Annotated in this window: 80 protein-coding genes, 1 tRNA gene, 1 other RNA gene and 32 pseudogenes (2 of these 114 running past the window's edge); 59 read left to right on the top strand and 55 right to left on the bottom strand. The window is 54.8% G+C overall.

Translation table 11 applies throughout. From position 1 onward, the window contains the following. The 12 genes and pseudogenes from rfaE1 to gyrA form a co-directional block, all read right to left on the bottom strand. Window positions 1–76, bottom strand: partial view of a D-glycero-beta-D-manno-heptose-7-phosphate kinase gene (gene rfaE1 / locus TKWG_RS08610; protein ID WP_014750468.1) — the start only. It extends 854 nt beyond the left edge of the window; the window shows 76 of its 930 coding nt (coding positions 1–76); its start codon is at window positions 74–76; its stop codon lies off the left edge, out of view. 4 nt (window positions 77–80) lie between these two features. Continuing rightward, a pseudogene (lapB, locus tag TKWG_RS08605) lies at window positions 81–1299 on the bottom strand (lipopolysaccharide assembly protein LapB). Continuing rightward, complete coding sequence (locus TKWG_RS08600) at window positions 1289–1666, bottom strand: LapA family protein (protein ID WP_014750467.1); 378 nt, start codon at window positions 1664–1666, stop codon at window positions 1289–1291. The pseudogene lapB and the gene TKWG_RS08600 overlap by 11 nt, the downstream one beginning before the upstream one ends. A gap of 125 nt (window positions 1667–1791) precedes the next feature. Beyond that, window positions 1792–2154, bottom strand: coding sequence for an integration host factor subunit beta (locus TKWG_RS08595; protein WP_014750466.1), 363 nt, complete (start codon window positions 2152–2154; stop codon window positions 1792–1794). Window positions 2155–2157: 3 nt separating this feature from the next. Further along, window positions 2158–3873 (bottom strand): annotated as a pseudogene (rpsA, locus tag TKWG_RS08590) (30S ribosomal protein S1). Between the two features lie 364 nt (window positions 3874–4237). Next, the gene (gene cmk, locus TKWG_RS08585) at window positions 4238–4918 is read right to left on the bottom strand and encodes a (d)CMP kinase (RefSeq protein ID WP_014750465.1); all 681 of its coding nucleotides are present in this window, start codon (window positions 4916–4918) and stop codon (window positions 4238–4240) included. Continuing rightward, window positions 4915–6251, bottom strand: a pseudogene (gene aroA / locus TKWG_RS08580) (3-phosphoshikimate 1-carboxyvinyltransferase). Before aroA ends, cmk begins: the two are co-directional and overlap by 4 nt. Continuing rightward, window positions 6248–7156, bottom strand: coding sequence for a prephenate dehydrogenase (locus tag TKWG_RS08575; protein ID WP_014750463.1), 909 nt, complete (start codon window positions 7154–7156; stop codon window positions 6248–6250). The pseudogene aroA and the gene TKWG_RS08575 overlap by 4 nt, the downstream one beginning before the upstream one ends. Then, window positions 7156–8292: a histidinol-phosphate transaminase gene (gene hisC / locus TKWG_RS08570; protein ID WP_014750462.1), complete on the bottom strand. Its 1137-nt coding sequence runs from the start codon at window positions 8290–8292 to the stop codon at window positions 7156–7158. The genes TKWG_RS08575 and hisC overlap by 1 nt, the downstream gene beginning before the upstream one ends. Window positions 8293–8304: 12 nt before the next feature. Continuing rightward, window positions 8305–9392, bottom strand: a pseudogene (pheA, locus tag TKWG_RS08565) (prephenate dehydratase). Then, window positions 9385–10518, bottom strand: coding sequence for a 3-phosphoserine/phosphohydroxythreonine transaminase (gene serC, locus TKWG_RS08560; RefSeq protein WP_014750461.1), 1134 nt, complete (start codon window positions 10516–10518; stop codon window positions 9385–9387). Before serC ends, pheA begins: the two are co-directional and overlap by 8 nt. A 38-nt stretch (window positions 10519–10556) precedes the next feature. Continuing rightward, window positions 10557–13262, bottom strand: a complete 2706-nt coding sequence (gene gyrA, locus TKWG_RS08555; protein WP_014750460.1) for a DNA gyrase subunit A — start codon at window positions 13260–13262, stop codon at window positions 10557–10559. Between the two features lie 495 nt (window positions 13263–13757). On the opposite strand from gyrA, the gene ompA reads away from it, so the two are divergent. From ompA to TKWG_RS08535, 4 genes are all read left to right on the top strand, one after another. Further along, window positions 13758–14318: an outer membrane protein OmpA gene (gene ompA, locus TKWG_RS08550; protein ID WP_014750459.1), complete on the top strand. Its 561-nt coding sequence runs from the start codon at window positions 13758–13760 to the stop codon at window positions 14316–14318. A 198-nt stretch (window positions 14319–14516) separates the two neighbouring features. Continuing rightward, complete coding sequence (gene ubiG, locus TKWG_RS08545; protein ID WP_014750458.1) at window positions 14517–15242, top strand: bifunctional 2-polyprenyl-6-hydroxyphenol methylase/3-demethylubiquinol 3-O-methyltransferase UbiG; 726 nt, start codon at window positions 14517–14519, stop codon at window positions 15240–15242. Then, window positions 15239–15922, top strand: a complete 684-nt coding sequence (locus TKWG_RS08540; RefSeq protein ID WP_014750457.1) for an HAD-IA family hydrolase — start codon at window positions 15239–15241, stop codon at window positions 15920–15922. The genes ubiG and TKWG_RS08540 overlap by 4 nt, the downstream gene beginning before the upstream one ends. Continuing rightward, entirely contained in the window at window positions 15919–16515 is a 597-nt protein-coding gene (locus TKWG_RS08535; protein WP_014750456.1) for an OmpA family protein, read from the top strand. Before TKWG_RS08540 ends, TKWG_RS08535 begins: the two co-directional genes overlap by 4 nt. A gap of 101 nt (window positions 16516–16616) precedes the next feature. Here TKWG_RS08535 and ssrA read toward each other — a convergent pair. After that, window positions 16617–16953, bottom strand: a transfer-messenger RNA (tmRNA) gene (ssrA, locus tag TKWG_RS22440). 43 nt (window positions 16954–16996) lie between these two features. Beyond that, on the bottom strand, window positions 16997–17548 hold the full coding sequence (locus tag TKWG_RS08530) for a DUF1415 domain-containing protein (RefSeq protein ID WP_014750455.1): 552 nt from the start codon (window positions 17546–17548) through the stop codon (window positions 16997–16999). 206 nt (window positions 17549–17754) lie between these two features. On the opposite strand from TKWG_RS08530, the gene TKWG_RS08525 reads away from it, so the two are divergent. Beyond that, window positions 17755–18549, top strand: coding sequence for a hypothetical protein (locus TKWG_RS08525; protein ID WP_014750454.1), 795 nt, complete (start codon window positions 17755–17757; stop codon window positions 18547–18549). Here the strand turns inward: TKWG_RS08525 and rfbD are convergent. The 7 genes and pseudogenes from rfbD to TKWG_RS23600 form a co-directional block, all read right to left on the bottom strand. Further along, window positions 18541–19509 (bottom strand): dTDP-4-dehydrorhamnose reductase, encoded by a 969-nt coding sequence (gene rfbD / locus TKWG_RS08520; protein WP_014750453.1) that lies wholly within the window; start codon window positions 19507–19509, stop codon window positions 18541–18543. The genes TKWG_RS08525 and rfbD overlap by 9 nt on opposite strands. 140 nt (window positions 19510–19649) lie before the next feature. After that, a pseudogene (locus tag TKWG_RS08515) lies at window positions 19650–22715 on the bottom strand (efflux RND transporter permease subunit). A gap of 2 nt (window positions 22716–22717) precedes the next feature. Next, window positions 22718–23557, bottom strand: a complete 840-nt coding sequence (locus TKWG_RS21415) for an efflux RND transporter periplasmic adaptor subunit (protein ID WP_171815145.1) — start codon at window positions 23555–23557, stop codon at window positions 22718–22720. Next, the gene (locus TKWG_RS21410; RefSeq protein WP_014750450.1) at window positions 23439–23891 is read right to left on the bottom strand and encodes a biotin/lipoyl-binding protein; all 453 of its coding nucleotides are present in this window, start codon (window positions 23889–23891) and stop codon (window positions 23439–23441) included. Before TKWG_RS21410 ends, TKWG_RS21415 begins: the two co-directional genes overlap by 119 nt. Window positions 23892–24093: 202 nt before the next feature. Next, window positions 24094–24411: a carboxy terminal-processing peptidase gene (locus tag TKWG_RS24770; protein WP_238534398.1), complete on the bottom strand. Its 318-nt coding sequence runs from the start codon at window positions 24409–24411 to the stop codon at window positions 24094–24096. A 51-nt stretch (window positions 24412–24462) separates the two neighbouring features. Further along, window positions 24463–25368 (bottom strand): annotated as a pseudogene (locus TKWG_RS22995) (S41 family peptidase); the annotation flags it as partial. After that, entirely contained in the window at window positions 25257–25910 is a 654-nt protein-coding gene (locus TKWG_RS23600; RefSeq protein WP_238534397.1) for a hypothetical protein, read from the bottom strand. The pseudogene TKWG_RS22995 and the gene TKWG_RS23600, both read right to left, overlap by 112 nt. A gap of 465 nt (window positions 25911–26375) precedes the next feature. On the opposite strand from TKWG_RS23600, the gene TKWG_RS08500 reads away from it, so the two are divergent. The 5 genes from TKWG_RS08500 (at window position 26376) to TKWG_RS08480 (ending at window position 30568) form a co-directional block, all read left to right on the top strand. After that, the gene (locus tag TKWG_RS08500) at window positions 26376–27602 is read left to right on the top strand and encodes a lytic murein transglycosylase (RefSeq protein ID WP_014750449.1); all 1227 of its coding nucleotides are present in this window, start codon (window positions 26376–26378) and stop codon (window positions 27600–27602) included. A 133-nt stretch (window positions 27603–27735) separates the two neighbouring features. Further along, window positions 27736–27811 (top strand) — tRNA-Met (locus TKWG_RS08495). 462 nt (window positions 27812–28273) lie between these two features. Beyond that, window positions 28274–29614 carry a hypothetical protein gene (locus TKWG_RS08490; protein WP_014750448.1) on the top strand — a complete coding sequence of 447 codons (1341 nt, stop codon included), beginning with the start codon at window positions 28274–28276 and terminating at the stop codon, window positions 29612–29614. A 64-nt stretch (window positions 29615–29678) separates the two neighbouring features. After that, window positions 29679–30155 (top strand): GNAT family N-acetyltransferase, encoded by a 477-nt coding sequence (locus TKWG_RS08485; RefSeq protein ID WP_014750447.1) that lies wholly within the window; start codon window positions 29679–29681, stop codon window positions 30153–30155. A gap of 140 nt (window positions 30156–30295) precedes the next feature. After that, window positions 30296–30568 (top strand): hypothetical protein, encoded by a 273-nt coding sequence (locus TKWG_RS08480; protein ID WP_014750446.1) that lies wholly within the window; start codon window positions 30296–30298, stop codon window positions 30566–30568. Between the two features lie 28 nt (window positions 30569–30596). On the opposite strand, the gene TKWG_RS21405 is transcribed toward TKWG_RS08480, so the two are convergent. The 3 genes and pseudogenes from TKWG_RS21405 to TKWG_RS08470 form a co-directional block, all read right to left on the bottom strand. After that, window positions 30597–30896, bottom strand: a complete 300-nt coding sequence (locus TKWG_RS21405) for a sensor histidine kinase (RefSeq protein WP_050981574.1) — start codon at window positions 30894–30896, stop codon at window positions 30597–30599. Further along, window positions 30866–31861: a sensor histidine kinase gene (locus tag TKWG_RS08475; protein WP_050981573.1), complete on the bottom strand. Its 996-nt coding sequence runs from the start codon at window positions 31859–31861 to the stop codon at window positions 30866–30868. Before TKWG_RS08475 ends, TKWG_RS21405 begins: the two co-directional genes overlap by 31 nt. A 142-nt stretch (window positions 31862–32003) precedes the next feature. Then, window positions 32004–32675 (bottom strand): annotated as a pseudogene (locus tag TKWG_RS08470) (response regulator transcription factor); the annotation flags it as partial. 228 nt (window positions 32676–32903) lie between these two features. Here TKWG_RS08470 and TKWG_RS08465 point away from each other — a divergent pair. The 4 genes and pseudogenes from TKWG_RS08465 to sstT form a co-directional block, all read left to right on the top strand. Next, window positions 32904–33350, top strand: a pseudogene (locus TKWG_RS08465) (tripartite tricarboxylate transporter TctB family protein); the annotation flags it as partial. A gap of 104 nt (window positions 33351–33454) precedes the next feature. After that, window positions 33455–34959 (top strand): annotated as a pseudogene (locus TKWG_RS08460) (tripartite tricarboxylate transporter permease). A 164-nt stretch (window positions 34960–35123) separates the two neighbouring features. Beyond that, window positions 35124–35717, top strand: a complete 594-nt coding sequence (locus tag TKWG_RS08455) for a DUF421 domain-containing protein (protein ID WP_014750443.1) — start codon at window positions 35124–35126, stop codon at window positions 35715–35717. 265 nt (window positions 35718–35982) lie between these two features. Further along, a pseudogene (sstT, locus tag TKWG_RS08450) lies at window positions 35983–37217 on the top strand (serine/threonine transporter SstT). Between the two features lie 258 nt (window positions 37218–37475). On the opposite strand, the gene TKWG_RS08445 reads toward sstT, so the two are convergent. Together TKWG_RS08445 and TKWG_RS08440 are read right to left on the bottom strand one after the other, a co-directional pair. Then, window positions 37476–37805: a barstar family protein gene (locus TKWG_RS08445; protein ID WP_081489258.1), complete on the bottom strand. Its 330-nt coding sequence runs from the start codon at window positions 37803–37805 to the stop codon at window positions 37476–37478. Further along, window positions 37796–38245, bottom strand: a complete 450-nt coding sequence (locus TKWG_RS08440; RefSeq protein WP_014750439.1) for a ribonuclease domain-containing protein — start codon at window positions 38243–38245, stop codon at window positions 37796–37798. The genes TKWG_RS08445 and TKWG_RS08440 overlap by 10 nt, the downstream gene beginning before the upstream one ends. A 245-nt stretch (window positions 38246–38490) precedes the next feature. Here TKWG_RS08440 and TKWG_RS08435 point away from each other — a divergent pair, with 245 nt between their 5' ends. The 3 genes from TKWG_RS08435 (at window position 38491) to TKWG_RS23595 (ending at window position 41398) form a co-directional block, all read left to right on the top strand. After that, window positions 38491–39837: an MFS transporter gene (locus TKWG_RS08435; RefSeq protein WP_014750438.1), complete on the top strand. Its 1347-nt coding sequence runs from the start codon at window positions 38491–38493 to the stop codon at window positions 39835–39837. Between the two features lie 29 nt (window positions 39838–39866). Further along, a complete protein-coding gene (locus TKWG_RS08430) occupies window positions 39867–40655 on the top strand; it encodes a CDP-diacylglycerol diphosphatase (RefSeq protein WP_014750437.1) in 789 nt (262 codons plus the stop codon). Between the two features lie 206 nt (window positions 40656–40861). After that, window positions 40862–41398: a hypothetical protein gene (locus TKWG_RS23595; RefSeq protein WP_014750436.1), complete on the top strand. Its 537-nt coding sequence runs from the start codon at window positions 40862–40864 to the stop codon at window positions 41396–41398. A gap of 134 nt (window positions 41399–41532) precedes the next feature. Here the strand turns inward: TKWG_RS23595 and TKWG_RS08420 are convergent, their stop codons facing one another. The 4 genes from TKWG_RS08420 to TKWG_RS08405 form a co-directional block, all read right to left on the bottom strand. Further along, window positions 41533–43242, bottom strand: a complete 1710-nt coding sequence (locus TKWG_RS08420) for an FMN-binding glutamate synthase family protein (RefSeq protein ID WP_014750435.1) — start codon at window positions 43240–43242, stop codon at window positions 41533–41535. 137 nt (window positions 43243–43379) lie between these two features. After that, a complete protein-coding gene (locus tag TKWG_RS08415) occupies window positions 43380–43868 on the bottom strand; it encodes a hypothetical protein (RefSeq protein ID WP_014750434.1) in 489 nt (162 codons plus the stop codon). A 163-nt stretch (window positions 43869–44031) separates the two neighbouring features. Then, complete coding sequence (locus TKWG_RS21400; protein WP_014750433.1) at window positions 44032–44574, bottom strand: hypothetical protein; 543 nt, start codon at window positions 44572–44574, stop codon at window positions 44032–44034. A gap of 196 nt (window positions 44575–44770) precedes the next feature. After that, window positions 44771–45334, bottom strand: coding sequence for a hypothetical protein (locus TKWG_RS08405; protein ID WP_014750432.1), 564 nt, complete (start codon window positions 45332–45334; stop codon window positions 44771–44773). Between the two features lie 134 nt (window positions 45335–45468). On the opposite strand from TKWG_RS08405, the gene TKWG_RS08400 reads away from it, so the two are divergent. Next, a complete protein-coding gene (locus TKWG_RS08400) occupies window positions 45469–46017 on the top strand; it encodes a cytochrome b/b6 domain-containing protein (protein WP_014750431.1) in 549 nt (182 codons plus the stop codon). Window positions 46018–46377: 360 nt separating this feature from the next. Here the strand turns inward: TKWG_RS08400 and TKWG_RS08395 are convergent, their stop codons facing one another. The 9 genes and pseudogenes from TKWG_RS08395 to TKWG_RS08355 all read right to left on the bottom strand — a co-directional run bounded on the left by TKWG_RS08395 (window position 46378) and on the right by TKWG_RS08355 (window position 57404). Beyond that, the gene (locus TKWG_RS08395; protein WP_014750430.1) at window positions 46378–46821 is read right to left on the bottom strand and encodes a c-type cytochrome; all 444 of its coding nucleotides are present in this window, start codon (window positions 46819–46821) and stop codon (window positions 46378–46380) included. 240 nt (window positions 46822–47061) lie between these two features. Further along, window positions 47062–48438, bottom strand: a complete 1377-nt coding sequence (gene purB / locus TKWG_RS08390; RefSeq protein ID WP_014750429.1) for an adenylosuccinate lyase — start codon at window positions 48436–48438, stop codon at window positions 47062–47064. A 63-nt stretch (window positions 48439–48501) separates the two neighbouring features. Further along, window positions 48502–49619: pseudogene (mnmA, locus tag TKWG_RS08385) on the bottom strand (tRNA 2-thiouridine(34) synthase MnmA). Between the two features lie 49 nt (window positions 49620–49668). Beyond that, entirely contained in the window at window positions 49669–50895 is a 1227-nt protein-coding gene (gene glcF, locus TKWG_RS08380) for a glycolate oxidase subunit GlcF (protein ID WP_014750427.1), read from the bottom strand. A gap of 6 nt (window positions 50896–50901) precedes the next feature. Beyond that, on the bottom strand, window positions 50902–51999 hold the full coding sequence (gene glcE, locus TKWG_RS08375) for a glycolate oxidase subunit GlcE (protein ID WP_014750426.1): 1098 nt from the start codon (window positions 51997–51999) through the stop codon (window positions 50902–50904). Window positions 52000–52006: 7 nt separating this feature from the next. Beyond that, window positions 52007–53511, bottom strand: a pseudogene (locus TKWG_RS08370) (FAD-linked oxidase C-terminal domain-containing protein). Between the two features lie 201 nt (window positions 53512–53712). Next, window positions 53713–54786: a 3-deoxy-7-phosphoheptulonate synthase AroG gene (aroG, locus tag TKWG_RS08365; RefSeq protein ID WP_014750425.1), complete on the bottom strand. Its 1074-nt coding sequence runs from the start codon at window positions 54784–54786 to the stop codon at window positions 53713–53715. Window positions 54787–55241: 455 nt separating this feature from the next. After that, window positions 55242–56698, bottom strand: a pseudogene (gene tldD, locus TKWG_RS08360) (metalloprotease TldD). A gap of 13 nt (window positions 56699–56711) precedes the next feature. After that, entirely contained in the window at window positions 56712–57404 is a 693-nt protein-coding gene (locus TKWG_RS08355) for a DUF4136 domain-containing protein (protein ID WP_014750424.1), read from the bottom strand. A gap of 240 nt (window positions 57405–57644) precedes the next feature. On the opposite strand from TKWG_RS08355, the pseudogene pepN reads away from it, so the two are divergent. After that, window positions 57645–60366 (top strand): annotated as a pseudogene (gene pepN / locus TKWG_RS08350) (aminopeptidase N). An 18-nt stretch (window positions 60367–60384) separates the two neighbouring features. Continuing rightward, window positions 60385–61396, top strand: a pseudogene (locus TKWG_RS08345) (class 1 fructose-bisphosphatase). On the opposite strand, the gene TKWG_RS08340 reads toward TKWG_RS08345, so the two are convergent. Further along, on the bottom strand, window positions 61375–62439 hold the full coding sequence (locus TKWG_RS08340) for an aldo/keto reductase (RefSeq protein ID WP_014750421.1): 1065 nt from the start codon (window positions 62437–62439) through the stop codon (window positions 61375–61377). The pseudogene TKWG_RS08345 and the gene TKWG_RS08340 sit on opposite strands and share 22 nt — an antisense overlap. Window positions 62440–62544: 105 nt before the next feature. On the opposite strand from TKWG_RS08340, the gene TKWG_RS08335 reads away from it, so the two are divergent. Next, a complete protein-coding gene (locus TKWG_RS08335) occupies window positions 62545–63492 on the top strand; it encodes a LysR family transcriptional regulator (protein WP_014750420.1) in 948 nt (315 codons plus the stop codon). Between the two features lie 59 nt (window positions 63493–63551). On the opposite strand, the pseudogene TKWG_RS08330 reads toward TKWG_RS08335, so the two are convergent. Continuing rightward, a pseudogene (locus TKWG_RS08330) lies at window positions 63552–64531 on the bottom strand (quinone oxidoreductase family protein). 145 nt (window positions 64532–64676) lie between these two features. Between TKWG_RS08330 and TKWG_RS23805 the strand changes: the two are divergent. Both TKWG_RS23805 and TKWG_RS23800 read left to right on the top strand, forming a co-directional pair. Next, a complete protein-coding gene (locus tag TKWG_RS23805) occupies window positions 64677–65066 on the top strand; it encodes a MarR family winged helix-turn-helix transcriptional regulator (protein ID WP_014750419.1) in 390 nt (129 codons plus the stop codon). Continuing rightward, a complete protein-coding gene (locus TKWG_RS23800) occupies window positions 65051–65290 on the top strand; it encodes a hypothetical protein (RefSeq protein ID WP_014750418.1) in 240 nt (79 codons plus the stop codon). The genes TKWG_RS23805 and TKWG_RS23800 overlap by 16 nt, the downstream gene beginning before the upstream one ends. A gap of 109 nt (window positions 65291–65399) precedes the next feature. Here TKWG_RS23800 and TKWG_RS08320 read toward each other — a convergent pair whose 3' ends face one another. Beyond that, the gene (locus TKWG_RS08320) at window positions 65400–66893 is read right to left on the bottom strand and encodes a helicase HerA-like domain-containing protein (RefSeq protein WP_014750417.1); all 1494 of its coding nucleotides are present in this window, start codon (window positions 66891–66893) and stop codon (window positions 65400–65402) included. Between the two features lie 249 nt (window positions 66894–67142). On the opposite strand from TKWG_RS08320, the pseudogene TKWG_RS08315 reads away from it, so the two are divergent. From TKWG_RS08315 to TKWG_RS08290, 6 genes and pseudogenes are all read left to right on the top strand, one after another. Further along, window positions 67143–67879: pseudogene (locus TKWG_RS08315) on the top strand (YebC/PmpR family DNA-binding transcriptional regulator). Between the two features lie 8 nt (window positions 67880–67887). Then, a pseudogene (purD, locus tag TKWG_RS08310) lies at window positions 67888–69170 on the top strand (phosphoribosylamine--glycine ligase). Continuing rightward, on the top strand, window positions 69167–69754 hold the full coding sequence (gene nadD / locus TKWG_RS08305) for a nicotinate-nucleotide adenylyltransferase (protein WP_014750413.1): 588 nt from the start codon (window positions 69167–69169) through the stop codon (window positions 69752–69754). The pseudogene purD and the gene nadD overlap by 4 nt, the downstream one beginning before the upstream one ends. A 50-nt stretch (window positions 69755–69804) precedes the next feature. Then, a complete protein-coding gene (gene rsfS, locus TKWG_RS08300; RefSeq protein ID WP_014750412.1) occupies window positions 69805–70212 on the top strand; it encodes a ribosome silencing factor in 408 nt (135 codons plus the stop codon). An 8-nt stretch (window positions 70213–70220) separates the two neighbouring features. Continuing rightward, window positions 70221–70691: a 23S rRNA (pseudouridine(1915)-N(3))-methyltransferase RlmH gene (gene rlmH, locus TKWG_RS08295; RefSeq protein WP_014750411.1), complete on the top strand. Its 471-nt coding sequence runs from the start codon at window positions 70221–70223 to the stop codon at window positions 70689–70691. Between the two features lie 95 nt (window positions 70692–70786). Further along, window positions 70787–71389 (top strand): Maf family protein, encoded by a 603-nt coding sequence (locus tag TKWG_RS08290; protein ID WP_014750410.1) that lies wholly within the window; start codon window positions 70787–70789, stop codon window positions 71387–71389. Here the strand turns inward: TKWG_RS08290 and maiA are convergent. The 3 genes and pseudogenes from maiA to TKWG_RS08275 form a co-directional block, all read right to left on the bottom strand. Then, complete coding sequence (gene maiA / locus TKWG_RS08285; protein WP_014750409.1) at window positions 71371–72015, bottom strand: maleylacetoacetate isomerase; 645 nt, start codon at window positions 72013–72015, stop codon at window positions 71371–71373. The two genes, TKWG_RS08290 and maiA, sit on opposite strands and share 19 nt — an antisense overlap. 5 nt (window positions 72016–72020) lie before the next feature. Continuing rightward, the gene (ispH, locus tag TKWG_RS08280) at window positions 72021–72974 is read right to left on the bottom strand and encodes a 4-hydroxy-3-methylbut-2-enyl diphosphate reductase (protein ID WP_014750408.1); all 954 of its coding nucleotides are present in this window, start codon (window positions 72972–72974) and stop codon (window positions 72021–72023) included. Further along, window positions 72974–73449: pseudogene (locus tag TKWG_RS08275) on the bottom strand (FKBP-type peptidyl-prolyl cis-trans isomerase). The gene ispH and the pseudogene TKWG_RS08275 overlap by 1 nt, the downstream one beginning before the upstream one ends. A gap of 164 nt (window positions 73450–73613) precedes the next feature. Between TKWG_RS08275 and TKWG_RS27020 the strand changes: the two are divergent. The 14 genes and pseudogenes from TKWG_RS27020 to rpmG form a co-directional block, all read left to right on the top strand. Then, window positions 73614–73856: pseudogene (locus TKWG_RS27020) on the top strand (UPF0758 domain-containing protein); the annotation flags it as partial. Further along, complete coding sequence (locus TKWG_RS21390) at window positions 73835–74221, top strand: JAB domain-containing protein (protein ID WP_171815142.1); 387 nt, start codon at window positions 73835–73837, stop codon at window positions 74219–74221. The pseudogene TKWG_RS27020 and the gene TKWG_RS21390, both read left to right, overlap by 22 nt. Window positions 74222–74312: 91 nt before the next feature. Then, on the top strand, window positions 74313–74945 hold the full coding sequence (gene kynB / locus TKWG_RS08265) for an arylformamidase (RefSeq protein WP_014750405.1): 633 nt from the start codon (window positions 74313–74315) through the stop codon (window positions 74943–74945). Window positions 74946–74994: 49 nt separating this feature from the next. Then, window positions 74995–76251 carry a kynureninase gene (kynU, locus tag TKWG_RS08260; protein WP_014750404.1) on the top strand — a complete coding sequence of 419 codons (1257 nt, stop codon included), beginning with the start codon at window positions 74995–74997 and terminating at the stop codon, window positions 76249–76251. Window positions 76252–76520: 269 nt separating this feature from the next. Next, window positions 76521–77375, top strand: coding sequence for a tryptophan 2,3-dioxygenase (gene kynA, locus TKWG_RS08255; protein WP_014750403.1), 855 nt, complete (start codon window positions 76521–76523; stop codon window positions 77373–77375). 221 nt (window positions 77376–77596) lie between these two features. Further along, entirely contained in the window at window positions 77597–77854 is a 258-nt protein-coding gene (locus TKWG_RS08250) for a hypothetical protein (protein WP_238534340.1), read from the top strand. Window positions 77855–78208: 354 nt separating this feature from the next. Continuing rightward, complete coding sequence (locus tag TKWG_RS08245; protein ID WP_014750401.1) at window positions 78209–78475, top strand: type B 50S ribosomal protein L31; 267 nt, start codon at window positions 78209–78211, stop codon at window positions 78473–78475. 115 nt (window positions 78476–78590) lie between these two features. After that, window positions 78591–78716: pseudogene (locus tag TKWG_RS27015) on the top strand (pentapeptide repeat-containing protein); the annotation flags it as partial. A gap of 515 nt (window positions 78717–79231) precedes the next feature. Then, window positions 79232–80973: pseudogene (locus TKWG_RS08240) on the top strand (ArnT family glycosyltransferase). A gap of 6 nt (window positions 80974–80979) precedes the next feature. Beyond that, window positions 80980–82376, top strand: a pseudogene (locus TKWG_RS08235) (MATE family efflux transporter). Next, entirely contained in the window at window positions 82360–83430 is a 1071-nt protein-coding gene (locus TKWG_RS08230) for a multidrug effflux MFS transporter (RefSeq protein ID WP_014750399.1), read from the top strand. Before TKWG_RS08235 ends, TKWG_RS08230 begins: the two are co-directional and overlap by 17 nt. Window positions 83431–83474: 44 nt before the next feature. Continuing rightward, window positions 83475–83597 carry a hypothetical protein gene (locus TKWG_RS25925; protein WP_264300285.1) on the top strand — a complete coding sequence of 41 codons (123 nt, stop codon included), beginning with the start codon at window positions 83475–83477 and terminating at the stop codon, window positions 83595–83597. Window positions 83598–83958: 361 nt separating this feature from the next. Then, window positions 83959–84195, top strand: coding sequence for a 50S ribosomal protein L28 (gene rpmB / locus TKWG_RS08225; RefSeq protein WP_014750398.1), 237 nt, complete (start codon window positions 83959–83961; stop codon window positions 84193–84195). 36 nt (window positions 84196–84231) lie between these two features. After that, the gene (gene rpmG, locus TKWG_RS08220; RefSeq protein ID WP_014750397.1) at window positions 84232–84399 is read left to right on the top strand and encodes a 50S ribosomal protein L33; all 168 of its coding nucleotides are present in this window, start codon (window positions 84232–84234) and stop codon (window positions 84397–84399) included. Between the two features lie 91 nt (window positions 84400–84490). Here the strand turns inward: rpmG and TKWG_RS08215 are convergent, their stop codons facing one another. Further along, window positions 84491–85282, bottom strand: a complete 792-nt coding sequence (locus TKWG_RS08215; protein WP_238534339.1) for a LysR substrate-binding domain-containing protein — start codon at window positions 85280–85282, stop codon at window positions 84491–84493. A gap of 361 nt (window positions 85283–85643) precedes the next feature. Here TKWG_RS08215 and TKWG_RS08210 point away from each other — a divergent pair, with 361 nt between their 5' ends. Beyond that, window positions 85644–86582 carry a YeiH family protein gene (locus TKWG_RS08210; protein WP_014750395.1) on the top strand — a complete coding sequence of 313 codons (939 nt, stop codon included), beginning with the start codon at window positions 85644–85646 and terminating at the stop codon, window positions 86580–86582. 224 nt (window positions 86583–86806) lie between these two features. Here TKWG_RS08210 and TKWG_RS08205 read toward each other — a convergent pair. Then, window positions 86807–88593 (bottom strand): annotated as a pseudogene (locus tag TKWG_RS08205) (aminopeptidase P family protein). 136 nt (window positions 88594–88729) lie between these two features. On the opposite strand from TKWG_RS08205, the gene TKWG_RS08195 reads away from it, so the two are divergent. Beyond that, window positions 88730–89113 carry a DUF423 domain-containing protein gene (locus tag TKWG_RS08195; protein ID WP_041709209.1) on the top strand — a complete coding sequence of 128 codons (384 nt, stop codon included), beginning with the start codon at window positions 88730–88732 and terminating at the stop codon, window positions 89111–89113. A 148-nt stretch (window positions 89114–89261) separates the two neighbouring features. Here TKWG_RS08195 and TKWG_RS08190 read toward each other — a convergent pair. Then, window positions 89262–90517 (bottom strand): annotated as a pseudogene (locus TKWG_RS08190) (MFS transporter). A 120-nt stretch (window positions 90518–90637) separates the two neighbouring features. On the opposite strand from TKWG_RS08190, the gene TKWG_RS08185 reads away from it, so the two are divergent. Next, a complete protein-coding gene (locus TKWG_RS08185; RefSeq protein WP_014750390.1) occupies window positions 90638–91159 on the top strand; it encodes a winged helix-turn-helix transcriptional regulator in 522 nt (173 codons plus the stop codon). A gap of 45 nt (window positions 91160–91204) precedes the next feature. Here TKWG_RS08185 and TKWG_RS08180 read toward each other — a convergent pair whose 3' ends face one another. The 3 genes and pseudogenes from TKWG_RS08180 to TKWG_RS08170 form a co-directional block, all read right to left on the bottom strand. Then, complete coding sequence (locus TKWG_RS08180) at window positions 91205–91858, bottom strand: CoA transferase subunit B (protein ID WP_014750389.1); 654 nt, start codon at window positions 91856–91858, stop codon at window positions 91205–91207. A gap of 2 nt (window positions 91859–91860) precedes the next feature. Further along, window positions 91861–92567 (bottom strand): annotated as a pseudogene (locus TKWG_RS08175) (CoA transferase subunit A). 56 nt (window positions 92568–92623) lie between these two features. Beyond that, complete coding sequence (locus TKWG_RS08170) at window positions 92624–93094, bottom strand: acyl-CoA thioesterase (protein WP_014750387.1); 471 nt, start codon at window positions 93092–93094, stop codon at window positions 92624–92626. 442 nt (window positions 93095–93536) lie between these two features. On the opposite strand from TKWG_RS08170, the pseudogene TKWG_RS08165 reads away from it, so the two are divergent. Beyond that, window positions 93537–95181 (top strand): annotated as a pseudogene (locus TKWG_RS08165) (electron transfer flavoprotein-ubiquinone oxidoreductase). Between the two features lie 371 nt (window positions 95182–95552). Here the strand turns inward: TKWG_RS08165 and acs are convergent. Beyond that, a pseudogene (acs, locus tag TKWG_RS08160) lies at window positions 95553–97529 on the bottom strand (acetate--CoA ligase). 1077 nt (window positions 97530–98606) lie between these two features. On the opposite strand from acs, the gene TKWG_RS23590 reads away from it, so the two are divergent. Both TKWG_RS23590 and TKWG_RS22990 read left to right on the top strand, forming a co-directional pair. Beyond that, window positions 98607–98768, top strand: a complete 162-nt coding sequence (locus TKWG_RS23590; RefSeq protein WP_171815141.1) for a hypothetical protein — start codon at window positions 98607–98609, stop codon at window positions 98766–98768. An 11-nt stretch (window positions 98769–98779) separates the two neighbouring features. Next, window positions 98780–99130, top strand: coding sequence for a C40 family peptidase (locus TKWG_RS22990; protein WP_014750383.1), 351 nt, complete (start codon window positions 98780–98782; stop codon window positions 99128–99130). A gap of 436 nt (window positions 99131–99566) precedes the next feature. Here the strand turns inward: TKWG_RS22990 and TKWG_RS08150 are convergent, their stop codons facing one another. Then, complete coding sequence (locus tag TKWG_RS08150; RefSeq protein ID WP_014750382.1) at window positions 99567–99920, bottom strand: DUF2325 domain-containing protein; 354 nt, start codon at window positions 99918–99920, stop codon at window positions 99567–99569. A 378-nt stretch (window positions 99921–100298) separates the two neighbouring features. Between TKWG_RS08150 and TKWG_RS08145 the strand changes: the two genes are divergently transcribed. From TKWG_RS08145 to TKWG_RS08115, 7 genes and pseudogenes are all read left to right on the top strand, one after another. Then, window positions 100299–100964, top strand: coding sequence for a TetR/AcrR family transcriptional regulator (locus TKWG_RS08145; RefSeq protein WP_014750381.1), 666 nt, complete (start codon window positions 100299–100301; stop codon window positions 100962–100964). Continuing rightward, window positions 100942–103263 carry an acyl-CoA dehydrogenase gene (locus tag TKWG_RS08140; RefSeq protein ID WP_014750380.1) on the top strand — a complete coding sequence of 774 codons (2322 nt, stop codon included), beginning with the start codon at window positions 100942–100944 and terminating at the stop codon, window positions 103261–103263. The genes TKWG_RS08145 and TKWG_RS08140 overlap by 23 nt, the downstream gene beginning before the upstream one ends. Window positions 103264–103265: 2 nt before the next feature. Beyond that, entirely contained in the window at window positions 103266–104549 is a 1284-nt protein-coding gene (locus TKWG_RS08135; RefSeq protein ID WP_014750379.1) for an acetyl-CoA C-acetyltransferase, read from the top strand. Window positions 104550–104558: 9 nt separating this feature from the next. Next, window positions 104559–106483 (top strand): annotated as a pseudogene (locus TKWG_RS08130) (3-hydroxyacyl-CoA dehydrogenase NAD-binding domain-containing protein). 124 nt (window positions 106484–106607) lie between these two features. Beyond that, window positions 106608–108076: pseudogene (locus TKWG_RS08125) on the top strand (OmpP1/FadL family transporter). A 108-nt stretch (window positions 108077–108184) separates the two neighbouring features. Further along, entirely contained in the window at window positions 108185–108763 is a 579-nt protein-coding gene (locus TKWG_RS08120; RefSeq protein ID WP_014750376.1) for a chalcone isomerase family protein, read from the top strand. 49 nt (window positions 108764–108812) lie between these two features. Beyond that, window positions 108813–110488 (top strand): annotated as a pseudogene (locus tag TKWG_RS08115) (AMP-binding protein). Window positions 110489–110786: 298 nt separating this feature from the next. On the opposite strand, the gene TKWG_RS08110 reads toward TKWG_RS08115, so the two are convergent. Together TKWG_RS08110 and lptF are read right to left on the bottom strand one after the other, a co-directional pair. After that, the gene (locus TKWG_RS08110; protein ID WP_014750373.1) at window positions 110787–111776 is read right to left on the bottom strand and encodes a CysB family HTH-type transcriptional regulator; all 990 of its coding nucleotides are present in this window, start codon (window positions 111774–111776) and stop codon (window positions 110787–110789) included. 241 nt (window positions 111777–112017) lie between these two features. After that, window positions 112018–113123, bottom strand: a pseudogene (gene lptF, locus TKWG_RS08105) (LPS export ABC transporter permease LptF). A 56-nt stretch (window positions 113124–113179) separates the two neighbouring features. Between lptF and TKWG_RS08100 the strand changes: the two are divergent. The 3 genes in view from TKWG_RS08100 to TKWG_RS08090 are tightly spaced (at most 34 nt apart) and all read left to right on the top strand, a layout consistent with a single transcriptional unit that may run on beyond the window. Beyond that, window positions 113180–114703 (top strand): leucyl aminopeptidase, encoded by a 1524-nt coding sequence (locus TKWG_RS08100; protein ID WP_014750372.1) that lies wholly within the window; start codon window positions 113180–113182, stop codon window positions 114701–114703. Continuing rightward, window positions 114693–115127: a DNA polymerase III subunit chi gene (locus TKWG_RS08095; RefSeq protein ID WP_014750371.1), complete on the top strand. Its 435-nt coding sequence runs from the start codon at window positions 114693–114695 to the stop codon at window positions 115125–115127. The genes TKWG_RS08100 and TKWG_RS08095 overlap by 11 nt, the downstream gene beginning before the upstream one ends. Window positions 115128–115161: 34 nt before the next feature. Then, window positions 115162–115343, top strand: partial view of a hypothetical protein gene (locus tag TKWG_RS08090; protein ID WP_014750370.1) — the 5' end (the start) only. 844 nt of this gene lie beyond the right edge of the window; the window shows 182 of its 1026 coding nt (coding positions 1–182); the start codon lies at window positions 115162–115164; the stop codon falls past the right edge of the window.

Here is a 115343-nt window from a genome sequence, read left to right as displayed (position 1 = left end):
AGTAGCGGTCAAGCATCACATCGCCCACCACCAGAACACGGATCTGTCTGATTTTTTCTATCGGAAATGCACGCATACGACTATTCCTCTGGGCGGCGTGGCGAGTAAGTTTCCCATGAATTGCAGCCAGGGCATTGCCAGTAATAGGTCTGTGCCTGGAATCCGCAGATCCGGCAGGCATATTTGTCCATACGCCGGGTGTGCTTGTCAATCATGGCGCGCAATAAAGGCAGGTCAAAATCGGGCATATGTTGCTGCAGTTCGCCCTGCCCGCCCGAATGCTGCTCTTGCGCCAATTCGCTTTGCAGCACTTTGTCAAAGCCTAGCAGAGACGGATGCTGGCGCAAGGAGTCCTGAGCAAACTGCCAGGCGGGGGCAAACCCCTGCTTGCGCAATGCGGCAAACACCACTTCGAATACATCCAGTGAAGGATGCGCAAAGTAATGACCCCTGAGCAGGCTGAGTGCTTGTTCTTCCTGGCCGCTGGCAGCGAAATTATCCATGATTTGCTTGGCCACCAGGCCGGCAAACTCAGGTGATCGTTCCAGCGATGAGAGCAGCCACTGGCGCTCGGTACTGGCGTCGCCAGGCGGCGGGCCAGATAGGCGCGCAACATGGCGATACGCGCATAAGACGCCTGGGAACCACCTTGCTCCATGTTGTGCCTGGCTTCGCGCTCGGCGGCATCCAGCTCTGCGGCAACACGGTCAAAATCCGGCTCTTTCGCACTTAATGCGGCCTGAGCCCGCTCGCAATGATAATGGACGCGTTGCGGCAACGGTTCGTCGGTCAGTTCGCGCAGGCGCGCCGCGGCGGCAATCGCTTTTTCCCAATCGTGCTCTGCTTCGTAAATACGAATCAGCGCCCGGGTCGCGGAAACGCCATAACTGGTATTTTGCACTTCCTTGAACGCATTTTCAGCGCGGTCAAACATACCCGCCTTGAAGTAATCCTGGGCGATTTCATGCAGGGCATGCTCTCTGTCGGGGCGCGGTAAATCTGAGCGGGACAGCAGGCTTTGATGTACCCGAATGGCTCGCTCGATTTCGCCGCGACGCCGAAACAGGTTGCCAAGCGCAAAATGCAATTCGGTTGTTTCCGAATCGAGCTTGGCTACTTCGACAAATGCATCAATCGCCTTGTCATGATCTTCATTGAGCAGAAAATTGAGCCCGCGAAAATAGGAATCGGGCAAATTCCTGCTTTCAGAGACGATCTGCCGGACATCCACCTTGGCTGCGATCCACCCCAGTCCGAACAAAATGGGGATCAGAATCAGCACCATGCTTCAAAGTCCAACTGCGGTCTCCCGGGCAGGCGTGTTCAAGGCGGTGCTTGTTGAGGCAACGCTGCTGCGCAGCCGCAATTCTTCGGCCTTGAGCGCTTCCAGCGACTGGCGGGTATCTGCCACATCACGGTTCAGGCGCTCTACCTCGCCCTTGAGACGCCCGACTTCACGGGTTTTGCGCAAGCGCGTTGGAATGCTGACCAGCCAGGCAAACAGTGCGCCAACGAAAAATGCAAGCAATAGCACGACAATGAGCGGTACACCGGCAAAGGTATAATCACCAAAAAACCGCACAGTGACGGGGTCGGTGTTTTTGAGTGCGAACAATAATACCAACAGAAAAACGATGATTCGCAATGCCCAGACAATGTAACGCATTGGCCTGCTCCTGAAATTGAATTATTCGTCATTGTAATGCGAATTGGCTGTCTAAAAACAAAAACCCCGATTTTGTAATCGGGGTTTTTGGACTTCATTAAGAAACGAACACCTGCCTGATTTAATCAGAGATTGGCTACCTTGGCCGCCTGGGCGTCAAATTGGCCATTCTCGGATGAATCCTGCTTGGTATCGTCAGCAGAGGTAAAAACAGAATCAACGCGCTCGCGCAATTCTTTGCCCGCCTTAAAGTGAGGCACCCGTTTGCCGGGGACCATCACCTGTTCGCCGGACTTGGGATTGCGCCCAACCCGTGGAGCACGCGTTGACAGCGAGAAGCTGCCAAAACCGCGAATTTCAATGCGCTGACCTCTGGATAGAGCAACGGTCATGGCATCAAGCATCGTCTTGACAGCGAAGTCGGTGTCACGGGCAGCCAGCTGTGGATAGCTGGCCGCTAGTGCTTCAATCAACTCTGATTTAGTCACAGCTTAATCGTCTTTAGCTTGGTCGAGCTTCGCCTTGAGCAAAGCTCCCAGGTTAGTCGTACCGGATGACGCACTGGTATCGCTCATGCGTTGCAACGCCTCTGCGCGGTCTCAGCATTGTCACGTGCCTTGATTGACAACTGGATTGAACGCGCCTTGCGATCGACGTTCAGGATCATGGCTTCGATGTTCTGGCCTTCTTTCAGGACAGTGGTCGCATCTTCGACACGGCCGGCTGAAATTTCAGAAGCGCGCAGATAGCCTTCAACCTCAAGTGACAGCGTAACAACTGCACCTTTGGCTTCAACAGACTTGATCACGCCAGGAACAACGGCGCCCTTGTCGTTCGTTGCAACGTAGTTGTTGAACGGATCGCCTTCGAGCTGTTTGATACCAAGAGAAATACGCTCTTTGTCGGTATCGATCGCCAGTACCACGGCATCAATCTCGTCGCCTTTCTTGAAGTTGCGCACGGCTTCTTCACCAGAATCGGCCCATGACAGGTCAGACAGGTGAACCAGACCATCGATACCGCCAGGCAGACCGATGAATACGCCAAAGTCGGTAATGGATTTGATTGCGCCATGGACTTTGTCACCACGTTTGAAGTTGGTGGCAAAATCTTCCCATGGGTTCGCACGGCACTGTTTCATGCCAAGTGAAATACGACGACGATCTTCGTCGATTTCCAGAACCATGACTTCAACTTCTTCGCCCAGGCTAACCACTTTGCGCGGATCAACGTTTTTGTTGGTCCAGTCCATTTCGGAAACGTGTACCAGACCTTCGATACCGGTTTCGACTTCAACAAACGCACCGTAGTCAGTAAGATTGGTGACTTTACCGAACAGGCGTGTGCCTTGCGGATAGCGACGTGCCAGACCGACCCATGGATCTTCGCCCAGCTGTTTGACGCCCAGGGAAACGCGGCTCTTGTCCTGATCAAACTTAAGAACCTTGGCCTGCACTTCCTGACCAACGGACAGGACTTCAGATGGGTGGCGAACACGACGCCATGCCATATCGGTAATGTGCAACAGACCGTCGATACCGCCCAGGTCAACGAATGCGCCGTAATCGGTAATGTTTTTGACCACACCGGTAACCACTGCGCCTTCTTTCAGGTTTTCCAGCAGTTTCTGACGCTCTTCGCCCATGTTCACTTCAAGAACAGAACGACGTGACAGCACGACGTTATTGCGTTTGCGATCGAGTTTAATAACTTTAAACTCCATCGTTTTGCCTTCGTATGGCGTCGTATCCTTGACAGGACGCAGATCAACCAGTGAACCAGGCAAAAAGGCGCGAATGCCGTTAGTCATGACAGTAAGGCCGCTCCTTCACTTTTCCAGTGATGGTGCCGGTTACCATTTCGCCAGACTCGAGCGCTTTCTCGAGTGACAGCCATGCAGACAGACGTTTAGCACGATCACGGGACAGGATGGTGTCGCCGTAACCGTTTTCGAGTGAATCAATGGCAACAGAAACGAAGTCACCTTCGGCAACTTCCAGTTCGCCCTGATCATTCAGGAATTCTTCGAGAGGGATGAGAGATTCGGACTTCAATCCCGCATTAACTACGACAAAGTTGTGATCGACACGGACCACTTCGGCTGAAATCACTTCACCTGATTTCATATCCTGGTTTTTTACGCTTTGAGCAAATAGATCAGCAAAGCTTTCGCCACCAGTGGCGTCTTGTAAAGAAATGGATGACATTAGAAAAATCCCGGGACCATCACGGTCTCCTGGCCTTAAAAACACGCTTTGGCAGAACAGCCTGCCGCGGCGGAGTGAAAAAACCTTTCGTCTGAACTCAGACGAAAGCCCTTGAAATTCAACAGTAACGCAGGTGACTTTCGCGCCTGCCATGACCGTTGAAAAACTGCTCTGTGCCCTATGGGGCAGCCATAATACTGGCAACCTCAGGGGAATATTGGTACTGCTACTGCAATCCTGCTGCCTGACCGCGCTGGTGCATCGGATATGAATGCGGACGATGCTGAACCGAAAAACGCTGAACCGACGACTGCTGAACAATCACCCCCGGTTCCAGCCGACTTACCGGCCCGCTCATTCGCTGTTACGTTTTGTTGCGCCAGTGAGCCAGGATGCGCTCGACGGTCTGATCAATTCCCAAATCGGAAGAATCGACCACTACGGCATCATCTGCTGGTTTCAGTGGCGCCACCAAACGGTTCTGATCCCGGTCGTCGCGCGCTTTCAAATCCTTTAACAAGTCGCCAAGATTAGCAGAAAAACCTTTTTCGATCAACTGCTTATAGCGTCTTTGCGCACGCGCATCAACGTCTGCAATCAGGAAAATCTTAAGAGAAGCATCTGGAAATACGACGGTTCCCATATCCCGACCATCGCAAACCAGGCCTGGAGCCTGCCGAAACGCCCGCTGGCGCTCCAGCAAGGCATCGCGCAATGGCTGCAGCGGTGCAATTCGCGAGGCCATGTCGCCGATATGCTCCTGGCGCAACTGCTCGGTGACGTCGTCGTTGTCAAGCAACACTTTGTCGCCCTGAAAGCGGACATCCAGCCCTCGTGCAATATCGGCCAGCGCATTGTCGTCAGTATCGGCCACACCGCGCCTGAGCGCTGCGAGCGCACTCAGACGGTACAGCGCGCCGCTATCGAGGACGGACCAGCCCAGGGCATCGGCCACCCGGGCAGCGACCGTGCCTTTGCCTGAGGCGGTCGGGCCATCAATGGCAATAACAGGAATAGGATCGTCCGCCCGCACTCGGCCAGTCATGACACCCCTTCCTGCGCGGTTGTAACAAGCGCATCATAAACTAAGAAATAGTCTGGAAATGTCTTGCTGACGCACGCAGGATCCAGGATGGTAACGCCAACCGGCCCGAATACGGCCAGCGAAAAGCACATGGCCATACGATGATCATCGTAGGTCGCAATCTGCGCTGTTCGCCATTTGCCGGGCTCGGGCGGGGTAATACGAATCCAGTCGGGTCCCGATTCAACCATTGCACCCAGTTTGCTCAACTCGGTATGCATGGCATGAATGCGATCCGTTTCCTTGACGCGCCAACTGCCAATATTGCGCAACATACAAGGGCCGTCAGCGTACAGGGCCAGCACCGCTGCTGTCATGGCCGCATCGGGAATCAGGTTGAAATCTTCGTCAAATGCCGGCAAAGGCTGATCAGCGACACTTTGCTGTCTCTCGGAGATCAGACATTGGTCCTGATAGGTAATTTTTCCGCCCAGCCGCTCGATAAATTGCGCAAACGCAATATCGCCCTGAATGCTGTCCCTGCCGATACCGTTGATTTGTACCGGCCCCTGGCCAAGCAGCCCCAGGGCCAGAAAGTAAGATGCGCTGGAGGCATCGCCCTCGACAGCAACCGTACCGGGACTGGTGTAGCGACTGTCCGCCGCGATGGTAAAGCGTTGCCAGCCTTCCTGCACAACGGTCACGCCAAATCGCGCCATCAATTGCAGGGTAATGGCGATATACGGCCTGGAGATCAGCTCTCCCTGAACCTGCAAGGTGATATCGTGGCCGACACGCGCCGCCAGGATCGGGGCGATCATCAGAAAGGCGGTCAAAAACTGACTGGACACATTGCCCTGAATCGGGATCGGGCCATCAACATGCAGTTGCGCAGGTGAGATCTGCAGCGGCGGGTAACCGACTTGGCCCTCATAGCGGATCTGTGCACCCACAGCCTGCAGTGCCGTGACCAGGTCTCCGACCGGACGTTCATGCATACGGGGCACGCCATGCAGACGGTAATGCCCCTGCGCCACCGCCAGCGCTGCGGTCAATGGGCGAAACGCTGTACCGGCATTGCCCAGAAACAGATCTGCCTGCGTTTGAGGAAACGACCCCTTGCCGTGCACCACAACCTGATTCTCGCCTGCCTGATCAATCTGTAGCCCAAGCGCGCGCAACGCGGCAAGCATGACGCGCGTGTCATCCGAATCGAGTAGCCCGTCAATGTGCGTGTTGCCTTCTGACAGGCTGCCAGCAAGAGAACCCGGTTCGAAATGCTTTTCGATCCAGGCAACGCCATTTTCCCCTGGACCCGTACAGCCGGGGCCAGATATTGACTTGCTTCACTCATGATGGTGGATTCTCCCAATCTCGCCGCGCCTGGGCCGCGGCTGCCAGCCATGCCTCAAACGCGTCGTTGTTGCCGCTCTCCAGTATTTGCCGGGCTTGCTCCAGACACGCTTGAAAGCGGGTAATTTCCTCTAACATGCACTCGCGATTACTTGAAAATATATCGCGCCACATGACCGGTGGACCGGCGGCGATTCGCGTGAAATCACGAAACCCGCTGCCCGCGTATTTAAGCTTGCTATCGGCTTGCTCAGCATCCAGCAGGCTGTACATATAAAGCGCAGACAGAAAGTGCGGCATATGGCTGACGGCGGCAAATATGCGATCATGCGCTGCAGCGCCCATCGAACTGACAGTGGAACCACAGGCTTCCCATAACCGGGTCAGCAGATCGATCTGCTCCGGCGCATTCTCCTGTAACGGCGCCAGGATAACCTGCTTTTGTTCAAACAGAAAAGCATTGGCCGCGGCAGGGCCAGATGTTTCAGCGCCTGCAATGGGATGTCCGGGAACAAACTGCCTCACGCGGTCGCCCAGCGAGCGTCGGGCCATGCCAGCCACCTGTTGCTTGGTGCTGCAAACATCGGTAATGATCGTGCGTGGCGCTAAAAATGGCTTGATCGCATTGCATACCGATTCAAATGCAGAAACCGGCGTTGCGATGACGATCACGTCTGCCTGCGAGACCTGCTCGAAAGACGCAATTGTGTCGATGATGCCCAGTTCCAGCGCCTTGTTGATGCTTGCCGGATCCTGACTGATGCCCAGGACCTTGCCGACAACCCCATTGCGCTTGAGCGACAATGCCAGTGAGCCGCCAATCAGGCCGACGCCAACGACGGCCAGAACCGGAATCCGAAGCTGCGGCGCTGCAGCCGCATCTTGCGCACTGGCCTTGCTTGCCATCACTTGCCCAGCACCTCTTTGAGCGCGCTGATGAATTTGGCGTTCTCCTCGGGTAATCCGATAGAAACGCGCAAATGCTCGGGCAGGCCGTCGCCGACAACTGGGCGCACGATGACGCCTCGCTGTAGCAGCGCTGTATTGACAGCTGCCGCATCGCCTACACGCAGCAGAATGAAGTTGCCGAAGCTGGGGACAAATTCCAGGCCCATTTCGGTAAACTGCGCCGAGAGCCAGCGTTTGCCATCACGATTCAGTTCGTAGGTTTTCTCAAGAAACGCTGTGTCCTTGAGTGCCGCAACTGCAGCTACCTGCGCCAGCAAATTCACATTGAACGGCTGGCGAACGCGATTTAAGTAGTCAGTCATTTCCGGGCGCGCAATGGCAAACCCCATGCGCATCCCTGCCAGACCATAGGCTTTGGAAAACGTACGGACCACAATGACATTGGCAAAATCTCTGACCAGTTGGGCACTGTCAAACCGCAGTTGCGGATCCAGATACTCGTTATACGCTTCATCCAGCACCACAGTGACGCGATTGCCATAGGCGGCATGCACTTTTTCAACAAAACTGCGGATTACTTCGCCGCTATGGAAGGTACCGGTGGGATTATTTGGATTGGCAATAAAGACCAGACGTGTATCGTCGGCAATAGCCTCGAACATGGCTTGTAGATCGTGACCGTAACTCGCCGCCGGCACTTTAATATGGGTGGCGCCGCGCGCCTGCGTTGCCAGCTGGTAAACAATGAATGCGTGCTCGGCATAAACGCAGGATGCCTGTTGGTCGAGAATGGCCAGCGAAATAATTTCCAGCAGATCGTTGGAGCCATTACCGACAGTCAGCCAGTTGGCAGGGACCTGGTAATGCGCCGCCAGCGCCTGTTTGAGTGAAAAGGCATTAGGATCGGGGTAGCGACCCAGCGCCTGTCCAGGCACGCTTTCAAGAAAGGTGCTGATTGCCTGGCGCACCGAATCGGACATACCCAGCGGATTTTCATTGGATGCCAGCTTGACAATGCTGGCCGGATCAAGCCCGTACTCTCGCGCCAGATCCTCGATAGGCTTGCCTGCCTGGTATGGCATCATTGCATCGACATTACTGGATATACCGAACCCATTGGCTATACCGGACATTCAAATCACCTTCTATTGCATTGGGTAGGAACCCAGAATTTTAAAAAATGCGGACTGCTGTTTCAGTTCTTCCAGCGCCCGGGCCACGTTCTCGTCAGAACAGTGGCCTAATACATCGACATAAAAATAATATTCCCACTGACCGGTACGCGCTGGCCGGGATTCGAAACGGGTCATTGACACGCCATTGCGCGCAAACGGGCTGATCATCTCGTATACCGCACCGACGCGATTAGGCACCGCAAAAATCAGGCTGGTCTGATCGCGCCCGCTGGGCGCTGTTTCAATATTGCCAATAGCCAGAAAGCGGGTTTTGTTATTGGCGTCGTCCTGAATACCTGAAGCCACCAGCCCGAGGTTCCAGAAAACAGCGGCAGTTTCGCCGGCGATTGCCGCAACGCTTTCGTCCTGAGCGGCATGTCTGGCCGCCTCGGAATTGCTGGCTGCGGGCACGATGTCAAGCGTCGGATGATGTTGCGACAGCCATTTCTGGCACTGCGCCAGTGCTTGCGGATGCGCCATGATGCTTTTGACGCCATCCATGGTTCCATGCTGGCTCATCAGACAGTGACGGATGGGAATGGAGCGAACCCCATGCACCTTGACGGTGGAATTGAGAAACAGATCCAGCGTTCTGTTGACGGCCCCTTCGGTGGAGTTTTCCACTGGCACCATGCCGACATCGGCCTGCCCTGCCTCAACGGCACGAAACACCTCATCAAAGGACGGACACGGCAGCGCATGGACCGAATGACCGTAGAACTCCATGGCAGCCTGCTCGGAAAACGACCCTTCTGGACCCAGATAGGCCACGGTCAACCCTTTTTCCAGGCCTCGGCACACCGAAATGATTTCTGCCCAGACGGCCCGCACACCAGTTTCAGTAAAGGTACCGTAGCGATTGAGCTCCTGCAGCGCCGGATGACCTGGGCTTCACGCTCGGGCTTGAGTACGGCGCTGTCAGCCTGATGCTCGTGCTTGACCCGACCTACATCGATTGCGGTTTGCGCCCGCTGATTAAGCAGTTCAAGAATATCGCGGTCGATTTGGTCAATTTTGTCGCGCAGCGGTTTGAGCGCATTCTGTAGTGAATTATCCATGCGTGCGCTCGAACTCTTTCATGAAGTCAATAAGTGTTGTAACGCCTTCCATGGGCATGGCGTTATAGATGGATGCACGCACACCGCCGACAGACTTGTGTCCTTTGAGCGCCAGCAGATGTTGTTGCGCGGCTTCTTTCAGAAAACGACTGGTCAGCTCTTCGCTGGCCAGCGTAAACGGCACATTCATGCGCGAACGGAACGCAGGTTGTATCGGATTGGCGTAAAAATCGCTGCTATCTATCTGGGCATACAAGGCTTGCGATTTGGCCAGGTTGTGTTTTTCAATCTCAGCCAGTCCGCCCAGTTGGAGCAGCCATTTGAACACCAGCCCGCAAATGTAGATGCCGTAGCTCGGTGGCGTGTTGTAGCGGGAACGCTCTTTTGCCACGTTCACATAATCGAAAGCCGATGGCGTGCATGCAAGCGCGTGGCCCAGCATATCCCTACGCACAATCACCATAGTGACGCCGGCAGGGCCTGCGTTTTTCTGTGCGCCCGCATACACCATGCCCGTGCGGGAAACATCCAGCGGACGTGACAGAAAATGCGAAGACGCATCAAGCACCAGCGGCACATCAGGCACACCCAGCGCCTGCATATCAGGCATTTGCGCTATTTCCACGCCACCAATGGTTTCATTGCTGCAATAATGCAGATAAGAGGCATCGGGCTGTACGCGCCAGGAATCAAGCGGCGGCACCCAGCTCCAGGCACCATACGTCACGCCATCGATCTGCATGTCTGTATCAGCAGCAGCAGCTACGCGTGCATTGCCGTAGCGTTGCGCCTCTTTATGTGACTTGACCGACCAGCTGCCGGTAAGAACGTAATCGGCGCTATTGGATGGATTGCGCGCAATCAGGTTCATCGGGACAATGGCGTTTTCTGCCGTGGCACCACCCTGCATGAAAATCACGGCATAATCGTCAGAGACGCCCAACAGGGTGCGCAGGTCGTCTTCAGCCTCGTCGCAGATTTGCGTAAATTCGGCGCCCCGGTGACTCATTTCCATGACCGACATGCCACTGCCGCGCCAGTCGAGCATTTCGGCGGCTGCCTGCTCCAGAACAGGCTTGGGCAGGACAGCCGGCCCGGCCGAAAAATTCCAAAATTGCGTACCCATTGTTTACCCTGAAATTAAGGTGATTTACTCTGAAAAAATCAGGCCTCTGTATCGGTGTCCGGTGTCTCTGAGCCTGGCGCATCGCCCGATGGCTCGTTATTGCCGTCGGCTGGTGCATCCGGCTGCCCGGCGACAGGCAACGCAGGTGTGTCAGCCTCATCGGCGTCAACATCGGCATCGCTTTCCACCACACGACGTACGCCAGACAAACTGCTGCCGTCATCGACACTGATCAATGTAACGCCCTGTGTGGCGCGGCCCATTTCCCGCACTTCAGAGACCCGGGTACGAACCAGAACACCACCGGTGGTGATCAGCATGATTTCGTCTGACGGGTTCACCAGGACAGCGCCTACGACCTTGCCGTTGCGGGCGCTGGTCTGGATGGCGATCATGCCTTTGGTGCCACGACCGTGACGTGTATATTCCGAAATAGAGGTACGCTTGCCGTAGCCATTTTCGGTGGCGGTCAGCACGCTTTGAGACTCGTCACCTGCCACCAGCAGCGAAATCACCTGCTGATCGCCGTCCAGATTCATGCCGCGCACGCCACGTGCAGTGCGACCCATTGGACGCACGTCATTTTCGTCAAAGCGTACTGCCTTGCCTGCATCGGAGAACAACATGACGTCGTGCTCACCGTCAGTCAGATCGGCGCCAATCAGATAATCGCCTTCGTCCAGGGCCACGGCAATAATGCCCGCCTTGCGCGGATTGGAGAAATCGGACAGCGGGGTTTTCTTGACAGTACCACGAGACGTTGCCATGAACACGAAGCTGGTGTCGGAAAATTCACGCACCGGCAACACAACCGTGATTTTCTCGCCATCTATCAGCGGGAACATATTAACGATCGGACGTCCGCGAGAACCACGCGTTCCTTGCGGCACTTCCCAAACCTTGAGCCAGTACACCCGGCCACGGTCGGAGAAACACAACAGGAAATCGTGAGTGTTGGCGATAAACAACTGATCGATCCAGTCGTCCTCTTTCATTGCCGTCGCCTGCTTGCCCCTGCCGCCTCGCTTCTGTGCACGATATTCGGACAGCGGCTGGCTTTTTATATAGCCGCTATTGGAAAGCGTCACGACCATGTCGGCTGGAGTAATAAGGTCTTCGGTATCCAGTTCGGTCGCATTCATGACCACTTCGGAACGCCGTACATCCTTGGCGTTGGTCGAGAACTCAGCCTTGATGGCAACCAGCTCGTCGGAAATAATTGCGGTAATTCGTTCGGGTTTGGCCAGGATATCCAGCAAATCGGCAATGGTGTCCATGATTCCACGGTATTCATTGACGATTTTATCCTGCTCCAGCCCGGTCAGGCGTTGCAGGCGCATATTCAGGATTTCCTGAGCCTGGATGTCGCTTAAACGATACAGTCCATCGCTTTGCAGCCCGAAAATGTCAGCCAGGGTTTCCGGACGATAGGCGGCACTGCCACCCAGCACACTGCCATCGTCTGCCCGCAGCAGCAGCTCGCGTACCAGAGACGAATCCCAGTTACGTGCCATCAGTTCCTGTCGGGCTACCGGTGGCGTAGGCGCACCCTTGATGATCGCGATGAATTCATCGATATTGGCCAGCGCAACGGCCAGGCCTTCCAGCAAATGACCGCGTTCGCGCGCCTTGCGCAACTGAAATACCGTACGGCGCGTGACCACTTCCCGGCGATGACTGAGGAAGTACTCGACCATCTGCTTCAGGTTAAGCAGTCGCGGCTGCCCTTCCACCAGTGCAACCATGTTGATACCGAAGGTATCCTGCAATTGCGTATGTTTGAACAGATTGTTCAGAATGACTTCGGGAACTTCGCCGCGCTTCAGTTCAATGACCAGGCGCATGCCGTCTTTGTCAGACTCGTCGCGAATATCCGAAATACCCTCGATTTTCTTCTCGTTGACCAGCTCAGCAATGCGTTCCTGCAGTGTCTTTTTGTTGACCTGGTATGGCAGCTCGTCAACGATGATGGACTGACGATTGCCCTTTTCCATGTCTTCGAAATGGGTTTTGGCGCGCATCACGACACGTCCGCGTCCTGTGCGGTAGCCCTCGCGCACCCCGGTAATGCCGTAAATAATACCGCCGGTGGGGAAATCGGGTGCGGGAATCAGTTCGATCAGTTCATCCAGCGTGCAGCCCGGATTACGCAGGCAATACAGGCAACCGTCGATAACTTCGCTCAGGTTGTGCGGCGGTATATTGGTTGCCATGCCGACGGCAATACCTGAGCTGCCGTTGACCAGCAGATTCGGTACGCGCGAAGGCAGCAACAGCGGTTCCTGCTCACTACCATCGTAGTTCGGGCCAAAATCGACTGTTTCCTGATCGATATCGGCCAGCAGTTCGTGCGCAATTTTGGCCAGGCGGATTTCCGTATAACGCATGGCAGCCGCACTGTCGCCGTCGACCGAACCAAAGTTACCCTGCCCGTCTACCAGCATATAGCGCAAGGAAAAGTCTTGCGCCATGCGCACGATGGTGTCGTACACCGCCTGGTCACCATGGGGGTGATACTTACCGATAACATCACCGACAATACGAGCGGATTTCTTGTAAGCCCGATTCCAGTCGTTGTTCAGCTCGTGCATGGCAAACAACACCCGGCGGTGCACCGGCTTTAACCCATCCCTGACATCGGGAAGCGCCCGGCCCACAATTACGCTCATGGCGTAATCAAGATAGCTTCGGCGCATTTCCTCTTCTAGCGATATTGGCAGGGTTTCCCTGGCAAAAGAATCCATAGTACTCATAACTTATTTTGATTTGATACAACGTCAGAAAATCCGGCAGGCGTTTTCCGGTCTCGCACGCGGGGCGAATCCGTCATTCTATCATTGTTACAGCCCGTTCAGCGCACCGGAACACGCGTAATGTGAACATTTATGGCCTCTTTATATATTTGAGACTTTACTTTAAGTATTGAGCTTTAATTTTTCATTTCCTTCAGGTGCTTGCTTCGGACAATGCGCTTTTGCAGCAAATTTGAAACAGGGTTTGTGGTTGAAATCCAACAAATTTGGTGCATAAGAGACAATATTGGAAAGTTCCCTTAAAAATGTAGGACTTAGTCTCGGCAAAGACTTCAAAAATCGCTTAAGATTGAACCACGAACAAGGGAAAACTAGTGCAACCCTTTGAATCCATATCCAAGCGTTGCTATACTGACCCTGAATTTCAATCTGCGGCGGGTTTCGCTGCGAGTCAACTTTTAGCTATCAAGCTCAACGAGGAGAAACATGAACAAACCCTCTAAATTCGCATTGGCATTCGCCGTTGTTGCAGCCGCAACGTCAGGTGTAGCATCAGCGCAAACCGTCGATAACTGGGTTAATCCATACGGTCTGGTCTGGATGAACGGCACGAATGAACACTGCTGGCGCGACAATTTCTGGACACCCGCAACCGCAGCTCAAGGTTGTGGCGCTCCTCAAGCTGAAGTCGTTGCCAACAAAGTAACCTTCAACGCTGATACATTCTTCGACTTCGACAAAGCAACACTCAAACCAGAAGGCCGTAACATTCTGGATCAAGTTGCCCAGCAAGTTACTCAATTGAACCTGGAATCTCTGATCGCTACTGGTCATACCGATTCTGTTGGTACCAATGCATACAACCAGAAACTGTCTGAGCGCCGTGCTGCTTCAGTCAAGAACTACCTGATCTCCCGTGGTGTTCCTGCTGACCAGATCATTGCTTCCGGCCGTGGTGAAACACAACCTGTTGCCTCCAACACAACTCGCGAAGGCCGTGCTAAAAACCGTCGCGTAGAGATCGAAATCGTAGGTACACGCCGCTAATCCAGCGTCTCCTGCAAAAAGGCTCCTAGTAGCAGTAAAAAGGGCTCCTTCAAGGAGCCTTTTTTACGTCTGGCGAAATCCATCCCTGGCGCGTTCTCTGGACCCGATTGCCCGAGCTTGTCTCCCCTGCGATCCCCAGTGGTGTAAAATGCAGCTATCACTTTCATATACACACGGTATCACTTTCCACCACTGCCTATGTCACAGACCAGCACGCCCTCTTCCCTGCCCGTCAATGCCAGTCAGGCCGAACTGGATAAATTTGGCGACCTTGCGGCAAAATGGTGGGACCCCACCAGTGAGTTCAAACCCCTGCACGCCATTAACCCGTTGCGCCTGGAGTGGATCTCGTCTCTGGCCGGCGGTCTGGGGGGCAAGACCATCATTGATGTCGGCTGTGGCGGCGGCATTCTTGCCGAAAGCATGGCTGCCAGCGGCGCATCGGTCACCGGTATCGACCTGGCGCAAAAATCCCTGAATGTAGCTCGCCTGCATGGTCTGGAAAGCGGCGTACAGGTGGAATACCGAAATATCAGCGCAGAACAGATCGCCAGCGAGCGTCCCGCCCAATACGACATTGTGACCTGCATGGAAATGCTGGAACATGTGCCCGATCCGGGTTCCATTGTCCGCGCCTGCGCCACGCTGGTCAAACCTGGCGGGCTGGTCTTTTTTTCCACGCTGAACCGCAATTTCAAATCCTTTCTGTTTGCCATCGTTGGCGCCGAGTACGTGCTTAACCTGCTGCCACGCAATACGCACAACCACAGCAGTTTTATCCGCCCGAGCGAACTGGCAGCCAGCGCCCGCAATGCCGGACTGGAACCCATGGCCATGAAAGGCATGCAATATAACCCGATAACCGATGTCTACTCACTGAGCAACGACACATCGGTCAACTATCTGATGGCGACCTACAAATGATCACCACTGTGCTTTTCGACTTTGACGGTACGCTGGCAGACAGCGCTCCTGATCTGGCGCACGCCGCAAACCTGCAGCGCCAGTATCGGGGAATGCCGCCACTCCCTTATGAAATGCTGCGCTGTGTTGCATCGCAGGGGGCACGCGGGCTGCTGAGGGTCGCATTGGCGCTTACCCCGGACGACGAAGACTACGAACCAACGCGCCTGCGGTTTCTCGAAGATTACCGCGCCTGCATGACCCGGAATACCACGCTGTTTCCGGGCATTGAACAGTTATTTAGCAAACTGGAAAATTCCGGCCTGCGCTGGGGTATCGTGACCAACAAGGCCGAAGCGCTGTCGCTGCCGATGTTCGATTATCTGCAACTGACCGATCGCAGCGCAGCCAATGTCTGTGGCGATACGCTGGCCTATTCCAAACCGCACCCTGCGCCGCTGCTGCACGCCGCAAAACTGGCCGGGGTTGCGCCCGAAACCTGTATCTATGTAGGTGATGATGAACGTGATATCATCGCAGGCAAGGCAGCTGGTATGCCGACTGTTGCCGCCGCTTACGGCTATTGCGTTGATGCTAATGAAGTAAAGGCCTGGGATGCTGACCAGATTGCACTTATGCCTGAAGATGTATGGGATGCCGTCGTAAAAATCAAAGAACAGGCAAGCATAGGAAAATCATGAAACTGAGCGCGCTTATACGGGCCCTGGTGATGGCAACGGCAGGATTGCTGCTATCGGCCTGTGCATCTTTCGGCAATGGCGGCGTGGACAACCCCGGCGGCGGCATTGCTGTTGACACTAGCGGACTGCCAGTGATGCAGCGCAGTGTCACTACGCCAAGCAACTGGAACGAACTTATCGGGCAGATTCGTGCCTCCGATACCCAGAATCTGGGCATTCAGGTCAATCGGGTGCGCGATGGCAGCCTGCGTGTGATTTTACCCGGGGGAACAGCCTTTCGTGGCGGCAGCGCTCGCCTGAATAACAAAATGAAGCCGGTGCTCAACGCCGTGGCAGGCGCTTTCGCTGAGTCGCCCTATTTGCGCATTAAGGTAGTCGGACATTCAGATTCTCAGGGAGATCCGGTTACCAATCAGACGCTCTCGATCACACGCGCCACTGCCGTTGTCAATTATCTGATTCAACGCAATGTGAAAAGCGTGCTGATTGAGCTCGAAGGTCGGGGATCAATTGACCCGCTCATGAGCAATTCGACAGCGCAGGGACGCGCCGTAAACCGGCGGGTTGAACTTTATCTTTACGAAATCCGCTAAAAAAACAGGTATCTGGCATACAAGGGACACACTCCCGACAATGCAACACCTCGCCTTGACAAGGCAACCGCAGCCAACCACCTCATATGTTCGCCACGCAATGAAAAAGGGAGCCGAAGCTCCCTTTTTTATCCGTTCTGTTGCCAAGTGGATAAAGCTCCTAGCTAGCCAGTATTAGGCTGCTAATGCGTAACTTTCGTCATTTGCATTTAAAGGTTTTGCTTGATTTACGGTCATCGCCTACCGGCTGCCGATCTTCCTATCTTTTCCTGTCGAAACCATGGCGTCCCCATCAGCAGCATACTTGAATCCGTCTTATGGATACAGCAGCAAATACACTGTTGGTGGAGACGGCGGGAGTCGAACCCGCGTCCAGAAAACATTCAGTCAACCAGATATACAGCTTAGATTACATAATACCACAAACCATGCACAATCCACAATACCACAATCACTAGAAAAGCTATTGCATTTCAATAGGTTACTCTTGATCATCCTGCAACAGCCGATGCCATCCCTCGTGCCCCAGCGCCCGGACCACGTCGATATTGCGCTGAAAAATCACACTGGCATCCGGGTACTGCTCTGCAGCCTTATCCAGGCTGTCTTCACGCAACAGATGCAAAATCGGATACGGTGCACGGTTGGTATAGTTGCTTAGGTCGTCCGGTTCGGTGTCGGCAAACTGATATGCAGGATGAAAACTCGCAAGTTGTATTTCACCGACCAGTTCCAGCTCATCCAGCACCGCTTCGGCAATATCCAGATAATCGTTAAAATCGCTAAACTGCTCGAACATAGAGGGCACAACCAGCAGCGTGGTGTCTGTCTGTTGCGCCGGCGTACTGGCCAGCAACTGCAACTCCTCGTATAACTGTGCCGTTAGCGTATGTTTGTCCTGCGCATGACATATAGCAATCCGAACCTGGTCTTTGACATAAACACTTTTGGCGAAAGGACAAAGATTGAGGCCGATGACGGCTTTTTCAAGCCATCGGCGCACACGATTTTCAATCTGGCTGATGTCGTTCATATAGAAAAGCATTCCGGGGTAGTTATCATAAGCACAGGCGAGTGAACAGTTCGTGTTTAAGGTGTCGTGTTTAAGCGATTGCGCAGAAGGGATCGTGCCCCATTTACCCGGCAGCGGCACTTGGGGCAGCCCAAGCTTGCGTAACTTGCTAAAATAGCCGGTTTACTTGGCATTATTCCGGGCCATAGTGTCCGCGGCACTTACTCATGACAGATACTAGCACAAACGCGCTTTTCATTATTACCAGCGCCACCAACGCGCCTTATGCTGGCAGCGCAGGCCTGCAGCAAGTCGGCGATCGGGCCGGTAACGGCGCATCGGGCGAGCACACGCATGATAACGGCCATGCGCAAGCCGCTGGCAGTCAGGCGACGCAAAGCTATGACAATCTAATGGCCACAATCGCCAGCATTAACACCCACGCACCCGGCTCGCGCATCGCACTCGTGGAGTATTCTGCCTATCCCTTGTCCCAGCCGCAGCATGATGCCTTGATTGAGCAGGTTGACTACCTCATGAGTTATGCTGGCAACGAACAGATTCAGGGCTTTGATCGCACTCTGGGCAGCCACCAGACGATTGCCGCCTTCAGTGAACTGACGTGCCTGCAATGGTTTCTGCAAGTCGGGCAACACCATGATCTGTACAAATCGTTCAAAAGAGTATTCAAAATGTCGCCCGGCGTACAACTGGTGTCGGCAGCAAGCGATACCGTGCACTTTGCCGACAGAGCTCAGGAACGCTACGTATTTCCAAACGCAACACTGGCCGCCAATGCCGCCGGCGCACTGGCGCTGCAGTTTTCCAATGGCTACTGGAGCATGGATACGGCGCTGGTGCCGTCTTTTATCGCTTTATTGCAGGAGATGCTCGAGTCCATGCGTCAGCTGAACCAGCAGGGACAGACTGTCTGCGTCGAGAGCATGCTTTACAAATTTATTGATGCAGGCAAGATTTTCTATGACCTGAAACCGGCCATCGCAGGCCCATCATCACAATAGGAAGCGACCATCCCTGGCCTCCACGCATAGCGCATCCACAGTAGCGTCAACGCCCTGCTGCCAGCAGGGCAGCGACAGGCCGAAAGTACCGGCCAGCTTGCTGGTGTTCAGCCTGCTATTCAACGGTCGCCGTACAGCGCTGCCGTATTCCAGTGTGCTAACCGGCACGACACGATCCAGCGCCAGATCCAGCCCGTTGGCGCGCATGCGTGCAAAAACATGGCAGGCATAGCCGAACCAGCTGGTTTCTCCGCTAGCTGCCAGGTGATATAAACCGTCTTCAATCGCCGCCGGATGCCTACGATATTTATTAAGTACCGCGGCAGTAATTTCAGCGATCAAACATGCACTGGTCGGCGCGCCGATCTGGTCGTTTACCACCCGCAAGCACTGACGGCGCATAGCCAGTTGCATCATTTGCTGCAGAAAACCACGGCCCTGGCGACCATATACCCAACTGGTCCGAAAGATCAGGTGCCTGCAACCACTGCGCGCAATTGCCTGATCTGCAGCCAGTTTGCTGTGCCCATAAACATTAACCGGTCGGGCAATATCAGTCTCGTTCCAGGGCCGTGTTCCGCTGCCGTCAAAAACGTAGTCAGTGGAATAATGGATTAACAAGGCGCCACATTGAGCAGCTGCCCGCGCCAATACCGCCGGCGCTTGGGCATTAACCAGCAAGGCGGTGGCCTGATTGTTTTCGGCCTCCTCAACGGCGGTGTAGGCGGCCGCATTGACGATCACATCAGGCGATAAGGCAAGCGTGCGCTCGTACAAACACGCCGGATCCAGGAAATCGGCCTGCCAAGGTTCATGCCGATTGGCCGATTCAGCCGATACCACTGACTGCCCTGACGCGTGCCGCGGCCTGTCTGGCGCAATGACCTGCCCCAACGGTGCCAGCACCGGTTGCAACGCTCGCCCCACCTGGCCGGTTTTTCCGAAAAGCACAATGTTCATTGTCCGATCACCCTTGTCTATCCCCTTTCGTGTTGTCCTCTACCGCTACGGCACTGGTTGCCGCGCTTGTACCGGCTGCTGAAAGTGGCTGCGCCTCTTTGTCACACTGCTGCCGCACCAGGCATAGCCACGGCCATACCTCACTCCGGATCATTGAACAATTTACCCGTATGGCGTCGGAAAAAGCCACTTACATCGTCCACAATCAGGAACACCGCCGGAATCACCAGCAAGCTCAGAAACGTGGATGTAATCAGCCTCCGAGCACGGCGATGGCCATTGGTGAACGAAAGGCCGGATCTGCAGCACCCCAACCAACGGCCAGCGGCACCATGCCGGCGCCCATGGCAAGGGTGGTCATCAAAATCGGACGAGCGCGCTTGTGGCAGGCATCCCGAAGCGCGTCCAGGCGCGTCATGCCCTTTTCCTTGATCGCCAGAATCGCATATTCGACCAGCAGAATCGAGTTTTTGGTCGCAATCCCCATGAGCATGATCAGACCGATCAGCGACGGCATGGAAAAACTCTTGTCGGCCAGCAGCAGGCCCACGAAAGCACCACCCAACGATAGCGGCAACGCGGCCAGGATTGTCAACGGCTGAAGAAACTGCTTGAAAAGCAGCACCAGGACAATATAAATGCAGACAATCCCAATGACAATCGCCAGCCCAAAACTCTGGAACAATTCTTCCATGACCTCGGCATCGCCGATATCGATGACTGCCACGCTGGCGGGTAACGACTTCATGGCAGGTAACTGCCTTACCTGCTTGACCACGTCGCCCAGCGCGATGCCCGAAAGTTCAATTTCAAATGTGATATTACGGGCCCGATCATAGCGATTGATGACCGCCGGACCACCACCCAGGCGTACATCGGCCACGCTGCTTAACGGCACCGGCCCGTTTGCACCGGGCACGCGTAAATTCTCAATGAAATCCAGGTCTTTGATTGCCCATTTTTCCAGTGCAACCACGATCGGAATCTGGCGCTGATCCAGATTGAGTTTGGACAATGCCACTTCAAAGTCGCCGGCCGTGGCAACACGCAGGGTATCGGCCATTGCCGCACTGGTGACACCCAGTTGCGCCGCATCATCGAAACGCGGATGCACTTCTATTTCCGGACGAATCAGGCTGGCCGAGGACGAGATATTACCCAGCCCCTCTATAGACCGCAGTTGTCGTCCAACCTGTAGTGCGGTCTGCAACAGCACATCGGGCTGCTCGCTTGAGAGCACCAGCATATATTTCTCGCCCGAGCCGCCCAGTCCCACTTTGAGCCGCACGCCCGGAACGACTTGCAGGCGCCGGCGAATATCAGCCTCAATCTCCTGCTTGACCGGCCGCTCGTTGCGCGCCTGCAACAGCACCGTCAACGTGGCCTTGCGCTCTTCCTGGGTCTGGCCGCCGGCAAATGGATCGCCCCCCGCCGCCCCGCCACCAATACTGGTGTACACCGACCGCACCGATGGATTTTCCATGACCAGCTGGCGCACCCGCTCGGCCGTCTTCTCGGTTTGCGACAATGGCGTGCCCGGCTGCATTTCCACATAGACTTGCGTCTGCGACAGATCATCGGCAGGCATGAAGCCCGTAGGCAGTAGCGGAATAATAACGATCGAACCAACAAAGAACAGACCAGCAATAAATACGGTAACCCATCGATGCCGCAGCGAGCGATCCACCCACTTCATATAAAGCCTCATCCATGCCGGATCTTTGGGCACCTGTTTCTTGCCTTTCAAAATGTAGGCACACATCATGGGTGTGAGCATACGGGCCACGACCAGGGAAGCAAAGACAGCCATGGCGGCCGTCCAGCCAAATTGCTTGAAGAACTTGCCGGCAATACCGCTCATAAAAGCCGTAGGCAAAAACACGGCAATCAGGGTAAAGGTGGTGGCCACGACGGCAAGGCCAATTTCATCGGCCGCCTCCATCGCGGCGCGATAGGGAGACTTACCCGACTGCAGGTGTCGCACGATATTCTCGACCTCAACAATCGCGTCATCCACCAGAATACCAACCACCAGGGACAAAGCCAGCAGCGTGACGCCATTGATCGTAAATCCAAAGAAATACATGCCGACAAATGCCGGTATGATGGACAAGGGCAAAGCGACGGCCGATACCAGGGTCGCCTGATATCGCGCAAAAACAGCCAGACGGCCAGCACCGCCAGCAACGCGCCCTCGTACAGCATAGTCATGGCCCCGTCATATTCAGACTGGACCGGCTCCACCATATCGAATGCTGTGCGGAAGGTCAGATCGGGATACTGCGCCTTGATCTGCTCCAGCGCCTGCATCACGCCCCGCCCGACATCGACCTCTCCCGCCCCGCGACTGCGTGCCACTTCGAACGCCACGACAGGCTTGCCATCAAGAAATGCAGCCGTGACCGGGTCGGCAAAACTATCGCGCACGGTAGCCACTTCGCCCAATGTAATGACTTTGCCGTTGCTCAGTGGTATGCGCAAATCTTCCAGCTCTGCCGCGCTTTTTACGGCGCCAGCGTACGAATGGGTTGCTTCTGCAGACCCAGCTCAGCCTTGCCCCCCGACTGTTCCTGCTGCACAGATTTGAGCTGCCGGGAGACGTCGGCAACCGTTGCACCCAACCCTTGCAATAGCACCGGGTCCATGTCTACGCGTACCTGCCGGTCACGCCCGCCCACCCGGCTGACCTTGCCAACGCCAGAGACCGTGAGCAGTTTACGGGCAATGGTATTGTCTACCAGCCAGGACACATCCGTTACATCACGACGCGAGGAACTGACGGTGAATGCCAGGATCGGCTGCTGCGCCAGATCCAGTTTGGTGACGATGGGTTCCTCGGTATTGGCCGGCAACTCATTGCGCACCGAAGCCACTGACGAGCGTACGTCATCCACCGCTTCCTGTATGGGTTTTTCCAGTTCAAACTGCGCAGTAATGGTCGCCACGCCATCCTGCAAGGTGCTAAAGACATGATCTATGCCCTGCACCGTTGCCAGATTATCCTCGATCTTGCGAGCGACATCATTCTCAAGCTGGCTTGGCGTTGCCCCTTCCAGGACGGTCGTGACCACCACCGTAGGCAGATCGATGTCCGGAAAATTCTGGATCCGCATTGCATGAAACGAATACAGCCCCATCAATGTCAGCAGCACGAACAACATGCATGCAGGCAACGGGTTTTTTATCGACCACGCAGAAACGTTCATGTTCAGTTCTCGGAGGGACCGGTAGCAGATGCGGCCGGCGAATCAGGTCCAGTGCCTGCCGGTTTGCGAGTCTCATCAGCAGACGGCGCCGCTGCGGTCTGGACCACCCGCACTGTATCCTGGTCATTCAGAAACGCCGCGCCTTGCGTCACGACCCGATCGCCTTCGCGCAGACCCGCTGTTACCTCTATCGTATTGCTGACTGCGCCACCGAGTTGTACCTTGGTTTGCGCGACCTTATTGTCGTTTCCGAGCACAAAAACAAAATAGAATCCATCACGCAGCACCAGCGCCTGACGCGGCACCGTCAGCCCCTGTTTAAGCGGCAACTCAAAGCGCCCTCGCAAGAACATGCCGGCGCGCAATTGCGGATCAGATGCCAGATCAACATAAACAATACCCTGGCGCGTCTGCTCATCCAACGTGGGGCCGATCTGCCGCACCCGCCCCGCTACCCTTCGGTCATTTGGCAAAACAAGCTGCACCGGCATGCCTTCACTAACCTGCATGAGATTGCGCATACCCAGTTGCGCCTGCCACTCCAGGCGGTTATCGACAACCAGATGAAAAATTTCCTGACCTGGATTGACCACAGCACCGATAACCGCGTTACGCACCGAAATGACGCCATCGGAGGGCGCCAGCAATTTCGTATAGGAGCTGCGTTGTGTCTGGGTTTGCAGTGCCGCCTTGGCAGCAGTGACGTCGGCCATGGCATTTTTTTCACCTGACAGGGCCTGGTCTACTTCGGATTGACTGATGGCGCCGCTGCCGCGGATTTTCCGGATACGGTCTGCATTTCGCCTGGCCGTATCCAGCGACGCCTGGACGTGACCTGCCAAGCAGCGCCTCAGCCTGGGTCAGATCGCCCCGACTGGAGGTATCTTCAAATTCCGCCAGCATCTGTCCCACTTTGACTCTATCGCCCACATCAGCGTACAGCGCTTTGAGCCGAAGACCGCTGGTCTGGGCGCTGACGCTGGCATCATGCCAGGCGCGAACATTGCCGGTGGCCCCAAAACCGGGGATGATCTGTGTGGAATTGACTGTTTGCACCGTCACGGTCAGCGCGGGGTTTGCGGACGGTTCCTGGGCTTGAGTTACGCCTGGATAGAAGACACTCATCGTAGCGACGATGAGTGCACACTGCATCAGCTTTGGAAACGGAATCAGCACGGGTATCTGCCTGCTCGATTGCAAAAACAGACATATCGTACGGGTAAATGCGATATGTCTGTTTGCGCGAGTTGTGAATCGTTGTAACCAAATGCGCCGAAAGACTACTTCTGTTTTGCCAGATCCGCCACGATGTTGGCAGCTTCCTTGATAGCAATATCCAGGCTTTCCTTACGTTTTTTCTCGTCCGCCAGCTCTTGCGTCAGATTGCTTCCCCTGCTGCCAGGCCATCATCAAGACGGAAAGAGTTAACATCGGATTCACCCAGTTTTTTACGGCGCTCTTCAAACTGTGACTGTTCCATGGACATTTTTTCACGCTCTTCCAAACGTGTGGCATAACGCAGTGAAATAACTTTCTTGTCGGATGTCTTGCGGGCGTATGCCAACTCGTCTAGCAACAGCTTCCAGCTTTCCGATTGCTGCGTACGCTGCTCGTGCATGGTTTTGAGTGGTCCGATTTTTTCAGCGAGCGAATCGTATCCACTGTACTTGGTCGGCGCGATTTTACTCCATGGCATCGCGTTCTCATAACTGGACTCGCCCAGTTCAGTAGGATCAAAGGCTGACGGGAACACGATATCGGGTACAACACCCTTTGCCTGCGTAGAGCTGCCGTTGACACGGAAGAATTTCTGGATGGTCCATTTGAGCGACCCCAGCTCCTCGCCTTCATGTCGCCGCAAAAACTCATCCAGACCTCGAATGGTCTGCACGGAGCCTTTGCCCCATGTCGGATCACCAATGACGACGCCGCGCCCATAATCCTGAATTACAGCGGCAAAAATTTCCGATGCAGAGGCCGAAATGCGATTGACCATGACCCCTACCGGTTTGTTCCAGACGATTTTGCCCGTTGCACTGCGAACATTGGACGTGGTTCCCTCGGCGGTACTGACCTGCACGATCGGATTGGGGCCGCCCAGGAACAGACCACTCAGGTTGGCCGCTTCGCTCAGCGAACCGCCACCATTGTTGCGCAGATCCAGCAGAACGCCGTCCACGCCTTCCTTTTCAAGCTTTTCAAGAATCACCCGGACATCGCGGGTCAGGCTTTTGTAATTGCTTTCACCGCGCGCTTTCGCGTCAAAATCTTCGTAGAAGCTGGGGATCGTGATGATGCCAACCTTGCGCTTATCACCATCGGCCCCCGCTTCATAGATACGATAGCGGGCGGCCTGATCTTCCATGGTTACTCTCTGGCGGACGATAGAAACCGTCGTGTGCTTGCCTTCCATGCCCCTTTCGGCCGGAATGATCTCAATACGCACCGTTGTGCCGCGCTTGCCGCGAATCAGCTTGACGATATCATCCAGACGCCAGTCGACCACGTCTTCCATGGGGCCCGATTCACCCTGGCCAACCGCTACAATGCGATCGCCCGGATTGAGTTTGCCGGATTTGGCTGCCGGGCCACCGGGCACCACTTCACGGATTTGTCCGTATTCATCGCGCTTTTGCAAGACGGCGCCAATGCCTCTACCGACAGGCTGATTTGTACGTCGAAATTTTTTGCAGAGCTGGGGCTGTAATATGACGTATGTGGATCGGTGCTGTTGCCGTAGGCATTCAGGAACATCTCGGCAACGTCTTCGCCGTTCATGCGCATGATCTGGTTGCGATTGTTTATATAGCGCTTTTTGAGTTTCTCGACAATGACGCTGTCTTTGCTGCCGGCCAGTTTCAAACGCAGATAATCATTCTTGACCCGCTTGCGCCACAGATCGTTGATCTGCTGTTCAGAAGTCGCCCATTCCGCTTTCTTGCGATCCAGATTGAAGGATTCTTCAACGTCAAAGTTAAACGGCTTATCCAGCAGGGCCAGAGCATGATCGAATCGTTGTTCAACACGATCGCGATATTTTTCAAACATGGCAAACGCCGGCGCAAGACGACCGGTCATCAGCATGGTGTGAATATTCTGGCGCACCGGCTCGAATTCATCGATGTCCGACTTGAGCAGATACAACTTTGCCGGATCCATCATTTTGAGGTATTCCTTGAATACCGCATGCGACATATTCTCGTCCAGCGGCTTCTTGTCATACTCAAAGCGCGTCAGGATATTGGCCACGATAATGGCAGCCTTGGCCTGATCGACGGTGGGTTCCAGCGCTTTTTTCTCGGGCTTCTTCTGCGAGACCGGCGCTTTAGAAGCATTGGCCGAAGGGCTGCTGTTCTGAACCAGCAACTGATGCTGCGTGGATTGCGACTGCTCAAGCCGTTCGATACGGTTCAGCGCTTCTGAGTCGGCGTATACACAGGCCGAGGTAGCCAGAAGTGCCAGAGCCGTTGCCAATACTTTCAACTTCATACAATGCAATCTCAACGAGTGAATAGGATAATGGATACTGATTCTAACGAACTGCGGTCAATTTTACCCATGTTTTCCGCCAAACACATGAAATCACAAACAAAATGGCACATACGTTAGAATTTGACTTCAATCCATTACACGATTCGATCACAATCAGGAGCAGTATTCATGCCTATCAGCCGCTCGCGCCGTTCTCATTCTCGCTCACTGCAGCGGCTTGCCATATTAATTACAATTGGCATTCCGGGCGCGGCGTTTGCACAAAACGGCGGCGATTTTGCCGCATGCCTGCAAAAACTGCAACCACAGGCAGCCCGCGCCGGTATTTCCACGCAATCCTTTGCCCGGTTTACCCAGGGCGTCACGCCGGATATGAGTATTCTGGAAAAGCTCAATTACCAGCCGGAATTTCGCCAGCCAATCTGGGACTATCTGGCCGGGTTGGTGGATGAGCAACGGGTTAGTGAAGGCAAAAGCAACCTTACCCGCCATGCCGATGTATTACAGCGTGTATCTGCACAATACGGCGTAGACCCGGCCACGGTCGTGGCGGTCTGGGGTGTAGAAAGCAACTTCGGACAGACACAGGGTAAATATCCGCTGGTACAGGCGCTAGGCACGCTCAGTTGTTACGGACGTCGACAGGCCTACTTTCAGAAAGAATTTTTTGCCACGCTACGGATTCTGCAATCAGGCGACATCCAACCGCAGCGCCTGGTCGGTTCCTGGGCGGGCGCTTTCGGACACACGCAATTTATGCCCTCCACCTTTGAGCGGCTGGCCGTGGATTTCGATGGCGACGGGCGCCGCGACCTGATGGACAACTCGGCTGATGCGCTGGCATCGACCGCCAACTTTCTTGCCAAGGGCGGCTGGCAGACCGGACAACCCTGGGGATTTGAAGTGCGCCTGCCTGCCGGCATGAACACGGCGGGTGAAGGCCGACGTAATAAAAAATCCATCTCGACCTGGGCTGCGCGAGGTGTCACGACCATAGACGGCCAGCCGCTGGATGCGCGTGTTTCAGGCAACCAGAAAGCGGGCCTGCTGACGCCAGCGGGCGCTGCCGGACCAGCATTCCTGGTATTTCGAAATTTCGACGTGATTTATGGCTATAACGCGGCCGAAAGCTACGCCCTGGCCATTGCGCATTTAAGTGATCGGCTGCGCGGCGCGGGCCCCTTTGTTACCGCCTGGCCCACGGACGACCCCGGCCTGTCGCGAGCCGACCGGGTAACGCTGCAAAAAGCCCTGCTGGGCCGAGGCTACGATATCGGTGAACCCGACGGTCTGATCGGCAGCAAAACGCGCGAGGCCATCAAAACAGAGCAAAGCAAGCTTGGGCTGACGCCGGACGGACGCGCCGGGCAGAAAATCCTGCGTGCGTTGCAATAAAAAGCTTGCGCAGAAAAAAAAATCCTGATATAGTTTCATGCTTCATTCAGTTGCTCTGCGATCAATCAGGTTTTTTGTATGCAGCGCCAGTTTGAATGAAGCCTCATTTTTGTGAGGTGAAAGCTGTGAGAATGGCTCTTTAGCTCAGTCGGTTAGAGCGACGGAATCATAATCCGCAGGTCCCCCGTTCGAATCGGGAAGAGCCACCATTTACACAGTTTTATTCTATTGCAATATCAAATACTTAGGCCGCCTCGCACGCGGCCTTTTTGTTGTCTGCAACAAACTCAACAACTTGCGGCTGCCAAACGATAACCATGTTTGCGTGGATGGTCGGATGTTCCGCATTTGCTGCGCATACCTCTTAAGCATTTCAGAATCCCCCGCTTTCCTTAATCACAAATAATGGCGTGCCGACCTAAGCGTGCCAACTTGCCCATGTGCGTGCCAACAGCGGCAGGTTTGTATCTGCGCGGTAATTTTCCCAAATACTCAAAAAAATGAAAAGCATTGGTGACAGCACTTAACGGGATCCGCTTCAAGACAAGCAACGCACATGCGATACCAAATAGACACCTGAGAGTTTTTGTGAAAATCTTGGATCTGGCGGCTTCACACGACTAATTCGTTCAATCGAGCTATATTATTCCTTTTGAACTCACGAATTCCGCATGAAAAACGCAAACAACACACATGATTTGTACGATGTTTTCCAATGGAATGAGAACGTTATCGACCATCACAGCGACGAAATAACGCCAGACGCCTCCTGGGATCAGGACGGCATCCATCGCATATTCGTTACCGATGGAAATTCCATTGATCTGCTCCTGCACAATCATGTTCTGCTCGATGAATGCAGCCCATCACAAGAACGTATTTTGCTGGTGGGATTTACCGGCGATATGGCGCTTCGAGACAAACAAAAAGGTCCGTTCTTCTTTGGACTTGATATTGCGGAGCAATTGCGACTACCCGTTTTAGCGGTTGCAGATCCGACAATCTCGAAATCCGAGGATCTCAATATTGCGTGGTATACCGGGAACGAGAATGCACCAAAGGCGATTGAAGTCATTGGTACTTGGCTCAACAAACTTGCTCGACACTATAATGCGCGGTTAGTATTATTCGGCGGCTCTGCAGGTAGTTTCGGCGCCTTATCTGTTTTACCGTACATGACTGAATCCACGGGCTGCCTTGTTTGGAATCCTCAAACTTCCTTAGCCCAATGCGACAAGACATTTGTGATTAGCTATTTGAAAAATGCCTTCCCGACACGTAATTCAGAATTAAGTATAAATGACGAAATTTCGCAGCAGGACTTAGCAGCCCGCCTAGTTCGCGAGGGTATATATTACGACTTGCAACGCAATTATCAGATTCCGAGTGCTGTAAAGCTATTGTTTCTGGAAAACAAAACAGACGTGCATGTCGCGTCACATGCAAGTCCATTCTTAAACAATCTTGGATTTGCTATCGATAGCAAAAATCTTACAAATCAACGCGTGAATAATGTATTTGCCCACTTCGACGTACTCGACGAAGGACTGGATGCGCCCAATCAAAAAACGGTCACAACTTGCTTGAAGTGGTTAATAGACAATTCGGATGTACCACTCGACTTAACAGATCCGAAACAACAAAGCGATATACCTATCGGCTTGACTGCTTTGGCACAACAAAGCGACACACCCATAGATTTAGTGGTCGCTTCGGAACAACAGAGCATCGACACTGCGCAAGAAGAAGAAAAATTTGAAGTGACCGCAACGCTAGATGGTTCGAATTTATTGGCGTCAGTTCATGTAGTCCCTGGTGTTTTTATTAAACCCTTTTTCGCATTCTATCTTTTCATAGATGGTCAACGAACATCGATCAAACCGTACTCCCCTGAAAATAGTACGCTATTTGAGATCAGTGGACGTCCAAACAAAATTGAAGTTACGGGTTACGTTCTTGATAATGGGAAGCGCGACAGCAAGCGGATCAATGTTGATCTTCCTGCGCAATAGTTTCACTGCCCGCATGACCACACACAACTCTGCACTGCAATTTTTTGAATACCACATCTAAAATATGCCGCTCCTCATTCAACAAGTGCCGCCAACGCAAGCGCCAATTGATCTATTGCTGCTTGCCGACCCGTCCGAGGAAAAGATTCGCTCGTATCTTCACCAATCAGGATGTTTTGTCGCTTCCCTCGGCGCAATGGTGATTGGCGCATGCCTGGTACGGCCGTTGGGACCCACATCGCACGAAATCATGAGCATCGCCGTGCATCCGGAGCACCAAAAATCAGGTACAGGCACGTTGCTGCTCAAGTGGGTTATCGATTTTTATCGTCGATCCGGCGCTCAACAATTGGAAGTGGGAACAGGGTCGTTCGGATACCAACTCGCCTTTTACCAACGACAAGGCTTTCGAGTGACTGGCATTGAACGTAATTTTTTCATCGACAACTACAACAAACCTATCATTGAAGACGGCATCAGGCTTTATGACATGTTACGCCTGGTGCTGCAGCTGACCAAGACTGAGTGTGGACCAGAATAAGGGCCAGAGCCATCTGCTGATCCCCGGACCACCTCGCCACCTCGCCACCTCGCCGCATCACTGCATCATTGCATCACTGCTTTGACAGCATACAATTGCCGTATCTGCTGTATAGTGGGCAATTGAGCTGGGAGACAGCGATGGCATTTGAAAAATGGGCTGTACGTAAAGGCGATGCATTAGGCGTGGTCTACGAAGCTTACCGGGTGGGCAAACAGCTATCACTTGTGAAATACTATATGAACAGCCATCGGGATGGATTTGTGCTGGTCAAGGAAAACGCATACGACAAACTCGGACCAGAACGTCTGGATGCATTATTTGACGAGTGCTGGAACAGCCCGAACGATTTCTATCAAATTGATGAATCGGGTGTAACCAAGGTCGGCAGACGAGCGCCCAACTTCGGCTGACACCCTGTATTCGGCCAGTGAGCGGCACTTAACCCTGCTCGATCGGAAACACAATTGTGATTGTGAGCCCAGGCCGGCGGTCCTCAAACGTCAGCGTTCCTTCGTGCATGGCCACAATGGCCATGGCGCTTTTGAGCCCAAGCCCAAAGCCGGTGGCATTGGGATCCAGTTGATAGAAGTGTTTGCCGACATTGCCATATTCGCTGGCAGGTATACCAGGGCCATCGTCTTCAATTCGAATCGATAACTGGCCCTGCTCTGCATGCAAACTGACCCAGACATGCTCACTGGTGTATTTCAATGCATTGTCCACCAGGTTGGCCAGCATGCTGGCCAGCAGGTCCGCATCCCCCTGGATATGGCAGTCGCCTGGATACTTAACGACAGCTGGTGATGCCGATCTTCGGCAAAGGCACTGTAAAGGTCAATAACATCGTCTGCGATCGCTGAAAAATCACAGATGCGAAAGCGTTGCCGATGTACGCCGGCTTCAATCTCGGAGATCTGCAATAATTTCTCAAATAGCTGATTCAGATTTTCAATTTCCTGAACGGCAAAATGCGTGGCCTGCAGCACCTCCTGCGCCGAATGGCCAGGCCGTTGCACAGTGCGCAGCCTGCTGATAATGCGTGTTAGTGGCGTACGCAGATTATGCGCAATCGTATCGGACACATGGCGAACGCCTTTCATGAGTGCCTCGATACGATCCAGCATTGAATTGATTTCACGGCTCAGATGATAAAACTCATCGTGTATTTCAGACAGTGGTATTCGCGAGGACAGTTGCCCACTGCTAATTTGCGTGGCTGTCTTATGAATGCTGCTGACCCGGTAATCAAGCTCGCGCCTGAATATAAACGTTCCCACGATCACCAGCATCAACGCAACAAATAGCGTGACCAGGCAGGCCTGCCCGATCAATGCGATGGTTCTATTGGTGTCGGCCAGATCCACACCGACAATTAGCGTGCTACCGTCATCCAGTGTCGATATCTTGAACCGGCCGCTCAGCGCAACTCCCTCGTTGCTCACCTCAGCTTCCGCTATCTCCGACAGCCGCGAGAGCGGCGCCGCATCCAGGTTGCCGATCACCTTTTCACCGGTCTGATTGAGCAACAGATACAGCCCCTTGTCTGAATCCACGTCATCGGACAGCGTAAAGGCAAGGGAACGGATAAGCCGGTCTGAGCCACCGGCTTCGAAATCGGTCACCAGTCTATGAGTGGTGGACGCGATTTGCCGCTGCAATTGGGAATGCAGCGCACCGACCACCTGCAAATAAATAAATGCCATCAGGATCAGGATGGAAAAGATGGCCAGCATTCCATAATTGAATGTCAGTCGAAAGGAAATCGAATTCCATGTCCGATCCAGAAAACGGACAAATTGACGAATCATGATGCGCGTTATCCTGCCCGCTGGCCTGTCCCTGAGCCGACAGCACATAGCCCTCGCCCCATACCGTGTGAATCAGCTGGGTTTGAAAGCCGGTGTCAATCTTGCGGCGCAGGCGACTGATCTGAACATCAATCACATTCGATTGTGGATCAAAACGATAATCCCATACAGATTCGAGCAACATGGTGCGGGTCACCACGTTGCCTGCGTTCTGCATCATATGGACAAGCAGACGATATTCGCGCGGCTGCAAATTGATAAGTTTGCCGCCACGCTCTACCTTGCGGCTGATCAAATCAAGCGTCAGATCCCCTACTCGCAACTGCTTAATGGTATCGTCACTGCCGGCCCGCCGGATCAGCGCCTCGATCCGGGCGATCAGCTCGGAAAAGGCAAAGGGTTTTGTGAGGTAATCATCGCCGCCCGATTTGAGGCCACGAACGCGTTCGTCCACGCCCGACAGGGCGCTGAGCACCAGCACAGGCGTCTTGTTGCCCAGCGCGCGCAGTGTGGAAAGAATAGACAGGCCATCTATATTTCCAGGCAACATCCGGTCCAGGATAATAATATCCCATTGCTCTTCACAGGCGCGTCGCATGCCGTCCGCGCCATTGCCGCAGACCACAGCATCGTGCCGCAACTCATTCAGGCCATTGGCAATATACCTTGCGTTTTCATAATCATCCTCAATGACCAAACAGTGCCACATGAGCGTCCCCTATATCTATACCTTTTGCCGGCGTTGCGCCGCCACCCGAGCATCATACAATTTCATGCCGCGCGTGTGCCGTACTGATCCGAATTCCAATATACATTTTTATTCAAATGCAATCATGACAAAACGGTAATGTTTTCGTCATCCTCTGCAAGACTTTTGTCTCTATACAATCCTCAGGCTATACACCTGCAATTTTAGTGGAGACTTAAAAGGTAAATTATGCAGATAAAAAATCAACAGGACTTCTGGTCCGGCCTGATGTTTGTGGTCATCGGCCTGGGCTTTGTCATATTTTCCTACAGCTATGACATGGGCACGCCAAGCCGCATGGGCCCAGGCTATTTCCCTTTCTGGCTGGCTGTCTGTATGGCATTGCTGGGCGCAATCGTCACATTCAACGCCCTGCGCGGCGAGCCGGCCGAGGACAGCGCTGTTGGCCATTTCGACTGGGATATTCTATTTCTGATTATTGGCAGTATCTGCCTGTACGGCATTATGCTGGACCACCTTGGGCTGTACATTGCCACTCCACTGCTGGTCATTTTCTGCAGCCTGGCCAGTCATGAGTTCAGTCTGACAATAGCCGTGGGCAACGCCATCTTCCTGACCGTGTTCGCCTGGCTGGCCTTCGTCAAAGGCCTGGGTCTGATATTCCCACTTTGGCCGGAACCGATTGCCGAATGGAGCACTCTGGCACAGATCACTATCCCGCTGGGTGTGGTGATTGCAGTCGTCATGCTGGTACGTCGGATCAAAGGAAAATAATCATGCTGGACTTATTACAACATCTGGCCCTGGGGTTTTCGGTTGCCTTTACGCCTGAAAACCTGGCCTATGCCCTGCTCGGATGTATTCTGGGCACCCTGATCGGCGTCTTGCCCGGCATCGGCCCTGTGCCCACGATTGCCATGCTGCTGCCGTTAACCTACATTCTGCCCCCAACCGCGGGCCTGATCATGCTTGCCGGGATTTATTATGGCGCGCAATATGGCGGCTCGACCACGGCTATCCTGGTCGCCTGCCTGGCGAGACATCGGCAGTCGTTACCGTGCTGGACGGCCATCAAATGGCCAAAAACGGTCGCGCCGGCGCTGCGCTGGCGATCGCTGCAATGGGCTCGTTCTTTGCCGGCTGTTTTGCCACCCTGCTGCTGGCTGCCTTTGCGCCGCCCTTGGCCGAAGTTGCATTCAAATTCGGACCCGCCGAGTACTTCTCGCTGATGGTACTGGGTCTGGTCGGCGCTGTCGTACTGGCTTCTGGCTCCCTGCCCAAGGCAATTTGCATGATCCTGCTGGGGCTGTTGCTGGGCATGGTCGGCACCGATGTGAACTCCGGCGTGGCCCGCTTTGACTTTGGCATTCCCGAACTGCAGGACGGCATTGACTTTGCCGTGGTTGCCATGGGCGTTTTCGGTCTGGCCGAAATCATGAACAACCTGGCGCAGAAAGAAAATCGGGTGGATATTACAGACAAGATTGGCGCGCTGTACCCGAACCGTCAGGAACTACGTGAAGCGGCACCGGCATGTATCCGCGGCACGCTGCTGGGATCGGCGCTGGGTATCTTGCCCGGAGGCGGCGCTGTGCTGTCGTCCTTCGCTTCTTACACGCTGGAAAAGAAAATTTCCAGGCAGCCACATCGCTTTGGCAAAGGTCATCCTGCCGGACTGGCAGGACCTGAGTCGGCCAATAACGCCGCTGCGCAGACATCCTTCATCCCATTGCTGACGCTGGGTATTCCCGGCAACGCCGTGATGGCATTGATGGTCGGCGCCATGACTATTCACAACATCCAGCCGGGACCACAGGTCATGTCCAGCCACCCGGAACTGTTCTGGGGCCTGATTGCTTCCATGTGGATCGGTAATCTGATGTTGGTGATTCTGAACCTGCCGCTCATCGGTCTGTGGGTCAAGCTGCTCAAAGTACCCTACCGAGTCCTCTTCCCGGCCATTGTTCTGTTCTGCACTATCGGTGTTTACTCGCTGAACTATAACGTGTTTGATATATACATCATGGCCATTTTCGGTGTGATTGGGTATCTGTGGAGCAAACTCAAATGTGAAGGCGCACCGCTGTTGCTGGGACTGGTACTGGGCCCGATGATGGAAGAGAATTTCCGTCGCGCCCTGCTATTGTCCCGTGGTGAATTCAGTACATTCGTCACTCGTCCGCTGTCCATGTCACTGCTGATCCTGGCCGCGGCGCTGGTGGTGCTGGTTGCACTGCCCTCGATTCGCAAGAAACGCGAAGAAACGTTCGTCGAAGAAGAATAAACCACCGCCCCAGGCAGACCACATGCCCGGGTCTGCCTGGCAGCAGTTAACGACCGCCCTGTGCTCACCAGCACAGGGCGGTTTTTTGATGGTCGAGGGCCGCAGGGTATACTCTGCAGGTTAACTCCCTGTTCGTGTTCCCCGACCTTCACAGGAATTTCCTTATGATTATGCTAAGCGAAATATTTCAAATGCAACAAACATTCGGCGAGGCCTTTTTACGCAGTACGGCCATCTACTGGGGCATTTATCTACTATTCCGGTTCGGCGGGCGACGCAACATCGGCTCATTGGGTTTTGCCGACATCGTCGTCGTAATGCTGGTATCGGAAGCCGTCGGCAATGGGCTATCGGGATCTTCTGACACCGTCACGGATGGCTTGCTCGTGGCAGCCGGCATCGTTCTTTGGTCATTTCTGGTCGACCGCCTGGGATACTTCTTTCCGGTGGTAGACCGTGTGCTCTCGCCTGATCGGCTGTTACTGGTCAAGGATGGCATCCTGCAGCTTAAAAATATGCGGCGCGAATACGTCACCCGCGCCGAATTACTGGAACAGTTGCGCATCAATGGCGTAGATGAGTTGGTGCAGGTCAAGCGTGCTTTTCTGGAAGCCAATGGCGAAATCAGCGTCATCAAGGCCGACACGCATAACGGCTCAGATGGCGCAGACAGTGCTGGCGCTGCCCCCCAAGCCGGTCATCAGCCGCGACGATTCAGGCGACCCGAACCTGGGACGACAACGACCAATAGCCGGTAAAACCAGCTACCCTGCGCGCTGACCCGTTTTGGCCTGATGTCATCATTTCGAAACACAAAGAGCAAAAAAGCAGCTAAGATGACGCCCATCGCGTTTTTTCGGGACAAACCTGAGCCGCGCATCCCATTTTTTCGTTGCCCGACCGCAACACGTCTTACGTTTTCCTGCAGATACGGATCAGCCTTTGCCGCCGCGCGTCTGAGCTGGTACCCGTGGTGCTGCTGCCCACGGTTCTGCCGGAACACATGCATTCTGGAATAATGTCATGACTTTGCAGCATTTTTTGGCCGCTATCGCCCGCGGCAATCTCGTTCGCCAGATCATCATCGGTCTGGTTCTTGGTATTTTATTTGGCGTATTTTTCCCACAAGCCGCCCAAGCGAGTCAGATTATCGGCACCTTCTTTACCGGCGCCCTCAAGGCCGTCGCACCGGTGCTGGTCTTTGTCCTGGTCATGGCTGCAATTGCCCAGCATCGTAGTGGCACCGAAGTTTATATCAAGCCCATTTTATTACTTTATGTGCTGGGTACATTTTCGGCGGCATTGGTTGCCGTGGTGGCCAGCTTTGCCTTTCCCACCACGCTCACCCTGGTAACCAGCCAGGTTACGCAAAGCGCCCCGGCAGGGATTGTAGAAGTGTTGCGATCGCTGGTACTCAACATAATCGATAACCCCGTCAATGCCATCCTGACAGCCAATTATATCGGCATCCTGAGCTGGGCCATTTTATTGGGTGTCAGCCTGCGTCACGCTAGCGCGGGCACCAAATCTATCCTGAGCGACGCCGCGCAAGCCGTGACCAATGTCGTGCGCTGGGTGATCCGCCTGGCGCCATTGGGCATTTTCAGTCTGATTGCAGTGACCGTGGCAACCACCGGTCTGGGCGAACTCAAGGCCTATGGCCGACTGTTGCTGGTTCTGGTGGGGTGCATGTTGTTTGTCGCACTGATCGTCAATCCGCTTATAGTGTATTTCAAAATTCGCCGTAATCCCTATCCGCTGGTATTTCGGTGCCTGGCCGAAAGCGGTGTGACCGCCTTTTTTACGCGCAGCTCTGCCGCCAACATTCCGGTTAATCTTCTGCTTTGCAAAAAACTGGGCTTGCACGAAGATACCTACTCGGTCTCCATCCCGCTGGGCGCAACCATCAACATGGCCGGGGCCGCTGTTACCATCACAGTGCTGACATTGGCTGCCGTCCATACATTGAACATTCCGGTTGATATTCCGACGGCACTATTGTTAAGTGTGCTGGCAACAATCGGCGCTGCGGCGCCTCGGGCGTACCTGGCGGTTCGCTACTGTTGATTCCGATGGCCTGCAGTCTGTTTGGCATCAACAATGATCTGGCCGCACAGGTGGTTACGGTCGGCTTCATCATCAGTGTGGTGCAGGACTCCAGCGAAACGGCGCTCAATTCATCGACCGATGTGTTGTTTACTGCTGCGGCGGACCAAGCCATGCAGAGCCCGGGGGCAGAACGCCAGAACGCAATCTGAAACAGCACGCTTTGCAAGCTGCACTGACAAACAGCAAACCGGTTCATGGCACTGCCCATGGCCGGTTTTTTTTCTGCCGTGAGTTCGATGAAAAGAACCACCGGCCAAGGCGCGCTCTGCGCAATATGCTCGCTGCGCTGATCCGGGCCGTTTACGCACATGCTGCGTCTTTGCACTTGCCCAGACCAGCATACCCCGCGCCCCATCCCGGTTGACCGGCCCTGAACGAATTAGCCTTGTCCTGTTGCGCTTACTCGCTCAATCCAGCTCCAGCTGGACATCGTCACGTTCGCTGGCCACCGCCCTGAAAATATCCAGCAATCCTTCATAATACAGCTCACCCAGCTCAATCGCGCTTCTGGCATGGCCGTGCCAGACAATCCGGTAAGGGCCCTTTACATCCGTGCTCAGGCTATCGTATAGTGCATCAAGATTGCGACCGAAATACTGGGGCAAATGCAGCGCGATTTGCAACTGGTCGTAAACGTCATCAATCGAATGAATATGCGTCAGTTCGCAGGTCTTGAGCGGCGCGGGGGTGCGGCGTTGGGCCTTCATTCTCCTGCGTTTGGAGGTTCTCATCGACATGCTGGCACCTTGTGAAATGTCTCATAATGATCCACGGTCACGTACTGCTGGCCGCCCTGGCCGAAGACCAGTCGTTTGGCGTTGCGTTTTTTCCCGCGGTAGTCCAGATCGGCCTCTTTCCATTGTCCTCTGGGCAGTCGACGCTCATAGTTGCCAAAATGGTCACCGCCGATAGACTTGCCACGCAATGCGGGTATATCGGACAAATATTGTCCTGGCGACCACCCCGCTTGCCGGGCCTGTTTTTTGGTCACAAAATAGGCGGGTAGCTGCTTGCGCGATGTCAGGGAGCGCACGATGTCGGCAAGCTGCGCCGTATCAATCCGTCCGCCAAGCGCGGTCTTGTTGAACGAGTCCAGCACGACTTCACAGCGATCGGCGCCGCCAGCCAAAGCGTCGCTGCGCTGGGAAGGCGCCGATGCAGGCGCAGCCCAGCCCATGGCATACGCCGGCGCGCAGATTGCTAATATCAATGTTGTCAGGAACCGTTGCATATCGCCACTCGCAAACGTGTTTTCGGTGCTCAGAGTTTAGCCGATTGTGTTGACAGAATGACGAAATTCTGACAGATCCAATGATACATTTTAACTAAACCGCTATTCCTTAACCGCGAACCTGCATTTTGGTTTAATGTTGCGACTGTTGTTTCTGTCCGGCAGGTCCCGCTGCTGTAACATATATTTTCATGACAAATCCCTCTTCCCACGATACTGCCAAAAATGGCGTTGCATCTGACGATGCGACCCATATCATGCTGCAACGGCGTTTTGCCCCCTATTTCTGGACCCAGATATCGGGTGCGGCCAATGACAATCTGTTCAAGTTTGCGGTCACCATCATGCTTACGTATCATGTTTCGGTCAGCTGGTTGCCGCCGGAAATGGCCGGCGTCGTGATCAATGGCATGTTCATTATCCCGTTTTTACTGCTGTCTGCAGTGAGCGGGCAAATGTCAGACAAATTCGAAAAAGCGCGCTTCATGCGCTGGATCAAAACTGCTGAGATCGGCATCATGGCATTGGCCGCGTTCGCTCTCATTTACCAGCACGTGTACATTCTGCTGCTATGCGTGCTGCTCATGGGCATCCATTCCACCGTTTTCGGACCTGTCAAGTTTGCCTATCTGCCCCAGGTCTTTCACGGCACCACACTGGTCAGCAGCAACGGCTGGGTTGAAATGGGCACTTTTGTCGCGATTCTGCTGGGCAATATGGCAGGCGGGTTCATGGCCGGCATCGAAGGCTTCGGTTACCATTATGTGGCTGCCAGTTGCGTATTAATTGCAATTGCAGGCCGGCTTTGCTCAGGACTGGTTCCGCCCACCCCCGTATCTGCTGCCGATCTGAAGCTGGACTGGAATCCGATCGGCGGCACGATAGAAAACATCAAGTACGCCTTTCATGATCTGCATGTGTTCAAAAGCATTTTGCTGATCAGCTGGATGTGGTTTTTTGGTGCGGTGTATCTGAATATATTCCCGGTCTTTGCCAAGGAAATTCTGCGTGGCGACGAACAGGTTGCTACCCTGCTGCTGGGCGTATTTTCCATCGGTGTGGGATTTGGCTCTGTCCTTTGCGGCTGGATCGGCAAAAAAGGGCTGAATGTGCTCAAACTCGTTCCCGTGGGCGCCGCCGGCATGACCGTCTTTTCCATTGCACTGTATTTTCTGGCCCATGATTTGAATGGCACGCATCTGCTGGCGCTGCACGAATTTATCAGGCTACCTGCAAATTGGCTGTTGATCGCCGGCCTGTTCCTGCTGAGCATGTCGGCCGGACTGTACAGCGTGCCGCTTTATGTGCTGATCCAGCAAAAGACACCAAAAACCCATTCCTCGCGTGTGATTGCTGCCAACAATATCATGAATGCCATTTTCCTGGTGGCCAGTTCGGTCATTACCGGCCTGTTGATTACCTTCAGTACGGTCCCGTTGATTGTTCTTTTCCTTGGCATCGCCAATGCCATTTTTGTATTTGTCGTCATGCGCTCCGACCATTCGTACATTACTGAAATGCGCGAACCCATGGAGTAATTGGCAAGCACGCTGAACAAGGAGTGATTATGTCTGTCCGGTCCCGTTGCGGGCTTGCCGCAATGCTCATGGCCGTCAGCCTGCTGACGGCATGCAATACATCTGCTGTTCCCGAACCAAAGGCGGCAGTGCCTACCAAACAGGTGGCACGCGGCGACATACTCTGGCATTTTGTGCATGACCAATGCATCCCCAATCAATTGGCCGGCAAGAATCCGCCCCTGCCATGCATCAAGGTTGATATGGATAAGGGCTACGTCATCTTCAAGGACAAAAACGGACCGTTACAATATTTGCATATGCCCACCCGGCACGTGACGGGTCTGGAAGATCCGACGCTGCTGAGTGCAAGCCGTACCCCGTATTTTGCGCAAGCCTGGCACGCTCGCCATTACATGGATCGATTGTTGGGCAGAGCCATCCCCGTGCAGGACTATTCCTTTACCATCAATTCAAAGTCGGGCCGCAGTCAGAATCATCTGCATACCCACATTTCATGTATTCGCCCCGCCCTGCGCGAACGCCTGCTTGCCATGCAATCGCAGTTCAATTCGCAGTGGCAACCGGTGCCGGGTGGCATCAATGGCCATGCGTACCAGGCGCGGACCCTGTCGCTGGGCGAGCTTGAGCAGCGCGGCGCCATCGCCTTGACCATCACCACGCTGGCACACGCACGACAGGACATGGCCAATGTCAGTCTGGCGCTCTACCCCTTGTCTGAACGGCAGTTTCTACTGTTTGCGACCCACCGCCCCGGCGCGTCGTCTGAAGGAGACTTCCAGGACCATCGCTGTCCGCAATTGCTGGCAAGCCGCTAGGCCGTTTAGCCCCTTGCTTTTCGCTGAAACAGGTAAATTGTGACAATGCCAACACCACGCCGACCTCGGCAGGATGACCGTATGATTTCGTAAATATGTTTATCGGTTACTGAATTTTCTGACCGCCACAAATAAGTTATAGTATATTGATTCGTCATAGTCAGGAACGGCGGTTTGTACCTCCGTTCACAAGCGTAAGGATATACATGAAATCGTTCATAAAGTTGCTCATTTTGCTGCTGATTGCAACAGCCATTGCCTTTGGTGCGTGGAAAATTATTGAGACAACACTGTTCAATGACGACGATGTCGAACTACCGCAGCAGTCAGAATTGCGCCAGCCTCCTCCAGCGCCAGCGCCGCCGCCCAAGCAGGAAGACCCCTACCAGAATGCGCAAGGTGAGGACGCCAGCACTGATACCGCGCCCGTCACGCTTACCTGCACCGATGCAGGCAAGATCATTGCGCAGCTTTATGATATGCGCATAAATGGCAAGACGCAGGATGAAGCCAACGAAGCAGTCAGCAACAACACGGCCATTCCAGACGAACGCGTCTCCTCATTTATCGAGTTTGTCGAGCTGCTGTGGTCTACGCCCAAAGAGAAAATCGCAGAAAAAAACCGCTTCATCAAGGATTTCACGGCAAATTGCGAAAAACTGGCGCGGGCAGCATCATCTGCACCAGCAACCCCTGCTGCACCAGAGACACCCGCCAAGCCAGCGGCACCCGCCGCGCAATAAGCTGCTGCCGCGACCGCCTGTAGCGAAAGCCCGGGCAATATCACCAACCCCGCACTTGCAAGGCGTCAACCGATAACGTGTACGCCTTGCACTCTTGACGCCGGGCTGCGCCTGCGGCCCTGACGGCAAGCAATTTAAAGCGGTTGCAGCGCCTTATCGAACGGCGCATCCTTTTCTACCGATTTCTCACCAGCCTGATAGCCGGTGTTGATCTCGCTGGCGACCAGATCAATGGAGCGCGCTGGTTGAAAAGAATGCGCCTGAGCCAGCGGCCAGCAGACCTCGAAAATCTTCAGACGATAACGGCCTTTGAGCAAGTCGCCCTTTTCCAGTTCCGGGTATATCGCCGACAGTACTTTGACTTCGGAACTGGATATACGCCGCACCACATGATGCGCTCGCAATTGGTTGGGGTGTGTCAGCCCGGCGGCCTGCAGCAGCTCGGCCAGCGCATGCACTGAATTGCGATGAAAATGCGTCACTCTGTCTGCCTTATCCATCACAACAATGGCGCGCTGACGTGAAGGATCCTGGGTAGCCACGCCCGAAGGACACTTGCCGGTATGACAGGCCTGTGCCTGAATACAGCCTACGGCAAACATGAAGCCACGTGCGCTATTGCACCAGTCTGCGCCCAGCGCGAGTGTTCTGAGCATATCAAAGGCAGAAATAATTTTTCCCGATGCGCCAATCTTGATGCGCTCACGCAACCCGACACCGACCAGCGCATTGTGCACCAACCGCAACGCCTCTTTAAGCGGCACGCCCATATGATCGACGAACTCCACGGGCGCTGCGCCGGTTCCGCCTTCGGAACCGTCCACCACGATAAAGTCTGGCGTGATATCGGTTTCCAGCATGGCCTTGACGATGGCAAACCACTCCCAGGGATGGCCAATACACAACTTAAAGCCCACCGGCTTGCCGCCGGATAGCCGGCGCAGACGCTGGACAAACTGCAATAGCTCGACCGGCGTACTGAATGCCGAATGCGCCGCTGGCGAGTCGCAGTCAACGCCTGGCGTCACGCCACGCACCTGAGCTATTTCAGCTGTGACTTTGGCACCGGGCAGGATGCCACCATGGCCCGGCTTGGCACCCTGCGACAGCTTGATTTCAATCATTTTTATATTAGGCATGGTCGCTTTCTGGGCAAATGCGCTATCGGAAAAATGTCCGTTTTCATCCCTGCAACCAAAGTAACCGGAACCAATGTTCCAGATCAGATCGCCACCGGCTTCAAGGTGATAGCTGCTGATTCCGCCTTCTCCTGTGTCATGGGCAAACCCACCTGCCTTGGCGCCGCGGTTGAGCGAGCGGATAGCGTTGGCCGACAGCGCGCCAAAACTCATTGCAGAAATGTTGAACACGGATATGTCATAGGGCTGACTGCACTGCCCCTGTCCCACGGTGATCCGAAAATCGCGATCAGGAATATGACTGGGCATCATGGAATGATTGACCCATTCGTAATCGTCGCTGTAGACATTTTCTATCGTCCCAAAGGGACGCTTGTCAATTTGCTGTTTGGCCCGCTGATAAACGATAGAGCGTTGTGCGCGCGAAAAGGGCAGCGTATCGGTATCGCTTTCGATGAAGTACTGGCGCAATTCGGGCCGAATGAATTCCAGCACAAAGCGCAGGTTGCCGATGACCGGATAATTGCGTTTAACCGAATGACGAGGCTGAATAAGATCATGAATGCCAAGCATTGTCAGTAGCAAAAACACGAGCGCAGCCACATACCATCCCGCGGCAACGGTTATGCCAAGGACCAGGCAGACCACCGTACCGAGAATGACGAGGAAAAATGCCAGAAAACGAACAGGAAATAGCGACAGCATTGTGCACCTTTATTGGACATCAAGCACCATAGAATACGACTTATACATGACAATATCAAAGGTCGTAAAAAAGCCTCGCCACAAGGCGAGGCTGGTATTGCCACTTACAAAACAGGTGGCAATGCAGGCAGCTGAAATTATTTAGCTGCTGTTTTTGGCGCGATGGCCTCGACAACGGATCCGGCAACCTGATCATCCCGGACCATGAAGAGGAAATCGTTATTCTGGCGAATACCCGTGAGGGAAGCCAACTGACCACCTACGGTTGTCGCATAGCCCTGTTCCTTGGGCGCTGCATTCAAAGCGGCAACACCGGCAGGATTCAGAGACAGTTTGACAAAAGAACGGCCCTGGCTGTCGCGAACACGATCAACGCTCGTCAAATTGGCGCGAGTGATGATTGGTGTTTTGCTAACATAAATGGTCTGTTTCTCACTCAGCTTAACAGGACGATAACTTTTGATGACTTTGTCAGAAGCCAGGAATACGTCTACTGCAGTACCTTTTGCAGCAGGGGTCTGTGCAGTGCCGGGACTGCTCTCGGTACCAGTCTTCATTGAGTTACATCCGGCCAGTACCGCAGCCAGAGGAAGCACAATCAACGCAACTTTTCTGGATAATTTCATAGTATTTCCTAATTAAAACTAATTTGAGAACAACTTCGCATAAAGTCGTCCGTTTACGTTACAACAGATTCAGAGAAAAAACAACGCTCAATTGTTAACAATATTCAGAGTGAACACTGCAAGCAACGCAACCGGTACATCAAAACCGAAGACCCGGATGATCTTATTTTTTACCACGAATAATGTCTGCCGCTGTTTTGGCGTTATTCAACGTAGCCATGGGCATCAGCAGCACGCCATCGTCCACGGCGCCAGGCGAAGCAATCGTTGTTGAAAAAATGGAGTCGTTCAGGCTGGCCAAAACCATTTTCCCCTTGACTGATTTGCCGGAAATTTCGGCGTTCAGCTTGCGGGCGCCTTCTGGCGTTACGCGCAGCCCCAAAGCGGGACGATCACCAGCCTTGGTCACGAAAACATTCTTGATATCGGCACGGGTAAGAATGGGACCAACACCCTGGTAAGTCTGGTCTCCAACCTGCAGAGGAATGGTTTTGGCTGACTTGCCCTTGGTCGCTTTAGGCTTGGCTGTCGAACCCACATATACTTCCAGATTACCGGCACCAGTCGTCTGAACGGCGGTCGCTGAGCCGCCGGGCGTGGTTGATGTGGCGGCAACGGTTCCTGATGTGGCCTTTTTTTCAAAAAAACTGCATCCCGCAACAGCGGTCGTCACTGCAGCGACCGTAACAAGCGTAATTAATTTCATAGTTTGCCTTTCTAATAAAATGAAAAAAATGCTGCAATAACACAAAGCAGAGCTTTTCCTGCCTGAATTTAATCATTAAAGCCGGGTAAATTCATTGCAAAATGTGAATGAAGCAAGTTGTATGTGGAGAAAAACGCTGGGCGCCGGATAACATGGATGATCACCCATTGCCGCAAATCAGCCGATAACTGCATGATTAATGAAAATAACCCCGGCATTTGTCGCTGTCGGACAGATTGATTGTATTTGTCCCAGGAACAAGCCGTACTTTTTTGGCCAGCAATCCGCCATACTGGACGGCGCCCGAGAAGGGTTTGGTATCCATCCAGTAAAGCCGCGTGGTAAGGTAATATTCGCCGGCAGGCACGTTGGTGAACGCAAACTGGCCGAAAGAATTGGTTTTGGACGCATAGGCCCTGGCCGCGTAGCGCGGGTCTGCTTTGCCTGCCAGTACATTACCGCGACGACAGACTGCATTGAACCACTGGTCACTCATGGCCGATACGGGATTGAGCACGACGTCGACATTCCCGCCGCTGCGTTCCCCACCGTTAATGGCATCATAAATGAACGCGCGTCCCACCAGCATGGTGGGCTGCCCTACCGGCAAGGCATAGGCGCTTTCGTCATACTCGATTCGCTGCACTTGGTCGCGCGGGGAATGGCTGATTGAGCGGTCCCTGCCGGTTTTGGTCGAGGAACACCCTGCCAGCACGGCTGCTGCAATGATCGCAAGAAGAACTTTAGTTGAACGCGACATGAGTACCTGTAAGCTGATTTAAATAGTTCGCTTATCATAGACCAACTCTGAGGCAATTACACTGCAAATGTTAAAATAACGGTAAAGTCGGGCAATGGAATTCGGCTCGAAAGCAACCTGCTGGAAAATGACGAATGAATAATATCAGAGTCTGGGATCTGCCTTTGCGACTGTTTCACTGGCTGTTGGTTTTTTGCGTGGCAGGCGCCTATTTTTGCGTCAAGTCTGCCGGTATTACGGAAGGCTGGCTGTCCGAAACCGGCCTGGACTGGATGACCTGGCATTCCCGTTTCGGCTATGCCGTGCTTACCCTCATACTTTTCCGCCTTATCTGGGGCTTCATGGGTCCGTATTACGCGCGGTTTACACAATTTGTCGTGGGGCCACGGAAAATTGCCGCCTATTTACGTGCCGCAAAATTACGCACAACAACATGGGCTGGCCACAACCCATTGGGCGCATGGTCTGTGGTTGCCATGCTGCTGGCTTTCGGATTGCAGGCAACCAGCGGGCTCTTTGCCAGTGATGACATTCTTTTCGAAGGTCCGCTAAGCGGCCTGAATCCTTCGCTCAGCCGATTTTTCAACAGTATCCATCACGCAAGCGAATGGATACTGGTTGCACTGGTAGCATTGCACCTGTGCGCAATTGCCTATTACAGTGTGTTTCGCCGGCAGCCCTGATACGCGCCATGGTAACGGGCGACCTACCGGCAGATCGGAATGTGGCGGCAAAACCGCCAGCGCACAGCCAGGATAATGCCGCCGTCGCGATTCGTGCATCCATCATATTATTAGTGTGCGCTGCCTTTGTGTTCTGGCTCTCGCGATTCTGAGCAGCCCCGGGGGTTGGCCTCGCAGGCAATGGATGCCTTGGCCGACCCCAGCAAAACCGCCCGTTGCTGTCCCTGTGACGTTCCTTTACATCTGGAATATCCGTTTACGTCCGATAAGCCGGCTGCGGCATGGCTGTTCCTTCAGCGCAACAATATATTGGCCGCAGCGCAGCGGCATCCGGCATTGCCGGCAAGCCCGCATCAGGCTTTAATCGTCCTTGCGGTAATTATCATGACAGGCCTTGCAGCTTTGGCCAACCCCGCCGAAAGCGACCTTGATTTTTTTCATATCACCAGAGGGCGCTTCGGCGGCAAGCCGGTCTACCGCAACCAGCATTTTATCTTTGGCTTTATTAAAGCCTTCGGGATCTGAAAACACCTCATCTTTTGCATCCCCGCCCTCTGTACCTTTGTAGAAAGCTTCAAAAGGCAATGGTGCAAGCGTCTTGAGCAGATTCGCGTATTTGATGAAAGCCTCCTTGTCGTATGGCTGCTCACCTTTGACCATATGGCCCATGCGTTTGAAATTGTCCCCAATAAATTCCATGCCGTGATGACGATAATCCTTCGCTTCCTTGGGTTCGAGAAACTGTGCATGCGCTGTCAAAGACAGCAAGGTCAAACAGGCAGCAACAACAAGCGATGTTTTCATTACATTGACTCCCGGAGAAATGACTCACCTATGATAGCGCATATCCCTTATTATTTGCCATCGCCAAAAAGCACAAAAGGCAGCCGATACAACGTTCGACTGCCTTTTGTGCCGGGCGGGCCCGGTTGACTCAATAAGTAGGCGTGCAACCTGCGGTTGTCAGGTCACATTATGCCGCGCCGCCTCTTAACCGGCATCGGTTCAGTATCGGCTGACTGTTGTGGCTACCTGATGTGTTGATCAGATTTTGGCCGCCAGTTCTGCTGCCAGGCCGATGTAGCTGCGCGGCGTCATCTGCAATAGCCGCTGCTTTGCATCCTCGGGCAATTGCAGCCCCTGGACAAACGAGCGCAATGCATCTTCGGTAATCCCGCGACCACGCGTCAGCGCTTTCAACTGCTCGTAGGGTTCCGGCAGGCCATGACGACGCATCACGGTTTGAACTGGCTCGGCCAGGACTTCCCAGCACTGGTCAATATCGCGATCAATGGCCTGGGGATTGAGTTCCAGCTTGCCAAGACCCTTGCTGCAAGAGTCCCACGCTACCATGCAATAACCCAGGGCGACACCCAAGTTGCGCAATACAGTGGAATCGGTCAAGTCACGCTGCCAGCGGGAAACCGGCAATTTTTCGGACAAGTGTTTCAGCACTGCGTTGGCAAGCCCGATATTGCCTTCGGAATTTTCAAAGTCAATCGGGTTAACCTTGTGAGGCATGGTTGACGATCCCACTTCTCCTTCGCGCAGACGCTGTTTGAAATAGCCCAGCGCGATATAACCCCAGATGTCCCGGTTCAGATCAAGCAAAATGGTGTTGGCGCGCGCAATGGCATCAAACAGCGCAGCCATCCAGTCATGCGGTTCGATCTGGATGGTATAGGGATTCTGTGTGAGAGACAAATCGGCGAGCACTTTTTTGCTCAGCGCAGGCCAGTCCAGTTCCGGATAGGCCGAGTAGTGTGCGTTATAGTTGCCGGTTGCACCATTGAGCTTGGCCAGGGGCTTGACTGCGCAAATAGCGGCAATCGCAGTCTCCAGGCGCGCCGCCACGTTGGCAAATTCCTTGCCCATGGTAGTTGGGCTGGCTGGCTGACCGTGCGTGCGGGCCAGCATGGGTTGCTGTGCAAACTGGCGGGCATCATCCTTGAGCATCGATAGCAGGTTCTGCAGCGCAGGTACAATCACCTGGTCACGCGCACGTGTCAGCATCAGGGCGTGCGACGTATTATTGATATCTTCCGACGTGCAGGCAAAGTGGATGAATTCGGCCGCGGCCGACAATTCATCATTACCCGCCGCTTTCTCTTTAAGCCAATACTCCACGGCCTTGACGTCATGGTTGGTTTTTTTCTCAATATCCTTGATGCGCTGGGCATCGGCTTCGCTGAAATCCTGCACCCAACTGCGCAAGGCGTTTTCGGCATCGGCAGAGAACGCCGGCAACTCGTTCAGGCCAGCCTGCGACAAAGCGATCAGCCAGGAAACCTCGACTTCCACACGATGCGCCATGAAGCCGGCCTCTGACAGAAAGGGCCGCAAGGCGGCTGCACGAGAGGCATAACGACCGTCCAGCGGGGATAACGCATTGAGCGGGGTAATCGAATCTGAAATATTCATAATGAAATAAAAAAATAAAAGTGAGAATTAGCGGCAGACGGTCGTTGCCCTGCCGAGCGAACTTCAGGCAATAATGCCGCCACCCAGACAGATATCGCCGTCATATAGAACGCTGGACTGACCGGGTGTAACAGCCATTGTGCCTGGGGAAATTTCAAATGCAATCGCCCGGGATCGCTGCCCGGGAGCAGTTCACACGGCGCGTCTGCCTGCCGATAGCGTGTCTTGGCGCCATACGGTCCTGCGACAGGGGCATGTCCGGCTACCCAGCTGACATCCTCGGCCTGTACCTCATGCTGCAGCAGCCATGGATGATCATGGCCCGATACAACATACAGCGTGTTGTTTTGCAAATCTTTGCGCGCAACGTACCAGGCGTCGGCGATGCCGTCGTCATTCTGCCGGCCTTTGATGCCGCCGATGCCCAATCCCTTGCGCTGGCCCAGGGTATAGAAGGCTAGCCCGTGATGCTGCCCCACCTGCTGACCATCATCGGTAAGAATGGGACCTGGATTGGTTGGCAGATAGCGGTTCAGGAACTCCCGGAAGGGACGCTCACCGATAAAGCAGATGCCGGTGGAATCCTTTTTCGCCGCATTGGGCAGACCCAGCTTATGGGCAATCTGGCGCACTTCGGTTTTGTCTATTTCACCCAATGGAAACAAAGCCTTGGACAGTTGCGCCTGATTAAGCCGGTGCAGGAAATAACTCTGGTCCTTGCTGGCATCCAGCCCCTTGAGCAGTTCATATTCAGTGGCGCCATGGCGTTGCACCGCCCGCACGCGAGCATAATGTCCGGTGGCGATGTAATCGGCTCCCAGCGTCAGGGCGTGATCAAGAAACGCCTTGAACTTGATCTCGGCGTTGCACAGCACATCGGGATTGGGCGTGCGACCGGCGGAATATTCCCGCAGGAACTCAGAAAACACCCGATCCTTATAATCGGCGGAAAAATTGACCGCTTCGATGTCCACGCCGACCAGATCGGCCACGCTGGCCGCATCAAGCCAGTCCTGACGAGTTGAGCAGTATTCGGAATCATCGTCATCTTCCCAGTTTTTCATGAAAAGACCGATGACTTCATAACCCTGCTCTTTAAGCAGCCAGGCGCTGACCGACGAGTCTACGCCGCCAGACATGCCCACCACCACACGAGGTTTTACAGAAGATTGTTCAGTCATGGACGATATTTTACCGTCCCGGCTGCCCAAACGGGGAAATCAGCCTCTTCTAGGCACTTAAGGCAGCATCTACTACTTCAACCCAATGGCGTACCGGTGTCTGGGTTCCGGTCTGCAAATGGGACATACAGCCCATATTGGACGTAATAATAACTTCCGGCGAGACCTGACCGATGGCTTGCAGTTTGCGATCGCGCAGACCCGTAGCGATTTCCGGCTGAAGCACTGAATATGTCCCGGCAGAACCGCAACACAGATTGGCCTCGCCAAACGCCTTGAGGTCGAAGCCCAGCTCGCTCAGCAACGACTCAGTGAGCGGACGCAGCCCTTGCCAGTGCTGAAGCGTACAGGGCGGATGAAAAGCAGCCGATGCCGGCAGCGGTTTTTTGAATTTGGCCTTCAGAGCTGCTGCTTCGGGTGCAATCACTTCGGCAATATCCTTGACGTGCTGCACCAGATAGCGCGCCTTTTCCACATATGCCGGCTCATTGCGAAGATAAAACGGATACTCTTTGACAAAAGCCCCGCAACCGGAGGCGTTCATGATGACGGCCTCGACCTGGCCTGACTCCAGTAACGGTACCCAGGCGTCGATATTGCTTTTCATCTGTTCGAGGCTGTTGTTTACCTTATCAAGGTGGAAATTGACGGCGCCGCAACATGTATTGCGACTGATATCGACAGATGAAATGCCCGCGGCATCCAGCACTCTTATGGTCGCAGCATCGATCGAGGGCATCAGTGCGGGCTGAACGCAGCCCAGCGGCACCAGCACCTGGCGTTGGTGGCGGCCGACCGGCAGCGCTCCAGCCGGACGGGCTTCCGGCAGCTTGGCTGCCAGTGTCGCAGGCATGAAAGAGCGCAACATGCGGCCCAGCTTCACGGCGGGTGCAAAAACCGGGGAATTGAGCCCCGCCGCCAGCAGCGTGCGTCGAAAACGGTCTGTCGGCGTCCGGGTAACACGCTCTGCAACCAGTTCGCGGCCGATATCGACCAGATGGCCGTACTGTACACCCGATGGACAGGTAGTTTCGCAATTGTGGCACGTAAGGCACTGGTCCAAATGCTTCTGGGTGATACTGGTGGGCTCCTTGCCCTCGACAATTTCCTTAATCAGGTAAATGCGTCCACGCGGGCTGTCGCGCTCATCGCCAAGTATCTGATAGCTGGGACAGGTGGCAGAACAGAAGCCGCAATGCACGCATTTGCGCAAGATTGCATCTACTTCTTCGCCATAGCTGCTGTTTTTTGCCCAGTCGGCAAGATTGGTCTGCATGATACGTTAGATATTCCTGAATAACCGGCCTGAGTAAAATGTGCCCAGCGGGTCTAGATTGCTCTTGAGACGGCGAGTAATGGCGGCAATTCCGGCACTGACCGGCTGGAACACACCATCTACGGGCTGGCTGACACCCGCGCCAGCGCGAAACAATGTTGCGTGACCACCGCGTTGCGCTGCGGCATGACGAATATTGGTCACATCGCTGACCTGTCGCAGCCAGCGCTGCGCGCCGCCCCACTCCAGTAGCGGAACCGATTCGTTCACCGTGTCGGCCAAAGGCGGTACAGATACGCGCCAGACCGTGTCGCCAAAAAACGGATGAGTATGCTCCCTGAGCGATAGCCATAAATCTTTGGCCGTCTGCTCATCCACCCGCTCGCCGCCCAGCACGCCGCATGCCTGCTTCACGGCAGGCTGGGCACCGGAGACGCGCAGATAAAGCACGCCCTGCTGTGTATCGCCCTCCGGGATCCAGGCTGAGGCACTGATACCCAGCGCCTTGGCCTGCCACTGGGCAAAGCATTCGAATGCTTCCCTCAGGGTGCAGTAGCGCTGCAGCGTGACTTCGCAAATCGGCTTAGGCAGCACCTTGAACGACACTTCCAGAATCGGACCGAACACGCCCATGGAGCCGGTAAGCAGGCGCGACATATCGTAGCCGGCGACATTCTTCATCACCGTACCGCCAAAATGCAATTGCTGCCCTTCGGCATTGAGTAACACCGTACCCAGCACAAAATCACTGGCACCGCCGGCAGCCATGCGTCCCGGACCGGCCAGTCCGGTGGCAATGGCGCCGCCGATGGTTGCCTGCTGGCCAAAATGCGGTGGCTCCCATGCCAGACGCTGGTTCTGTTCGTCCAATGCAGCTTCGATGTCGCGCAGCAGCGTGCCACAACGGGCAGTCATGACCAGCTCTGACGGCTCATAACTGCTGATCCCGGTATAGGGCGTCACATCCAGCTCCACCAGCTGTTCGGTATCGGCGATCGCGTTGCCGTAAAAAGCTTTGGTGCCGCCTCCGCGGATAACAATCTGCTTGCGGCCTGCCACAGCTGCAGCAACCTGTTCTGCCAGATCTTCTTTAATGAATTTCATAGAATACTTAAAAACGTTCGATATCGGGAAAAGCGATCTGACCGCCATGTACATGCATGCGGCCGTATTCGGCGCAACGATTCAGCGTCGGAATCTGCTTGGTCGGATTAAGCAGCATATCCGGGTCGAACGCTTTTTTCAGCGCAGTAAAGGCGTCGAGTTCTTCGCGGGTGAACTGGGAGCACATCTGGTTGATTTTTTCCAGACCCACGCCATGCTCGCCGGTGACGGTCCCGCCCACCTTGATGCACAGCTCCAGGATATCGGCACCAAAATCTTCAGCGCGTCGCACCGAATCCGGATCGTTTGCATCAAACAAAATCAGCGGATGCAAATTGCCATCACCCGCATGGAACACATTGGCGCAGCCAATTGGTATTTCTCTTCCATTTTCACCATTTCATTGAGCACATAGGCCAACTGGCTTTTCGGAATCGTGCCATCCATGCAATAGTAATCAGGTGAGATGCGACCCGCAGCGGGAAACGCATTTTTGCGACCAGCCCAGAAACGCAAGCGTTCCTCTTCAGAATTGGACGTTTGCAGACGCGTAGCCCCGCAGTCGGAAAAGACTTTTTCCATGCGTACGATTTCGTCCTCAACCTCGGCCTCGGTGCCGTCCGATTCGCACAGCAGAATCGCCTCGGCATCCAGGTCATAACCGGCCTTCACAAAGGGCTCGACCATGTGCGTCGCGCGCTTGTCCATCATTTCAAGGCCGGCAGGAATAATGCCCGATCCAATAATATTCTTGACTGCCTCGCCCGCCGCCTCTACAGACGCGAAGCTGGCCATGATCACGCGTGCCAGTTGCGGCTTGGGGATAAGCTTGACCTTGACTTCAGTCACAATGCCCAGCATGCCTTCCGAACCAATGAAGGCCGGCAGCAGATTCAGACCGGGTGCATCGGGCGCATCTGCACCCAGTTCGAGAATATCGCCATCAATTGTCACAATGCGCAGGCGAATAACGTTATGAACCGTCAGGCCATATTTAAGACAATGCACACCACCGGCATTCTCGGCAATGTTGCCGCCGATTGAACAGGCAATCTGGCTGGATGGGTCTGGCGCATAATACAAACCGTAAGCAGCGGCGGCCTCGGACACGGCCAGATTGCGCACGCCGGGTTCAACAATAGCGGTGGCTGCCTGCGAATCAATGTGTTTGATTTTGTTGAGTTTGGACACGCCCAGCAACACCCCCTGCGAATGCGGCGTCGCGCCGCCCGACAGGCCTGTCCCTGCGCCGCGCGGTACCACCGGCACGCCCATTTTTTTACAGGTTTTCAAAACGTGAATGATTTGCTCCTCATTTTCCGGAAGCACAACCACACCTGGCATTTCCTTGAAAAGCGTCAGGCCATCACATTCAAACGGTTTTTTTTCTTCAACACGGGATAACACACAATGCGCCGGCAGACCGCGATGCAACTCGGCGATCAGTTCAGAAAAATCCGGCTCGCTTTCAGCGGCCTGCGGTGCATGTCGCAGTTGCGCACTCACATCCATGACAACCCTTTTTTATGACAACTGGTATAAACGTCAAAGTATACCCTGCCCTGCCATGAACCAAAACGTGATTAACCCTAATGATTGTTCACTCCTGCGGCAAAGCAAAATAACTTCGGGGCATATAATGCCCCGAAACAGGCCGCAGCCGCAACGCGCCGAATCGCGTTATTGCCGCCACGGCATCCAGCTTACGCGGACTCAGGTATTGATATCTGTTTTCTGCTCACGGCGCGTGCGCACGGCCTGAGCCAGACGCTCCAGCACCTGAACGGACGTGTCCCAACCGATGCAGCCGTCGGTAATGCTCTGCCCGTAAGTGAGCTCGACACCTTCCTTCAGATCCTGGCGGCCCGCAACCAAATGGCTCTCCACCATGACGCCACAAATGCGATGGTCGCCGGTTTCAATCTGCTGCGCCACATCATCGATCACCTGCGGCTGATTCTCATATTTCTTGTTGCTGTTGGCGTGACTGGCATCGATCATGATCCGGCTGGCCAGGCCCGCCTTGGACAATTGCTCGGACATCAGGTTGATGCTCTCTGCGTCATAATTGGGCGCCTTGCCGCCACGCAGAATGACATGACAATCGTCATTACCAACGGTAGATACAATTGCTGAATGACCGCCCTTGGTTACCGACAGAAAATGATGAGGCTGCGACGCGGCATTGATGGCGTCAATGGCAATCTTGATATTGCCGTCGGTTCCGTTCTTGAAACCGACAGGGCAGGACAGGCCCGAAGCCAGTTCACGATGCACCTGGCTCTCGGTCGTACGTGCACCGATTGCGCCCCAGGATACAAGATCAGCAATATATTGCGGCGTGATCATATCCAGGAATTCGCAGCCGGCAGGCACGCCGTTCTCGTTAACTTCCAGCAGCAATTCACGCGCCAGTCGCACACCCTTGTTGATATTGAAACTGCCATCCAGATCCGGATCGTTGATCAGGCCTTTCCAGCCCACAGTGGTACGGGGTTTTTCAAAATATACGCGCATGACGATTTCCAGATCGTCACTGAAGCGGTCGCGCTGTTCCTTTAAACGCTTTACATACTCGCGCGCTGCGGCCGGATCGTGAATGGAACACGGGCCAATAATGACAACCAGCCGGTCATCTTTGGCATGCAGAATGCGATGGATGGCCTCGCGCGTATCGTGCACCAGGCTGGACACCTGAGCAGAACAGGTGAATTCGCGCATCAGATGGGACGGCGGGCTAAGCTCTTTAATTTCGCGGATACGTAAATCGTCGGTATTGTAGGACACGGAAAACTCCAGATATATCGTTAATCAATCAATCGAATCGGTTATAAGTTTGCCCAGCCAGGCAGTGCATCGCCCAAACAAAAAAGGCCACCAGATATTCTGGCGGCCTTTTGGTGTCTTGTAGCTTGTCTCTGCTTTCGCTAAGTACGCAACGTCCTTTCCTCCGCCTATCGCGTCGAAAATGTAAAATAAAAAAAGAAAAAGACGTAGCTAACTTGTTTCATAACAGCAATCCTAGCACAGGTTTTTGCACAGCGGCGCATCAATCTGCAGTCAACGCCAAAATATACCAAGGACTGTACCCGTCGGGCCACAGAATGCGCTGATCTTGAGTAGTTGAACCTACTGTCGCGAAAAAAGCCGGTTCGCCCGGCCATCATCGTTGCGCAGCGCCCAGACTCGCAAGGCAGCCTGCCCGAGCCGTCCCCGCAAGCAGACGCCGCCAATTAAAAGACTCAGGCTGTTCCACCAACCGTCAGGCCATCCATGCGGATGGTGGGCATGCCAACGCCTACCGGCACGCTTTGGCCTTCCTTGCCGCAAGTGCCTACACCGGAGTCGAGCGACAAATCGTTGCCGATCATCGACACCCGGTTCATGGCGTCGGGGCCGTTGCCGATCAGGTCGCGCCCTTGACCGGATAAGTGATGCGACCATTTTCGATCATATACGCCTCACTGGCCGAGAACACGAACTTGCCGCTGGTGATATCGACCTGCCCGCCGCCAAAATTGACGGCATACAGGCCTTTCTTGACCGACGCAACAATATCCTGGGGATTGTGGTCTCCGCCCAGCATAAAGGTATTGGTCATACGAGGCATGGGCAGATGAGCATAGGACTCACGGCGACCATTGCCAGTGACCTTGGTCTTCATCAGGCGTGCATTCAGCGAATCCTGCATATAACCACGCAAAATACCGTCTTCAATCAGCACATTGCGCTGCGTCGGATTGCCCTCGTCGTCCACATTCAGGGAACCGCGGCGATCCTTGATTGTGCCGTCATCAATCACGGTGACCCCCTTGGAGGCAACGCGCTCACCGATACGATCGGAGAAAATGCTGGAACCCTTGCGGTTGAAATCACCTTCCAGACCGTGGCCGACGGCTTCGTGCAGCAAAATACCCGGCCAGCCGGAACCCAGCACAACCGTCATTTCCCCTGCCGGCGCATCCCTGGCATCCAGGTTCGTCAGCGCTTCGTGTACCGCTTTATCTACATATTCATGCAGCAGCGCATCCGAGAAGTAGTTCAGGCCCAGACGGCCGCCGCCGCCGCCGTGCCCCATTTCTCGCCGGCCATTGCGCTCAACAATTACGGTGACCGACAGTCGCACCAGCGGCCGGATATCGGCAGCCAGGCGGCCATCACTGCCGACAATCATGACCACGTCATATTCCGAACCCAGGCCGGCCATGACCTGAATCACATGAGGGTCTTTGGCACGGGCAATGGTTTCGACCCGCCCCAGCAGCGCCACTTTTTCGGTAGCAGGCATGGCAGCAATCGGGTCATCCTGGCCGTACAGGTCGTGCGCCTTGTTTTTGCCGTTGCCGATCACCTTCATGCGCCCTTCGCCCTGCCGCGCAATCGCCTTGACTGTTGTTGCCGACTCCATAAGGGCTTCGGGCGAGAGTTTGTCTGAATAGGCAAAGGCGGTTTTCTCGCCCGCCAGCGCCCGCACGCCTACGCCCTGGGAGATGGAGAAGCTGCCGGTTTTGACAATCCCCTCTTCCAGGCTCCAGCTTTCACTGCGCGTGTATTGAAAATACAGGTCGGCGTAATCGACTTTATGGGTAAAAATCTCGGCCAGCGCGGCAGCCATATGGTTTTCATTCAGGTCCCAGGGATCCAGCAGCAGGGATTTTGCCGTTGCGACTGCCTGGAGATCGGATTCAATAGGTTTCATGTATGGGTGTCTTCTAAGGTTTCTTTACTGTAATGGGAGGCGCCATACCTGCAACGCCTTCCTTGTTGCGTTCAAACTCAACGGTGCGAACCTGACCGTTGTGGCCGGGGAACTGGTCAAACACCGAAGCGGCCAGATAGGGTATGACTTCGGGCAGACTGCGCTCACGCGAATCGGCCACGGCGCTGGCACGAAATACCTCATTGCCATTTTGCTGCCTGTCACGAATATACACAGTAAGCGAATAGCGATGGTACGGTACCGGAACCAGCTGATAACGAGGCGTCATGGCAAAGCCAAAGCTACTGTAAAACGGGCTGCCATAATAACCATAGGGAAAGCCCATGCCCAGCCCCAGTGTCGGATACAAATCATAATTGCCGGTTTCCCGCTGGACCATTTGCTGCCGCACTTCGGTGCCGGTGGTAAAGCCAACTTCAAAACGGGCGCGCTGGCGGCCCATTGCTTCGGTCAGGCCGGTGCGGAACATGTTATTGCGAATATGGCCGGTATAAGCCGCCTGCTCCAGATTCTGCTGTTTGCTATCGACAAAGCGGTAGTGCTGCCCTGCAACGGCAGCGGGCCATTGCTGAAACGAGGTTACCTGCGTCGTAAATTCACTGCTTGTCGAGCAGGCGCTCAAACCTGACAGAAACAACCCAGCCAAAACGAGGTTCCGAATACGGGGCACTTGCAGATGTCGCATGCTTCTTTCTCCTGCCATTCACACGCTCATATCATAGGCGGCCTGCCGCGCCCGACATGCGCCGCAAACTGTACTCCAATTTTGACACAAAACGTCTTTTAAGGTTCCAATTCAGGGCAAGCCCCTATAATTAGGACAAATAGCTACGAATCGCTTTTTTTCAAGTGAATACCGGCGGATGTACCGCAAATTCACTTTCCGTTCACCAGCACCACAGTGACCACCATGCCTACAGAATTGATCGAAAAAAACAGTCCGACCGTCTATCGCAGCGACTACCAGCCCTACCCGTTTACGCTTGATGCGGTGGCGCTCAATTTCGAGCTGGACGAAAACCGCACTGCCGTCACCTCTACCCTGAGATTCACCGCCAAAGACAAAGCGCCTGCCGATCTGGTGCTCAATGCCGAAGACATTAGTCTGGACGCCCTGTATCTGAATGGTCAGGCGCTTGGTGCTGAAGCCTATGAATTGAATCAGGACCAACTGGTCATTGCCCAGCTGTCCGGCTCCTTTGAACTGCGTGTTTGCACCACACTAGATCCGGCCGCAAACTCCCTCTTCATGGGCCTGTATAAGTCAGGTAGCGGCTTTTTCACTCAGTGCGAAGCCGAAGGCTTTCGCCGCATCACGTACTTCCCGGACCGTCCGGACGTGATGAGCATTTATACCGTCACGCTTGCTGCCGACAAGAAAAAATACCCCTATTTGCTGTCCAACGGCAATCTGCTGTCGTCAACCGACCTGCCTGACGGTCGTCATCAAGCGGTCTGGCACGACCCGTTTCACAAACCCAGCTATCTTTTCGCGCTGGTCGCCGGCGATTTCGATGTTCGCGAAAAACTGTCAAAACCCATAATGGCCGCGACGTGCTGCTGCAGATATACAGCGACAAGGGAAGCCGGGACAAAACCGAATGGGCACTGGCTTCGCTGGAGCGCTCTCTGGTCTGGGACGAAAAGCGCTTCGGCCTGGAACTGGATCTGGATCGCTTCATGATTGTGGCTGTGCGCGACTTCAATATGGGCGCCATGGAGAACAAGGGATTGAACATTTTCAATTCAGGTTATGTCCTGGCCGATCCCGATACGGCCACCGATGCCAATTTTTCTGCTGTGGAAGCCGTGATCGGTCACGAATATTTCCATAACTGGACAGGCAATCGCGTCACCTGCCGCGATTGGTTCCAGCTTAGTCTGAAGGAGGGTCTGACCGTCTTTCGCGATCAGGAATTTACGGCGGACATGATGGCCGCAGGACTGGATGAGCAGGCGGCCGCCAGTGCCCGCGCGGTCAAGCGAATTGACGACGTAAGCGTATTGCGCGCCGGCCAGTTCCCCGAGGACGCAGGTCCCATGGCGCATCCCATTCGACCCGACAGCTACGAATCGATTGGCAATTTTTACACCGCTACCGTCTATGAAAAAGGCGCCGAGGTAATCCGTATGCAGCACACGCTGCTGGGTGCTCCCGGCTTTCGCGACGGCATGGATGAATACTTTCGCCGCCATGACGGCCAGGCTGTCACCTGCGATGATTTCGTCAATGCCATGGAATACGTTTATACAAAATCCCATCCGCAACGCGATCTGTCCGTTTTCAGGCGCTGGTATTCGCAGGCGGGCACGCCACGCGTGACAGTAGCCATGCATCACGACGCCGGACAGCAAACGGTGATCTTGACCCTGTCGCAGCAGACACCCCTGGTGGGCGTCGAAAAAATCCGCAAGGATTTCGTGAAAAAGCCGTTTCATATTCCCTTTGCTATCGGCCTGCTGTCATCTGACGGACAGCCGCTAATGCTAAACGAGGTCAACGACAGCGCGGGCCATGTCGCCACTGCGGACCCTGCCGGCGAACACACACGCCTGCTGGAACTCACGGAACAAAGTCAGTCCTGGACCTTCACCGGCATCACCGCCAAACCCGTTCCCTCATTGTTGCGCGATTTTTCCGCGCCGGTCATTGTGCAGTATGAATGGACAGCGACGGAACTGGCGGTCCTGGCCCAATCAGACCCAAATCCCTTTGCCCGCTGGGAGGCGGGTCAGGCGCTGGCAACACGCGAGATTCTGGGGCTTGCCAATGTGCTGCAAAAAGGTGAACAAGCGACCCTGTCCGAAACGTTTGTACAGGTTTGGAAAAACAATCTGCAGGATGCGGGCCTGGACGCCGGTTATCGTGCCCGCCTGCTGGCATTGCCTTCGGAAAAATTCCTGGCAGAGCAAATGGATCCGATAGAACCGGTATGGCTGGCCAAGGCCCGCAATGCTGTTCGGGAATGCCTGGGTAAAGCGGCTGCCTCCGAATGGACCGCCACCCTGCAGGGCAACAACACGCCTGGGCCTTATAGCCCGATCCGATCAGCGCCGGTCGTCGCAGCCTGAAAAACCTGGCGCTGGCGTACCTGATGGCGGCAGGCGATCAGGCAGCATGCCAGCATGCACTGGCGCAGTACCAGGCAGCGCAGAACATGACCGATTGCATGGGTGCGCTGGGCGCCATCGTTAACTATCACCACGGAGATAAACGCCAGGAAGCCATTGTTGATTTCTACGAGAAATGGCAACACAACCCACTGGTTATCGATAAATGGTTTGCTCTGCAGGCAACCGCCGCCGACACCCGCACGGAAACGATCCGCGGATTGATGGCGCACCCGGCATTTTCATTACGCAATCCAAATCGCGCCCGTTCCCTGATCTTTCAGTTCTGCATGAACAACGCGGAAGGTTTCCATAGCCAGGACGGTTCGGGCTATGCGTTGTGGACCGAAGCCGTATTGGCGCTCGATGCCATCAATCCTGAGGTCGCTTCCCGTCTGGCACGTGTCATGGATAACTGGGCGCGCTATACTCCTGCACTGCAATCACAAATGAAATCATCGCTTGAGCAGGTCCGCGATCACGCGGGTCTGTCCAGCAATGTGAGCGAGATTGTTTCCAAAGCATTGCGTATTTAATTATTTTCCGGAGACCTTATGTCACGAAAAACCCTTACCCAGTATCTGGTAGAGCAGCAGCGCAACAATAAAGCCATAGAGGCAGAAGTGCGCCTGCTGGTAGAAGTTGTCTCACGCGCCTGCAAGGCCATCAGCCATGCTGTCAGCAAAGGTGCGCTGGGCGGCGTACTGGGAAGCCTGGAAAGCGAAAACGTTCAGGCGAAGTGCAGAAAAAACTTGACGTAATGTCAAATGAAATTCTGCTTGAAGCCAACGAATGGGGCGGCCATCTGGCAGGCATGGCGTCCGAAGAGATGGAAACCATCCATCACATTCCCAACCGCTACCCCAAGGGCGAATACCTGCTGTTGTTCGATCCCCTGGACGGCTCATCCAATATTGATGTCAATGTGTCCATCGGCACGATTTTCTCTGTCCTGAAGGCGCCTGCCGACATTTCAGGCCGTGAAGTAACTGAAAAGGACTTTCTGCAGCCGGGCAGCCGCCAGGTGGTGGCCGGCTATGCCGTGTACGGTCCGCAAACCATGCTGGTAATCACAATCGGCAATGGCGTGATGGGCTTTACACTGGATCGCGAACTGGGCAGCTGGGTCCTCACGCACGAGAATATGCGTGTACCGGAAGAGACCAAGGAGTTTTCCATCAATATGTCCAATATGCGCCACTGGCGCCGCCGATGCGCCAGTACATTGAAGACTGCCTGGCCGGCACGACCGGACCGCTGGGCAAAGACTACAATATGCGCTGGATCGCCTCGATGGTTGCCGATGTACATCGGATCATGACGCGCGGCGGCATTTTCATGTATCCCTGGGATGCGCGTGATCCCAAAAAACCGGGTAAGTTACGCCTGATGTATGAAGCCAATCCGATGAGCTTTATCATCGAGCAGGCAGGCGGCATGGCCACTGACTCGGTCAACCGGATCATGGATATCCAGCCAACCGAGTTGCACCAGCGCGTGGGCGTAGTGCTGGGTTCCAAAAACGAAGTAGCCCGCGTTAAGGATTACTGCGCCGGATCAAAGTGATTTAACCGGATTGCATCTATTTCCTGCATGATCTGGCTGTCCAGCTTAAATCCGCTGACAGCCAGATTTTCTTTAAGCTGATCCGTTGTCCTGACCCCAATAATGGTGCTGGCAACCTGCCATTTGGTATTACAAAATCCCAGCGCCAGCTGCACCGGCGTCAACTGGTGCTTGCGGGCCAGCGCATTATATACACGCGCCGCATCCAGTGAGGCTGCACGCCCCCAACGCTGCTTGCGCACCGACTCGTACAGTGTGATCCTGGCCTCTTTCGGGGCCTGCTCCCCGGTTGTGCCAGACTCATCATATTTCCCCGTAAGCAACCCATAACCCAGTGGTGAATAGGCCAGCAGCGACACATCAAGATGATGGCAGGTTTCGTCCAGGGCGTTCTCGTAGGAGCGGTTCAGCAAACAGAACGGGTTTTGTATGGTGGCCACTCTGGGCAGATTTTCGGCCTGGGCAATACGGATGAACTCGCTGACCCCGTAAGGCGTTTCATTGGACAGGCCAACATAGCGGATTTTCCCCTCTCGCACCAATCTGTCCATGGCCCGCAACTGCTCTTCAATGCTGCTTTGATCAGGATTGGTTTTCTCCGGATCGAAATAGCGATTACCGAACGCCGGTACAGGCCGTGCAGGCCAGTGAATCTGATACAGATCAATGTAATCGGTTTGCAGGCGTTTCAGGCTGCCTTCGCAGGAACGAACGATATCGGCGGCCGTCAGTCCTTCGCCTTCGCGCACCCAGGGCATGCCACGCGACGGCCCGGCAACCTTGCTGGCCAGCACGACCGACTGGCGCGCCTGCGGACGGCGGCTGAACCAGTTGCCGATAATTGTCTCGGTCGCACCAAAAGTTTGCTCTCGGGTTGGCACGGCGTACATTTCGGCCGTATCCAGAAAATTGACACCCTGGTCGATGGCCAGATCCAATATTTCAAATGCAATAGACTCGCTGACCTGTTCGCCAAACGTCATCGTACCCAGGCAAATATCGGTCACTTCAAGATCACTTTTACCCAACTTTATTTTCTGCATAACCATCCTTCGCAATTAAGAGAACTTGTCCGATTGTAATGCGACTTTGGTGCAGCAAAAAATTTGAACATATAATCAGAAGATCTATCCTCCAGCGAAAGCAACATGAACACGCCCCCTACCAGAGAAATCCATCAGGTTCTGACGCCGGAAACCATCCAGATGCTGGTGCTGATCGCGGAAAAAGGCAGTTTTGCCGCCGCCGCCCGCGAATTGAATCTGGTCCCCAGCGCCCTGACCTATCGCGTCAGACAGGTTGAAGATGCGCTGGACGTCCTGCTGTTTGATCGCAAGTCCAGACATGCCGCGCTAACCCCAGCAGGCCGGGAACTGATCGACGAAGGACGACAATTGCTGAACTCGGTGGAGCAGATCGCCCACCGCGTCAAACGCATTGCAACCGGCTGGGAGCCGCTGCTGACGATTAGCGCCGACACGATCGTGTCGCGCAAGGTGCTGTTTGAACTGTGTGAAAAATTTTTCGCACTCAATGTGCCTACGCAGTTACGTATCCGCGAGGAAGTACTGGATGGCACGTGGGAAACACTAATCGCAGGCCATTCGGATCTGGCCATTGGCGTGAGCAGCACCTTGCAAAGCTCGGACATTCATTCTATGCCGCTCAGCAAAATTTCATTTGTGTTTGTTGTATCGCCCCAGCACCCGCTGGCCGCCGCGCCAGAACCACTTGAGGAGCAGCTGATCGCCCAATACCAGTCTGTGGCTGCTGCGGATTCAGCACGATACGCGCGCCGTATTTCCTATGGCGTACAGGCGATGCAAAGAGTCTTTACCGTGCCCAATCTGCATGCCAAGGTGCTGGCGCACCGCATGGGCCTGGGCTGCGGTTTTCTACCCTACTCGCACGCCAAGCCCTATCTGGAAACCGGCGAACTGATTATCAAAAAAGTCGCAGCCTGCCCACGTGTCGTGCAAAGTAATTATGCCTGGCGCAAGCCCGCTCATGGGCGCGCCGTCGGCAAAGGCCTGCACTGGTGGCTGACCCAGCTTGAAAGCGAAGACACCCGCCAGGCGCTGATGGGTGACGAGTAAGAAAGACAACGGGCCTTGTTACCACGGCCCGTTGTCAAAACCCGCCAGCCTGATTCAGCCTAATCCAGCGTAATCACGGTTGCGCCAGTCGTCTTACGCGCGGCCAGCGCCTGATGCGCTTCTCCGACATCTTCCAGGCTGTAGCGCTGATCGATCTGCACCTTGATTTTCTTGCTGCGGATCATGTCAAACAGCTCATCGGAAGCGGCTTTGAGTTTCTCAGCCGTGTCCACGTGCGGACCAAGGGTCGGCCGGGTCACGTACAGCGCGCCCTTGCTGGCCAGAATACCCAGATTGACGCCAGTCACCGCCCCGGATGCGTTGCCGAAGCTGACCATCAGACCACGCGGCTGCAGGCAGTCCAGCGAGCGCTCCCAGGTGTCCTTGCCCACGCCATCATAAACAACCGGCACTTTCTTGCCATTGGTCAGCGACAGCACGCGTTCGACCACGTCTTCCTTGCTGTAGTCGATGGTTGCCCACGCACCGTGCGCCAGGGCGATATCCGATTTTTCAGGACTGGAGACGGTACCGATCAGCTTTACACCCAGGCCCGGGCCCACTGGCAGGCAATCAGACCCACGCCCCCTGCCGCAGCATGAAACAGAATGGTTTCATGTCCCTGCAACCGGTATGTTTGCCGGAACAGATATTGGACGGTCAGGCCCTTGAGCATCACCGCCGCCGCTTCATCGAACGACAGAAAATCCGGAATCTTGAGCACGTTGACAGCAGGCACGTTACGCAGCTCAGCATACGCGCCGATAGGGCTTTGCCCATAGGCGACGCGATCGCCCTTTTTCAGGTGTGTGACGCGACTGCCCACGGCCGCGACGATACCGGCGGCTTCAAAACCCAGTCCGTGCGGCAGCGATTGCGCATAAAGACCGGTTCGATAATAAATATCGATGAAATTGAGGCCGATCGCCTTTTGTACGATTTGCACTTCATTATCCGCCGGCGCGCCGACCTCTTCGGTAATCACTTTCATGACCCCGACATCGCCGTGTTCGCTGATCTCTACTTTTCTTGAAGACATTGCCACCCTACCCTCCTGAGTTTTCTATTAGCCACAATGGATGAAACAGATTAGTGTATTTAAGACGATACGCTGTATTAAATCAACGGAGTCAGTTAAAATAATTATTATGATACAGTCAAAATCTGCTTAGGCAGCAATTAAAATGAACAAAGGCAATCCTCCCCTTTCTCCTGACGCCGCCAAACAGGATCCTGTGCTCGAGTCCAACGCGATCAGCGAGGCTTGCGGCCCTTTTTATACCAATGCGGCAAACAACAGAGGCCTCAAGAATATCGGCTATCTGATCCGGCTCAATTTTCATTCGATCTCGCAAATGATTGAAGCGGAAATGGAGCCGCTGGGCCTGACGGCTTCGCAATGGCACCCGATTGCCATTATCGGGCTGGAGAAAGCCAATACGCCGGCCAGCGTCGCACGCACCGCAGAGGTCGATACCGGGGCCATGACCCGCACGCTGGACCGCCTGGAGAAAAAGGCTTTCTCAAGCGTCGCCGTTCTACAAATGATCGCCGTGTCGTGGAACTGGAACTGACGGAAAAAGGCCATACAGTTACCGAAAAACTGATGCCAGCAGTCTCGCGGGCGCTCAATGCTCACCTCAAGGGATTTACAAACGAAGAAACCACGCTGCTGATCAGCTTTTTGCAACGAATGCAGCAAAATGGCAACACCGAGACTTACGAGCGACTGCTCAAGGAACTTGAGAACGACGAGGGCTGCGTCCTGTCCTGTAACAACACCCCGTCATCAACCTGATTTCGCACATTATTGGCAGCCGCCGCAATGAGGCGGATCACAGATGGCATCGACGCACGGCCTGGCCGCGCGCCCACCAGAGTAGCGGCGGCAGCCTGCCGCCGACGATCTACCGACGTTTACCAACCAGCGAGCCCAGTACGCCGCGAATCAATTGCCGTGCAGCGCCGCGCACATAGCTTTTGGCCACCTGCTGCACGACGCCATCACGACGACCGCCGCGCGGACCGGTAGAACCGATCATCAGGTCCTTGACCATGCCCAGGAGCCCCTCATCTTCTGCACCACCTGCCGATTTGGCTGATGCCTGCTCCGTATTTTTTTCGTCGGTCCGCTTGGCCAGCACCTCGAACGCCGATTCCCGATCGACGGGCTTATCGTATTTACCCCCAAATTGCGACTGACTGCGTAACGCCTGGCGTTCCGCATCGGTGGCAGGGCCGATACGACTGGCCGGCGGCAGGACCCAGCCGCGCTGCGTAATACCTGGGCTGCCCTTGGCATCCAGAAAGGACAGCAGGGCTTCACCAACACCCAATTGCGCAATTGCCTGGGTAATATCCAAATCGGGATTGGGACGCATGGTTTCTGCGGCCGTTTTCACCGCACGCTGATCCCGTGGCGTAAAGGCACGCAGCGCATGCTGTACCCGGTTGCCCAGCTGTCCCAGGACCGTATCGGGAATGTCCAGCGGATTTTGTGTCACAAAAAACACGCCTACGCCCTTGGAGCGCACCAGCCGCACAATCTGCTCGATTTTCTGCAGCAGCGCCTCGGGGGCATCGGTAAACAGCAAATGAGCTTCGTCAAAGAAAAACACCAAGCGTGGTTTCTCGGGGTCGCCGATTTCCGGCAAGGCTTCGTAGATCTCGGCCAGTAACCACAATAGAAATACCGCATACAACTTGGGCGCCTGCATCAGCTTGTCCGCCGCCAGTATATTGACCACGCCCTGTCCGCTGGCATCGGTGCGAAGCAGGTCATGAATATCGAGCATGGGTTCGCCGAAGAAGTGATCGGCACCCTGCGACTCCAGTTGCAGCAATGCGCGCTGGATGGCGCCTACCGAAGCGGCCGACACGTTGCCATAGTTCTGCCGCAGCTCGCTGGCGCGGTCCGCCACGTTTTGCAGCATCGCCCGCAGATCCTTGAGATCAAGCAGCAATTGCCCTTCATCGTCGGCCACCTTGAACACCAGGTTCAATACCCCTGCCTGGGTATCATTCAGATCCAGCATGCGGGACAACAATAGAGGCCCCATATCGGAAATGGTGGCGCGTACCGGATGCCCCTGCTCACCGAATACATCCCACAAGACGGTAGGCGCCGCGCCCCATTGCGGGGTTGGCAGAGCGTATTTCTGCAAGCGTTCCTGCAGTTTGGGGCTATCGACCCCGGCCTGCGAGATGCCGGTCAGGTCACCCTTGACGTCCGCCATGAATACTGGTGTTCCCAGGCGGGAAAACGACTGGGCCAGCACCTGAAGCGTGACCGTTTTGCCGGTGCCGGTCGCCCCCGTGATGCAACCGTGACGATTGGCCATTTGTGGCAGGATGACGACATCTGCCTGCCCACTTTTTGCTATAAGTACCGGATCTGCCATGAATTTCCCTTTGTATCGATTAACGTGCTGATGACGCTTTCCGAGCCCGGTTCCGTGCGCGTTGCACTATCCCCTGCCGGCGCTGCGATGTAGCATATACGATGAAGCCCGGACCAATCGCGACGCTGCCCGGGGCAGCCATCCCGCCCGAATGTCGGTAAAACGACGTAAACAAGCCGTATTCTATAAAAGTTTATGACTGTTCAGGGTAAAATTCTTTATTTTGCTACTTCAAGAGTTAATCAAACCATGGCAGGTCACAGTAAATGGGCAAATATCCAGCACCGCAAAGGTCGCCAGGATGCCAAGCGTGGAAAAATCTGGACAAAAATCATTCGTGAGATCACGGTCGCTGCGCGTGCCGGCGGCCCGATCCGGATACCAACCCGGCCTTGCGCCTGGCCTGGGACAAAGCCACGGCTGCCAATATGCCAAAAGACAACATCCAGCGCGCCATTACACGCGGCGCTGGCGGGGCCGATGGCGAAAACTATGAATCCATCCGTTATGAAGGTTATGGCATCAGCGGCGCTGCCGTTATCGTCGACTGCATGACGGATAACCGGACCCGCACGGTGTCCGATGTGCGCCATGCGCTTACCAAGCATGGCGGCAACCTGGGTCAGGACGGCTCGGTGGCCTTTATGTTCAAGCATTGCGGCCAGTTTATTTTCAGCCCCGACTATTCCGAAGACCAGATCATTGAAGTGGCGCTGGAAGCCGGCGCCGAAGACGTGGTGACCGACGAGGAAGGATTGATCGAGGTGTTGTGCGAGCCCCCCCTGTTTTCCGATGTGCGCGCCGCCTTTGAAAAGGCCGGCCTGAAACCGGAAATGGAAGGCGTCATCATGAAGCCGCTGAACGAAACGGAGCTGACCGGCGAGGACGCAAAAAAAATGCAGAAAATTCTTGATCAGCTCGAAAGCCTGGATGACGTGCAGGAGGTGTACACCACCGCTGTCTTCAATGAAACCGAAGAAGGATAAGATACCCCATGAAGGCACTTGTAATTGGTAACGGTGGACGCGAACACGCCATCGCCTGGCGTCTTGCGCAGTCGCCACGTATTTCAACTGTATTTGTCGCCCCAGGTAACGGCGGCACTGCCACCGATCCGGCCCTCACCAGCCTGCCGATCTCCGATCTGCAGCAACTGGCGCAATTTGCGCTGGATGAACAGATCGCACTTACAGTAGTCGGTCCGGAAGCGCCCTGGCTGCCGGTGCAGTAGACCTGTTTCGCAGCAAGGGCCTGGCCGTTTTCGGCCCGACCCAGGCTGCCGCGCAACTGGAAAGTTCCAAGGACTTTGCCAAAGCGTTCATGCTGCGACATCATATCCCCACGGCTGCCTATGCGACCTTTACCGATCCGCAAGCCGCGCATCAGTATGTGCGTGAGCAAGGCGCGCCCATTGTGGTCAAGGCCGATGGACTGGCTGCCGGCAAAGGCGTGGTTGTGGCGCAAACTGAAGACGAAGCGCATGCCGCCATCGACAGTATGCTGGGCGACGGCTCTCTGGGCAGCGCCGGCGCTCGCGTGGTAATCGAAGCCTGCCTGGAAGGCGAAGAAGCCAGTTTTATCGTCATGTGCGACGGCACGCATGTGCTGCCCATGGCCAGCAGTCAGGACCACAAGCGCCAGCTTGATGGCGACAAGGGTCCGAACACCGGCGGCATGGGTGCCTACTCCCCGGCTCCCATCGTCAGCGAAGTACTGCATCAGCGCATCATGGACGAAGTCATCTGGCCGACCATCAAGGGCATGGCCAGCGACGGGATTGAATATACCGGCTTTCTGTATGCCGGCGTAATGATCGGTGACGGCCCGGACGCGACCCGCCCGATCAAGGTGCTGGAGTTCAACTGCCGCATGGGTGACCCGGAAACCCAGCCCATCATGATGCGCATCCGTAACGACTTTTCCGAGGTCGTGGAACACGCCATTGCCGGCACGCTGGACCAGGCGCAGATTGACTGGGACCCGCGCACCGCCCTGGGCGTGGTCATGGCCTCACACAATTACCCTGGCACACCCCGTACGGGCGATGCCATCACCAATATTCCCGGCGCCAGCGCCGACTGCGTGACCTTCCATGCCGGCACCCACCTGCAGGAGGGGGTGTTGCAAACCTCGGGGGGCCGGGTGTTATGTGTGACAGCGCTGGGCGATACGCCTGCTGCTGCCCGCGACATTGCCTATGCAACCCTTGAGCAGATCCGCTTTGACGGCAGCCAGTACCGCAAGGATATCGGCTGGCGCGCCCTGAAGCCGGCATGAAAAAAATCGGACTCCTGGGCGGCAGCTTCAATCCAGTCCATCTGGCTCACCTGGCCATGGCCAGGACGGCATTGCATGCGCTCAACCTGGACGAGGTGCAACTGATTCCTGCCGGCAACCCCTGGCAGAAGCAGCCGCTGCGAATCAGCGGTGCCCAGCGCCTGGAAATGCTGGCGCTGGCAATCGCCGATGAACCCGGCATTGTGATCAACGATATAGAAATCAATCGGGAAGGGGCAACCTACACCATCGACACCTTGCGCAATCTGCCGCGTAATGCAAAGTACTACTGGCTCTTGGGCACCGATCAGCTCAACAATTTCTGCACCTGGCAGAACTGGCAGGAAATTACAGACTACGTTACGCTAACCGTAGCCTGGCGCACCGGTTATCCCTTGCATATCCCGCAGGAACTGGACGCCTTGTTGCGACGGGATGGCAAAGGCCTGATCACCCTTCCCTTCAAGGCCATGGATGTGTCCTCCACCGAGATCCGCTCCCGCATTCAGCAAGGGCAGGATGCCTCGGCGTTTGTTCCCGCGCCCGTTCTGGATTACATTAATACTCACGGACTTTACCGATAGCAGATTGTCTTGCTGCCCCTTACCCCGAAAACCGGAAAACCTTATTACCTATGAATATACAAAAACTGCAACGTCTGGTCATCAATGCGCTGGAGGACGTCAAAGCCCAGGATATCCGGGTGTTCAACACCAGTCATCTGACCAGTCTGTTTGACCGGGTCGTTATCGCCAGCGGTACTTCCAACCGCCAGACGCGCGCCCTGGCAAGCAGCGTCGTCAATGCAGCCCGAGCGCACAAAATACCCATTATCGCGCTCGAAGGACAGGAATCCGGTGAATGGGTGCTGGTTGATATCGGCGATATTGTCATCCATTGCATGCAACCGGCGATTCGCCAATACTACAATCTGGAAGCGGTATGGGGCGACAAACCGGTTCGCGTCCGGCTACTGGAGCAATCCAAGGGTCCTGCCGTGCAGGGTTTTGCCGAAGACGATGACGACAACATGGAAGAATAAAGCGTCCCATGAAGCTCATTGTCATCGCTGTCGGCAACAAAATGCCCGACTGGGTCACTACCGCATGGAAAGACTATGTCAAGCGGATGCCTGCCGATTGCACAATAGAGCTGCGTGAAATCAAGCCCGAACCCAGAACGTCCGGAAAAACCCCGCAGCAGATGATGGAAGCCGAAGGCCGTCGCATTCAGGCGGTGCTCGCTGCCGACAGTCTGGTCATTGCACTGGACGAACATGGACGTGATCTGACCACCATGGACCTGTCGCGGCAACTGGAAGGCTGGCGCGGCAATAGCCAGGACGTCACCTTTCTGATCGGCGGCCCGGACGGACTGGATGCAGACCTCAAAAAGCGCTGCGCCAGCCTGATCCGCCTGTCGTCGCTGACATTGCCACACCCGATGGTGCGCATCGTACTGGCTGAACAGCTGTACCGCGCCTGGGCCATTCTAAGCAACCACCCCTATCATCGTGCCTGAACACGCTGGTACCGGCACAACGCCTTAATCATGACTGCATTGAACAACACCGTATCGGACGCTGCCCCGCCCCGGCAGGATCCCTGCTGACGAAGGTGCAAACACAACCCATTTTCCTGGCCTCAGCCAGTCCGCGTCGGCACCAATTGCTCACCCAAATGGGCATCACACACAATGTTCTGCAAGTGCCGGCGCCACCCGGCGAGGACGAACCATTGTTGCCCGGCGAGCATCCTGCCAGCTATGTGAAGCGCACCGCCCGTGAAAAGGCTGAGCGCGCAGTGGCGCATCTGCGTGCCAGCGGCTTGCCGGTCCGTCCGATCCTCACAGCCGATACAACCGTGATGATGGACTCGCAGATTCTGGGGAAAGCTCATACAGAAAATGACGTGCGCGAGGCGTTATTGGCACTTTCCGGGCAGACGCATCAGGTGCACACGGCCATCGTGCTGGCCTGGCGTGAGCGCCTGTATGAAGACGTCTCTATTACAGATGTGGTAATTAAACCTCTCACCGCAGACGAGATCGACTGGTATGTACGCTCGGGCGAGGGTATCGGCAAGGCCGGCGCGTATGGCATACAGGGCCTGGCCTCCGCCTTTGTGGCATCAATCAGCGGCAGCTATAGCGGCGTCATGGGACTGCCGCTATTTGAAACGTGCCGGCTGCTGGGGCGCGCCTATTCCGCGTCGGACTGATTGTCGGGCGCTGCATTGATAAACGCTTCTTCCTTGTTGCAGGCAGCATCGATGCGGACTATCGTAGGATACGGATTCATATCCAGGTTAAAACGGCGAGCATTGGCCACTTGCGGCACCAGGCAGAAATCGGCCATGGTCGGCGTATCGCCATGACAGTAAACCCCGGTATCGGTTGAAGAGGCCAGCATTTTTTCGAGCGAATCAAACCCCTGACGGATCCAGTGCAGATACCACTCGTTTTTGACTTCTTCGGTAACGCCCAGCTCGCGTTTAAGGTACTTGAGCACCCGCAGATTATTCAACGGATGAATGTCACATGCAATAAACTGCGCCAGTGAACGCACACGCGCCCTGCCGGCCTGCGTTTCAGGCAGAATGGGCACCTGCGGATATGCCTCCTCTAGATATTCCATGATGGCAATGGATTGGCCAATGCTCACATTCTGGTCGATAAAGGTGGGCACCAGTGCAGTTGGATTGAGCTCGCGGTAGGTCTGCGCCAGTTGCTGGCCACCGTCACGAATAAGGTGCACAGGCACTGACTCGTATCCCAGCTGTTTGACATTCAGCGCAATTCTGACCCGGTAGGCCGCCGAACTTCTGAAATACCCATATAGCTTCATCTGCATTATCTCCCTGCCTGTTGTTTGCGTGACAGTTCCTTTGGCAAGGGGAACGTCACGTTTTCTTTTGTTCCGTCCATTCTGCGAACCGAAATGGCGCCCAGCGCCTTCAACCGCTCAACCACCTCCTGAACCAGCACTTCGGGAGCGGATGCGCCGGCCGTAATGCCTATTTTTTTGGCATCCCGGACCCACTCAGGGCGAATGGCCTGGGCATTATCGATCAGATAAGCCTCGCAATCGAGCCGTTCGGCCACTTCACGCAGCCGGTTCGAGTTGGAACTGTTGACGCTGCCCACCACAAAAAACACATCGCAATCGGGCGCAAGCACCTTGACTGCATCCTGGCGGTTCTGGGTCGCGTAGCAGATATCGCTTTTCTTGGGCTCGACAATGCCGGGAAACTTTGCCCTGAGCGCATCAGCCACCCGCTTTGCGTCATCGATGGAGAGTGTCGTCTGGGTAACAAACGCCGTGTTCTCTGGATTGTCGACCTGCAAGGCAGCGACATCTTCCGGGGTTTCCACCAAATGCATGCGGCCGACTGCCTGCCCAAGCGTTCCCTCCACTTCGGGGTGCCCCCTGTGGCCGATCATGATAATCTCCAGGCCCGCAGCGTGCATTTTTGCCACTTCGATGTGTACCTTGGTCACCAGCGGACAGGTTGCGTCGAAAATACGCAGATCACGCAATTGCGCTTCGGCGCGTACGGCACGCGACACCCCGTGAGCAGAAAACACGACGATGGCGCCGGCTGGCGCCTGATCCAGCTCATCAATGAAAATCGCACCTTTGCTGCGCAGGCTTTCAACCACAAATTTATTATGGACGATTTCATGACGCACATAGATCGGCGCGCCGTGCAACTCCAGCGCACGCTCTACTATATCGATGGCGCGGTCAACGCCCGCACAAAAACCGCGCGGTTCGGCCAGGATGACTTCGCTATTTTGAGCCATTACAGAACTCCAAGCAGTTTGACATCAATACGCAAATCGACGCCTGCCAGTGGATGATTGAAATCAAAAAGTGCCGTATCGTTATCCCACTTGCGGAAAATACCGGAATAACGCCCACCGTTTGGCGCCGTAAATTCAACCATATCGCCAGGCTCGAACTGCGCATCGGGGCCCGCGTCGCGATCCAGCATCTGACGGGTAACGCGCTGCAACAGTTCCGGGTTGCGTTCGCCGTACGCGTGCTGCGCAGGCAGCTCGTAACTGAACGATTCACCTTCGGCATGCCCGATTAGCGGCGCTCCATGGAGGGAGACCATTGTCCCGTGCTCAATTGCAGCGTGCCTGGCTTGCCGGTAAAGGTGTCAATAAAAACCGAATCGGCACCTGGCCCGGACATCAGCGTAATGCGATAGTGCAGGGTCAGGTAAGATTGGGCATGGACAATTGGATTCATGGACTGGGAATTCGCGGTCAAAATCTGTCACCGTAGTGCGTTTTCTGTAAAACCTCATTTTAACTGACAATGAACACGTACACCGCCATTTACCCTGATTCTGCCAAGGACACCGCCAGCGGTGCAGCCCCAATGCCTGACGGTGCGCTGCGACCACGCGAAAAACTACTGGCCCTGGCGCCGCCGCGCTATCGAATGCCGAGTTGCTGGCCATTTTGCTGCGTACCGGCTCGGCACAGATGAATATCATGCAATTTTCCCAATATGTGCTGGATCAGGTCGGCGGCCCGCGCAATCTGCTGCTAAGCAACTATGAATCCCTGAGAAAAATAAAAGGCTGGGCGACGCTAAAATCTGCTCGTTTCTGGCCGCAGTCGAGTTTGCCCGACGCCATATGCAGGATACCTTGCAATTTCATACGGAATTGAACCGTCCTGCAGTGGTGCGCGATTTCTGCATCAGCCTGCTATCACACGAAGTCGTGGAAAAATGCCTGTTGCTGCTGGTCAATACGCGCCACCAGCTGATTCATCACGAAGAGGCCTCGCGCGGTACGCTGAACCAGACGGCAGTCTATCCTCGCGAAATTGCCGCCACCGCGCTGCGTCACAATGCCTGGGGCGTGATTCTGGCACACAATCATCCTTCGGGGCTGGCGCAGCCCAGCCTGGCCGATATCCAGCTTACGCAGCAATTGCGACGCGGCCTGGCGCTGCTGGACATCCGCCTGGTGGACCATATCATCGTGGCCGGTGCAACGGCCATATCGCTGGCAGAACTGGGCAAGCTGTAAACAATGACAACTGCTATACTGCCTATCAGGCCAGTGCGTTCTGGCTCTTGCAGCACATCGCCTTCTTAGTTGACCCAGCAGGCCCCACATCATGAGCAACAAACAACTATGGGATATTTCCGCAGCCGTGGATACGCAGTCACCCGTCTTTCCGGGAGACACGCCGTACACTCAAAAATGGAGCTGGACCCAGTCGGCCGAATGCCCTGTCAATGTCAGTGAAATTACGCTCAGCCCGCATGTAGGCACCCATGCCGATGCGCCCCTGCATTACGACAGTGATGGCCGTGCCGCAGGTCATTTGTCACTCACACCCTTTATCGGTCCATGCCGCGTCCTGCATATCTTGCGCGCCGACGGCCTGATCTATCCCAACGATATTGCAGGTGCCATGGCGAGGTGTCCGCCTCGACTGCTGGTGCGCAGTTGCCAGCGGGCGCGCACCAGCGACTGGTCGGAAACCTTTGCCAGCTTTGCCCCTGAAACGCTGGATTTACTACATCAGCATGGCATTGTTCTGATTGGCATCGACACACCCAGCATTGATCCAGCCGCTAGCAAATCGCTCGAGAGCCATCAGCGCATACGCCAATACGACATGCGCGTCCTGGAAAATCTGGTGCTGGACCACGTGCCTGCAGGTGACTATGAACTGATCGCGTTACCGCTCAAATGGATCAGCGCGGATGCCAGCCCGGTTAGAGCAATATTGCGATCGCTATAATTGCAGACACCGAAACGATAATTGCGATTGCCATCTACCTGGAACAACAATGACCAACCGCGCTTTCTACGAGAATCTTGACGCTATCGATCCGCTCAGCCCTTTACGCAGCGAATTTCACCTGCCGCCGGACACGATTTACCTGGACGGTAACTCATTGGGAATCATGCCTCTGGCGGCACCGATCCGGGCCAAACAGGTCATGCTGCAGGAATGGGGCGATGATCTGATTGCCAGCTGGAACAAGGCCGACTGGATCAATCTGCCCATGCGGCTGGGCAACAAAATCGCCCCACTAATCGGCGCAGGGCAAGACGAAACTGTGGTTTGCGACTCCACTTCCCTGAACCTGTACAAGGTGCTCTATAGCGCGATTCAGATTGCCCGCAAGCGTCATCCTGCCCGACGCAAAATTGTTAGCGAAAAAACCAACTTCCCCACTGATCTTTATATTGCCCAAAGTCTGTGCGCGCAATTTGACATGTCGCTGGAACTGGTCGACGGCGAGGCAATCGACTCGATCATTAATGATGATCTGGCAGTGTTGTTGCTCACTCACGTGAACTATCGTAGCGGCGCAATTTACGATATGGCGCAGATCACCAGCCAGGCGCACGCACACAACGCGCTGGTGATTTGGGATCTGTGTCACTCTGCCGGCTCCATTCCGGTCGACTTGTGCGGTTGCCAGGCTGATTTCGCCGTGGGTTGCACGTATAAGTTTCTCAATGGCGGCCCGGGTTCACCCGCCTTTGTCTGGGTCCATCCGCAACATGTCGATCAAATCACGCAACCACTAACCGGCTGGATGGGCCACGCAACCCCCTTTGCATTCGAGACAGATTATCAGCCGGCTGCCGGTATTCGCAGTTATCTTTGCGGCACGCCCTCGATACTGGCGATGTCTGTTCTTGAGAGCAGCCTGGATGTCTTTCTGAAGGCGCAGGGCTATGGCGGCATGCCTGCAATCTACAAAAAGGCGCAAACATTAACCAGCCTGTTTATTCAACTGGCCGAAAAAGAATGTGCCGGCTTTGGGTTGTCGCTCGTATCGCCACGCGATCCCGAAAAACGGGCCAGCCAGGTCAGCCTGAGCCATCCGGAGGGTGCCTACGCAATCATTCAGGCATTGATTGCGCAGGGCGTGGTTGGCGATTATCGCGAACCCGGCGTACTGCGGTTCGGCTTCACGCCGCTTTACTTGCGTTATACCGACGTGTGGGATGCCGTAATGCAATTGAAATCGGTGCTGCAAGGCGAGGCCTGGCGATCCGACACATTTTCGGCAAAACAGACAGTCACCTGAGCCTATCGGGACCTATCCCGGTTGCCTTAATTATCCCGGTTGCCTTAATTTTGATCTCGTCACAAACAGTGACGCCGCCCTGCCCTGCCCTGTAGTGCCAACCAGGAATTTATACGCCCAAACCATTGTTTTGGGTGCGCGCCCGGATGGTTGAGTAAACTGAATCGGTCGCTGCATCGTTCTTGACCAATAGTCGCAACGTTGCAGACGCCCCCAGGGCGAGGCCAGCCCCACGACTAATTTGCCAGCCGGCTCAAAGGAATCCAAGCATGAAAGAACCGACAGCACCCACCTCTGCAGACGCAATGGCCAGTGAAAATGCCAAACTGGATTTCTCGCGCGATATGAGTTATGGCGATTACCTGCATCTGGATGAACTGCTGGGCGCACAGCATCCGCTGTCCCCCGAGCACAATGAAATGCTGTTCATTATCCAGCACCAGACCAGCGAGCTGTGGATCAAGCTGATGCTGCACGAACTGAATGCGGCTATTGCCAGCCTGCGCAACGACCAGTTGAACCCGGCTTTCAAAATGCTGGCACGGGTCGGACGCATCATGGAGCAGTTGGTTCATGCCTGGGACGTGCTGGCCACAATGACGCCGCCGGAATATACGGCACTGCGACCGTGGCTGGCCGCCTCCAGTGGCTTTCAAAGCTTTCAGTATCGGCAAGTCGAGTTTTTACTGGGCAACAAGAACGCCGCCATGCTCAAGCCTCACGAGCACCATCCGGATCGTTACACCCAGGTATTGCAGGCCTATGAGCAGCCATCGCTCTACGACGAGGCATTGCAGTTGCTGGCCCGACGTGGCATTGCAGTCCCCCTGGATCACCTGGACCGGGACTGGACCCAGCCGTATACAGCCAGTGACGGCGTCATGCAGGCCTGGCTACAGGTATACCGAGAGCCCGATGAGCACTGGGACCTGTACCAATTGGGCGAAAAGCTGACCGATATTGAAGACGCCTTCCGCTTGTGGCGCTTTCGCCATGTGACGACTGTAGAGCGCATAATCGGCTTTAAGCGTGGTACCGGCGGCACCTCGGGCGTAAACTATCTGCGCAAAATGCTGGATGTTGTTCTGTTTCCCGAAATATGGACATTACGCACCCATCTGTGACCGGCAACCGCAGCCCGGATTGGGTCGCGCGTCCGGCCGTACGGATCCGAAGCGACCAACGATGCAGCATCGTCTCACATTGTCATGATCGTGACAGTATTTTTTCGTCATTTTTTCTACAGTGCAGTTTGTGCGCTTTTGCCATTACGCCCGGAGGTCCCATGCGCTGCGACGTCAACTTTATTTTTTCCGCAACCCAGTCCCTACAGGTTCAGCTTAATATGGAGCCCACCTCCGCCCTCGCGGCGCAATCGCAGCAATGGCTGGTTGATAAATGGGAAGAACTCGAATGCGAACCGCTGCGCCCCAGTGGCAAGGTGCTGGTGCTAGACCGGATTCTGGGAGTGACCGATGCCATGGGTTACGATTTTTTACAGAACCATCCCGACCAGCGCGAATTGCTGGCGCGCCACTGCATCAATGCCCTGGGCTCGCCCAGCATTACCGTCGATTTGCCGGGACTGACTGTCAACGCCTGAGCCAGGGCCAGGCATAGGCCGAGCTGCCAATCGCTGCCGGTTACGGCCCTTGAGGCTTGGCTTAGGCCAGCGTCAATCGCAGAACGCCAGCCAGGCGCTTCCCCAGAAACATATGGATCATAAGGCGCACTATAGGCCGGCAACATGCCCCTCGCCAATGAAAATAGCCGTGCCATCCATGCCTGTCCGTAAAAAAAAGGGCGTTTACCTGTCGTTTTTTCAACGAATATGCTATGTATTCAATGACTTCTGTGCTAGAATGCTGGATTAAATTTTTGGATACGTTGCTTTTTGCACCTGGCATTTGAGCAGTGGCACAAGGCTGGCGACCCGTCAAACCCTCAGGACTTAATCATGAAAGATAGTATTCACCCAGAATACCGCGAAGTCGTGTTTCTGGACCAGCAAACTGGTTCAAAAATCATCAGCCGCTCTACGCTGAACTCACGCGAAACCATCGAACTGGATGGTAAAACCTACCCGCTTTTCAAATGTGATGTGACTGCCGAGTCCCATCCTTTCTACACTGGTGCGCAAACACGTATCGTTGAAACAGGTCGTGTTGAGAAATTCCGCGCCCGTTTCGCCACCACTGCCGGCACACGTAAAAAAGCTTCCTGATTTTTCGGCACCGGTTCTACGGGAACACCGAGTCCGGCAGCCACTATCATCAGCCAGCTTGCATTGGGCATAAACTGAACAGCACTACTGCTCAGTTTATGCCCAATGTACTTTTAATCAATGTACTTTTAATCAATGTACTTTTAATCAATGTACTTTTAATCAATGTACTTTTAACCAATGTACTTTTAACCAATGCACCTTTAACCAATCTGTTTTTAGCTTATATCTGTATCATTAATTGCGCCTTTACCGCTCACTAAGCTCGCGCCTGAAACTTTTAAGCTTGCACCCCTCCCTTGTAAGCCGGGGCTTTCAATTTGCGCCGTGAGATGGGTATTTACAACCACATAATCACGCATTCATCGTCCCAATCACCAGCCCCCCCATCCGCACACAGACCTGCTGTTCTCTAATCTGTCTGACCACCCATTCATCGCCCCATCCTCTGCATTTTGCAGCAAGAGCGCTCGAACCAGGACCTGACTGAAACACCACCAACACAAATAACGAACATTCATTGCCGCCATAGCTCCTTACACTATGACATATAAGCAGCAATCGATCTGACCCAAAACCGAACTGCCCCCCTTTGCCATAGGTACGTCCCGTCATTGCAGCGCCACCACATCAACGGAAGCACGGTGACATATTTTTGTTACTCTGGCGGGAAACAAAAACAGCAGCGGGGCTTTTAGCGCGGCTTTTTCAGCTAAAATGCGTGGAATCCATCAGTTGTACTTCCAATACTCATACATGCAACGCACGACGCCCTCCCGCCTGACCGAAATCGCCACCCGCAAACTTTCCCGAACAGCGTTGCTGGTAGTTGGTGTGCTGTATATTTTTGCCGGGCTGTTCTATCGCGATCCATGGAAAACAGATGACCTGACTGGCCTGGCCACCATGCTGACTGCATTTCGCGGACAGGAGCATGCTTGGTTGCTGCCGCAAATCGGCAATTACGCGTACGCCCAGGAGGGTCCGCTCCTGACCTGGATAGGGACACTGTTCATTCAAATATTCAGCCCCGTCTTTATGCTGTTTCAGGCACCGCTGGAAGCGCAAATCACCGCCGCCCGTCTGCCCATCTTCATTTACTTTTTCGTTATTATCTGGGCGACATGGTACGGAACCTATCTTCTGGCACGACGCGAGGAATGCCAGCCGCTCGCGCTGCCGTTTGGCGGAGAACCCAATCCCCAGGACTACGGCAGGATGATTGCCGATGCTGCGGTACTGTTTATTATCGCTACGATCGGCATCGTCATCCGCATGCACGAGACCTCCAATTTCCCCTTGATCATGATGTGCCAGCCGTGGCATTCTACGGCGTGGCGCGCATGCTTGACCATCCCATACAAGGCAGCACACTGGCCGGTCTTGGTCTGGGCGCTGCGTTTCTGACGCGCGGGCAATCGGTGGACGTACCTGTATTGCTTACCTTGATCGCGCTATTGTTTTTCCGCAACTTCGGCCGACAACAAAAGCTCTGGCTTGCCTGGAGCGTCGCCTTGGCCGCCGCCTGCTGCCTGATCTGGCTGGCTGTAGCCAGCAATACCAGCAGTTACTGGACCAACAGTTACGTTTTCTGGAACAACTCGCTGTTCAGCCTGCCTTCGCCAACCGAGATTTTTTCCACACTGCGCGATCTGTCGTGGTTTCTGTGGCCAACCTGGCCCTTTATGATTATTGCCTTGTGGAACTGGCGCAAATGGATGGACGCGCCGCATATCTTCATTCCCGCACTGCTGCTTGGTGCTGCCATACTCACGGTCGTTTTTCAGAAAGATGCATTCGAATCCGAATACGCCATGCTTGCCGTGCCATGTGCGATTCTTGCCGCGCTCTCACTGCCAACGTTGCGTCGTTCATTCGTCAACACGCTCGACTGGTTCTCGATCATGATTATGTCGCTGGCCATGGTCGCCACCTGGCTCGGATGGGTCGCACTCAATTTTGGCTGGCCCCCGAAAATCCATCACAATATCACACGACTATTAACCGGCTTTGAGCCCGACATTTCCATCATTGCACTGATTCTGGCCAGCGGCGTATGCGTTGCCTGGATCTGGACTGTCTCCTGGCGCCTGCGCAGCAACCCAGCAGTTCTCTGGCGCGGCATCGTTCTGTCGGCAACCGGCCTGACCCTCACATGGATGCTGCTGGCGCTGCTGTGGCTGCCATCGATCAATTACAACCGTAGTTATAAAGCCGTGTCCAAAGAACTGGCCACAGTCATTCAGCAAAACAATATCCCGGCCGACTGCATTCGGCAGCATGGCGTGGGTCTGGGGCAGCGCGCCGCCTTCTATGTATTTGACGGACTGCAGTTTGCCTTTGACCCCAAGTGCCAATATGTATTGCTGCAGACGACCTTTGAGAAAATAGAAGACGAGGCCGAGCCATACCCGGATAATGCCACCGTGATCTGGCAGGGAAAACGCCGGCCGGACCGACACGAGGTCTTTCGCCTGATTCAACTGCCTCCCAGATAATCGACCATGTCATTGCGCCCCATCCGGACGGGCGGACATGGTCCCGTCCGCAAGATAGTGCGCCTGGCATGGCCGATGCTGATCAGCCAGTGGGCAGGAATCGCTTTTGCCGTGCTGGACAGCACCATGCTTGGCCATACCAATCCCGTGTCACTGCAGGCCATGGCGCTCTCGGTCTCAATCTTCATGACAATTCATATCGGGCTGATGGGCGTCATTCACGCCTGGTGCCTATTTGCGCGCAATTGTTCGGCGCCCGGCGGCATGCCGAAATCGGCCGTTTCATTGGACAGGGAATCTGGCTCTCGCTGTTTTTATCCGCGCTGGGCGGCGCCCTGCTCCTGTTTCCTGATATATGGCTTAGCTTCTCTGGCGATTTACCCTTGCAGGTCCGGCAGGAAGTGGCCGTTTACCTGCGCATTTGCTGCATAGCGTTACCGGCCGCGTTGATGTTCCGCTGCGTCTATGCGCTTGCAACCGCCGTACAGCGCCCACGGCTGCTGATGTATGTGAGCCTGGCCTCTGTGCTGGTCAAACTGCTCTTTAACTGGCTGCTTATTTTCGGATATGGTGGTTTTCCCGCCCTGGGCAGCGCCGGCGCTGCAACCTCTACCGCCATTGTGTCCTGGCTTGCGCTAATGGTTGGCATCGTGGCTATCCTGCGCGAGCCGTTCTACCGGCAGTTTCAGCTCAGGCTGGGCAAACCAGCCTGGCCGGCGCAAAAAGAAATTTTGCAACTGGGCCTGCCTATGGGCGGCTCTTATCTGGCTGAAGTCAGCTCCTTTACCTTCATGGCCTTGCTGGCCGCACGCGAAGGCACCTTTGTCTCTGGCGGGCACCAGATCCTGGCCAATCTGGTTTCATTACTGTATATGTTCCCTTTGGCTATCGGCATCGCGACCTCATCGCTGGTTGCGCAATCCCTTGGGGCACAGCAGCCTGAGCAGGCCCGGCGTCTGGCACGCATCGGCATCGGACTGGGCCTGGGTGGCGTCGCCCTCAGCCTGGCGGCAGTCATGGCGGCCAGGCCACAGATCATACAGATTTACACCTCCGATCCGGCGATCGCCGCCATGGCCTATGCATTGCTGACGATACTTCCCCTGTTACATACCAGCGATGCGTTACAATGCATGCTCTCCTATATATTGCGGGCGCACAAAATAGCGACCATGCCATTTGTGATCCAAACCGGATCGCTCTTTGGCATTGGCCTTCTGGGCGGCTGGTATTTCGGCTTCGGCCCGGGCTACCGCCTGCTGGACGGTCTTGCCGCCGTGCTCACACCAGGCGCACCGCCAGGCGTAGCTTCACTCTGGATCATGTGCAGTTTCAGCATGCTGCTCTGCGCCATCACACTTGCCATTTGGTACTGGAAGTCAGTCAATGTCCAAAAAAGATAGCGTGCACAGCACAAAGTCAAAATCCATCGATAAAAAAGTACCCCTGTGGTTGTGGCTGTTGGGTCTGATGACCGCCATCGGCCCGCTCACCATTGATATGTATCTGCCCTCTTTCCCTGCAATTTCGGCAGATTTGCAAGTCCCGCAACATCGGGTCGAGCTGACGGTGTCCACGTATCTGCTTGGCTTGGCACTATCACAGTTGTTTTATGGTCCGATCGCCGACCGCTACGGGCGGAAAAAACCGTTACTGGGTGGCCTGATGATATACATGCTGGCCACTATCGGTTGTGCGCTGGCTAGCAGCGTCGAGTCCCTGCTGTTTTTCCGCTGCATCCAGGCCTGTGGGGCGGCGGCTGCCATGGTGATTCCGCGCGCCGTCATTCGTGATCAGCTCAATACCCGGGATTCAGCCATGGCCATGTCCATGATGATGCTGATCATGGGTGTTGCACCCATTCTGGCGCCGTTAATGGGTGGCTACCTATCGCCGGTCACCGGTTGGCGCGGCCTGTTTGCCGTCATGCTGTTCTACAGCGCCATTATGTTCTTTCTGGCTATTTTCCGGCTAAGGGAAACCATGCCGCCAGAAAAGGCAGTGCCACTGCACTTGCGCACCATCGCAAAAAACTATGCCGGTCTGCTGCGCGACCGCAATTACATGGGCTTTTCGCTGGCCGGCGGTATCGGCATGTCGGGCCTGTTTGCCTATATTTCGGTCTCGCCCACTGTTTTTATTAATATGTATGGCGTGCCGCAACAGCATTTTGGCCTGTTTTTTGGCTTAAATGCGTTCGGTCTTATTGTAGGCTCGCAGATCAGCGCCCGCCTGCTGCGCGTACACTCGCCCCTGGGCATTTTGCGTACCGCCCTGACCTGTGGCTTCGTGAGTATTCTTATCGGCCTGAGTCTATCCCTGGCCGGGATGCTCAATCTCACACTGCTTACGCTTACACTGCTGGGTTTTACCACCAGCCTGGGCTTTATCCTGCCCAACGCAACGGCATTGGCCTCCGGGATCAAGGACATCGACTGGGCGTTGCCTCTGCATTAATGGGCTGCCTGCAGTTTCTATTCGGCACACTCAGCAGCAGTATCGTGAGCAGCAGCCTGGCCAGCACCCCCGTGCCGCTATTTGTCGGTTTGGCCATTTGTACCTTGCTGGCACTGCTGTGTGGCAAGGTGCTGGCCAAGCCAGCAGATCGTTATTTTGGCGGCTGATCCGAGCGGCCGTTGTGAAAATTGGCCGCTGGCGTGGGCACAATCCCACGGTTTGGCAATAAATGCTTGAATTTATTTCGTTTTTCGTCTTATAATCTATGGCTAACCTTGATTGAATGTCTAAAACTTAACGTTGTGAACTAAACGTTGGGTAGCGATATGCGTTCAAAACATGAACGTCGGGTCTTATGGCAAAACGTGTCTTATAGAGCGAGCCAAATAGGAACGAGCCTTATGGCAAAACGTTTTTCAGGGTAATATTTTTTCAGCTTCTGTCTCAGGACTTGCCTGCAGTCAGAAGCCCCACAGAAGGCTGGCCTGGGCCAAAAATCAGGTCTTCAAACTTAACGAGGTCACGATCATGGCAAAAGTATGCCAAGTCACCGGCAAACGCCCAATGTCCGGTAATAATGTTTCACACGCAAACAATAAAACAAAACGCCGTTTCCTGCCTAACCTGCAGAGCCGCCGTTTCTGGGTTGAAAGCGAAAATCGCTGGGTTCGTCTGCGCGTTTCTACAAACGCCCTGCGCACGATCGACAAGAAAGGCATTGATGTCATTCTTGCTGAAATGCGCGCCAACGGCCAAAGCGTTTAATTCATTCCTACTAACGATTAACTCCAGGAGCCCATCATGGCAAAAGGCATTCGCGAAAAAATCAAGCTGGAATCCACAGCTGGTACTGGTCACTTCTACACAACGACCAAAAACAAACGCAACACCCCAGAAAAAATGCTGATCAAAAAATTTGATCCCGTTGCGCGCAAACACGTAGATTACAAAGAAACAAAGCTCAAGTAATCTGCTGGTTACCCAACACCAGGCCCTGCGGCCGCCTGCTCGTCACAAAGCAGTGCAAACGCGGGGCTTTCTGTTTTTTGTTTGGGCCGTTTTACTGTTCGGGCCGAGCCGACGATCTCACAGAGTCCAGAAAGCTGCGCATCAGCCGGCCCTGATAGCGCGATCGATGATAAATAATGGACAACTGTCGCGTCAGGTTCAAAAACGGCGTATGAAGCAATGCCAGCCTGCCGGAACTGACCGCATGGGTGACCGCAACCTGCGGTAAAAATGCAATACCCAGTCCGGCAATCACTGCCTGCTTGATGGCCTCGATCTGACCCAGTTCCATCACCACCTTGGCCTGTGGCAATTTATCCAGTTCCACATCGCTGACCGCTCGTGTAGCTGACCCACGCTCACGCAAAATCCAGCGCGCGTCAACGAAATCAGCCGGCTGCAGATTGCGGATTGCCGCCAGCGGATGATCCGGACGGGTGCATACGCATAGCGAGTCGTCCATCCAATGCACCGACTCGATGGCCTCGTGGTGCACGGCGCCTTCCACACAAGCCACATCTATGCTGTGGTCGACAATCTGCCGGACAATTTCATCTGTGTTTGCCACATTCAGATAAACCGTCACCCTGTCATTATTGAGCACGAAACCGCTCAACAAATCACCGACCCGATAATTGCCAACGGTATTGCTGGCGCCAATCCGAAACTCTCCTGTCAGGACATCTGCCTGATCATCGGCGCGCTGGCGAAACTCAATCATTCTTTCAATGATTTCCTGCGCCATTGGCAACAGTCGTCTGCCTTTTTCGTTCAAGTACAACCTGCCCTTGTCGCGATCAAACAACGGACCACCTAGTTGCTTTTCCAGTTCAGCCAGCGCCATGCTGGCGGCCGGCTGAGTCAGATGCAAAGAATCGGCGGCAGCTTGACACTGCCCAGACGCGCGATGCTGATAAAAACATCAAGCTGTTTCGGACTGAATGAAGCCATCAGTTTTCCTTATTCTACTTATAAACTATTGTAACTTTACTTATACCATATCCAGGCCTATGATCGATACCTATCAGTAATAAGCTAATGGATATTTAATATATTATGACACTCACGGCCACGTCTTCCCACGCTTTGTCAGCCACTGTCACACCTGCTGCAAGCAGTGTGCATCCAGTGAAAGGTAGCAGCTCTGCCCAGCCTCGCAAAAACTCGCTCTGGCCAGGACTGTTTCTGTCGGTGGCGATTGCCTGGTGGCCGAGTTTGCCGGGCGCGCCCTGCCCATTATTGGCGGACCTGTTTTCGGTATCCTGCTGGGGATAGTTTACCGGAGCGCATTTGGCCTGCATGCCACCTTGCAGCCCGGCATCACCTTTTCTTCCAAGAAAATTTTGCAGGTCTCTATTATCCTGCTCGGCTTTGGTCTGAGCTTTACCCAGATCATGGCAACCGGCGGAGAATCGCTGGCGGTCACATTGGTAACCGTAGCAGTGGCGTTTGTGAGTGCCTGGTTGCTGGGGCGCCTGTTGCGCACACCGTCTGACCTGACAACATTGATCGGTGTAGGCACCGCCATTTGCGGCGGATCGGCCATTGCCGCAGTTACGCCAATTCTCAAACCCTCGGAGCATGATACGGCTTTCGCCATCTCCACCATTTTTCTGTTCAATGTTGTCGCAGTACTCACCTTCCCGGCTTTGGGACATATGCTGGGGTTGAGTGACTACGGTTTCGGCATGTGGGCGGGTACGGCAATTAACGATACGTCTTCTGTGGTGGCTGCCGGTTATGCTTATAGCCATGCGGCCGGGGATTTTGCCACGATCGTCAAATTGACCCGCGCTACCCTCATCATTCCGATCTGCCTGTTTCTGGTTGTTCTGGTCGGTATGCGCAATCGCCGACAGGGCAATCAGTCTGTCAGCCTGGCAAAAATATTTCCATGGTTCATTGTCTGGTTTCTGCTTGCTTCGCTAACGCGCAGTACTGGCCTGATGCCCGAAATCATGCTTGACTGGATCAATGTCGCTGCCAAGTTCCTGATTGTTGTCGCACTGGTCGCAGTCGGCTTGTCTGCCGATATGCGCAAAATTTTTGCGACCGGCCCGCGCCCTATTCTGCTGGGTTTCCTGGTATGGATGGCCGTATCGGTCAGCAGCCTGATTGTGCAATACATGATGGGGCAGATGTAGAAGCGTTGCCATCTGTCTGAGCCTAAAAAAGGACCGCCCCTGTTTTACCGGAGGCGGTCTTTTTTTTACGACACCTAATTGCTAACGGGTAAGCGTAAGGGATAAACACACACTGTATTGGCATCCCACTTACCGGTTGTCGCTAGTATTTTAGCTGCCAAAATTATCATCGCAGATAATGACGACTGTCATTCTGGCCAATCACTTGCCGCTGACCGCCACGATCAGATCGCTGCGGTTCTGGTCTGCAGCCAAGTCAGCGCGTGACCTGATACCCGAGGCGCCAACCGGCGATAAACCTCTTCATGATAGGCGTTCAACCAAGACAGCTCCTGCTCACTCAGCAATTGCCGTTCAATACAGCGCGTATCAATCGGGCATAGCGTCAGCGTTTCAAACTTAAGGTAATTGCCAAATTCTGACTGGCCCGCCGGTACTGCGCAGATCAGGTTTTCAATACGAATGCCCCACTGACCCGGACGATACAGGCCGGGTTCATCTGAGGTAATCATGCCGGCTTTCATCTCGGTATCGGGAAAACGGTAGGCGCGATGCGAGATCATTTGCGGGCCTTCATGCACATTCATAAAATACCCGACTCCATGCCCGGTCCCGTGGCCGAAATCCAGTAACTGTGCCCATAGCGGCGCACGTGCCAGCGTATCCAGCAAGGGTGCCGGATAGTCTTCCGGAAACACGGCAGCGGCCAGTCCAATCATGCCTTTTAGCACCAGCGTGAAATCGCGGCGATGCTCAGCACCGATCTGACCGACAGGCACCACCCGCGTGATATCGGTGGTGCCGTTCAGATACTGACCACCTGAATCAATCAGCAACAAGCCATCGCCTTCAATAACGGAGAATGATTCGGGCGTTGCCATGTAATGTGGCATAGCCCCGTTGGCGTTGAAACCGGCAATGGTGGAAAAGCTGGGCGAGACAAAATGTGGCTGGCGAGCACGGGCTGCGGTGATCTGTTCATCAATCGTCAGCTCGGTCACCAGTTCGCCATTTTCCATAGCCGTTTCGAACCAGGCAAAAAACTCACACACTGCCGCGCCGTCCTGTTCCATGGCCTGTCTCACATTCGCAATCTCGGCCTGGTTTTTGACGGATTTGAAGCGTTGCGAAGGATTGAGTTTTTCGATCAATGAGACCGAACGAGCATGGGCAAGCAACCCCACTGTTGTCCGCGCCGGGTCAACCAGTAGCGCCTCGTGGGGCAATGCCGTTAATGCACCCTGAATATCATCGTATCCCTCTACAGTGACACCATCGGCGGCAAGTCGGGCGATCAATTCGGGAACCAATTTTGTCTTATCGACGAAAAGAACAGCGCTGTCTGGTCCGATCAACAGGTGCGACAGAAAGACCGGATTATAGGAAACGTCGGAACCGCGCAGATTCAATACCCAGGCAATATCGTCCAGCGCGCTGATCAAATGCCACTGCGCGCCAGCCTGGGTCATGGCCTGGCGCACCGCCTGCACATTCCGCTGGCGGCTGCGTGTGGCAAAGGGTGCACTATGTTCAAACACCGGCGCCGCCGGCAAACCCGGCCTGTCCGGCCAGATTACCGCCAGCAAGTCGCTATCGGTTTTCAATATGCTGTCGCTGCGCGTCAGAGACTGGCGCAACTCCTGCGCCGCTTTCAGGCTGAGCACGTGACCATCTACCCCAACGACCTGCCGGTTTGCAAGATGCGCTTCAAGCCATGCGTTGACACTGGCACATCGGCCTGTCCCTGTTTCATCAACGTCAGACCACTATTGTCTAGCTGCTTTTCCGCCTGCTCCCAATAGCGCGAATCCACCCACAGCCCGGCAAAATCGCTGGTGACGACCACGGTACCGACAGACCCGGTAAAACCGCTGAGCCAGCGTCGCCCCTGCCAGTACTCCGGAAGATATTCAGACTGGTGGGGATCTGCAGACAAAATGAGGTAGGCATCAATATGCTGAGCAGCCATTGCGATGCGCAATTGCTGCAGGCGTTCAGAAGCGGTTGACATAGTAAACGGGAACTCCGGGAAACAATCGTATATGCATCACCGCAACAGACATCACAGTGTGCGCAAACATTTACAATACACCATCATCGCAAAAAAAACATGCGGTCGGCCCAGATATATTCCAACACATTGCCCTATGACTACCTTCTCTGCTTTAATTCGCGGTGCCGCCATCAGCGGTTTTATCGGCGTAGCCGCCGGTGCATTCGGTGCCCATGGCCTGAAAAACCATGTGGACCCGGCGTTGCTGCCCATCTGGCACACCGCCGTACTCTATCAGCTTATCCATACGCTGGCGATCTTGATGTTGGTGGGCCTGGCCGCCCATATCAACGAAAGCGCCCTGCGCTGGACCGGCCGGCTTTTTGCAGCAGGTATTGTTATTTTCAGCGGCAGCCTGTACGTGCTGGTACTGACCAACGTAAAATGGTTAGGGGCCGTTACACCTATCGGCGGCTTATGTTTTCTGGCGGGCTGGTTATGCCTGGCTTTGGCCGCGAGCAGCAAAACCGGGCGATAACCGTCCAGACACATCCAGCAAAAGACGCTGCGCCCGGGCGGTACCGAGCCTGGGCCGGCCAGCATAACAGTATTGACATGGCAAGCCAGCTGGCAACGCAATGGCTGCACAAGAGTATGTCATGACATCTGCAGAAGCAGCAATGCGGTCAGATCGCGGCACACGAATGCGGCGGTCGGCGGGCACAGGCAGATGCGTTATCCGGCATATAGCGCAAAGTCAAAGCCCAGAATGCCAGCGCCACTCCACTCATGCCTGCTCCCAACCAACAAACGCCTTGCCAGCCGAACTCCGCATAGACAGCGGTCGCAGCAATGGCACCCAGGCCGCTGCCGACTGAATAAAACAGCATATAACACCCTACCAGGCGACTATGGGCCTGCACTTGTGTGTTGAAAAGCATGCTTTGATTCGTCACATGAATGGCCTGACCACCCAGATCCAAGGCAATGATCCCGATTATGAGCCACCACAGAGAGTGAGATATCAACGACAGGGGCAACCACGACACCAGCAGCAGAATGAGTGCGAGTCCACTAGCCCTTTGCGCAAAACCCCGGTCTGCCCAGTGCCCTGCGCGGGCTGCGCCCAAAGCACCTACCACACCCACCAGGCCGAATGCGCCGATAGCGGTATGTGAAAAAGAGTACGGTGGCGCACTTAAGGGCAGAACCAGCGCACTCCAGAAAACGCTGAAAGCGGCGAACATCAGCAAAGCAATCATCCCGCGAATCTGCAACACCCGCTCCTGGCGTAACAGCGTAAGCATCGATAGCATCAGTTGCCCATAGGATAGCCGCCGTACCGGCGCCGCTTGTGCCGGCAGCGCGCGCAGCAACATCAGGCCCAGCACTAGCATCAGCAGGGCCGAAAAAAAATACACCCCGCGCCAGCTTGCCAGATCCGCGACTACCCCGGCCAGCGCCCGTGCCGACAACAATCCGATGACGACGCCGCTCTGGGTTGCGCCTACCACCCGTCCCCGCTCGCCCGGCGCGGCTGCCGTGGCGGCATACGCAATCAATCCTTGTGTCATTGCCGTGCCCAGCATTCCTACCATCAACATACCAGACATTAAAGCCGTGGTGGACCAGGCCAGTCCAACGCCAAGTAGCGCGACAAACAGCGCGACTAACTGGAGGCGCACCAGGCGACGCCGATCCATTTGGTCGCCCAGCGGCACCAGCAGCAACAAAGCCAGCGCACAGCCGATCTGGGTGAACGTGATAACACCGCCAACTGCCGCATGAGTGATGGAAAAATCTGCTGCCAAGCATCCAGCAGCGGCTGAGCATAATAGACGTTAGCAACACTTAACCCGCTGGCGCCGGCAAACAGGGCGACGAGCGCACGCGGCATTCGACGCTCCGAGTTCGGTTCCCAAGCCTCTTCGTATCCAGGCATATCAGCTCCTAAATCAAACCAGTCTCAAATAAAGACTAGTTTGATTATAAGGCAACTGGTACTAAAATGATACTGATTTGATTTTTTTCCAACGCATCAGGCAATAAACAAGGAATCAACATGGCCGTACAGCAGAAAAAACAGGACGAGACATGTCCCGTGGCGCGTTCAGTAAATCTGGTCGGGGACCGCTGGTCGTTACTGCTGGTGCGGGACGCCTTCGATGGCAAACGCCGATTCAGTGATTTTCAACGTGACCTGGGAATTGCAAGAAGTATTCTGACAGATCGCCTGCGCAACCTGGTGCAAGCCGGCATTTTTGAGGTGCGGCCGGCATCTGATGGCAGCGCCTATCAGGAATACGCGCTCACCCCTAAGGGAGAAACGCTTTTTCCGGTCATAGTGGCACTTCGACAGTGGGGAGAACAGCACTTGTTTGCGCCGCAAGAGGCGCATTCACAGCTTATCGATATCCAATCGGGGAAGCCATTGCGTTTAATGCAGCCGGTTTCTCAGGAGGATCACGTTGTCGCCGCAAGCGCAACGCGGGTCATTAAGCCTGCACCATCAGTGCAACGCCTTGCTTCTGGAAACAAAAAGCGCCCGACATCAAAGACTCATACACCTGCGAAAAAGCGGTAAATGAGTCAGACGATGCCTGGCGCTTACTCAGCAAACGGATGCCGATCAGGCGAATGCAGAAAGATCCAGTTTTGCCTTGGTTTTTTCCTGTACTTCTTCGATGGTGACATCAGGAGCAAGCTCGGTCACTTTCAAGCCGTTGTCCGTCACTTCCATGACGCACAGATCGGTAATGATCACATCAACGACCCCCACGCCGGTCAATGGCAGGTTGCACTCGGGCAACAATTTGATGTCGGTAGTGCCGTCTTTTTTACGAGCGACATGCTCCATCAGCACAATGACACGGCCCACGCCGGCCACCAGATCCATCGCGCCACCCATGCCCTTGACCATCTTGCCGGGGATCATCCAGTTGGCCAGGTCGCCCTTTTCAGATACCTGCATGGCGCCCAGAATAGCCAGATTGATTTTGCCGCCACGAATCATGGCGAACGAATCTGCAGATGAAAAAATAGACGAGCCTGGCAGCGTTGTGACGGTCTGCTTGCCGGCATTGATCATGTCCGGATCAATTTCCTCTTCGGTCGGAAAAGGGCCGATACCGAGCAGGCCGTTTTCCGATTGCAGCCACACTTCCACACCTGGCGGTACGTGGTTGGCCACCAGCGTAGGCAGGCCAATACCCAGATTCACATAGAATCCGTCCTGCAGTTCTTTTGCTGCACGCGCAGCCATTTGATCGCGATTCCAAGCCATGTTTATTCTCCTTTGGACGGACGTGTGGTGCGTTGTTCAATCCGTTTCTCAGGATTCTCGTTCAATACGATGCGCTGCACGTAAATGCCGGGAAGGTGAATCTGATCAGGATCCAGATCGCCTATTTCAACGATTTTTTCCACTTCGGCCACGGTGATTTTGCCGGCCATCGCCACGTTGGGGTTGAAGTTGCGAGCTGTCTTGCGGAAAATCAGGTTGCCACTGCGATCGGCGATATAGGCCTTGACCAGTGACACATCGGGTGTCAGTGAACGCTCCATCACGTATTCGTGGCCGTCGAACTCGCGAATTTCCTTGCCATCGGCAACGATGGTGCCCACCCCGGTGCGTGTAAAGAAAGCAGGTATGCCCGCGCCCCCGGCGCGCAATTTTTCCGCCAGAGTGCCCTGGGGCGTAAATTCCAGTTCCAGCTCTCCATTCAGATACTGTCGTTCGAATTCTTTATTCTCACCCACATAGGAGGCGATCATTTTTTTGACCTGCCGCGTATTGAGCAGCTGACCAAGTCCGAAACCGTCAACACCCGCATTGTTGCTCACGCACGTTAAGTTTTTAACGCCTGAATCGCGCAGCGCCGCAATGAGTGCTTCGGGAATGCCACAAAGACCGAACCCTCCAACGCCGATCATCTGCCCGTCGCTACGATGCCTTCGAGCGCCAGATTGGCATTTGCAAATACCTTATCCATTTACTCTTCCTTTACTGATAATGAAACATGAATGACAAGCTGGTACGCCTTTCGGCTTATACACCGGCGTGTGATGGGGCCGCCGCAAACTGCCTTTGCAACTGCTCGAGCAGCGCTGCCGGCCATGGACTTGATTTTCCCGATGCCAGGTCACTGAGGACCACAACTGCGCGGGAACGCGCATAGAGGATCTCGGGCTCGCCTTGCTTGCGTATAAGAATATTGCATTCCATGCTGGAGCGACCAATTCTTACAAGGTGGTGCACGACTTCGATATTGCCTGGCCAGCTCATGGGCTTGAGAAAATCACATTCCGCGCGTGCCAGCACGACACCGATACCCGGGCCAAACAGATGCCGCAACGGCCCGAAAATCTGCATGCGGGCCTCTTCAATGGCGCGAAAATACACGGTATTGTTTACGTGTTGCAATGCATCCATATCGGCCCATCGCAGGACAAATACATGGCGGTGTTCGCCTTGCACGGAGCCGCCCTGTTCAGGCGCCGACAATACACTATCGGGCATTAATGATCTCCTTCAATGACCTTGTTTTCACTGGAGATACTGTAGCAGATTTCTGTTACACCAACCCGGCGCAGGCCTGCCTTATTGGTACTTGTCCTAGGTACAACGACCCGACTTGAATATCGGTGCAATACGGCTCTTTCTTTTCGCACCGCAGCATGAACAGCCAGGATCGGGTCGCCTGATTAGCCCCTCATCCGCATGCACCCCCCCCGAATGTTCGCCCCTTTTTTGATTTGCGACGCCCTTAACCGCCCAGCACGACCGAACGGTTTTTCACCCGATAGTCAGGCATCTGACGTTGTCTGTTCCGCCAGTCAGATCATTCTGCCGTTTCACCGCAGTTAACAACGACTTCAGGCATAAAGAACTGCATTTGCGCCCTCATTGCAATACAATCGACATTAAATACAGAATTACATTATCTCAGGAGTTAGCGCGAATGTCAGAACGCGAATCAATGGAATATGACGTTGTGATCGTCGGAGGCGGACCGGCAGGTCTGGCTGCAGCGATCAAATTCAAACAGCTCTGTCAGGAAAAGGGACAGGATTACTCAGTCTGCGTACTTGAAAAAGGCGGCGAAATTGGCGCGCATATTCTTTCAGGCGCGGTCATGGATCCGCAGGCATTGACCGAACTCATTCCGGACTGGAAAGAAAAAGGCGCGCCGCTGGGCGTAGAAGTGACCGAAGACCAGTTTCTGTTCCTGAGCGAAACAGGACAAAAAGCCACGCCAAATTGGGCGCTGCCACCCTGTTTTCATAACGAAGGCAACTATATCGTACGCCTGGGCTATGTAACGCGCTGGCTCGGTGAGCAGGCCGAAGCACTGGGTGTTGACATCTTCCCCGGTTTTGCAGCCACCGAATTGCTATACAACGAGGCCGGCGGTATTCGCGGCGTAGCCACTGGCGATATGGGCCTGGACCGTGATGGCAACCAGACCGCGCATTACCAGCCAGGCATGGAGCTACATGCAAAATATACCTTGTTTGCCGAAGGCTCGCGTGGCCAGCTGGGACGTCAACTGATTGAGAAATACAAGCTCGACCAGGGTCGTGACCCGCAAAGCTACGGTATTGGCATCAAGGAAATGTGGGAAATTGATCCGGCAAAATTCAAAAAAGGCCTGGTGGTTCACACCGCAGGCTGGCCGCTGGATTCAGATACCTATGGCGGCTCTTTCCTGTATCACCTGGAAGACAATCTTGTCATGGTCGGCATGGTGGTGGGCCTGGACTACGCCAACCCATGGCTGTCGCCCTTCGACGAGTTCCAGCGTTATAAAACCCACCCAAGCATCCGGCCGTATTTTGAGAACGGCAAACGTATCGCTTATGGCGCTCGCGCCATTACCGCTGGCGGTCTGCTGTCCCTGCCCAAACTGGTTTTCCCCGGTGGCGCGCTTATCGGCTGCGAGGCTGGCTTTCTGAATGCCAGTCGCATCAAGGCAGCCATGCCGCCATCAAGACCGGCTCGCTGGCGGCCGAGGCAGCTTTCGAAGCACTCACCGCCGAACGCAGCCAGGACATTCTGTCGGCTTACCCCATCGCGTTTGAACAGAGCTGGTTGTATGAGGAGCTGAACAAGGCTCGCAACTTCAAGCAATGGTTCAAAAAAGGACGGCTGATCGCCACCCTCATGACTGGCATTGAGCAACTGGTCTTCAGGGCAAAATGCCCTGGACGATTCATCGCACCAAAGCCGATCACGAGTGCCTGAAACCGGCTGCCGAGTGTGCCAAGATAGATTATCCCAAGCCTGACGGAAAGCTCACCTTTGACCGGTTGACTTCGGTATTTATTTCGAACACCAACCATGAAGAGAACGAGCCGGTGCACCTGACGCTGAAAGATGCCTCGATCCCGGTCGACACCAATCTACGCGTCTATGCCGGGCCCGAGCAGCGCTACTGCCCTGCCGGTGTCTACGAGTTCGTCAAGGACGATCAGGACCAGGATCGCCTGCAAATCAACGCGCAGAACTGCGTACACTGTAAGACCTGTGATATCAAGGACCCTACGCAGAACATTGTGTGGGTAGCGCCTCAGGGCGGTGAAGGGCCGGTATATAACGGCCTGTAATACGCGTCATCCCAATGGTCGGCCGGGCACACTAGACCGACCGTCGCCATCCTACAAGACCAGCTCAATAGAAAGCCTGCCAGCATGTTTACCGTGCTGGCAGGCTTTTTGTTCGTCTCTGTGCTTCGTTGTTAACCGAAAGCACTAACACAATAAGCTGATCACCGGCGAAGTACACCTGCAATGAAGTACAACACCGCCTGTGCGCGCCAACATACTGCGTCTACATGCCGATAGCCAGAAGGTTGAATGGTGCCTGTACAAAAAAAGCTGAAACCCGTACATGGGTTTCAGCTCTGTTCATTGCCGGCCTTTAATGAATGCGGCCCAAGTCGGATTCAATATCGCCAATGATTACTGAACTGTGATACTCAGACAGACTCAGTCAATTGCTCAAGAATAGCCGGATTTTCAAGCGTGGAGACGTCTTGCGTGACCTCTTCGCCCTTGGCCACCACGCGCAGCAAACGCCGCATGATTTTACCCGAACGCGTTTTTGGAAGATTGTCGCCAAAACGGATGTCCTTGGGCTTGGCAATCGGGCCGATTTCCTTGGCAACCCAGTCGCGCAATTGCTTGGCGATCTCTTTGGCTTCGTCGCCATGAGGCGTTCGCGCTTGAGCACGACAAAGGCCACGACTGCCTCACCGGTAGTGGCATCAGGCCGGCCTACCACAGCCGCTTCGGCAACCAGTTCATGCGACACCAATGCAGACTCCACTTCCATGGTGCCCAGGCGATGACCGGAAACGTTCAGCACATCATCGATGCGCCCCATAATCCAGAAATAGCCGTCGGCGTCCCGCTGCGCGCCATCACCAGCCAGATAGTATCCTCGGTACTCCGGAGGGAAATAACTGTTCTTATACCGTTCCTGATCGCCCCATACGTTGCGGATCATGGCCGGCCACGGTTTTTTAATGACCAGGAAACCACCCTTGCCGTCCGGCACGTCTTCACCTGTTTCATCAACAATGGCAGCAAAGATACCAGGCAGCGGCAATGTGCAAGACCCAGGCTTAAGTGGTGTTGCCCCAGGCAATGGTGTAATCATCTGGCCGCCGGTTTCTGTTTGCCACCAGGTATCTACAATGGGGCAGCGCTCTTTACCTACATTTTTATAATACCAGACCCAGGCTTCGGGATTGATGGGCTCGCCCACAGAACCAATGATACGCAAGCTAGATAGGTCGAAGCTGTTCGGATGGACCTTGGCGTCTGCATCAGCAGCCTTGATCAGCGAGCGGATCGCGGTGGGAGCCGTGTAAAAGGTGGTGACCTTGTGGCGCGCAATCATGTCCCAAAAGCGGCCAGCATTTGGATACGTTGGCACGCCTTCAAATACCACTTGAGTGAGACCGGCTGCCAGCGGACCATAAGTGACATACGTGTGGCCAGTGATCCAGCCGACGTCGGCTGTACACCAGAACACGTCGCCCGGCTTCTGATCAAATGTCCATTTGACGGTAAGCTGCGCCCACAGCAGATAGCCAGCAGAGGAGTGTTGAACGCCTTTGGGCTTGCCGGTAGAGCCTGATGTGTAAAGGATAAACAACGGGTCTTCTGAATTCATGGCCACCGGTTCGCAGACATCAGACTGCTTGCCTTCGAAGTCGCTCCACCAAACGTCGCGACCTTCGGTCCAGGCGGTTTCGGTGCCCGTGCGACGATAGACAATGACCGAACGCACCTTCTCTGTATTGCTTTGCGCCAGTGCTTCATCGACGGCAGGTTTCAGCGGCAGCGCCTTGCCCCCCCGATACTGCCCATCTGCGGTAATGACCAGTGTGGCACCCACATCGACAATTCGTTCATGCAGGCTCTTGGCCGAGAAGCCGCCAAACACCACGGAGTGAATGATCCCCAGACGCGCGCAAGCCTGCATGGCCACGACCGCCTCGATGGACATGGCAGATAAATGATGGCGGTGTCGCCCTTCTTGTATCCAGCCTGCTTGAGACCATTGGCAAAACGACTGACTCGCGCCAGCAATTCTTTATAGGTAACCGGCGTGACTGCTCCGTCATCCGCTTCAAAAATGATGGCAGTCTGATCACCCCGCCCCTCGACGACATGCTTATCCAGACAGTTATACGAAACGTTCAGTTCGCCATCGGCAAACCACTTATAAAATGGCGCTCCCGACGCATCCAGAACCTGGGTGAATGGCCTGATCCAGCGCAGATGTTCGGTTGCCTGGCGTTTCCAGAAGCCTCAAAGTCATCTTCAGCTTCCTTATAGAGTGCTTTATAAGCATCCATACCCGATACCACAGCATTCCGGACAAAATCGTCATTGGGCGGAAATACGCGGTTTTCGACGAGTACGGACTCAATTGAAGTGGACATATAAGCGGTCTCCTGTACGTATAGTGTGAAATAGTTAAAGCTGATATTCCGTGCTGGGCTCGATCACGCAGTGCGCGTCAGCCATGTTCTATATATATTAGCCGAGAATAAATCAAAAGGTAATCCGCAACAACCTGTATAGAACACGCTACAGGTCAGCGGCCAAACGCCGGTGTGATCTGCCGCCCGGCCGGAGCACGGGTGGCCCGGGGCGTTAGCGACAACAACGTAACCGGCATCCGGCACCAAGCATTCGGCACCAAAAGCGACAATATAAACATCACCGCAAGCAAAGAACGACGCTCTATAGCGGGCAATTAGCCTGCGTGAGACGGAGCGCATCTTAAGGTTGCCCACGGATAATGGTAGCGCCCCCAGGTGATGATCACAAAGCCGCTGCGTTATCGGACTAGCTCTGTTATGCCATTGCAAGATATAACGAATCCATTTAAATTCATTTGACTCACATCACGTTGCCCATGAATAAACTGAAATAATATTAAACTTCGTCTTTTCTTCGCATCTGAGCCAAATCGCACTGGATTATTGAAATAATGCTCCGATTTTTGCCTGACTTGCCTGGCAATTTGTTCTGCCGCACCATTAAGTCACAATTGAATTTTATTTTTACATTTTCAGCCTACAAACCTGACGTAACATTGAACTGACACAATCACGCAAGTTACCGTAAGAAACACCTAAATTCATCCAACTTCCCGCATCTCCGAGATCGATTTCAAACACAAAATCAAATGATCAATTTTTGCCCAATAATGTAAATTTTTCTTAATTTCATTCTAGAAAATCTTTATAAATCAGTTGTGACTGCATTGATTTTTATGTAAAATTTGCCCAGCTTTTGGAAAAGCTAGTTCGGACACCCTATAATTTACGATATGTAACGACTATGCCCCACACTCCCTTGGCTCAGTCTTCAGCAAATACCGCAACCGTCTACGACGGTCTTTACTCTCCCTCCTCTGCATTTCCCTCAGTAGTTTCACTTTCTCCCAAGTCGCCATCGCCGACGATCTCGATCAGGAACAATCCCAGAAACTCATCATCACCCAGAATGGCGTGGTTGATGCAACCACTGAAAAACCTGTATCGGAATGGGATCCCCGAATTTCAGACCCTATCGGTGATTTGATTGCCCAGGCCAAGCTGCGTCGCAATAACAAGGACGCAGCCATCGATTCGCCGGCGCAGCCTCAAGCGAACTGGCCGAAGCCGCACTGAACTATCTCGGCGTGCGTTACCGTTTTGGCGGCACCACGCCCAAAGGCGGCTTTGACTGCTCTGGCCTCATTTACTACACCGCCAGCAAATACATGGGCGTGAACTTACCACGCGTAGCCGCGTCCATGGCAAAAATAGGCGAATCGGTCAGCCGTGACGAACTTAAGCCCGGCGATCTGGTATTTTTCAATACCCGGGGCAAACGTTACTCGCATGTCGGAATATATGTGGGTGAGAACAAATTTGTTCATTCGCCACGTACGGGTTCTGTCGTTCGTGTAGACAAGATGGACAATGTCTACTGGAACAAACGCTATAACGGCGCACGCCGTCTTGAAGGACAGCGCGTCGCCTCTCGCTGATCTGTGATTGTGATTAGCGACAGCTCGCAAGCGGCCAGTAATGTTCGCGGGCGATCAGACCATGGCATGGTCAAATGAGTACGATCAAAAAAACCGGACGTTTTCTATACAGAATGTCCGGTTTTTTTCATTTCCGATGTATTGAATACAACTAACGGCTATCTGATGCATTGGCGATCTGTTGATTATGGATTAACCATCGACCGCCACCTCCATCGACCATCATGCATCTTCAGTCGAAGATTTTGCATTGAACACAACAGCCCTGCGTCTTGCGAGAAAGGCGACGTTTCAGCACCCAGTGCTGTCCGCAAAGACAGGACAAATATTCGCGGCCTGACATGCCGCAAGCACAGTTGAGTACCACCGCAGGCGCAGGTCATCCCATGCCCTGCAACACCAGAACAGCCCAGAGCCAGTTGGGCCGCCTAATCAGTTATTGTTGCTGGTTGCCCTTGCCTGCCTTTTCACGCTGCGGACAATCGGCACAGCGAAAACCCGATTGCGTTAGCGCCTGCTGCATACTGCATAGTGAGCGACGACAAGCAACCACAGGAACACCTGCTTTTTGCGCCGCAGACCGAAATGACTTCATGACGTTATGACCAAGAAAGTCTGTCAGCAAAATAACCATTTGCGTCCCGGTGGGCAATTGATAGGTTTTCTTCTGATGGGATGGATCGCGCCCGCTGATGTGCTGCTTGATTTCAATATTATGATCTTTTAGAAGCACCGGGATATTGCCCAGACGATCTGCGCCAACCACTACTGCACTCATATTTCCAATCATAGTCTTCTCCATAAAAACTGAATTTATTATAAATGAGAATCATTATTATTAGCAATGTTATTTTTCATAAATTTATCAGAGATCAATGGAATGACATGTTCGCCCCTTCCAAATGCAATCTTTAGTGATGCATTTATTCGGTTTCCCTATGCGGAGAGACAAACCGTCTCACCCATAGCCTCATCCATTAGCCTGACCGACGACTTCACCAATGCTCGCCTGCTCAGCTCAAAAGCCACAGCCTTTCATACGAAGCGCGCCTTACCCGGACGATATGAACCCTGTTGCGCAGCCGCACGCGCTAGGGTTAATCCTCAATGGATATTTACACTGAAGAGGCATAGAATTAAAACACTTGTTTAAATCACCTGTTTAATTATGGCCACCAGTCGCAGCGAAGTAACCCGCAAATCGATTCTGAATGCAGCGGAAACCCTGTTTGTGAAGGCAGGCTACGATGCAACCTCACTGCGCCAGATTACATCGGCCGCCAGTGTCAATCTTGCGTCCATCAACTACCATTTCGGCAGCAAGGAAGAACTGGTACGGGCGGTACTGAAGCGGCGTCTTGAATGGATCAATCGCGAACGTATCCGCTTGCTGGACGAACTTGAAAAAGCCGCCGCGCCCAATTCGGTCAAACCGTCCCTGCTGGTCGATGCGTTCTTCGGCACCCTGCTGCGTCACGCGTCCGATCCGGAACATGATGCAAACATTTTCATGCGCCTGCTCGAGCGCACCATGACCGATCCGTCCAATTTCATCAAGACCCTGTTTGCGCAGGAATACGTCGAAGTCGTCTCCCGCTACAAAGCCGCATTTGTGCGCGCCATGCCCGATGTGCCCGAAGCAGAGATCATCTGGCGCTTCCATTTCATGCTTGGCGCTACCTCTTATGCGATCGCCGGCATCAACATTCTGCAGGGCGTTCTACCGGATATGACATCGTCGATGGTTGACGAAAATGTGTACGACGAACTGCTCTTGCCCCGATTAATGAGTTTTCTATTAGGAGGACTGCGTGCCCCTCTCCCAACAAATTAAAGCGTTTCGCAAACGTCACATCAGCCGCCCCCTGCTGAGCAAGTTCAAGAAGGTGCTGCCTTCCATGTCGGACACTGAAAGGGATGCGATCGAGGCTGGCACCGTGTGGTGGGATGCGCAGCTGTTCAGCGGCAAGCCGGACTGGACCATGTTGCAGCAGTTTCCGAAACCGACCCTGACTGCCGCCGAGCAATCATTCCTGGACCATGAAGTGGTTCATGCATGTTCATTGGTCGATGACTGGAAAATCACAACTGAAGATTTCGACCTGCCGGCCGAAGCCTGGCACTACATCAAATCCAAGCGCTTCCTGGGCATGATCATTCCCGAGCAATATGGTGGCCTGGGATTTTCCGCCTTTGCCCATTCAGAAGTGATGACTCGGCTATCCACCCGCAACTCGGCGCTGGCCGTATCGGTTATGGTTCCCAACTCGCTGGGGCCCGGCGAATTGCTGGTGCACTATGGCACTGAAGAACAGAAAAACCATTACCTGCCGCGTCTTGCACGGGGTGAAGATATCCCCGCCTTCGCGCTGACCAGCCCCTGGGCCGGCTCCGACGCGGCAGCCATTCCCGACAGTGGTGTCGTCTGCATGGGCGAATGGAATGGTCAGCAGGTGCTGGGCATGTCGGTATCCTGGAATAAACGCTACATTACGCTGGCGCCGGTCTGCACCTTACTGGGTTTGGCATTTCGCCTGTTCGATCCCGACGGCCTGCTCGGTGACAAAAAAGATCTTGGCATTACCTGCGCGCTGGTGCCGCATGATCATCCCGGCGTACAGATCGGGCGTCGCCACTTTCCGTTGAATGCCATGTTCATGAATGGCCCGACCGAAGGTAAAAATGTCTTTATGCCGCTGGATTTCATCATTGGCGGCCCGCAAATGGCCGGCCAGGGCTGGCGCATGCTGATGGAATGTCTGGCCGCCGGACGTTCCATCTCGCTGCCCTCTTCCAATGTTGGCATGGCGCAGATGACCGTTCGCGCGGTCGGCGCTTATTCACGCATACGCAAGCAGTTCAATCTGTCCATCGGTAAATTCGAAGGCATTGAAGAAGTGCTGGCACGCATGGGCGCCTATACCTATATGACCAACGCCGTAAGGGTCATGACCGCCGGTGCGGTGGATCTGGGTGAAAAACCGTCAGTGGTTTCGTCCATTGCCAAATACCATGTGACCGAGCGCGCCCGCGTGATCGTCAATGACGGCATGGACATCATTGGCGGTAAGGGTATTTGCCTAGGCCCCTCCAATTTTCTGGGCCGTGCCTATCAACAAATTCCGGTTGGCATCACCGTGGAAGGCGCCAACATTCTCACACGCAGCCTGATTATTTTCGGACAGGGGGCCATTCGCTGCCATCCGTACGTTCTCAAGGAAATGGCAGCCGTGCAGGAAACGGATCCGACGATCGCGCTAGCCAAGTTTGACGATGCCCTGTTCGGTCATATCGGCTTTGCCTGCAAAAATGGCGTGCGCTCGCTGTTTAGCGGTCTGTTCGGCTCTGCTGTGCTGGGCGTAAAGGCTGGCACCGCCCTGGCGATGCGCCCCTATTATGGCCAGATCACCCGCCTGTCGTCTGCATTGGCGCTGAGCGCAGACGTCGCCATGCTGGTGCTGGGTGGAAGTTTGAAGAAACGCGAGAAAATTTCCGCGCGCCTGGGCGATGTGCTGTCCCAGTTATACCTGGCCTCGGCCACCTTGAAGCAATTTGAAGATCATGGCGCGCAAGCCGACGAGGCTGCCTTTGTGCACTGGTCGGTTCAGGATGCGCTGGAAAAGGCGCAAGCCGCATTGCTCAATGTGTATCGTAATTTCCCAAATCGCTGGATCGGCGCAGCGCTGCGTCTGATCGTCTTTCCCTGGGGCGGCGTATTCCGCCGGCCCAATGATCGGCTTGATCGCGCCATTTGCGAGCAATTGATGCAACCGGGCGCCGCCAGAGATCGCCTGACAGCAAATTGCTATATACCTGACAGCGACCAGGATCCGATTGGTGCCATTGAAAAGGCCCTGCGCGCTACCATGCGCGCCGAACCAATAGATGCGAAAATCCGCGACGCCGAAAAACGCGGCGTGTTCGACGGACATCCGGCCGGTAATGTGCGCGACATCACTGAACTGGCGCACCAATTGAACCAGATCAGCGACGAAGAATATGCCTTGTTGCGCGAACGCGACCGACTGCGCGACAAAGTCATCCACGTCGACGATTTCCCGTTTGATCTGGGCCTGGCAAGAATGCAGGCCGCAACGGGCTCTTCAACACCACACACCACCAAGGAATCCTGACCATGACATTCAAACCTGTTTATGTCGTCGATGGTGCCAGAACACCCTTTCTGAAAGTGCGAGGCGGTCCCGGACCCTTTTCTGCAAGTGACCTGGCCGTACAGGCGGCACGCGCCTTAATGCTGCGCCAGCCTGTCGAGACAACCGCACTGTCCGAAGTCATTGTAGGCTGCGCTGCCCCAACGCCCGATGAAACCAATATCGGTCGCGTGGTTGGCCTGCGCGTGGGCACCGGCCATCGTGTGCCGGCCTGGACCGTTATGCGCAACTGCGCCTCCGGCATGCAAGCGCTCGATTCTGCCTGCGCCAATATTCAAACGGGACGTTCTGATCTGGTGCTCGCTTGCGGCACAGACGCATTATCACGCGCGCCCTTGCTGTTTTCCGACGCGATGGTCGGCTGGCTGGCCAAATGGAATAGCGCCAAATCCACCGGGCAGAAACTGGGCCTGCTGAGGCAGTTCAGATTGAGCAATCTTGCGCCCGTTATCGGACTGCTCAAAGGCCTGACAGATCCGGTCATTGGCATTTCCATGGGGCAGACTGCTGAAAATCTGGCCTGGGAATTTGGCATCACACGCCGTGAAATGGACGCGTTCAGTGTTCGCAGTCACGAACGCGCGATCTCGGGTCAGAACCGCCATGCGTTCGCAGAAATTGCCGCCATCATCGACGAAAAAGGCAATGCCTATACTGAAGACGACGGTGTCCGTCGCGACTCCACGATAGATAAACTGGGGACACTCAAACCGGTATTTGACAAACCCAGCGGCAATGTCACGGCAGGCAACAGCTCCCAGGTAACTGATGGTGCCGCTGCCCTGCTGCTGGCCTCGGAAGAAGCCGTGAGCAAATGGAATCTGCAGCCGCTGGGCCGCATCGTAGACGCCCAGTGGGCTGCACTTGATCCGGCACAAATGGGCCTGGGCCCAGTACACGCCAGTGTGCCTATCCTGCAGCGTCATGGCCTCGGACTGAATGATCTGGATCTTTGGGAAATCAACGAGGCCTTTGCCGCGCAAGTGCTGGGCTGCATCCGCGCCTTTGAAAGCGAAAAATACTGCCAGACCCATTTTGGCTTCCCGGCGTTCGGTACGCTGGACCAGGACAAATTGAATGTGGATGGTGGCGCCATTGCATTAGGGCATCCGGTTGGCGCCTCTGGCGCACGCATCGTATTGCATCTGCTACAGGCGCTACGCGCACGTAATCTCAAGCGCGGCATGGCGTCCATTTGCATCGGTGGCGGCCAGGGTGGCGCGATGCTTGTCGAAACCATGCAGTAAGGATCAATCATGACAACTGTGAAAACATACCAGAACTGGGCCCTGCACAACGATGCGCAGAATATTGCATGGCTGACTATTGACTGCCCGGACCGCAGCATGAATGCGCTGGCAAGCGACGTTATGGAAGAGTTGGCCGACATCATCGGCAGCCTGGAAGCCGCACCGCCCAAAGCCTGATCATCCGCTCGGGCAAACGCAATGGATTCATTGCCGGCGCCGACGTCAAGGAATTTCAAAACGTCGAGAACGTGGACAATGGCCGTAAGCTGATTGAACGTGGCTGGCATTTATTCAACCGTATCGAAAAGCTAGCCTTTCCTACACTGGCACTCATGCACGGCCCCTGCCTGGGTGGCGGGCTGGAACTGGCACTGGCGTGCCGTTATCGAATCGCGATCGATTCTCCCAAGCCGGTGATCGGCCTGCCTGAAGTCAAATTGGGCATCTTCCCCGCCTGGGGCGGCCTGATGCGACTACCCCGCCTGATTGGTCCGCAAACCGCCCTGAACATGATGCTGACCGGTCGCACACTGGATGGCCGCAAGGCCAGGTCTGCCGGTCTGGTAGATTTGCTGGTCGCACCCCGAGTTGCAGAGAAATCGGCGATCGATCTGGTCACGTCGGGCAAACCGGCGCGTCAGGCTCGCGGCCTGGCCGGCTTGCTCAATCGTGCACCGTTCAAGTCGCTGGTGGCTGCCCAGGCACGCAAAAGCGTCAAGCAAAAAGACCCTTATGGCCACTACCCCGCCACCCTGACCATGCTGGATCTGTGGGAAAAACATGATGGCGACCCGTTGGCCGATCCCCAGGCGCTGACCCGGCTGCTGCAATCGGATGTCACCCGCAATCTGATCCGTGTATTTCACCTGCAGGAGCGGCTCAAGGCGTTTGGCAAGAAGGATAATGCCACTCCCGTCAACCATGTTCATGTGATCGGGGCCGGCGTGATGGGCGGTGGCATCGCTGCCTGGTGCGCGCTGCAGGGCATCAAAACCACCTTGCAGGATACCGACGCCCAGCGCATCGCCGGGGCGTTCAAAAACGCCGTCTCCATTTATGCCCGCAAGGATCGGTATACCGCGCAGGCAGCCCGCGATCGCCTGATTCCGGACCTGGCGGGCCACGGTATCGCGACGGCTGATCTGGTGATTGAAGCGATCAGCGAAAATCCGCAAGCCAAGCAATCGCTCTACCAGCAGATCGAACCAAAAATGAAAGAAGGCGCCATTTTAGCCACCAATACATCCAGTCTGTCCATTGCGCAGTTACGCAGCGTGCTGGTGCACCCCGAACGTTTTGTCGGTATTCATTTTTTCAATCCAGTCTCACGCATGCCGCTGGTAGAAGTGGTACATGCCGATGGCATCGCCCAGGAAACTCTGGACACCGCTGCCGCCTTTGTCGGCAAAATCGGCAAACTGCCGCTGCCGGTTCAGGACACGCCGGGCTTTCTGGTCAACGCCGTGCTTGCTCCCTATATGCTGCAAGCCATGCGGTGCATTGACGAAGGCATGGATCCCGAAGTCATCGATACCGCAATGCTGGAGTTCGGCATGCCCATGGGGCCGATCACGCTGGCCGATACGGTTGGTCTGGATATTGCCATGGCAGCCGGCAAACAGCTGTCCGAAGGCCAGGAGCCGCCACGCTGCCTGCAAGAGAAGATTGCCCAAGGCAAGCTGGGTGTCAAAAGCGGCGAAGGCTTTTACGTGTGGAAAGACCGCAAGCATGACCAGCGCAGTAGCAAAGCCATCCCGCAAGGCCTGGCACAGCGCCTGATCAAGCCGCTGATAGAGCAGACCGAAAAACAACTTGCGAACAACATCGTGCAAGATGCAGATCTTGCCGATGCAGGCGTGATATTCGGAACCGGGTTTGCGCCTTTTACCGGAGGACCCATTCATTACAAACAAAGTAAAGGAGGACTATGACAACACGCAGCGGGGCAATAAGAATCACCCCTTTATATTACAAATGTGATAAGACTTGACAGCCTGCGGCAACACCATTGGCTATTAAACAAGCAATCACCGGTTTTACACTTAGGATGGACGTATGAAGAGACATACACATAAACTCCAGCGGACGCTTCTGAGCGCAACATTGCTCGGACTGGGAATATCAAACGTCACAGCGGTGCATGCCGCTGGCTTCGGTTTGCAGGAACAGAATGCCAGCGGACTGGGCGTTGCCTACGCGGGCAGTGGTGCCGTGGCAGAAAACGCTTCCACCATTTACTACAACCCGGCCGGCATGACCAACCTGCCCGGCCTGAATATATCAGTAGGTGGCAACTACATTATCCCGTCGTTCAAGTTCAGCAATGACCGCAGTTCGCTGCCTGCGGCCTTCGGCACAGCCAACGCCCGGTTCTCCGGCGCCCAGTTGGGCGACGAAGGCGATAACGCCGGCGGCGGCGCTTTTGTACCCAATGCCTATGTCTCTTGGCAGTCTCAGATCGTTTGTTCGCCGGCCTGGGCATCGGCGCACCCTTCGGCCTGGCGACAGATTATGGTGATGGCTTCATGGGCCGCTACCATTCGAAAAAGTTTGACATCGAAACCATCAACTTCAACCCGTCGCTCGCCTACAAGCTGAACAATAGCTGGTCTATCGGTGCTGGGATCAATATCCAGCGCATCAAGGCTGAATATGAGAAAAGCACCGTGGTTGACATGCGCAGCCAGGTAGCCGGTGCGGTAACGCAAAGGTACATCGCTGCCGGCGTTCCTGCCCAACAGGCTGCAGCCATGGGCAAGGCGGTGGGCGATCAGTACGGTCCCATCCTGGATGGCGAGGCCAAGGTAAAGATGAAGGATACGGCCCTGGGATGGAACATCGGCGTCATGTTCCACCCCAGCGAGGACACGCGCATCGGCCTGTCCTACCGGTCCCGTATCAAGTACAAAGCCACGGGCGATACCGACGTGGACATTCACCGCCCATCGGCCGCCATGATTGGTGCCATGCCCGCGCAGTTGCAGGAAATCTACGGCTTGGTGCCAGGATCGCTGACCACTTCATCCAGCGCCAGCGTGACACTTCCCGATACTGCCCTGTTTAGCGTGTATCAACGGATTAGCCCGCGCTGGGAACTGCTGGGAGATATTCAATGGACCGGCTGGAGCAGCCTGCCAAAGTTGACTATCAAGAGCGACACCCTGCCCGAGGCCGGCCTGGATCTGCGGTTCAAGGACTCCTGGCGCATTGCAGTAGGCGCCATGTATCAGGTGGCGCCACAATGGAAGCTGAAGGCCGGTGTTGCCTGGGACCAGTCACCGGTGCGCTCTGCGGAGCACCGCCCGGCCTCCTTGCCGGACAATGATCGCTATTGGTTCTCCGTGGGTGCGCAATATAAGCCTTCGGAAAATACCGCGATCGACGTAGGCTATAGCTATATGTACCTGAAAAAATCGCATGTAGACAATACCAACGACGGCAACCTTGCGCAATACGGTCGTCTGAGCGGCAGCTACAAGTCTCACGGCCATATTTTCGGCCTGCAGGTTTCGCACCGCTTCTGACAAGGTACCGGCTGTAACGTCAGCAGGATGCACTGTGCATGGCTCGGGCTCGTTCCGAGCCATGCACGGTGGCCTGCGCCACAACAAGAATTTTAGTCGGAGACAACAATGAAATTCAAGGCATCTTTTCTGGCCACAGCACTTGTCATTCTGTCGACCCTGGTGCTGGATGCCAACGCCCGGACTGTGGACGGACACACCGTGCCTGACACGCTGCAGGTCGGCAACACACAGCTGGTCCTCAATGGCGCCGGCATCCGCAAGAAAGTGGTATTCGACGTATATCTGGCGGCGTTGTACACTGGTAAAAAAACCGACCAGGCCCAGGCGCTGATCAGCAGTACGGCACCACGGGCCTTGCGGTTGGTGCTGTTGCGTGACATTGACAGCACTGATCTGGCCGATGCATTAAATGAAGGATTGCGAGACAATACGAATACAAGCCAATGGCAAGCGATACAACCGTCTGCCCAAAAATTTGCCGGGCTGCTGCTCAAGCAGAAAAGCCTTAAAAGAGGCAGTGTGATTGACCTCATCTTTTCCGGCTCGCGGGTGTCGGTTTCGGCGCTAGGAGGACAGCAAGGCGCGGTCGATGACGCGGGCTTTGCACAGGCACTGCTTGCAGTATGGCTGGGCAAAGACCCCGCCCAATCGTCGCTGAAACAGGCGTTGCTTGGTGTGGGTTGACGCTGCGGTCCGGCGTTAATTTATAGTCCTTTTACTCCCAGGATACGACATGGAAAAAATCTGGCTAAAAAATTATCCGACAGGCGTTCCGGCGGAAATTAATATAAACGACTATGCCTCGCTGGCGGACCTGTTCAATGAAAGCTGTGAACGCCATGCCAGCTCGACGGCGTATATCTCCATGGGACAGTCTCTGAGCTATGCCCAGTTGCATGAGGCAGCCCGCCACTTTGCCGCCTGGCTGCAGGAGCAAGGCGCTACGCGTGCACGCGCGTTGCCCTCATGATGCCCAATATCCTGCAATATCCGATCGCGCTGTTTGGCACGCTGCTGGCCGGATGCACAGTGGTGAACTGCAACCCCCTGTATACGGCCCGGGAACTGGAACATCAACTCAAGGACGCCCAGGCAGAGTTCGTCGTTGTCGTAGAGAACTTTGCGCATACGCTTGAAGTGGCCAGACCGGCGCTGCCAGATCTGAAACATGTGGTGGTAACAACGCTGGGCGATATGCTGGGCACGGTCAAGGGTCTGGTACTGAATCTGATCGTACGGCATGTGAAGAAGATAGTGCCCGCCTGGTCCCTGCCCGGTCATATTCGCTTTGCCGATATCATGAAACGCACCAACGTCAACGACTTCAGGCAGGTCAGCCTGGATCATTCAGACATGGCGTTCCTGCAATATACCGGCGGTACAACCGGCGTGGCCAAAGGCGCGGTGCTCAGCCACGGCAACCTGGTGGCCAATCTGTGCCAGGCATACGCCTGGGTCAAACCCTATGCAAAGGGCAATAATAAGGACTTTGTGGTCACTGCCCTGCCGCTCTACCATATCTTCGCGCTCACCGCCAATTGCCTTACTTTCATTCGCCTTGGCGCCACCAATCTGCTGATTCTGAACCCGCGCGATATTCCCGGCTTTATCAAAGAATTGCGCAAATATCCGTTTACCGCGTTCACCGGCGTCAACACGCTATTTAATGCGTTGCTAAACAATGCCGACTTCAAATCGGTGTCTTTTGAGCATCTGAAGCTCACGCTCGGCGGCGGCATGGCCGTGCAACGCCCCGTGGCGGAACGCTGGAAACAAGTGACCGGCAGACCGCTGACACAGGCTTACGGCCTGACCGAAACGTCGCCCGCGGTTACCATCAATCCATTGGATCTGAAAGAATTCAATGGCTCGATCGGCCTGCCAGTCCCTTCTACCGAGATTTCGATTCGCGACGACCAGGGCAAGGAGCTGGCCATCAATGAAACCGGAGAGCTGTGCGTCAAGGGTCCCCAGGTTATGCGGCAATACTGGAACAAGGAAGCCGAAACCCAGAAGGCCTTTGAACCTGATGGCTTTTTGCGCACCGGTGACATGGGATATATCAACGAGGACGGTTATATCTTCCTGGTCGATCGCAAGAAAGAACTGATCATCGTATCCGGATTCAATGTATATCCGTCTGAAATCGAAGAGGTGGTCGCCTCTCACCCGGGCGTCAGTGAGGTCGCCGCCATCGGTGCTGAAAACGGCGCATCAGGAGAAGTGGTCAAGATCGTTGTGGTCCGCAAGGATGCCGCGCTTACCGAAAAAGCATTGATTGATTTTTGCAGGAGCGAGCTGACGGGATATAAAGTGCCCAAGATTGTTGAGTTTCGTGATGAGCTGCCCAAGTCTGCAGTGGGTAAAATTCTCAAGCGCGAATTAAAACAGGCGCCTGACAAGCACTGAGAACGCAAACGCAGCGCCTTTCGGGCAAGGATTAAGAACGGCCTCAAAAGTAAAATCGAAGATGTGCTTTCGAGTACGCGCTGAAAACCAGGAAGGCGCGCTTTTGCAACTGAACTGAAACCGCCCGATGCCCGCTAGCCTGATAGTCTATAAAAAACACCCCAACGGCTGGTTTGATGTCCAGTTGTTGGGGTGTCGTTCAATGTCTTCAGGGCAGGGCTATTGACTGCGTCTGCGCGCCCTTGCTCGCGTCGGCCGACAGCCACCAGCACACCTGCCACGCTGGCCTGCGTTAACTTTATGATACCCGGCGCAGCGGCAGCGCAAAATCATTATCAGTATCGCCCGAGCCATTGGAATTGACTGCCGCCTCAACCGCATCGCGACTTAATTCCGGTGTCAGCATGGCCAGAAAATCGTAGACGTAATCGCGCAGGAATACACCGCTTTTGAGGCCGATGCGGGTGATATGCGTGCCAAAAAGATGCCCTACCGGAATACCCACGAAACCCGAATCGCGCCGAGGGTCAAACGCCACGCCGGCAATGATGCCAATGCCCATTTCAACATCGACATAAGTTTTAATCACATCGGCGTCAATGGCTTCCAGAACGATGTCCGGCTTGAGTCCTTTGTCGGCAAACGCCTGATCGATCGACGTGCGCCCGGAAAAAGCCCGATCATACGTGATGATGGGAAACTGGACAATCTGTTCCAGCGACAGGTTTTTTGCCTGCGATGACGTCAGCTCCGTTAGCGGATGATCTGGCTTGACTACCAGGGTATGCTCCCAGCTGTAGCAGGGCAATGTCGCCAGCCCGTTCACTTCGGATAAAGACTCAGTGGCCAGTGCAATATCAGCCTGCTCCTGCAACACCATTTGCGCCAGTTGCATCGGGCTGCCCTCGGCCAGGGACACATGAACCTTGGGAAAGCGGCGTCGAAATTCCGGGATGAATCGGGGCAGAAAATAGCGTGCCTGCGTATGTGTACATGCAATGACCAGGCTGCCCTCGTCGCGACGCGCAAATTCATCGCTCACTTTCTTCAGGTTATCAACCTCGATCATGATGCGCTCGATAATGCTGGCCACCGCTGCCCCGGGTTTCGTAAGACCTTTGATGCGCTTGCCGTGACGTTCGAAAACCTTGACGCCCAGTTCATCTTCAAACTCGATGATTGCCTTGGACACACCGGGCTGCGAGGTGAACAGAATTCGGGAGGCCTCGGTCAGGTTGTAGTTGCGTCTGATGGTTTCACGTATAAAACGAAATTGCTGTAGATTCATTATCCTTGCCTTTTTGATCCACCTGACCGCTGCAGGCGGGAACGCCGGAACAGTAACAACAGCACAGTGGGCCATCATAGCCCAGGACCGTCGCGGAACCCGCTGGTGGTGACAGCGTGCCGCCGCTAGCGGCAATACGCATTATCGGATTATAAGTTATAACGAACCGTATTTATATAATTATTAGATATATACATATAGTCTATTTCACTGACGGACTATATGTATATAGGAACGTTTACTAAGCCGCTGATTTTTTTGGTATTTTTAAACGCATCCGGGTATAGAACGCATACAGGCACAGTGCCAGGACAATGACATGCAAAGATAGGGTTCCGGTCAGAAAATCTATTTTTCCGTTACCGATCCAGCCACGCATCAGATTGATCATGTTCATATAGAGCAACCCGACCAGGCCCGCCAGCAGCAAGTCTCCGGAACGCCCCAGGCGGGGATTGACCGCACCCAGCGGAATTGCAAGCAATGCCAGATTCAGGGCGGCCAGCGGCAAAGAAATTCGCCACATGATCTGGGCCTGGCTTTCCGCCTTGCGGTCCTGTATCAGATTGGTGGTTGGGCGTGATTTCATCTGGTTCAGCGCATTCTGCCGGGCGATTTCATCGGCGCTGGTGCCCGAGGTATTTTCCAGCCGCAAGGTATAAGAATCGAAGCTGACCATTCGGAACTCGGCACTGTCTGTCTTCATGTCGTAACGATTGCCCGGTCCCAGCACCACGTAGCGATCACCATTGTCCTCGCGACGGATCCGTGCGTTTTTCGAAGTGACGATGGTGTACCAGTCGTTGTCCAGCACGCGGGCAAACACGGCGCCAATCTCATCTTGCGGGTCCGTGGGGGCTTCGGTGAAAAACACGCGCGCGCCGCCAGCCGATTCGATAAACTGCCCGGCGGTAATCTTGGACAGGTCGGAGCGCTGCTCGTAACGCTGGCGATATTCTTCGATCTGGCGATAAGCCAGGGGGTTACCTCCAGCGTCAGGATGGCAATCAGGACGCACACTGGCAGCGCCACACGCAATACCGGCGCAATCCAGTCTTTGAGCGAGACACCGCTGGCAAACCAGACCACCATTTCAGACTCTCTGTAATTGCGTGAAATGGTTGTGATGGTCGCAATAAACAGTGCCACCGACAAAATGGTAGGCAAGGCAGTAATACTCGACAGTGCGGCAATACCCAGGACGATGTCCGCGCCGATCTGCCCTTCGGCAGCCTGACCGAGCAGACGCACCAGCAGCACGCTCAGCCATACGATGACCAGCGTTGAAAAGACAACGCCACCGTGACTGGTGATTTCTGCAACAACGGACCGTTTGAATAGCGACATAAGCAAAGATGGGGGATAATGAGGGCATCTTTCCGACGCCTCAAGGTAGAAACAACATGGAATTTAACACACAAACAAGCCGCTCGATTCAACAAATCAAAACCGCCGTCTTATTCGTCGGCGTGTACACCGAGGGCGTGCTTGGAGAGACAGCGAAGCTCATCAACCACGCCTCTGACGGGGCCATTGATGCCGTCCTCAAACGGGAATTCAAGGCGGCCACCGGCACATTGTTCGATCTGCGCGCCCTGCCCGGCGTACGCGCCGAACGTGTTGTGCTGGTCGGGCTTGGCGCCAAGGAAAAATTCAACAGCAACGTAATGTCCAAAGCGCATGTGGCCATTGCCGGTTATTGCAGCGACGGTTCGCTGACCGAAGCAGTATCTACATTGCTTGAAGAACCCTGCCCCGCCACCACGTTGCGCCAGAGCGCGCAATTGGCAGCAACCGCCGCCGGCAACGCCGTCTATAAATATACGGCAACATTCAGCAAGGAGAAACGGCCGGCCACATCGTCTTTCAAGAAACTCATTTTCACCATCGACAAGCCCGATCAGAAACAGGCTGAGCAAGGCATTGAGCATGGCGCGGCGATCGCCAAGGGATTGCGCCTGACACGCGAACTGGGCAATCTGCCGGCCAATGTGTGCACTCCTGCGTATCTTGGCGACCAGGCCAAACAACTGGCCAAAGACCACAAAACCATTACCGCAGAGGTGCTGGAACGCAAGCAGCTGGAAGCATTGAAAATGAATGCATTCCTGTCGGTAGCAGCAGGCTCGGAGCAACCACCACGCTTTATCGTGCTCAAGTATTCACCTGACGGCAGCAAGAAAAAACAGAAATCCGACGGCCCGGTTGTTCTGGTCGGCAAGGGCGTGACTTTTGATACCGGCGGCATTTCCTTAAAGCCCGGACTGGGCATGGATGAAATGAAATTCGATATGTGCGGCGCCGCGTCGGTGCTGGGCGTATTCAAGGCGCTTGCGCATATGGAACTGGATACTGAAGTAATTGGGCTGATTCCAGCGACGGAAAACATGCCCAACGGTCGCGCGACAAAGCCTGGCGACGTGGTCACCAGCATGTCTGGCCAGACCATTGAGATTCTCAATACCGATGCCGAAGGCCGGCTTATTCTGTGCGACGCACTTACTTATGCCGAGCGCTTTGAGCCCGCCGTAGTTGTCGATATCGCGACGCTGACCGGCGCCTGCATTGTGGCGTTGGGCAATTTCCATAGCGGGCTGTACGCAAGCGATGACGATCTTGCAGACAACCTGCTAAGCGCAGGCAAGCGTGCACTGGATACCGCATGGCGCATGCCGCTGGATGACGAATACCAGGAGCTGCTCAAATCCAATTTCGCCGATATGGCCAATATCGGCGGTCCCGCTGCCGGCTCGGTTACCGCCGCGTGCTTTCTGGCTCGTTATACCAAAGCCTATCGCTGGGCGCACCTGGATATTGCAGGAACAGCATGGCTCAAGGGTGGCAAGGACAAAGCGCGCTCCGGACGCCCTGTCCCCATGCTGTGCCAGTTTTTGATTGAACGGCAGGCTCAAGCGAATGCGCATTGATTTTGCCTTCGGCGCGGCAGACCGGCTTGGCATGGCCTGCGACGTCGTGCGCAAGCAGTATCAGGCCGGCCAGCCGGTCCTGATCTATTGCACAGATCCCAAACGGCTGGCTGTTTTCTCGCGCAAGCTTTGGGCTCTGGAAGATACGCTCTTTATACCGCATGATGAAGTAGGGCCGGACACACCGGCAGACAGTCCGGTACGGGTAACACGCCATAGTCCGGCCCAGGCGCTGCAAGACGGTATTGCCGTTCCCTGGTTGCTGAATCTGGATCTGGCCTGCCCGCCTGACACCGAAGGCTTCACGCGCTTGCTGGAAATTGTCTCCAATCACGAACAGGACAAGGCTGCGGCCCGGTTGCGCTACAAACAATATACGGCTGCCGGCCATGATGTCCGGGCTCATAATATATCGAGCCACTGACAAGCTGGCCGACTCGTTCAAGGAGTCTCTATTTATGTCCATTACTTTCAGAAAACGCCCAGACCATACGCTGTCGGTCCCCGAGGCGAAAGAACCACACCTGGATCTGCATTCCATCGACGCCCGAGCGGATTCAGCAGCGGCTGATGACGATATCCCGGTCCTGCTGCCCGAGCCGCCTGCATCAACGCAATCGGCGATGGGGCCAGGCGCTAC

Source organism: Advenella kashmirensis WT001 (genome assembly GCF_000219915.2).
Lineage (GTDB): Bacteria > Pseudomonadota > Gammaproteobacteria > Burkholderiales > Burkholderiaceae_B > Advenella > Advenella kashmirensis.
The sequence above is the reverse complement of the archived record's forward strand: the minus strand, read 5'-3'. Positions and strand labels throughout refer to the sequence as shown.

Excerpts from the sequence above, each read along its gene's own strand:
- TKWG_RS08600 (WP_014750467.1), bottom strand. The coding sequence starts at position 1,666 with ATGCGTTACATTGTCTGGGCATTGCGAATCATCGTTTTTCTGTTGGTA.
- cmk (WP_014750465.1), bottom strand. The coding sequence starts at position 4,918 with ATGACTGGCCGAGTGCGGGCGGACGATCCTATTCCTGTTATTGCCATT.
- TKWG_RS08575 (WP_014750463.1), bottom strand. The coding sequence starts at position 7,156 with ATGGCAAGCAAGGCCAGTGCGCAAGATGCGGCTGCAGCGCCGCAGCTT.
- hisC (WP_014750462.1), bottom strand. The coding sequence starts at position 8,292 with ATGTCCGGTATAGCCAATGGGTTCGGTATATCCAGTAATGTCGATGCA.
- serC (WP_014750461.1), bottom strand. The coding sequence starts at position 10,518 with ATGGGTACGCAATTTTGGAATTTTTCGGCCGGGCCGGCTGTCCTGCCC.
- gyrA (WP_014750460.1), bottom strand. The coding sequence starts at position 13,262 with ATGGATTCTTTTGCCAGGGAAACCCTGCCAATATCGCTAGAAGAGGAA.
- ompA (WP_014750459.1), top strand. The coding sequence starts at position 13,758 with ATGAACAAACCCTCTAAATTCGCATTGGCATTCGCCGTTGTTGCAGCC.
- ubiG (WP_014750458.1), top strand. The coding sequence starts at position 14,517 with ATGTCACAGACCAGCACGCCCTCTTCCCTGCCCGTCAATGCCAGTCAG.
- TKWG_RS08540 (WP_014750457.1), top strand. The coding sequence starts at position 15,239 with ATGATCACCACTGTGCTTTTCGACTTTGACGGTACGCTGGCAGACAGC.
- TKWG_RS08535 (WP_014750456.1), top strand. The coding sequence starts at position 15,919 with ATGAAACTGAGCGCGCTTATACGGGCCCTGGTGATGGCAACGGCAGGA.
- TKWG_RS08530 (WP_014750455.1), bottom strand. The coding sequence starts at position 17,548 with ATGAACGACATCAGCCAGATTGAAAATCGTGTGCGCCGATGGCTTGAA.
- TKWG_RS08525 (WP_014750454.1), top strand. The coding sequence starts at position 17,755 with ATGACAGATACTAGCACAAACGCGCTTTTCATTATTACCAGCGCCACC.
- rfbD (WP_014750453.1), bottom strand. The coding sequence starts at position 19,509 with ATGAACATTGTGCTTTTCGGAAAAACCGGCCAGGTGGGGCGAGCGTTG.
- TKWG_RS24770 (WP_238534398.1), bottom strand. The coding sequence starts at position 24,411 with ATGCCATGGAGTAAAATCGCGCCGACCAAGTACAGTGGATACGATTCG.
- TKWG_RS23600 (WP_238534397.1), bottom strand. The coding sequence starts at position 25,910 with ATGTCGCATGCGGTATTCAAGGAATACCTCAAAATGATGGATCCGGCA.
- TKWG_RS08500 (WP_014750449.1), top strand. The coding sequence starts at position 26,376 with ATGCCTATCAGCCGCTCGCGCCGTTCTCATTCTCGCTCACTGCAGCGG.
- TKWG_RS08490 (WP_014750448.1), top strand. The coding sequence starts at position 28,274 with ATGAAAAACGCAAACAACACACATGATTTGTACGATGTTTTCCAATGG.
- TKWG_RS08485 (WP_014750447.1), top strand. The coding sequence starts at position 29,679 with ATGCCGCTCCTCATTCAACAAGTGCCGCCAACGCAAGCGCCAATTGAT.
- TKWG_RS08480 (WP_014750446.1), top strand. The coding sequence starts at position 30,296 with ATGGCATTTGAAAAATGGGCTGTACGTAAAGGCGATGCATTAGGCGTG.
- TKWG_RS21405 (WP_050981574.1), bottom strand. The coding sequence starts at position 30,896 with ATGCTGGCCAACCTGGTGGACAATGCATTGAAATACACCAGTGAGCAT.
- TKWG_RS08475 (WP_050981573.1), bottom strand. The coding sequence starts at position 31,861 with ATGGCATTTATTTATTTGCAGGTGGTCGGTGCGCTGCATTCCCAATTG.
- TKWG_RS08455 (WP_014750443.1), top strand. The coding sequence starts at position 35,124 with ATGATTATGCTAAGCGAAATATTTCAAATGCAACAAACATTCGGCGAG.
- TKWG_RS08445 (WP_081489258.1), bottom strand. The coding sequence starts at position 37,805 with ATGTCGATGAGAACCTCCAAACGCAGGAGAATGAAGGCCCAACGCCGC.
- TKWG_RS08440 (WP_014750439.1), bottom strand. The coding sequence starts at position 38,245 with ATGGGCTGGGCTGCGCCTGCATCGGCGCCTTCCCAGCGCAGCGACGCT.
- TKWG_RS08435 (WP_014750438.1), top strand. The coding sequence starts at position 38,491 with ATGACAAATCCCTCTTCCCACGATACTGCCAAAAATGGCGTTGCATCT.
- TKWG_RS08430 (WP_014750437.1), top strand. The coding sequence starts at position 39,867 with ATGTCTGTCCGGTCCCGTTGCGGGCTTGCCGCAATGCTCATGGCCGTC.
- TKWG_RS23595 (WP_014750436.1), top strand. The coding sequence starts at position 40,862 with ATGAAATCGTTCATAAAGTTGCTCATTTTGCTGCTGATTGCAACAGCC.
- TKWG_RS08420 (WP_014750435.1), bottom strand. The coding sequence starts at position 43,242 with ATGCTGTCGCTATTTCCTGTTCGTTTTCTGGCATTTTTCCTCGTCATT.
- TKWG_RS08415 (WP_014750434.1), bottom strand. The coding sequence starts at position 43,868 with ATGAAATTATCCAGAAAAGTTGCGTTGATTGTGCTTCCTCTGGCTGCG.
- TKWG_RS21400 (WP_014750433.1), bottom strand. The coding sequence starts at position 44,574 with ATGAAATTAATTACGCTTGTTACGGTCGCTGCAGTGACGACCGCTGTT.
- TKWG_RS08405 (WP_014750432.1), bottom strand. The coding sequence starts at position 45,334 with ATGTCGCGTTCAACTAAAGTTCTTCTTGCGATCATTGCAGCAGCCGTG.
- TKWG_RS08400 (WP_014750431.1), top strand. The coding sequence starts at position 45,469 with ATGAATAATATCAGAGTCTGGGATCTGCCTTTGCGACTGTTTCACTGG.
- TKWG_RS08395 (WP_014750430.1), bottom strand. The coding sequence starts at position 46,821 with ATGAAAACATCGCTTGTTGTTGCTGCCTGTTTGACCTTGCTGTCTTTG.
- purB (WP_014750429.1), bottom strand. The coding sequence starts at position 48,438 with ATGAATATTTCAGATTCGATTACCCCGCTCAATGCGTTATCCCCGCTG.
- glcF (WP_014750427.1), bottom strand. The coding sequence starts at position 50,895 with ATGCAGACCAATCTTGCCGACTGGGCAAAAAACAGCAGCTATGGCGAA.
- glcE (WP_014750426.1), bottom strand. The coding sequence starts at position 51,999 with ATGAAATTCATTAAAGAAGATCTGGCAGAACAGGTTGCTGCAGCTGTG.
- TKWG_RS08355 (WP_014750424.1), bottom strand. The coding sequence starts at position 57,404 with ATGCGACATCTGCAAGTGCCCCGTATTCGGAACCTCGTTTTGGCTGGG.
- TKWG_RS08340 (WP_014750421.1), bottom strand. The coding sequence starts at position 62,439 with ATGCAGAAAATAAAGTTGGGTAAAAGTGATCTTGAAGTGACCGATATT.
- TKWG_RS08335 (WP_014750420.1), top strand. The coding sequence starts at position 62,545 with ATGAACACGCCCCCTACCAGAGAAATCCATCAGGTTCTGACGCCGGAA.
- TKWG_RS23805 (WP_014750419.1), top strand. The coding sequence starts at position 64,677 with ATGAACAAAGGCAATCCTCCCCTTTCTCCTGACGCCGCCAAACAGGAT.
- TKWG_RS08320 (WP_014750417.1), bottom strand. The coding sequence starts at position 66,893 with ATGGCAGATCCGGTACTTATAGCAAAAAGTGGGCAGGCAGATGTCGTC.
- nadD (WP_014750413.1), top strand. The coding sequence starts at position 69,167 with ATGAAAAAAATCGGACTCCTGGGCGGCAGCTTCAATCCAGTCCATCTG.
- rsfS (WP_014750412.1), top strand. The coding sequence starts at position 69,805 with ATGAATATACAAAAACTGCAACGTCTGGTCATCAATGCGCTGGAGGAC.
- rlmH (WP_014750411.1), top strand. The coding sequence starts at position 70,221 with ATGAAGCTCATTGTCATCGCTGTCGGCAACAAAATGCCCGACTGGGTC.
- maiA (WP_014750409.1), bottom strand. The coding sequence starts at position 72,015 with ATGAAGCTATATGGGTATTTCAGAAGTTCGGCGGCCTACCGGGTCAGA.
- ispH (WP_014750408.1), bottom strand. The coding sequence starts at position 72,974 with ATGGCTCAAAATAGCGAAGTCATCCTGGCCGAACCGCGCGGTTTTTGT.
- kynB (WP_014750405.1), top strand. The coding sequence starts at position 74,313 with ATGAGCAACAAACAACTATGGGATATTTCCGCAGCCGTGGATACGCAG.
- kynU (WP_014750404.1), top strand. The coding sequence starts at position 74,995 with ATGACCAACCGCGCTTTCTACGAGAATCTTGACGCTATCGATCCGCTC.
- kynA (WP_014750403.1), top strand. The coding sequence starts at position 76,521 with ATGAAAGAACCGACAGCACCCACCTCTGCAGACGCAATGGCCAGTGAA.
- TKWG_RS08250 (WP_238534340.1), top strand. The coding sequence starts at position 77,597 with ATGGAGCCCACCTCCGCCCTCGCGGCGCAATCGCAGCAATGGCTGGTT.
- TKWG_RS08245 (WP_014750401.1), top strand. The coding sequence starts at position 78,209 with ATGAAAGATAGTATTCACCCAGAATACCGCGAAGTCGTGTTTCTGGAC.
- TKWG_RS08230 (WP_014750399.1), top strand. The coding sequence starts at position 82,360 with ATGTCCAAAAAAGATAGCGTGCACAGCACAAAGTCAAAATCCATCGAT.
- rpmB (WP_014750398.1), top strand. The coding sequence starts at position 83,959 with ATGGCAAAAGTATGCCAAGTCACCGGCAAACGCCCAATGTCCGGTAAT.
- rpmG (WP_014750397.1), top strand. The coding sequence starts at position 84,232 with ATGGCAAAAGGCATTCGCGAAAAAATCAAGCTGGAATCCACAGCTGGT.
- TKWG_RS08215 (WP_238534339.1), bottom strand. The coding sequence starts at position 85,282 with ATGGCGCTGGCTGAACTGGAAAAGCAACTAGGTGGTCCGTTGTTTGAT.
- TKWG_RS08195 (WP_041709209.1), top strand. The coding sequence starts at position 88,730 with ATGACTACCTTCTCTGCTTTAATTCGCGGTGCCGCCATCAGCGGTTTT.
- TKWG_RS08185 (WP_014750390.1), top strand. The coding sequence starts at position 90,638 with ATGGCCGTACAGCAGAAAAAACAGGACGAGACATGTCCCGTGGCGCGT.
- TKWG_RS08180 (WP_014750389.1), bottom strand. The coding sequence starts at position 91,858 with ATGGCTTGGAATCGCGATCAAATGGCTGCGCGTGCAGCAAAAGAACTG.
- TKWG_RS08170 (WP_014750387.1), bottom strand. The coding sequence starts at position 93,094 with ATGCCCGATAGTGTATTGTCGGCGCCTGAACAGGGCGGCTCCGTGCAA.
- TKWG_RS08150 (WP_014750382.1), bottom strand. The coding sequence starts at position 99,920 with ATGATTGGAAATATGAGTGCAGTAGTGGTTGGCGCAGATCGTCTGGGC.
- TKWG_RS08145 (WP_014750381.1), top strand. The coding sequence starts at position 100,299 with ATGGCCACCAGTCGCAGCGAAGTAACCCGCAAATCGATTCTGAATGCA.
- TKWG_RS08135 (WP_014750379.1), top strand. The coding sequence starts at position 103,266 with ATGACATTCAAACCTGTTTATGTCGTCGATGGTGCCAGAACACCCTTT.
- TKWG_RS08120 (WP_014750376.1), top strand. The coding sequence starts at position 108,185 with ATGAAATTCAAGGCATCTTTTCTGGCCACAGCACTTGTCATTCTGTCG.
- TKWG_RS08110 (WP_014750373.1), bottom strand. The coding sequence starts at position 111,776 with ATGAATCTACAGCAATTTCGTTTTATACGTGAAACCATCAGACGCAAC.
- TKWG_RS08100 (WP_014750372.1), top strand. The coding sequence starts at position 113,180 with ATGGAATTTAACACACAAACAAGCCGCTCGATTCAACAAATCAAAACC.
- TKWG_RS08095 (WP_014750371.1), top strand. The coding sequence starts at position 114,693 with ATGCGCATTGATTTTGCCTTCGGCGCGGCAGACCGGCTTGGCATGGCC.